The organism is Streptomyces sp. NPDC043876, from assembly GCF_056435825.1.
Genome location: NZ_JBWKDV010000010.1, coordinates 115,343 through 223,266, shown reverse-complemented (window position 1 = coordinate 223,266; position 107,924 = coordinate 115,343). Strand labels below are relative to the sequence as shown.

The 107,924-nt window shown below is 73.1% G+C and carries 94 protein-coding genes and 2 tRNA genes (1 of these 96 cut by a window edge); 64 read left to right on the top strand and 32 right to left on the bottom strand.

Annotated elements, in window-relative coordinates; genetic code table 11:
• The 5 genes from murJ to AC0693_RS28905 form a co-directional block, all read left to right on the top strand.
• Positions 1 to 1,627: murein biosynthesis integral membrane protein MurJ (murJ, locus tag AC0693_RS28925; RefSeq protein WP_478803273.1), on the top strand; the 1,627-nt coding region annotated here is incomplete at its 5' end.
• The gene (locus tag AC0693_RS28920; protein ID WP_356409508.1) at positions 1,617 to 2,399 is read left to right on the top strand and encodes a polysaccharide deacetylase family protein; all 783 of its coding nucleotides are present in this window, start codon (positions 1,617 to 1,619) and stop codon (positions 2,397 to 2,399) included. The genes murJ and AC0693_RS28920, both read left to right, overlap by 11 nt.
• On the top strand, positions 2,396 to 3,592 hold the full coding sequence (locus tag AC0693_RS28915) for a glycosyltransferase (protein ID WP_468470298.1): 1,197 nt from the start codon (positions 2,396 to 2,398) through the stop codon (positions 3,590 to 3,592). Before AC0693_RS28920 ends, AC0693_RS28915 begins: the two co-directional genes overlap by 4 nt.
• Positions 3,593 to 3,664: 72 nt before the next feature.
• Positions 3,665 to 4,420, top strand: coding sequence for a YveK family protein (locus AC0693_RS28910; RefSeq protein WP_468470296.1), 756 nt, complete (start codon positions 3,665 to 3,667; stop codon positions 4,418 to 4,420).
• A complete protein-coding gene (locus AC0693_RS28905) occupies positions 4,417 to 5,559 on the top strand; it encodes a GNAT family N-acetyltransferase (RefSeq protein ID WP_478803272.1) in 1,143 nt (380 codons plus the stop codon). Before AC0693_RS28910 ends, AC0693_RS28905 begins: the two co-directional genes overlap by 4 nt.
• A 38-nt stretch (positions 5,560 to 5,597) precedes the next feature.
• Here the strand turns inward: AC0693_RS28905 and AC0693_RS28900 are convergent, their stop codons facing one another.
• Positions 5,598 to 7,199, bottom strand: a complete 1,602-nt coding sequence (locus AC0693_RS28900; protein WP_478803271.1) for a glycoside hydrolase family 26 protein — start codon at positions 7,197 to 7,199, stop codon at positions 5,598 to 5,600.
• Positions 7,200 to 7,349: 150 nt separating this feature from the next.
• Here AC0693_RS28900 and AC0693_RS28895 point away from each other — a divergent pair, with 150 nt between their 5' ends.
• From AC0693_RS28895 to AC0693_RS28875, 5 genes are all read left to right on the top strand, one after another.
• On the top strand, positions 7,350 to 8,927 hold the full coding sequence (locus tag AC0693_RS28895) for a carboxylate--amine ligase (RefSeq protein ID WP_478803270.1): 1,578 nt from the start codon (positions 7,350 to 7,352) through the stop codon (positions 8,925 to 8,927).
• Between the two features lie 178 nt (positions 8,928 to 9,105).
• Positions 9,106 to 10,416, top strand: a complete 1,311-nt coding sequence (locus AC0693_RS28890; RefSeq protein WP_478803341.1) for an NAD(P)-binding domain-containing protein — start codon at positions 9,106 to 9,108, stop codon at positions 10,414 to 10,416.
• Positions 10,417 to 10,428: 12 nt separating this feature from the next.
• Complete coding sequence (locus AC0693_RS28885; protein WP_356409491.1) at positions 10,429 to 10,668, top strand: hypothetical protein; 240 nt, start codon at positions 10,429 to 10,431, stop codon at positions 10,666 to 10,668.
• 12 nt (positions 10,669 to 10,680) lie between these two features.
• Positions 10,681 to 12,747, top strand: a complete 2,067-nt coding sequence (locus tag AC0693_RS28880; RefSeq protein ID WP_468470288.1) for a SpoIIE family protein phosphatase — start codon at positions 10,681 to 10,683, stop codon at positions 12,745 to 12,747.
• 53 nt (positions 12,748 to 12,800) lie between these two features.
• Positions 12,801 to 12,974, top strand: coding sequence for a hypothetical protein (locus AC0693_RS28875; protein ID WP_356409485.1), 174 nt, complete (start codon positions 12,801 to 12,803; stop codon positions 12,972 to 12,974).
• A 52-nt stretch (positions 12,975 to 13,026) separates the two neighbouring features.
• On the opposite strand, the gene AC0693_RS28870 is transcribed toward AC0693_RS28875, so the two are convergent.
• Positions 13,027 to 13,479 carry a DUF6299 family protein gene (locus tag AC0693_RS28870; RefSeq protein ID WP_478739692.1) on the bottom strand — a complete coding sequence of 151 codons (453 nt, stop codon included), beginning with the start codon at positions 13,477 to 13,479 and terminating at the stop codon, positions 13,027 to 13,029.
• A 153-nt stretch (positions 13,480 to 13,632) separates the two neighbouring features.
• On the opposite strand from AC0693_RS28870, the gene AC0693_RS28865 reads away from it, so the two are divergent.
• Both AC0693_RS28865 and AC0693_RS28860 read left to right on the top strand, forming a co-directional pair.
• The gene (locus AC0693_RS28865) at positions 13,633 to 14,241 is read left to right on the top strand and encodes a DUF4352 domain-containing protein (RefSeq protein WP_478803269.1); all 609 of its coding nucleotides are present in this window, start codon (positions 13,633 to 13,635) and stop codon (positions 14,239 to 14,241) included.
• A gap of 57 nt (positions 14,242 to 14,298) precedes the next feature.
• Positions 14,299 to 14,805 carry a DUF5949 family protein gene (locus tag AC0693_RS28860; protein WP_356409477.1) on the top strand — a complete coding sequence of 169 codons (507 nt, stop codon included), beginning with the start codon at positions 14,299 to 14,301 and terminating at the stop codon, positions 14,803 to 14,805.
• A 91-nt stretch (positions 14,806 to 14,896) separates the two neighbouring features.
• On the opposite strand, the gene AC0693_RS28855 is transcribed toward AC0693_RS28860, so the two are convergent.
• Positions 14,897 to 16,159, bottom strand: coding sequence for a cytochrome P450 (locus AC0693_RS28855; protein WP_478803268.1), 1,263 nt, complete (start codon positions 16,157 to 16,159; stop codon positions 14,897 to 14,899).
• Between the two features lie 365 nt (positions 16,160 to 16,524).
• Here AC0693_RS28855 and AC0693_RS28850 point away from each other — a divergent pair, with 365 nt between their 5' ends.
• From AC0693_RS28850 to AC0693_RS28805, 10 genes are all read left to right on the top strand, one after another.
• On the top strand, positions 16,525 to 17,958 hold the full coding sequence (locus AC0693_RS28850; protein WP_469334205.1) for an MFS transporter: 1,434 nt from the start codon (positions 16,525 to 16,527) through the stop codon (positions 17,956 to 17,958).
• 210 nt (positions 17,959 to 18,168) lie between these two features.
• Complete coding sequence (gene pflB / locus AC0693_RS28845) at positions 18,169 to 20,439, top strand: formate C-acetyltransferase (RefSeq protein WP_478803267.1); 2,271 nt, start codon at positions 18,169 to 18,171, stop codon at positions 20,437 to 20,439.
• A 54-nt stretch (positions 20,440 to 20,493) separates the two neighbouring features.
• Positions 20,494 to 21,321 (top strand): pyruvate formate-lyase-activating protein, encoded by an 828-nt coding sequence (gene pflA / locus AC0693_RS28840; protein WP_478803266.1) that lies wholly within the window; start codon positions 20,494 to 20,496, stop codon positions 21,319 to 21,321.
• Between the two features lie 88 nt (positions 21,322 to 21,409).
• Positions 21,410 to 22,525, top strand: a complete 1,116-nt coding sequence (locus tag AC0693_RS28835) for an MFS transporter (RefSeq protein ID WP_356409462.1) — start codon at positions 21,410 to 21,412, stop codon at positions 22,523 to 22,525.
• Positions 22,522 to 24,822: a molybdopterin oxidoreductase family protein gene (locus AC0693_RS28830; protein WP_478803265.1), complete on the top strand. Its 2,301-nt coding sequence runs from the start codon at positions 22,522 to 22,524 to the stop codon at positions 24,820 to 24,822. The genes AC0693_RS28835 and AC0693_RS28830 overlap by 4 nt, the downstream gene beginning before the upstream one ends.
• Positions 24,823 to 24,829: 7 nt before the next feature.
• Positions 24,830 to 25,429 carry a 4Fe-4S dicluster domain-containing protein gene (locus tag AC0693_RS28825; RefSeq protein WP_356409457.1) on the top strand — a complete coding sequence of 200 codons (600 nt, stop codon included), beginning with the start codon at positions 24,830 to 24,832 and terminating at the stop codon, positions 25,427 to 25,429.
• Entirely contained in the window at positions 25,426 to 26,142 is a 717-nt protein-coding gene (locus AC0693_RS28820; RefSeq protein WP_478803264.1) for a Rieske (2Fe-2S) protein, read from the top strand. Before AC0693_RS28825 ends, AC0693_RS28820 begins: the two co-directional genes overlap by 4 nt.
• Positions 26,139 to 26,546, top strand: a complete 408-nt coding sequence (locus AC0693_RS28815; RefSeq protein ID WP_468470274.1) for a hypothetical protein — start codon at positions 26,139 to 26,141, stop codon at positions 26,544 to 26,546. Before AC0693_RS28820 ends, AC0693_RS28815 begins: the two co-directional genes overlap by 4 nt.
• A gap of 2 nt (positions 26,547 to 26,548) precedes the next feature.
• Positions 26,549 to 27,976, top strand: a complete 1,428-nt coding sequence (locus tag AC0693_RS28810) for a NarK family nitrate/nitrite MFS transporter (RefSeq protein WP_356409449.1) — start codon at positions 26,549 to 26,551, stop codon at positions 27,974 to 27,976.
• Positions 27,977 to 28,019: 43 nt separating this feature from the next.
• Positions 28,020 to 28,226, top strand: a complete 207-nt coding sequence (locus AC0693_RS28805; RefSeq protein WP_478803263.1) for a hypothetical protein — start codon at positions 28,020 to 28,022, stop codon at positions 28,224 to 28,226.
• 25 nt (positions 28,227 to 28,251) lie between these two features.
• On the opposite strand, the gene mscL is transcribed toward AC0693_RS28805, so the two are convergent.
• Positions 28,252 to 28,797: a large conductance mechanosensitive channel protein MscL gene (gene mscL / locus AC0693_RS28800; protein WP_478803262.1), complete on the bottom strand. Its 546-nt coding sequence runs from the start codon at positions 28,795 to 28,797 to the stop codon at positions 28,252 to 28,254.
• Positions 28,798 to 28,926: 129 nt separating this feature from the next.
• On the bottom strand, positions 28,927 to 29,580 hold the full coding sequence (locus AC0693_RS28795) for a hypothetical protein (RefSeq protein ID WP_478803261.1): 654 nt from the start codon (positions 29,578 to 29,580) through the stop codon (positions 28,927 to 28,929).
• A gap of 303 nt (positions 29,581 to 29,883) precedes the next feature.
• Between AC0693_RS28795 and AC0693_RS28790 the strand changes: the two genes are divergently transcribed.
• Positions 29,884 to 30,822, top strand: a complete 939-nt coding sequence (locus tag AC0693_RS28790; RefSeq protein ID WP_478803260.1) for an alpha/beta fold hydrolase — start codon at positions 29,884 to 29,886, stop codon at positions 30,820 to 30,822.
• A gap of 49 nt (positions 30,823 to 30,871) precedes the next feature.
• Here the strand turns inward: AC0693_RS28790 and AC0693_RS28785 are convergent, their stop codons facing one another.
• The 4 genes from AC0693_RS28785 to AC0693_RS28770 form a co-directional block, all read right to left on the bottom strand.
• Positions 30,872 to 31,705: an S-methyl-5'-thioadenosine phosphorylase gene (locus AC0693_RS28785; RefSeq protein ID WP_478803259.1), complete on the bottom strand. Its 834-nt coding sequence runs from the start codon at positions 31,703 to 31,705 to the stop codon at positions 30,872 to 30,874.
• Positions 31,706 to 31,811: 106 nt separating this feature from the next.
• The gene (locus AC0693_RS28780) at positions 31,812 to 32,144 is read right to left on the bottom strand and encodes an FmdB family zinc ribbon protein (protein WP_356409433.1); all 333 of its coding nucleotides are present in this window, start codon (positions 32,142 to 32,144) and stop codon (positions 31,812 to 31,814) included.
• A 67-nt stretch (positions 32,145 to 32,211) separates the two neighbouring features.
• Positions 32,212 to 33,621: an MFS transporter gene (locus tag AC0693_RS28775; protein WP_469320066.1), complete on the bottom strand. Its 1,410-nt coding sequence runs from the start codon at positions 33,619 to 33,621 to the stop codon at positions 32,212 to 32,214.
• Between the two features lie 344 nt (positions 33,622 to 33,965).
• On the bottom strand, positions 33,966 to 35,453 hold the full coding sequence (locus AC0693_RS28770; RefSeq protein WP_468470263.1) for a potassium/proton antiporter: 1,488 nt from the start codon (positions 35,451 to 35,453) through the stop codon (positions 33,966 to 33,968).
• A gap of 268 nt (positions 35,454 to 35,721) precedes the next feature.
• Here AC0693_RS28770 and AC0693_RS28765 point away from each other — a divergent pair, with 268 nt between their 5' ends.
• A complete protein-coding gene (locus tag AC0693_RS28765) occupies positions 35,722 to 38,562 on the top strand; it encodes a penicillin acylase family protein (RefSeq protein WP_478803258.1) in 2,841 nt (946 codons plus the stop codon).
• Positions 38,563 to 38,585: 23 nt separating this feature from the next.
• Here AC0693_RS28765 and AC0693_RS28760 read toward each other — a convergent pair whose 3' ends face one another.
• Positions 38,586 to 39,167 (bottom strand): 5-formyltetrahydrofolate cyclo-ligase, encoded by a 582-nt coding sequence (locus AC0693_RS28760; protein ID WP_478803257.1) that lies wholly within the window; start codon positions 39,165 to 39,167, stop codon positions 38,586 to 38,588.
• A 125-nt stretch (positions 39,168 to 39,292) separates the two neighbouring features.
• Here AC0693_RS28760 and galU point away from each other — a divergent pair, with 125 nt between their 5' ends.
• From galU to AC0693_RS28725, 7 genes are all read left to right on the top strand, one after another.
• The gene (gene galU / locus AC0693_RS28755) at positions 39,293 to 40,195 is read left to right on the top strand and encodes a UTP--glucose-1-phosphate uridylyltransferase GalU (RefSeq protein WP_478803256.1); all 903 of its coding nucleotides are present in this window, start codon (positions 39,293 to 39,295) and stop codon (positions 40,193 to 40,195) included.
• A 4-nt stretch (positions 40,196 to 40,199) separates the two neighbouring features.
• Positions 40,200 to 41,576, top strand: coding sequence for a molybdotransferase-like divisome protein Glp (glp, locus tag AC0693_RS28750; protein ID WP_469320069.1), 1,377 nt, complete (start codon positions 40,200 to 40,202; stop codon positions 41,574 to 41,576).
• 73 nt (positions 41,577 to 41,649) lie between these two features.
• Positions 41,650 to 42,129, top strand: coding sequence for a cyclic pyranopterin monophosphate synthase MoaC (moaC, locus tag AC0693_RS28745; protein WP_399264247.1), 480 nt, complete (start codon positions 41,650 to 41,652; stop codon positions 42,127 to 42,129).
• A gap of 107 nt (positions 42,130 to 42,236) precedes the next feature.
• Positions 42,237 to 42,725, top strand: coding sequence for a MogA/MoaB family molybdenum cofactor biosynthesis protein (locus AC0693_RS28740; RefSeq protein ID WP_478803340.1), 489 nt, complete (start codon positions 42,237 to 42,239; stop codon positions 42,723 to 42,725).
• 17 nt (positions 42,726 to 42,742) lie between these two features.
• The gene (locus AC0693_RS28735; RefSeq protein WP_356409414.1) at positions 42,743 to 43,354 is read left to right on the top strand and encodes a GNAT family N-acetyltransferase; all 612 of its coding nucleotides are present in this window, start codon (positions 42,743 to 42,745) and stop codon (positions 43,352 to 43,354) included.
• Between the two features lie 177 nt (positions 43,355 to 43,531).
• On the top strand, positions 43,532 to 44,617 hold the full coding sequence (gene sepX / locus AC0693_RS28730) for a divisome protein SepX/GlpR (RefSeq protein WP_356409411.1): 1,086 nt from the start codon (positions 43,532 to 43,534) through the stop codon (positions 44,615 to 44,617).
• A gap of 66 nt (positions 44,618 to 44,683) precedes the next feature.
• Positions 44,684 to 44,757: transfer RNA gene (locus AC0693_RS28725), tRNA-Ala, on the top strand.
• Between the two features lie 158 nt (positions 44,758 to 44,915).
• Here AC0693_RS28725 and AC0693_RS28720 read toward each other — a convergent pair.
• The gene (locus tag AC0693_RS28720; protein WP_478803255.1) at positions 44,916 to 45,413 is read right to left on the bottom strand and encodes a GNAT family N-acetyltransferase; all 498 of its coding nucleotides are present in this window, start codon (positions 45,411 to 45,413) and stop codon (positions 44,916 to 44,918) included.
• A gap of 84 nt (positions 45,414 to 45,497) precedes the next feature.
• On the opposite strand from AC0693_RS28720, the gene AC0693_RS28715 reads away from it, so the two are divergent.
• Entirely contained in the window at positions 45,498 to 46,304 is an 807-nt protein-coding gene (locus AC0693_RS28715) for an exodeoxyribonuclease III (RefSeq protein ID WP_478803254.1), read from the top strand.
• Here AC0693_RS28715 and AC0693_RS28710 read toward each other — a convergent pair.
• Positions 46,283 to 47,005: a MerR family transcriptional regulator gene (locus AC0693_RS28710; protein WP_469320077.1), complete on the bottom strand. Its 723-nt coding sequence runs from the start codon at positions 47,003 to 47,005 to the stop codon at positions 46,283 to 46,285. The two genes, AC0693_RS28715 and AC0693_RS28710, sit on opposite strands and share 22 nt — an antisense overlap.
• A gap of 225 nt (positions 47,006 to 47,230) precedes the next feature.
• On the opposite strand from AC0693_RS28710, the gene AC0693_RS28705 reads away from it, so the two are divergent.
• From AC0693_RS28705 to AC0693_RS28695, 3 genes are read left to right on the top strand one after another with little or no spacing between them, the layout of a single operon-like run.
• Positions 47,231 to 48,880: a flavin-containing monooxygenase gene (locus AC0693_RS28705; RefSeq protein ID WP_478803339.1), complete on the top strand. Its 1,650-nt coding sequence runs from the start codon at positions 47,231 to 47,233 to the stop codon at positions 48,878 to 48,880.
• Positions 48,877 to 49,869 carry an alpha/beta fold hydrolase gene (locus tag AC0693_RS28700; RefSeq protein ID WP_478803253.1) on the top strand — a complete coding sequence of 331 codons (993 nt, stop codon included), beginning with the start codon at positions 48,877 to 48,879 and terminating at the stop codon, positions 49,867 to 49,869. Before AC0693_RS28705 ends, AC0693_RS28700 begins: the two co-directional genes overlap by 4 nt.
• Positions 49,866 to 50,753, top strand: coding sequence for an SDR family oxidoreductase (locus AC0693_RS28695; RefSeq protein ID WP_356409403.1), 888 nt, complete (start codon positions 49,866 to 49,868; stop codon positions 50,751 to 50,753). The genes AC0693_RS28700 and AC0693_RS28695 overlap by 4 nt, the downstream gene beginning before the upstream one ends.
• A gap of 78 nt (positions 50,754 to 50,831) precedes the next feature.
• Here the strand turns inward: AC0693_RS28695 and AC0693_RS28690 are convergent, their stop codons facing one another.
• Positions 50,832 to 51,020, bottom strand: a complete 189-nt coding sequence (locus AC0693_RS28690) for a hypothetical protein (RefSeq protein WP_469320072.1) — start codon at positions 51,018 to 51,020, stop codon at positions 50,832 to 50,834.
• Positions 51,021 to 51,070: 50 nt separating this feature from the next.
• A complete protein-coding gene (locus AC0693_RS28685) occupies positions 51,071 to 54,385 on the bottom strand; it encodes a S41 family peptidase (protein ID WP_478803252.1) in 3,315 nt (1,104 codons plus the stop codon).
• Positions 54,386 to 54,572: 187 nt separating this feature from the next.
• Between AC0693_RS28685 and AC0693_RS28680 the strand changes: the two genes are divergently transcribed.
• Both AC0693_RS28680 and AC0693_RS28675 read left to right on the top strand, forming a co-directional pair.
• Positions 54,573 to 55,163, top strand: a complete 591-nt coding sequence (locus AC0693_RS28680) for a TetR/AcrR family transcriptional regulator (protein ID WP_356409394.1) — start codon at positions 54,573 to 54,575, stop codon at positions 55,161 to 55,163.
• Between the two features lie 128 nt (positions 55,164 to 55,291).
• Positions 55,292 to 57,508, top strand: coding sequence for an MMPL family transporter (locus AC0693_RS28675; protein WP_478803251.1), 2,217 nt, complete (start codon positions 55,292 to 55,294; stop codon positions 57,506 to 57,508).
• 114 nt (positions 57,509 to 57,622) lie between these two features.
• On the opposite strand, the gene AC0693_RS28670 is transcribed toward AC0693_RS28675, so the two are convergent.
• The gene (locus AC0693_RS28670) at positions 57,623 to 58,012 is read right to left on the bottom strand and encodes an SsgA family sporulation/cell division regulator (protein WP_356409389.1); all 390 of its coding nucleotides are present in this window, start codon (positions 58,010 to 58,012) and stop codon (positions 57,623 to 57,625) included.
• Between the two features lie 180 nt (positions 58,013 to 58,192).
• Between AC0693_RS28670 and AC0693_RS28665 the strand changes: the two genes are divergently transcribed.
• The 4 genes from AC0693_RS28665 to AC0693_RS28650 are packed head-to-tail and all read left to right on the top strand — an operon-like array spanning position 58,193 to position 62,005.
• Positions 58,193 to 59,257 carry an energy-coupling factor ABC transporter permease gene (locus AC0693_RS28665; RefSeq protein ID WP_478803250.1) on the top strand — a complete coding sequence of 355 codons (1,065 nt, stop codon included), beginning with the start codon at positions 58,193 to 58,195 and terminating at the stop codon, positions 59,255 to 59,257.
• Position 59,258: 1 nt separating this feature from the next.
• Positions 59,259 to 60,020, top strand: coding sequence for a cobalt ECF transporter T component CbiQ (gene cbiQ, locus AC0693_RS28660; protein WP_469319479.1), 762 nt, complete (start codon positions 59,259 to 59,261; stop codon positions 60,018 to 60,020).
• 13 nt (positions 60,021 to 60,033) lie between these two features.
• Positions 60,034 to 60,804: an energy-coupling factor ABC transporter ATP-binding protein gene (locus AC0693_RS28655; protein ID WP_469319480.1), complete on the top strand. Its 771-nt coding sequence runs from the start codon at positions 60,034 to 60,036 to the stop codon at positions 60,802 to 60,804.
• 28 nt (positions 60,805 to 60,832) lie between these two features.
• Positions 60,833 to 62,005, top strand: coding sequence for a serine hydrolase domain-containing protein (locus AC0693_RS28650; RefSeq protein ID WP_478803249.1), 1,173 nt, complete (start codon positions 60,833 to 60,835; stop codon positions 62,003 to 62,005).
• A gap of 598 nt (positions 62,006 to 62,603) precedes the next feature.
• Here the strand turns inward: AC0693_RS28650 and AC0693_RS28645 are convergent.
• Positions 62,604 to 64,232, bottom strand: coding sequence for a penicillin-binding transpeptidase domain-containing protein (locus AC0693_RS28645; protein WP_478803248.1), 1,629 nt, complete (start codon positions 64,230 to 64,232; stop codon positions 62,604 to 62,606).
• A 47-nt stretch (positions 64,233 to 64,279) separates the two neighbouring features.
• Positions 64,280 to 66,079 (bottom strand): dolichyl-phosphate-mannose--protein mannosyltransferase, encoded by a 1,800-nt coding sequence (locus tag AC0693_RS28640; protein WP_469333614.1) that lies wholly within the window; start codon positions 66,077 to 66,079, stop codon positions 64,280 to 64,282.
• Between the two features lie 87 nt (positions 66,080 to 66,166).
• Here AC0693_RS28640 and rsmI point away from each other — a divergent pair, with 87 nt between their 5' ends.
• The 10 genes from rsmI to AC0693_RS28590 all read left to right on the top strand — a co-directional run bounded on the left by rsmI (position 66,167) and on the right by AC0693_RS28590 (position 79,315).
• Positions 66,167 to 67,075 (top strand): 16S rRNA (cytidine(1402)-2'-O)-methyltransferase, encoded by a 909-nt coding sequence (gene rsmI / locus AC0693_RS28635; RefSeq protein WP_478803247.1) that lies wholly within the window; start codon positions 66,167 to 66,169, stop codon positions 67,073 to 67,075.
• Positions 67,076 to 67,237: 162 nt separating this feature from the next.
• Positions 67,238 to 67,786: a hypothetical protein gene (locus AC0693_RS28630; RefSeq protein WP_469319485.1), complete on the top strand. Its 549-nt coding sequence runs from the start codon at positions 67,238 to 67,240 to the stop codon at positions 67,784 to 67,786.
• A gap of 129 nt (positions 67,787 to 67,915) precedes the next feature.
• Positions 67,916 to 68,827: a TatD family hydrolase gene (locus tag AC0693_RS28625; protein WP_478803246.1), complete on the top strand. Its 912-nt coding sequence runs from the start codon at positions 67,916 to 67,918 to the stop codon at positions 68,825 to 68,827.
• 755 nt (positions 68,828 to 69,582) lie between these two features.
• Entirely contained in the window at positions 69,583 to 70,899 is a 1,317-nt protein-coding gene (locus tag AC0693_RS28620) for a ubiquitin-like domain-containing protein (protein WP_478803338.1), read from the top strand.
• Positions 70,900 to 71,015: 116 nt separating this feature from the next.
• Entirely contained in the window at positions 71,016 to 71,891 is an 876-nt protein-coding gene (gene rsmA, locus AC0693_RS28615) for a 16S rRNA (adenine(1518)-N(6)/adenine(1519)-N(6))-dimethyltransferase RsmA (RefSeq protein ID WP_356409524.1), read from the top strand.
• Between the two features lie 14 nt (positions 71,892 to 71,905).
• Positions 71,906 to 72,805 carry a 4-(cytidine 5'-diphospho)-2-C-methyl-D-erythritol kinase gene (locus tag AC0693_RS28610; RefSeq protein WP_478803337.1) on the top strand — a complete coding sequence of 300 codons (900 nt, stop codon included), beginning with the start codon at positions 71,906 to 71,908 and terminating at the stop codon, positions 72,803 to 72,805.
• 184 nt (positions 72,806 to 72,989) lie between these two features.
• Positions 72,990 to 74,795 carry an ABC-F family ATP-binding cassette domain-containing protein gene (locus AC0693_RS28605; protein WP_356409364.1) on the top strand — a complete coding sequence of 602 codons (1,806 nt, stop codon included), beginning with the start codon at positions 72,990 to 72,992 and terminating at the stop codon, positions 74,793 to 74,795.
• Positions 74,796 to 74,950: 155 nt separating this feature from the next.
• On the top strand, positions 74,951 to 76,639 hold the full coding sequence (locus AC0693_RS28600; RefSeq protein WP_478803245.1) for an outer membrane protein assembly factor BamB family protein: 1,689 nt from the start codon (positions 74,951 to 74,953) through the stop codon (positions 76,637 to 76,639).
• Positions 76,640 to 76,694: 55 nt separating this feature from the next.
• Positions 76,695 to 78,395 carry an outer membrane protein assembly factor BamB family protein gene (locus AC0693_RS28595; RefSeq protein WP_478803244.1) on the top strand — a complete coding sequence of 567 codons (1,701 nt, stop codon included), beginning with the start codon at positions 76,695 to 76,697 and terminating at the stop codon, positions 78,393 to 78,395.
• 158 nt (positions 78,396 to 78,553) lie between these two features.
• Positions 78,554 to 79,315, top strand: coding sequence for a class I SAM-dependent methyltransferase (locus tag AC0693_RS28590; protein WP_469333664.1), 762 nt, complete (start codon positions 78,554 to 78,556; stop codon positions 79,313 to 79,315).
• Between the two features lie 33 nt (positions 79,316 to 79,348).
• On the opposite strand, the gene AC0693_RS28585 is transcribed toward AC0693_RS28590, so the two are convergent.
• Together AC0693_RS28585 and AC0693_RS28580 are read right to left on the bottom strand one after the other, a co-directional pair.
• The gene (locus tag AC0693_RS28585) at positions 79,349 to 80,524 is read right to left on the bottom strand and encodes a methyltransferase domain-containing protein (RefSeq protein ID WP_478803243.1); all 1,176 of its coding nucleotides are present in this window, start codon (positions 80,522 to 80,524) and stop codon (positions 79,349 to 79,351) included.
• 121 nt (positions 80,525 to 80,645) lie between these two features.
• Positions 80,646 to 81,059, bottom strand: a complete 414-nt coding sequence (locus AC0693_RS28580; RefSeq protein WP_478739748.1) for a hypothetical protein — start codon at positions 81,057 to 81,059, stop codon at positions 80,646 to 80,648.
• Positions 81,060 to 81,156: 97 nt separating this feature from the next.
• Here AC0693_RS28580 and AC0693_RS28575 point away from each other — a divergent pair, with 97 nt between their 5' ends.
• The 5 genes from AC0693_RS28575 to AC0693_RS28555 all read left to right on the top strand — a co-directional run bounded on the left by AC0693_RS28575 (position 81,157) and on the right by AC0693_RS28555 (position 85,333).
• Positions 81,157 to 81,984, top strand: a complete 828-nt coding sequence (locus tag AC0693_RS28575; protein ID WP_478803242.1) for a helix-turn-helix domain-containing protein — start codon at positions 81,157 to 81,159, stop codon at positions 81,982 to 81,984.
• Entirely contained in the window at positions 81,981 to 82,181 is a 201-nt protein-coding gene (locus AC0693_RS28570) for a DUF397 domain-containing protein (RefSeq protein WP_478803241.1), read from the top strand. The genes AC0693_RS28575 and AC0693_RS28570 overlap by 4 nt, the downstream gene beginning before the upstream one ends.
• Before the next feature lie 85 nt (positions 82,182 to 82,266).
• Entirely contained in the window at positions 82,267 to 82,935 is a 669-nt protein-coding gene (locus AC0693_RS28565) for a response regulator transcription factor (protein WP_356409520.1), read from the top strand.
• Positions 82,936 to 83,055: 120 nt separating this feature from the next.
• The gene (galE, locus tag AC0693_RS28560) at positions 83,056 to 84,006 is read left to right on the top strand and encodes a UDP-glucose 4-epimerase GalE (RefSeq protein WP_469319495.1); all 951 of its coding nucleotides are present in this window, start codon (positions 83,056 to 83,058) and stop codon (positions 84,004 to 84,006) included.
• A gap of 499 nt (positions 84,007 to 84,505) precedes the next feature.
• Positions 84,506 to 85,333 carry a LuxR C-terminal-related transcriptional regulator gene (locus AC0693_RS28555; RefSeq protein WP_478803240.1) on the top strand — a complete coding sequence of 276 codons (828 nt, stop codon included), beginning with the start codon at positions 84,506 to 84,508 and terminating at the stop codon, positions 85,331 to 85,333.
• Here the strand turns inward: AC0693_RS28555 and AC0693_RS28550 are convergent.
• Positions 85,292 to 85,789, bottom strand: a complete 498-nt coding sequence (locus AC0693_RS28550; protein WP_330330854.1) for a MarR family winged helix-turn-helix transcriptional regulator — start codon at positions 85,787 to 85,789, stop codon at positions 85,292 to 85,294. The two genes, AC0693_RS28555 and AC0693_RS28550, sit on opposite strands and share 42 nt — an antisense overlap.
• A gap of 174 nt (positions 85,790 to 85,963) precedes the next feature.
• Between AC0693_RS28550 and AC0693_RS28545 the strand changes: the two genes are divergently transcribed.
• Both AC0693_RS28545 and AC0693_RS28540 read left to right on the top strand, forming a co-directional pair.
• Positions 85,964 to 86,860: a trans-aconitate 2-methyltransferase gene (locus tag AC0693_RS28545; protein ID WP_478803239.1), complete on the top strand. Its 897-nt coding sequence runs from the start codon at positions 85,964 to 85,966 to the stop codon at positions 86,858 to 86,860.
• Between the two features lie 3 nt (positions 86,861 to 86,863).
• On the top strand, positions 86,864 to 87,253 hold the full coding sequence (locus AC0693_RS28540) for a VOC family protein (protein ID WP_478803238.1): 390 nt from the start codon (positions 86,864 to 86,866) through the stop codon (positions 87,251 to 87,253).
• Positions 87,254 to 87,355: 102 nt separating this feature from the next.
• On the opposite strand, the gene AC0693_RS28535 is transcribed toward AC0693_RS28540, so the two are convergent.
• The 3 genes from AC0693_RS28535 to AC0693_RS28525 form a co-directional block, all read right to left on the bottom strand.
• Positions 87,356 to 89,146, bottom strand: a complete 1,791-nt coding sequence (locus AC0693_RS28535; protein WP_478803237.1) for an FG-GAP repeat domain-containing protein — start codon at positions 89,144 to 89,146, stop codon at positions 87,356 to 87,358.
• A 182-nt stretch (positions 89,147 to 89,328) separates the two neighbouring features.
• Positions 89,329 to 90,006 carry a TetR/AcrR family transcriptional regulator gene (locus tag AC0693_RS28530; RefSeq protein WP_356409342.1) on the bottom strand — a complete coding sequence of 226 codons (678 nt, stop codon included), beginning with the start codon at positions 90,004 to 90,006 and terminating at the stop codon, positions 89,329 to 89,331.
• On the bottom strand, positions 90,003 to 90,986 hold the full coding sequence (locus AC0693_RS28525; RefSeq protein WP_469333623.1) for an acyl-CoA desaturase: 984 nt from the start codon (positions 90,984 to 90,986) through the stop codon (positions 90,003 to 90,005). The genes AC0693_RS28530 and AC0693_RS28525 overlap by 4 nt, the downstream gene beginning before the upstream one ends.
• Before the next feature lie 357 nt (positions 90,987 to 91,343).
• On the opposite strand from AC0693_RS28525, the gene ppc reads away from it, so the two are divergent.
• Entirely contained in the window at positions 91,344 to 94,106 is a 2,763-nt protein-coding gene (gene ppc / locus AC0693_RS28520; protein WP_469319500.1) for a phosphoenolpyruvate carboxylase, read from the top strand.
• Positions 94,107 to 94,188: 82 nt separating this feature from the next.
• On the opposite strand, the gene pth is transcribed toward ppc, so the two are convergent.
• From pth to AC0693_RS28490, 6 genes are all read right to left on the bottom strand, one after another.
• The gene (pth, locus tag AC0693_RS28515; RefSeq protein ID WP_468470201.1) at positions 94,189 to 94,779 is read right to left on the bottom strand and encodes an aminoacyl-tRNA hydrolase; all 591 of its coding nucleotides are present in this window, start codon (positions 94,777 to 94,779) and stop codon (positions 94,189 to 94,191) included.
• Positions 94,780 to 94,863: 84 nt separating this feature from the next.
• Positions 94,864 to 95,439, bottom strand: coding sequence for a 50S ribosomal protein L25/general stress protein Ctc (locus AC0693_RS28510; RefSeq protein WP_478803236.1), 576 nt, complete (start codon positions 95,437 to 95,439; stop codon positions 94,864 to 94,866).
• 206 nt (positions 95,440 to 95,645) lie between these two features.
• Complete coding sequence (locus AC0693_RS28505; RefSeq protein WP_112451977.1) at positions 95,646 to 96,623, bottom strand: ribose-phosphate diphosphokinase; 978 nt, start codon at positions 96,621 to 96,623, stop codon at positions 95,646 to 95,648.
• 135 nt (positions 96,624 to 96,758) lie between these two features.
• Positions 96,759 to 98,207: a bifunctional UDP-N-acetylglucosamine diphosphorylase/glucosamine-1-phosphate N-acetyltransferase GlmU gene (gene glmU, locus AC0693_RS28500; RefSeq protein WP_478803235.1), complete on the bottom strand. Its 1,449-nt coding sequence runs from the start codon at positions 98,205 to 98,207 to the stop codon at positions 96,759 to 96,761.
• 110 nt (positions 98,208 to 98,317) lie between these two features.
• Positions 98,318 to 98,389, bottom strand: a tRNA-Gln gene (locus tag AC0693_RS28495).
• A gap of 28 nt (positions 98,390 to 98,417) precedes the next feature.
• Positions 98,418 to 99,161, bottom strand: coding sequence for a transposase (locus tag AC0693_RS28490; protein ID WP_478803234.1), 744 nt, complete (start codon positions 99,159 to 99,161; stop codon positions 98,418 to 98,420).
• A gap of 130 nt (positions 99,162 to 99,291) precedes the next feature.
• Here AC0693_RS28490 and AC0693_RS28485 point away from each other — a divergent pair, with 130 nt between their 5' ends.
• Entirely contained in the window at positions 99,292 to 100,626 is a 1,335-nt protein-coding gene (locus AC0693_RS28485) for a sensor histidine kinase (RefSeq protein ID WP_478803233.1), read from the top strand.
• On the opposite strand, the gene AC0693_RS28480 is transcribed toward AC0693_RS28485, so the two are convergent.
• Entirely contained in the window at positions 100,601 to 101,119 is a 519-nt protein-coding gene (locus AC0693_RS28480) for an SUKH-3 domain-containing protein (RefSeq protein WP_468470193.1), read from the bottom strand. The two genes, AC0693_RS28485 and AC0693_RS28480, sit on opposite strands and share 26 nt — an antisense overlap.
• Positions 101,120 to 101,123: 4 nt before the next feature.
• Positions 101,124 to 101,789 carry a YwqJ-related putative deaminase gene (locus AC0693_RS28475; protein WP_468470191.1) on the bottom strand — a complete coding sequence of 222 codons (666 nt, stop codon included), beginning with the start codon at positions 101,787 to 101,789 and terminating at the stop codon, positions 101,124 to 101,126.
• 252 nt (positions 101,790 to 102,041) lie between these two features.
• Between AC0693_RS28475 and AC0693_RS28470 the strand changes: the two genes are divergently transcribed.
• The 3 genes from AC0693_RS28470 to AC0693_RS28460 all read left to right on the top strand — a co-directional run bounded on the left by AC0693_RS28470 (position 102,042) and on the right by AC0693_RS28460 (position 106,717).
• Positions 102,042 to 103,025: an SMI1/KNR4 family protein gene (locus AC0693_RS28470; protein WP_469319505.1), complete on the top strand. Its 984-nt coding sequence runs from the start codon at positions 102,042 to 102,044 to the stop codon at positions 103,023 to 103,025.
• Positions 103,026 to 103,032: 7 nt separating this feature from the next.
• Positions 103,033 to 105,609 carry an SUKH-4 family immunity protein gene (locus AC0693_RS28465; RefSeq protein WP_478803232.1) on the top strand — a complete coding sequence of 859 codons (2,577 nt, stop codon included), beginning with the start codon at positions 103,033 to 103,035 and terminating at the stop codon, positions 105,607 to 105,609.
• Between the two features lie 226 nt (positions 105,610 to 105,835).
• A complete protein-coding gene (locus tag AC0693_RS28460) occupies positions 105,836 to 106,717 on the top strand; it encodes a DivIVA domain-containing protein (RefSeq protein WP_356409313.1) in 882 nt (293 codons plus the stop codon).
• A gap of 55 nt (positions 106,718 to 106,772) precedes the next feature.
• Here the strand turns inward: AC0693_RS28460 and AC0693_RS28455 are convergent, their stop codons facing one another.
• Positions 106,773 to 107,657, bottom strand: a complete 885-nt coding sequence (locus AC0693_RS28455; protein ID WP_478803231.1) for an alpha/beta fold hydrolase — start codon at positions 107,655 to 107,657, stop codon at positions 106,773 to 106,775.
• A gap of 98 nt (positions 107,658 to 107,755) precedes the next feature.
• On the opposite strand from AC0693_RS28455, the gene AC0693_RS28450 reads away from it, so the two are divergent.
• Positions 107,756 to 107,924, top strand: partial view of a CGNR zinc finger domain-containing protein gene (locus AC0693_RS28450; RefSeq protein WP_478803230.1) — the start only. 395 nt of this gene lie beyond the right edge of the window; the window shows 169 of its 564 coding nt (coding positions 1–169); its start codon is at positions 107,756 to 107,758; the stop codon falls past the right edge of the window.

The following is a 107,924-nucleotide window of genomic DNA, read 5'->3' as shown; positions in this document are numbered from 1 at the left end:
TCCGCCACCGGCCCCGGACTCCGGGGCCGGTGGCGGCGCGCCGCTCGGGCGCTTCCTCGCCAAGGCCGCCGCCGTCACCGCCGGGCTCACCGCCGCCGGAGCCGTCTTCGGGCTGTTCCGGGACCAGACCATCGCGCACCTCTTCGGCGCCGGGCACGACAGCGACGCCTTCCTGATCGCCTGGACCGTGCCCGAAATGGCCTCGACCCTGCTGATCGAGGACGCCATGGCGCTGCTCATGGTGCCCGCCTTCAGCCACGCGCTGGCCCGGCGCGCGGCCGGGCGCGACGGGCTGACCCGCAAGGAGGCGCGCGCCCAGGACCCCGTACGGCTGCTGGTCGGGGCGACCCTGCCGCGGCTCGCCGTGCTGCTGGCCGCAGTGGCCTGCGTCCTCGTCGTCGCCGCGCCGCTCGTCGTCGCCGTGCTCGCCCCGGGACTGCCGGATCCCGGACTCGCGGTCCAGTGCACCCGGCTGACCGCGCTCACCGTGCTCGGCTTCGGCATCGCGGGCTACTTCAGCGCCGCCCTGCGCGCCCACCGCTCCTTCGTGCCCCCGGCCGCGATCTACGTCGCGTACAACATCGGGATCATCGGCGGGATGCTGGCCCTGCACGCCCTGTGGGGGGTGCGGGCGGCGGCCTTCGGCGTCGCCGTCGGCGGGCTGCTCATGGTCCTCGTCCAACTGCCCGCCTTCATCCGCCACGTCGGCTTCGGCCCGCCCCGCGCCCGGGGCGCGAGCCGCCGCCGGCAGCGCCGCGACCGGCCCACCCTCATCGCCTTCGGCGTGATCGCCCCGGTCATCTTCTTCGCGGTCTTCCGCCAGTCCCAGGTGCTGGTCGAGCGGTTCCTCGCCGCCTCCCTGCCGCCCGGCGCGATCTCGCACCTGAACTACGCGCAGAAGGTCGCGCAGATGCCGATGGTGCTCTCCCTGATGATCTGCACGGTCACCTTCCCGGTGGTCGCGCAGGCCATGGCGGACGGCGAACGCGAAAAGGCCCGCCGCCGCGTCGAACAGGACCTCGCGCTCGCCTCGCTCGCCGTCCTCATGGGCACCGCGCTCGTCATCGGGTACGCGCCCCAGATCATCCAGGTCCTCTTCGAACGCGGCGCGTTCACCCACCGGGACACCCTCGCCACCGCCTCCGTGATGCGCGTCTACGGCATCGGACTGCTCGGCCACTGCCTCGTCGGGGCGCTGAGCCGGCCCTTCTTCTCGACCGCCCGGCCCACCTGGTTCCCGGCGCTCGCGATGGGCGCCGGACTGCTCGTCAACATCGTGGCGGGGGCCTTCGCGGTCGGCCCGTGGGGGATCTACGGGATCGCCGCCGCCAACGCCGCCGGCATCACCGCCACCGCGGCCCTGCTGCTCACCGGACTCGGCTCGCGGATCGTCCCGATCCAGCTCCGCCGGGTCGCCACCAGCATCGGACGGCTCTGCGTCGCCGCCGCCGCGGCCTGCGGGACCGGCTGGATCGCCGGGCCGATGATCCCCGACCCCCTGCTCAGCGCAGCGCTCGGCGCGCTGCTGGTCCCGGCCATGTTCGGAGCCTCCGGCATGGCCATACGGGCGGTGGAGATCACCGCCCTGCCCGCTCTGATCAACCAGAGGTTCCGTCATGTCCGCTGACACCGACACGGCGCCCGCCGCCGCGGCGGCTCCCGCCCGCAAGGCCGGCCCCGGCTCCCCGTGGGTCCTCATGTACCACTCGGTGACCGCCTTCACCGATCCCGCCGAGGACCCGTACGGCATCACCGTCACCCCCGACACCCTGGACGCCCAGCTGCGGTGGCTGCGCTCGCGCGGGCTGCGCGGGGTCTCGGTCGGCGAACTGCTGCGGGCCCGCGCGCGCGGCCGCGCCGCCGGACTGGTCGGCCTGACCTTCGACGACGGCTACACCGACTTCCTCACCCACGCGCTGCCACTGCTGCGGCGGCACGGCTGCACGGCGACCCTCTTCGTGCTGCCCGGGCGCCTCGGCGTGGACAACGTGTGGGACCCGCTGGGCCCGCGCAAGCCGCTGCTGAGCGCCGAGGGGATCCGCGCGGTGGCCGGGGCCGGTCAGGAGATCGGCTCGCACGGGCTGCTCCACCAGCACCTGACCGACGTACCCGACGACGTCCTCCAACAGGAACTGCGCGGCAGTCGCGAACTGCTGCGGGAGCTGACCGGGACCCTGCCCGAAGGGTTCTGCTACCCGTACGGATCCATCGACCGGCGGGTCGTCGAGGCGACCCGGGCCGCCGGGTACCGGTACGCGTGCGCCATCGCCCCCGGCGCGCTCACGGGCCCCTACGCGCTGCCCCGCACCCACGTCAGCCAGGCGGACGGCGCGGCCCGGCTGCGGATCAAGCGGCTGCGCCACCGGATCGCCGGACTGCGGCGGGCGGTGCGCCCGTGAAGACGCTCAAGGCACTGCACATCATCACCGGACTCGGGGTCGGCGGCGCCGAACAGCAGCTGCGGCTGCTGCTGCGCCACCTGCCGATGCGCTGCGACGTGCTGACCCTGACCAATCCCGGGCCGGTCGCCGAGGGGCTGCGGGCGGACGGGGTCCGCGTGGTCCACCTGGGCATGCGCGGCAACCGGGACCTGGGGGCGCTGCCGCGGCTGGTGAAGTTCATCCGGCGCGGCGAGTACGACCTCGTGCACACCCACCTCTACCGGGCGTGCGTGTACGGGCGGCTCGCGGCCCGCATCGCGGGCGTCGGCGCGACCGTGGCCACCGAACACTCCCTCGGCGCGGCCGAGATGGAGGGCCGTCCGCTGTCGGGCGGGGTACGGGCGCTGTACCTGGCGAGCGAGCGGCTCGGCGCGGCGACGGTCGCGGTGTCGGACACGGTCGCGGCGCGGCTGGAGGGCTGGGGGATCCCAGCGGCCCGCGTGCACGTCGTACCCAACGGGATCGAGGCGGTCCGCTTCCGCTTCGACGCGTCGGTGCGCCGGGCCACCCGCGGCCGCACCGGCCTGCCGGAACGCGCGTTCGTGGTCGGCGGGGTCGGGCGCCTCGTCCCCGGCAAGCGGTTCGACGTCCTGGTGCGCGCGGTCGCCGCGCTGCCCGGCGCCCACCTCCTGCTGGCCGGGGACGGGCCCGAGCGGCCCGCCCTGCGGCGGCTCGCCGCCGAACTGGGCGCGCAGCACCGGATCCACCTGCTGGGCGAACGCGACCCGCTCGGCGACAGCGCCGACGGCCGCACCCCCGGGATCCCGGCGCTGCTCGCCGCCATGGACGTCTTCGTCTCCCCCTCGCGGGAGGAGGCGTTCGGGCTGGCGGTGGTCGAGGCGCTGGCCGCCGGACTGCCGGTGCTGCACGTCACCTGCCCGGCGATCGACGACCTGCCCGCGAACCAGGCCCCCGGAGCCCGCCGGATCGGGCCCGGCCAGGAGGAACTGACCGCCGCCCTGCGCGGCCACATGGAGGCCGGCGCGCGCCGGCTGCCACCGCCGCCGGTGGTCCGCCGCTACGACATCGCGCGCAGCGCTGAACAGCTCCTGCACGTCTACGCCCAGGCCCTCGGCCCCGCCCGGCGCCCGCTCCCCGGCGCCGCCGGGACCGCGACGGCCGCGCCCGCGCGGGCCGCCGACCCCGTCTGACACCCACCACCGGCCCCGCAGACCGCGGGGACCGGAAACCGACCTCCCCTCCACGAGGAAGTGAGCACGCACATGGCCGAGACCCCCGACCACACGACGTCCGACCGCACGCCGGACAAGGACCCGGCGCCCCGCGGGCGCCGGGGGCACCGCGTGCGGGGGCGGCTGCGGCCGCTGCCCGTGTGGTGGCCGCTGCCCGCCTGCGCCCTGCTGGGCCTGGCCGCGGGCGGTGCGTACGGGGTGCTGAAGGCCCCCGAGTACGCCGCGACCAGCTACGTCGTCGCCGTCCCGGACGACACGACCGAACCGGCCACCGCCCTCGGCTTCGCCCAGGCGTACGCCCGCATCGCGACCAGCAACTCCACCCTCGCCTACGCGCAGCCCCGCGCGGGACTCGGCGTCGAGCAGCTGCGCGCGCAGGTCCGCGCGGAGACCTCGCCCGAGTCCCCGATGATCGCCATCACCGGCACCTCCCGGTCCGCGAGCGGCGCCGCCGACATCGCCAACGCGGTCGCCGACGCGCTGTCCCTGACCAGCAACCAGGCCGCCAAGAACACCGGCGTGCAGCTGCTGCTGTTCAACCAGGCCGTCGCCCCCACCGACCCCGCCTCGCCGTCCGCCCCGCTCAGCGGCGCCGTCGGCCTGTGCGCGGGCGGGCTGATCGGCGGCCTGTGGATGCTGGCCCGGCCCGGTCGCGGGCGCCGTCAGGACGGGGCCGCCGCGGCCGGCGCCGCGCACCCGGAGCCGGGCTACGTGACCTCGCTGCCCGCCCAGGGCGAGGCCGCCGACGCCGCCGCCTCCGCGAAGGAGAAGGAGCCGGTGCGATGAGCGCGGGCTCCACCGGGGCCCTGACGGTGACGCTGTGCCGGGACCCCCGGCAGTTCGCCGCGCTGGAGGAGCCGTGGAACCGGCTCGTGCGCGGCTGCCCCACCGCCACCCCCTTCCAGACCCACGCCTGGCTGCACTCCTGGTGGCTGTCGTACGGCCGGGACGGCCGGCTGCGCGTCGTCCTGGTACGGCGCGGGGACGAGCTGGTCGGCGCGGCCGCGCTGATGCTCGTCCACCGGCCGCTGCCGCTGCTCGTCCCGCTCGGCGGGGGCATCACCGACTACTTCGACGTGCTGCTCGACGCGCGGTACGCCGACCAGGTCGTCCCCGCGCTCTTGCACGGCCTGCACCGGGCGGCCCGCGGCGCGGTGGTCGACCTGCGCGAGGTGCGCCCGGGGGCCGCCGCCGAGCGGCTGTACGAGCAGTGGCCCGGCGCGCGGGCCCGGCTGGCCGACTCCACCTGCATGGAACTGCCCGTGCTGCCCTTCGACGAGCTGGTCAAGCGGATGCCGAAGGCGGGCGCCCAGCGGGTGCGCGCCAAGCTCCGCAAGACCGACGCGGCGGGCATCGAGGAACGCGAGGTCACCGAGCAGGAAGTGCCGCGCGCGGTGCGGACCCTGCTGCGCCTGCACGAGAAGCAGTGGCGCGGCCGCGGGGTCACCCCCGAGCACCTCAAGCCGCGCTTCGCCGAGCACCTGACCCGGGCGACCCGGCGGATGGTGCGGTGCGGGGAGGGACGGCTGACGGAGTTCCGGCTGGAGGGCAAGGTGGTGGCCGCGAACGTCACGCTGCTGTCGGCGGGGCTGAGCGGCGGCTACCTGTACGGGGCCGACCCCGGGCTGCGGGACCGGAAGGTGGACGTGGCGACCCTGCTGCTGCGGCACGAGACGGGGCGGGCGCTCGCGGAGGGCCGCCCGGTGGTCAGCTTCCTGCGCGGGTCCGAACCGTACAAGAACCACTGGCGGCCGGAAGTCGTGGTCAACCAGCGGTTCCTGCTGGCCACCGGCCCGCTCACGCCCCTGCTGCGCCTGCACGAGTCGCAGGTCGCGGGGCGCGAGCGGGCGGTGGAGGTCCTGCGCGAGACCCTGCCCGCCGCCCGGGACTGGCGGGCCCGGCTGAACGACCTGCGCGTCCGGTGACGCCGGTCCCGCCGCCGGGCCCGCTGCTGTGGCCGCCGCTAGAACGGCCACCAGGTGGCGTCGTCACCCAGGTCGATCTTGAAGCAGACCGCCTGCTTGCCGACGAGCTTGGACAGCCACTCGCCGAAGTTGACCGGCAGGCACCACTCGCGCTGCGGCACGGCCGGCGGCTTCGGAGCCGGCGGCTTGACCGGCGTGGGCACCGGTGCGGGCACCGGCCGGGTCGGGGACGCCTCGGGGAGCGGGACGGCCGGGGACGGCGGGACGGGACTCGGCGGGACGGGACCGGGGGACGCGGGCTCCGGCAAGGGGGATTCGACCGGTGCCTCGGGGCTGGGGACCACGGGGCTCGGAGCCACGGGACTCGGAGCCACGGGACTCGGGGCCACGGGACTCGGGGCCACGGGGCTGGGCACGACCGGCGACGGGACCAGCGGCGACGGCTCCGCGACGGGGCTCGGGGCCACGGGCGACGGCGCGACGGGGCTCGGGACCTGCGGGGTCGGGACCGCGGGGCTCGGGACCTGGGGCGTGGGGACCTGCGGGGTCGGGATCTGCGGGGTCGGGACGGAGGGTGTCGGGACCACCGGGGTCGGCACCACGGGCGTCGGGACGACCGGCGTCGGGACCACGGGCGTCGGGACCACGGGCGTCGGCAGCGGGTCCGGTTTGGCGGACAGCGCGTCCCGGAACACGCGGGAGGAGCGCGGGTTCTGCTTGCACTGCCACACGCCGTGCGGGCAGTAGTCGGTGATGGTGTGGTAGGTGGGCTTGTGCTGCTCGATCCACCGCAGCATCCGCCGCACGTACTCCGGGTTGTCCCCCTGACGGAACAGGCCCCACTCCGGGTACGAGATCTCCTTGCCGTGTGCTTTCGCGAAGTCGACGTGCTGCTGGAGCCCGTACGGCTGGCTCACCTGCTCGTCGAAGGTGCGGCCGGGAGCCTGGTCGTACGAGTCCATCCCGATGATGTCGACGACGTCGTCACCGGGGTAGCAGGAGGTCCAGCCGATCGCGTCCGCACCCCGGTTCGGCGCGAAGTCGAACCTGAACTTCTGGCCGGGCACCGAGCGCATCGCGGCCACGACGCGCTTCCAGTACGTCTTCCAGCCCTCCGGGTCGGGCCCGCAGCGGTGGGTGTAGGTGGTGCCGTTCATCTCCCAGCCGAGCACGACGACGGTGTCCGGCACCCCGAGGGAGACCAGCCGCTCGGCCAGTTTCCTGAAGTGCTCGTCGTGGTCACCGTTCGCGCCGGCGCGGATCAGCCGGGCCACCTGGTAGTCCGGGATCCGGCCCTCGTTGCGCTCCTGCATGGGCACGTTGAGGACGAACATCCGGTCCTTGTCCGCCCGGCGCCAGTCGGCCCAGTCCGCCAGGAAGTCGGTGCCCTCGATGTTCGACCACCGGTCGCCGGGCAGGTAGGTGTGCCCGACCCGGATCTCCCGGCCGCCGAGCCAGCGGGACAGCAGCGGGATCCGCGCCACGCCCGACGGGCCGTAGTCGAGGTAGGCGCCCATCGCGATGCCGGATCCGCCGGCCTTCTCGTCCTCGGGCGCCGCGAGCGCGGCGCCGGTGGCGAGCAGCCCGGCCGTGACCGTACCGATGCAGGTGCTCACCAATCTGCGGTGTGGTCTGGACATGGCGTCTCCCGAGCTTGCCCGAATCGGTGTTCCTACCAAAGACGTTAGGCATCACATCTGACGAATGGCCTGTCCGGTGGCCGCAGCGTAGGCCATTCGCAGGTGCGCACCCTCTCCGCTTGGTCCGACTAGGTGAAAGACACCGTTTCCATGCACGCGTTCGCCCGCCATGTGCCCGCCGTTCTGCTCAGACTCGACCGGAATCCGTTCCACCACGGAACCCTCGGCGCCGTCAGATCCCTTGGGCGCAAGGGCGTGGAGGTCCATGCCGTCGTCGAGACCGGGGGAGGTCCCATGGGCCGGTCGCGCTATCTGCGCGCCGTGCACCCCGGCCCCTCCGGCGGGGTGGACCCGGAGCGCCCCGAGGCGCTGCTGGAGTGCCTGACCCGGGTCGCGGAGCGGATCGGCCGTCCCGCCGTGCTCGTCGCCATGGACGACCTGAGCGCCATCGCGGTCTCGCGCCTCGCGCCGGCGCTCCGGGACCGGTTCCGGATCCCCCATCAGCCGGACGGCCTGCCCGCCCGGGTGGCCGACAAGGCCGAGCTGGCGCGGCTCTGCGCGCGCTGGGAGATCCCGCACCCGGAGACGGTGGTCCCGGCCGGCGCGGCCGAGGCGGCGGAGGCCGCCTGGCGGCTCGGCCTGCCGGTGGTCGCCAAGTGGAGCCGCCCCTGGCTGCTGCCCCCGGGCGCCGGGCTGCGCAGCACCACGCTCGTGCACACCGCCGCCGAGGCGCGACGGCTGTACGAGCGGACCGCGGAGGCCGGAAGTCCGCTGCTGCTCCAGCGGTTCCTGCCCGCCGGAGCGGACACGGACTGGTTCTTCCACGGCTGCTTCGCCCGGGGCGGGCACCCGCTGCTCGCCGGTTCCGGGCGCAAGGAACTGTCGTGGCCGGTGCGTACGGGGCTGACGGCGATGGGGCGTTGGCTGCCCGACCCGGCGGTCGAGGAGGCGGGGCTGCGGCTCGCGGAACGGCTCGGCTACCACGGGATCCTGGACCTGGACTTCCGGCGCGACGAGCGGGGCTGCTTCCGGCTGGTGGACTTCAACCCCCGGCCCGGCGCGCAGTTCCGGCTGTTCACCGACGAGGCCGGGCTCGACGTCGTACAGGCGCTCTACCTGGACCTGACGGGGCAACGGGTGCCGGAGCCGGTGGGTGGTCCGGGGCGGGTGTTCCTCGCGGAGAACTACGCGCTGCTGGCGGCCCTGCGGGGTCCGCTGGTGCGGGGGGACGGGGGTGCGGTGACCGGGGCGGCCGGTTCGGCCGGGTCGGACGCCCCGGGGACTTCGGCCGGTGCGCAGAACGCGGCCGGTCCGGCCGGGGCGGTCCCGCCCGGGGAAACGACCGCGGGAGGCGGAGCCGGTGGCGCGCCCCGGGTCGCCGGGCAGCGGGTGCGGTCCGGCGGTCCGGCGCGGCCGGGGCCCTCGCGCTCGGTGCCGTCGGGCGGGCGGGGGCAGGTCGAGCTGGCCTGGTTCGCCGCCGACGACGTGCTGCCGTTCCTCGCGATGGTCGCCGCGTTCCTGGGGCGCGGCGCAGGCAAGGGGGCGCGCGGGGCGTGGCGCGCGCTGAGCGGTGTCCCCGCGCGCGGTCGGCGCACGGCGCGCGCCGCGGCCCGCACGCCCCGCCAGCGAGGCGGACCCGCCCTGCCGTCCCCGCCCGGCGCCCCGGACCCGGCCGGGCCCACGGAACCGGCGGAACCGGCGGAACCGGACGGGCTGGTGACGCGGTGACGCGGTGACCGGGTGACCCGGTGAGCGGACCGGTGGCCGCAGGACCGGGCCGCCGGGATCCGGCGCACCAGCAGGGCCCCGGACCCCGGGGGCGGCCGTACGCCGCGACACGCAGGAGACCCGTAAGACCGCATGACCGGTACGCCGGTACGAGAGTGGAGCGACAGCCGTGAAGCGCATGGAGGATCTCGTGGTGGTCGGCGCGGGCCCGTACGGGCTGTCGGTCGCCGCGCACGCGGCGGCCGCCGGGCTCGACGTACGGGTGCTCGGGCGCCCGATGGCCTCCTGGCGGGACCACATGCCCGAGGGCATGTACCTGAAGTCGGAGCCGTGGTCCTCGAACCTGTCCGCGCCGGGCGGGCGGTACACCCTGGCCGACTACTGCGCCACCCTCGGCACGGCGGCGGACCACGGAACTCCGCTGCCGATCGGGACGTTCAGCGCGTACGGGCTCTGGTTCGCCCGGCAGGCCGCACCTCCCGTGGAGGAGGCGACGGTCACCGAGATCGCCCCGCACGGGAGCGGCTTCCGGATCAGCACGGCGCAGGGCGAGCCGCTGCTGGCCCGGACGGTCGCCCTCGCCGTCGGCGTGATGCCCTTCGTGAACCATCCCGCCGCGCTGCGCGAGCTGCCCCCGACGCACTACTCGCACAGCAGCGACCACCGCGACCTGACCCGGTTCGCGGGCCAGGAGGTCGCGGTGCTCGGCGCGGGCCAGGCCGCGCTGGAGACGGCCGCCCTGCTGGCCGAGGCGGGGGCCCGCCCCTGCCTGGTCGCCCGGCGTCCGCGGCTGAACTGGAACACCCTGCCCCAGCCGCTGGAGCGCCCCCTGTCGCGCGCGCTGCGCGACCCGCACAGCGGCCTCGGCACCGGCTGGCGCAGCTGGGCCTGGTCGGAGCTGCCCTGGGCGGTGCGCCGGCTGCCCGCCCGGACCCGGGCGCGGATCGCGGCCACCGAACTGGGCCCGGCGGGGGCCTGGTGGCTGCGGGACCGCTTCGAGGGCCGGGTCCCCGCGCTGCTGGGCCACGCCCTGCACCGGGCGGTGCCGGCCGGTTCCCGGACCCGGCTGGGGCTGACCACCGCCGCCGGCGAGTCGGTGGTGCTGGACGTCGCCCACGTGATCGCGGCGACCGGGTTCCGGCCGGGGCTGGGGCGGCTGGGGCTGCTGGACGCCGGGCTGCGCTCGGCGGTCGCGACGCTCGCCCCCGCGGCGGCGCCGGACGGGGATCCGGCCGACGGGGCGGGTGCGCCCGGGCTGAGCGCGTGCTTCGAGTCCTCCTACCCGGGACTGTTCTTCGCGGGACTGCTCACGGCTCCCTCATTCGGCCCTTCCATGCGATTCGTGCACGGTGCGGGCTTCACGGCGGGGAGACTGGTGGGAGGAGTCCGCAAGCGCCTGCGCGCCCAGGGCCCGCTGCCGGGCTCCGCCGGTGCCGGCGCCGCCCTGCGGGGTCCGGGCGCCGGGCGTCAGAAGACCTATCCGCTGTGAGAGGGGTCCGCGATGAGCCCGGAGAGCGCACAGGGCCGGGGCTGGGTACGCATCCCGGCGAGCCGGGCGGAGCAGTCCGCCGGGCCGGGTCACGCCCGTACGGCGAGGACGCCGCAGTCCGCGCACACCGATCAGCCGACGATCTACCTTTCCCTCGTCAAGCGCTGGCAGGAGGCCGGACGCACCCTTCCGGGGCATCCTGACGAGGAGTGGGAGAGGCTGATCTCCCAGCCGTGCTGGCCCGGCCGATAGGGGGTGTGACGCGTGGCAGCGGCGGAGCACGACGCCCCGGAACCGGACGTGATCAGCGCCTCGGACCGGCTGGCCCTGAACGGAATGGGCAGCTTCGAGTGGGACCTGGACACCGGCTCCCTCCTCCTGGACCCGGCCGGCATGGGGGTCTTCGACCTGGAACCGGCCGAGTTCGACGACACCCCCGAGGGCCTGGGGGTGCGGATCCCGGCCGATGACGGCGCCCGCCTGGCGGACGCGGTCCAGGCAGCCCTGGAGAGCGGCGAGGAGACGTACGGCTCCTACTTCACGGTGCAGCGGCGCGACGGCCGCGACCAGTGGACCCACACCCAGGGCCGGGTGCTGCGGCATCCGGACGGGCGCCCCCGGCGGATCGTGGGGATCGTCCGGGACGCGACCGCCGAGCTGGCCCACGCCACGCTGCTGCGCAGGCTGGAGGCGGCGCGCGCCAAGCAGACCACGATCGTCCAGCGCACCACGGAGGCGCTGTCGCGGGCGGTGACGGTGGACGACGTCACGGCCACCCTGACCGGCGCGGGCGCGCTGGAGCGGCTCGGCGCGGAGGGGCTGGCGCTGGGGCTGGTGGAGAACGGCGCCATGAAGATCATCGCGCTGAGCGGGGAGACGCTGGAGATCCTCAGCGAGCGCAAGTTCACCCGGTTGGACGGATCGCTGCCGCTGTCCCAGACGGTCCTGACGCGCAAGGCGCGCTTCGTCACCGACCTCGGCGAGCTGGCGGCCGAGTTCCCGCTCTTCGCGCCCTACCTCGGCCGGATCCGGTTCACCGCCGCGGCCTACCTGCCGCTGATCGCGCAGGCCAAGGCGATCGGCGGGCTCGTGCTCTTCTACCGGCGGCGCAGCGAGTTCAGCCCCGAGGAGCAGAACCTGTGCCTGGGCCTGGCGGGCATCGTCGCCCAGTCGCTCCAGCGGGCACTGCTCTTCGACCAGGAGCGCGAGTTCGCCACCGGCCTCCAGGCCGCCATGCTGCCCCGGCGGATCCCGGAGATCACGGGCGGCGAGATCGCCGTGCGCTACCACTCCGCGTGGAGCGGCCGCGAGGTCGGCGGGGACTGGTACGACGTGATCGCGCTGCCGCGGGACCGGGTCGGGATCGTCGTCGGCGACGTCCAGGGCCACGACACGCACGCGGCGGCGATCATGGGCCAGCTGCGGATCGCCCTGCGGGCGTACGCGGGGGAGGGCCACCCGCCCTCCACCGTCCTCGCGCGGGCCTCGCGCTTCCTGGCCGAGCTGGACACCGAACGCTTCGCCACCTGCACGTACGCCCAGGTCGACCTGGAGACGGGCGGTGTCCGGGCGGTGCGCGCCGGGCACCTGGGCCCGCTGATCCGGCACACCGACGGCCGGACCGGCTGGCCGAACCTGCGCGGCGGCCTCCCGCTGGGCCTGGCCTCGGTCTTCGAGCAGGAGGACTTCCCCGAGACCCGGCTCGACCTGGTCCCCGGCGAGACGCTGGTGCTGTGCACGGACGGCCTGGTGGAGGAGCCCGGCACGGCGATCACCGCCGGCATGGAGGCACTGGCGCACGCGGTGCGCACCGGCCCCCAGGAGTCGGGCGCGCTCGCCGACCACCTGCTGGACCGGCTGTGGGAGCGCTGGGGATCGGGGGACGACGTGGCCCTGCTGGTGCTGCGCCGGGCCCCCGACCCGGGGACGCGCCGCGCGCCGCGGATCCACCAGTACGTCCACCAGGCGGATCCCGAAGGGCTCTCGGAGGCCCGCTACGCGCTGCGTCAGGCGCTGCGCGACTGGGGGGTGCCGGAGCTGGCCGACGACGTGGAGCTGGCCGCGGGGGAGCTGCTGGTCAACGCGCTGCTGCACACCGACGGCGGCGCGGTGCTGACGATGGAGGTGCTGCCGGAACCGGTCCGCCGGATCCGGCTGTGGGTCAAGGACCGCTCCAGCGTGTGGCCGCGGCGGCGGACCCCGGGGGAGGCGGCGACGACGGGGCGCGGGCTGCTGCTCGTGGACGCGCTGGCCACGCACTGGGGCGTGGAGTCCCGGGGGGACGGCAAGGCGGTGTGGTGCGAGTTCGACGCCGCCGTCGACCCGCGGTGACCGGGGCGTCACGCCGAGTTGTGGGCGGGGCCGGTCCGGGTGATGATCCGGGCATGGAACGGATGCGGCGGTGGGGGCTCGTACTGCTGGCGGTGCTGGTGCTCGCCGTGATCGCGGCCGGTGCGCCGGCGGTCGCGGACTGGACGGCGGGCCGCGCGCACGCGGCGCCGGAGTGCCGGTCCGCGGCCTTCATGTCGATGACCGGCGCGGCGCCCGACTGCCGGTAGCGGCGGCTACCGGGCCGTCCGGGCCGTGGGCCGGCCGTGACCGGTCGCCCCGTCAGCGGGCCTGGATCGTGAGGGGCTGCGTGTGCTCGGCGAGGGTGGTCCGCGAGACCGCGGTCGGCAGCAGGTGCGCGCCGTGGACGCGGGCGACGGTCAGCTCGGCGGTGGCCTCGGCCGCCCCGGCGTGGAAGCCCTGGCCCGCGATCCCCATCGTGCCGGTGACGGACCACTCGTGGGCCGCGCCGTCGCAGGTGGCGTCGCCCGCGGTCATGCCGAGCCGGTTGCCGTCCTGGCGGACCCGGGTCTGGATCTGCACTCCCTCGGGTGACCCGGGCTCGCAGCGGTAGACCCCGGAAAGGGTGACCCGGCCGTCTTCGGACAACTGCGCCCGGTCTTTCACGACAATCGCATTGGCGCGGGAATCGGCACTCGCGGGCACGGCGCAGGCGGCGGTGGCGGCCAGCGCGGAGAGCGCCGCGACGGCGATGCGGGAAACGGGCAGGCCCATCGTTCCTCCAGGTGGATGCGGGCGGTGGATTCCGCCGGAACGCATTGTGCAGGTCACCCGGTGCCATCCGCTTCCACCGAATCGTGTCGGTGTGTGCAATTGCCCGTCATGGGGCGTGAGACTGGCCGCAATACATCCCCGGAGGGATCCCGCATGCGCCATTCCGCCCCCGTCCTCGCCCTTCTCCTCCCGTTCCTGCTGTTCGGGTCCAGCGCCTGCCAGAGCGCCCCGGAGGGAGCCGCGCTCGCGCCCGCCGCCGCCCCGGCCGTCCCGGTCGACGACGGCGCCCCGGGCGGCGGCGAGGAGGACGCCCCCGCTCCGGGGGCGCCCGCGGGGGGTCCGGCCGTCAAGGACGCCCGGGTGGGTGACTCCGTACGGGTACGGGGCCGTCAGGTCGGCCGCCACCTGCAGGCCGTCCTCAACGCGTTCGTCGATCCGGCGGTCGGCGTCGACGCGGCGTTCGCCCCGGCCGCGGGCAAGCGCTGGGTGGGCGCCGGGATGTCCTTCGTCAACGTGGGGGGCGCGACGTACGGGGCGCTCGGGCGCGTGTGGGCGTACGACAGCGCGGGGCAGCGCTATCCGTCGGTCAGGACGGGGGAACTGACCACCGGAAAGCCGCTCGTCTTCGATTCCCTTTCCGTCGGTGACCGGGCCGAGGGATGGGTGGTGTTCGAAATTCCGGAAAACGCGCGGATCGTGCGCCTCCAGTACCAGGACGCGAACACGCAGGCGAATTCCGGAGAAGGATTCTGGGCGGTCTGACCCGCCCGGGTGACGGGCCGCGAAAGGGCGCGGCGAAAGACCACTAAAGTGCGGCCCATGACTTCGACTCACACCGAACTCGACCGGTCCCACCTCGGCACCCTTTCGGTGCTCGCGTGGATCGGCGATCCCGAGGACGGGCACAACATCCCGTACCTCATCGCCTACACCCTGGGCGACTGCCCGCACGGCCACGAGGCCGCCGCGGAGTCGGCGCGCGGGCTGCTGGAGCACCTGGGGCTGCGGATCGGCGACGAGGTGCTGGACGGCACCACCCACCCGCACAAGTTCCCGGTGAAGATCCTCGTCGAGGGCGACCAGGTCGCGCTCACCGTGGAGGGCGAGGACCTCGGTCTCAACGCCCGCTGCACCGCGCCGCCGGAGTGGGTGGCCGCGGCCGCCGACAGCGACCAGGTCTACTTCCTGTTCGCCACCCGCCCCTGGCCCGAGGCCGCTCCCGGTGAGCCGGTCGACGCCGACACCCTGAAGGCGTTCGTGGGTGACGAGGCGGTCCTGACCAGCAGCGTGCACGCGGTGCTGCGGGTGCAGCGGCTCAAGAAGTAGCCACCGGGCGCGGCGCCTCGACCGCCGGCCGCCGGGCTCCCAGCCCGCCCGGTGGCCGGCCCGCGCGCGAGGGCGTACGGATCCCGCCCGCTCAGGTGTCGAACGCGAACCGCAGCGCCCGGACCCGGTTGTCGAAGTTCGACCCGGCCAGCTCCGGCAGCCCGACCGCGCGCAGCCCGACCGGGCGGGTCAGCAGCTCGCGGAACAGGGCCTTCATCTCGACCCGGGCCAGGTGCGCGCCCAGGCAGAAGTGCGGGCCGCCGCCCCCGAAGCCCAGGTGCGGATTGGGCGAGCGGGTGATGTCGAAGGCGTCCGGATCGGTGAAGACCGCCTCGTCGCGGTTGGCGGACGCGTAGTAGAGCACCACCTTGTCGCCGGGAACGAACAGGTGACCGCCCAGGCGGTGTTCGGCGACCACCGTGCGGCGGAACTGGATGATCGGCGTCGAGTGCCGGATCATCTCGTCCACCGCGCCGTCGGCGTACTTCTCGAAGTCGCCCAGCAGCAGCTCGCGTTGGTCCGGGTGGTCGGTGAGCAGCGCCAGCCCGTGGGTGATCGCGTTGCGCGTGGTCTCCACGCCCGCCACCATCAGCAGCGAGAAGAACGCGCCGAGTTGGCGCACGCCCAGCGCCTGGCCGTCCACGTTCGCGCGGACCAGCGCCGAGATCAGGTCGTCGGTGGGGTTCTTGCGCCGCTCCTCGGCGATGCCCGCGACCATCCGCTGCATCCGGGCCAGCGCGCGCAGCCCGCGCCCGGGCATCCGCAGCCGCGAGGCCAGGCCGCGCTCCACGCCGATGTTCTCCGACGCGTGGTTGACCCGGTCGGCGATCTCCGCCCGGAACTCCTGCGGGATCCCCATCATGTTGCAGATGACGTCCAGCGGCAGCCGCGAGGAGACCGCCGAGACGAACTCCCCGGGCCGCTCGGCCAGGACGTCGTCCACGATCCGCGCCGCCACCGCGTGGACGTCGGCCTCCGCGGCCGCCAGCAGCCGCGGGGTGAACGCCCGCTGCACGATCTTGCGCAGCTGGGCGTGGTCCGCGCCGTCGAGGTTGACCATCGAGTCCCCGAACAGCGTGCGCACCCAGCGCGCCGGCTCGGGCGTGGTCACCCCCGGCGCGCTCGCGAACACCTTCGGGAGCCTGCTCGCCTCCTGCACGTCCGCGTGCCGTACGAGCGCCCAGTGGGCGCGCTCGGGGCCGCGCCAGGACGCCGGGCGCTCGGTGAACCGGCGCGGGCCGTCCAGCGCCCGCAGCCGCGCGAAGGCCGCGAGCCGGGCCTCCGGGGGGAGCTGCCAGAACGCCGGATCGGCGAGATCGGTGTCGCTCGGGTGCCGCTGTGCCGGGACCGTCATGGCCCCCACCTTCTTCCGGGTGGTCAGGGTGTCCGGGGCGCCCCGGGCCTTGCGGCCCCCGCCGTTCCCACGGCCCCCGTCCTCACGCATCTGAACGCGCCCGGTGCGCCGAGGACACGCCCGCCCCGCCGACGCGCCACCCGGGCGGGCGCGCGCCCGGTGACGGCACTCGGGGCGGGCGCCCGGTGACGGCACACCCGGGCGGGCGACCAACGCACCGCGCGCGGCAGGACCTTGTCCTGTCGACCGGGCGACGTTCTCCTCTGACGCGGGGCCGGTCCGCGGGCGGACCCTGAAGGAGCCGGGGCCGCCGCGACCGCGCGGCGCCGGCATCCCTTCGCGATTCCCGACCTCCAGGACGTGCCATGAGTTCCGCCACCCAGGAAGCGCCCCCGGCGACCGGCCGGGTGCTCCCGCCCGCTCCCGCTCCCGACCCGGGGCAGTACCGGCCCGGACGCACCATCACCGACTGGTCCCCGGAGGATCCGTCCTTCTGGCGGTCCACGGGCAGGAAGGTCGCCACGCGCAATCTGTGGATCGCGGTTCCCGCGCTGCTGGTCGCCTTCGTGGTCTGGCAGGTCTGGAGCATCACGGCCACCAGCCTCAAGGACGTCGGCTTCGGCTTCAGCCAGTCGCAGCTGTTCTGGCTGACGGCCGTCCCCGGCGTCACGGGCGGCACCGCCCGGATCCTCTACACCTTCCTCGGCCCGATGATCGGCCAGCGCCGCTTCACCGCGCTCTCCACCCTCGTACTGGTCGCGCCGCTGATCTGGCTGGGCTTCGCGGTCCAGGACCCGGCGACCTCGTACGCCACGATGCTCGCGATCGCCGCCCTGTGCGGCATCGGCGGCGCCAACTTCTCCTCCTCGCTGGCCAACATCGGCTTCTTCTACCCGAAGGGCGAGAAGGGCAAGGCGACCGGCGTCAACGGCGGGCTGGGCAACCTCGGCGTCTCCGTGGTGCAGCTGCTGACCCCGATCCTGATCACCTCCTCGGTGCTGGCGATCGGCGCGGGGCAGCGGAAGGCGGACGGGTCGCAGATCTACCTCCAGAACGCGGCCTTCGTGTGGGTGCCGGTGCTCGTGGTGCTGGCGGTGGTGGCGTGGTGCGGCCAGAACGACCTGAAGGTCGCCGCCACCCCCTTCCGCCGGCAGCGGGTGATCTTCAGGCGCAAGCACACCTGGGTGATGACCTGGCTCTACGTCGGCACCTTCGGCTCCTTCATCGGCTTCGCGGCGGCCCTGCCGCTGCTGATCAAGACCACCTTCCCGGCGTACCCGGTCGCCACCTACGCCTGGATGGGCCCGGCGCTGGGCGCCCTGGCCCGCTGGGCGGGCGGCTGGATCGCCGACAAGCTGGGCGGGGCGCGGGTCACGATCCTCTCGTTCGCGGGCATGGCCGCGTCGATCATCGGCGTGATCACCTTCCTTCCCGCGGGTTCCGACGCCGGTTCCTTCCAGGGCTTCTTCCTCTGCTTCCTGTCGGCGTTCTTCTTCTCCGGCATCGGCAACGGCTCGACCTTCCGCCAGATCCCGGTCATCTTCCGGGGCCGGCACCTGAAGGGCCTGACCGAGGGCACCGCGCCGTACGCGAAGGCCCTGGAGCAGGCCGAGATCGAAGCGGGCGCGGTCACCGGTTTCACCGCTGCGATCGCCGCCTACGGCTTCTTCTTCATCCCGGCGATGTTCGCCAACTTCGCCGTGACGAGCGCGATGTGGGGCTTCGTGGCTTTCTACGCGAGCTGTGTGGTCGTGGCCTGGTACTTCTACGCCCGCAAGGGAGCGGAAGCACCGAGCTAGATTTTTTGCGGAGAATCTTGTGAATGTATTCACAAGCAGAGCCGGGACCTTTGGCCTGCGGGAAATGCCAGGTCAGACGAGGTGGGCGGCATCGAAAGCCGGGGGCGAAGGGACTTTCGGGCTCCGGATCGGGACCAACGCGGCGGCAAATGATCGATCAGAAGGCGTGCAATGGACACGAGCATCGAAGCGACTCGGAAGGTGCGGGCGATGACTGTCACCCCTGTGGACACCACGAAGAACGACGGAGCCTGGAGCGGCTTCAAGGGCGGCCTGTGGCGCGACGCCATCGACGTCCGCGACTTCATCCAGTCGAACTACACGCCGTACGAGGGCGACGCCTCCTTCCTCGCCGGCCCGACCGAGCGCACCACCGCCGTGTGGAAGACGATCACCGACAAGTTCCCCGAGGAGCGCGAGAGGGGCGTCTACGACATCGCCCACGACGTCCCCTCGACGATCACCGCGCACGGCCCCGGTTACATCGACCGCGACAAGGACCTGATCGTCGGCCTCCAAACGGACGCCCCGCTGCGGCGCGCGATCATGCCGTACGGCGGCTGGCGGATGGTCGCCGGCGCCCTGGAGACGTACGGCTACCCGGTCTCCGCCGACCTGGAGAAGGTCTTCACGCAGTACCGCAAGACCCACAACGCCGGTGTCTTCGACGCCTACACCCCCGAGATCCGCGCCGCCCGCAAGGCGGGCGTCATCACCGGCCTGCCCGACGCCTACGGCCGCGGCCGGATCATCGGCGACTACCGCCGCGTGGCCCTCTACGGCGTCGACCGGCTCATCGCGGTGAAGAAGGAGGAGAAGGAGGAGCTGAACTCCCTGCCCGCGGGCGGCCGCTCGCTGGAAGAGACGATCCGGCTGCGCGAGGAACTCGCCGAGCAGATCCGCGCGCTCGCCGAACTGAAGGCGATGGCCGCCTCCTACGGCCACGACGTCTCCCGCCCGGCGGCCACCGGCCGCGAGGCCGTCCAGTGGCTGTACTTCGGCTACCTCGCCGCCGTGAAGGAGCAGAACGGCGCGGCCATGTCGCTGGGCCGCACCTCCACCTTCCTCGACGTCTACCTCCAGCGCGACATCGAGGCCGGCCGCCTGACGGAGGAGCAGGCGCAGGAGCTGATCGACGACTTCATCATCAAGCTGCGCATCGTGCGTTTCCTGCGCACGCCCGACTACGACGAGCTGTTCTCCGGCGACCCCACCTGGGTCACCGAGTCGATCGCGGGCATGGGCGAGGACGGCCGTCCGCTGGTCACCCGGACCTCCTTCCGCTACCTCCAGACCCTGTACAACCTGGGCCCGGCGCCCGAGCCGAACATGACGGTGTTCTGGTCGCCGAGGCTGCCTCAGGGCTTCAAGGAGTTCTGCGCCCGCGTCTCGATCGACACCTCCTCCGTCCAGTACGAGTCGGACGAACTGATGCGCCCGCGCTTCGGCGACGACACCGCCATCGCGTGCTGCGTCTCGGCCATGCCGGTCGGCAAGCAGATGCAGTTCTTCGGCGCCCGCGTGAACCTGGCCAAGACGCTGCTCTACGCGGTCAACGGCGGCCGCGACGAGAAGTCCGGCGCCCAGGTCGGCCCCGCGACCGGCGCGATCACCTCCGAGGTCCTCGACTACGACGAGGTCATGGCCCGCTTCGACGAGCAGATGGAGTGGCTCGCGGGCACCTACGTCCACGCGCTGAACGTCATCCACTACATGCACGACCGCTACGCCTACGAGCGCCTGGAGATGGCGCTGCACGACCGGGACGTGCGCCGCACCATGGCCTGCGGCATCGCCGGCCTCTCGGTCGCCGCCGACTCGCTCGCCGCCATCAAGTACGCCCGGGTCACGCCGGTGCGCGACGGGACGGGACTGGTCACCGACTACCGCGTCGAGGGCGAGTACCCGGCGTACGGCAACAACGACGACCGCGCCGACGGCATCGCGGTGTGGCTGGTCGAGGAGTTCATGCGGAAGGTGCGCAGGCACCCGGCCTACCGCGACGCCGAGCACACCCAGTCGGTGCTGACCATCACCTCGAACGTCGTCTACGGCGAGAAGACCGGCAACACGCCGGACGGCCGCCGCGCGGGGGAGCCCTTCTCGCCGGGCGCCAATCCGATGAACGGCCGCGACACCCACGGGTACGTCGCCTCCGCGCTGTCGGTCGCGAAGCTGCCGTACGCGGACGCCGAGGACGGCATCTCGCTGACCAGCACCGTCACCCCGGACGGCCTCGGCCGCACCCCCGAGGAGCGGATCAGGAACCTGGCGGGCGTACTCGACGGCTACACGGCCGTCGACGGCTTCCACATGAACGTGAACGTGCTGAGCCGCGACACGCTCCTGGACGCCATGGAGCACCCGGAGAAGTACCCGCAGCTGACCATCCGCGTCAGCGGGTACGCGGTGAACTTCGTCCGGCTGACCCGCGCCCAGCAGACGGACGTGCTGAACCGCACGTTCCACGGCTCTCTCTAGCCCGGTCCCTTCCGGGTCCTGCCCGGCCCGCCCACTCCTTCCGGAGCGCCCGCCATGACCGTCCCGTCCGGTACGACCCTCCCCGTCGGCGCCGCCGGCCCCGCGCCCGTGAGCGCGGGCCGGACCCCCGCCGCCGCCGTGACGCGGCGGCCGAGCGAAGGGTCGGTGCACTCCTGGGACCTCTCGACGGGCGTGGACGGTCCCGGCACCCGCTTCGTCACCTTCCTCGCGGGCTGCCCGCTGGCCTGCCTGTACTGCCACAACCCCGACACCCTGCGGATGCGCGGCGGCAAGCGGACCTCGGCCGACGAGGTGGTCGGGGAGGCGCGCAAGTACACCCGCTTCATCGCCGCCGCGGGCGGCGGCGCCACCGTCTCCGGCGGCGAACCGCTGCTCCAGCCGGTCTTCGCCGGCGAGCTGCTGCACCGGATGAAGCACGACCTCGGGCTGCACACCGCCCTGGACACCTCCGGGTTCCCGGGCGCCCGCGCCACCGGTGCGCTGCTGCGCGACGTGGACCTGGTCCTGCTGGACCTCAAGTCCTGGGACCGGGGCACGTACGCGAGGGTGACGGGTCGTCCGCTGGAGCCCACCCTCGCCTTCGCCCGGCGCCTGGCCGGCCTGGGCAAGGAGGTGCACCTGCGCTTCGTGCTGGTGCCGGGGCTGACCGACGCCCGCGAGAACGTCGAGGGGGTCGCGGACTTCGCCGCGGGGCTCGGCAACGTCTCGCGGGTCGACGTCCTGCCCTTCCACAAGCTGGGGATGAGCAAATGGGAGGCGCTGGACATGCCCTTCACCCTCCGCGACACGCCGTCTCCGACCGCCGCACAGGTCGCGGACGCCCGGGCGGTCTTCGCCGCGCGGGGGCTGTCGGCGGTGTGAGCCGACCGTTCCCTCCAATCCCTCCAATGGCTCAGCGCCATGCGGTACATAGCATGCTGAATCCGGACATACGGCCTAGCGTGGTCCTGTGCCCGAGCCCTCAGAAGTACTCGCCGCAGCGCCACCCCCCGACGAGGCGGCCCCGCCGCGGCCCCTGCCGGAGCCGCGGCCCGCGGGAGGGCGGTCCGTCACCGCACGGGCCACCCTGGCGGGCACCGTGGTCTCCCTGCTCCTGATCGCCGCGATCGTCCTCGGCAGCAGGCTGCTGCGCGACTTCGACTCCGCGCTGCTCCCGTACGCCGTGGCCACCGTCTTCCTCGCCTTCGGCGTCGCCTACCGGTACACGGTCTGGATCTCCGCCCCCGGCGCGCGCCGGCTCTTCCGGAAGGGGTTCGGCAGCCTCTTCTCGGCCGCCAACTTCCGCAAGGCCCCCACCGCCCTGCCGAAGATGATCGCCACCTACCTCGGCTTCCAGAAGTTCCTCGGCGCGCGCTCACACGCCCGCTGGGCCGCCCACCAGCTGATCTTCTGGGGCTGCATCCTCGCCGCGCTGATCACCTTCCCGCTGACCTGGGGCTGGTTCACCTTCACCTCCGGCAGCGCCACGGGACCCGGCTACGAGATGCGGATCTGGGGCTTCAAGGTGCTCGGCTACGACGCCCTGAGCGTGGCGGGCTGGCTGATGTTCCACGGCCTGGACATCGCCGCCGTCCTGGTCATCCCCGGCGCCTCGTACTTCCTGTGGCGGCGGATGAAGGACCGCGGCGCGATCACCGGGCAGCGCTTCGCCTACGACCTGCTGCCGCTGATCCTGCTGATCGTCATCTCGGTCACCGGGCTGCTGCTCACCTTCTCGTCGATCTTCCTACACGGCGGGGGCTACGAGTTCCTGGCGCTCCTGCACATGGTCTCGGTGGTCTTCACCCTCATCTACATCCCCTTCGGGAAGTTCTTCCACATCGTGCAGCGGCCCGCGGCCGTCGGCATGCAGCTCTTCAAGTACACCGCCCGCCAGGACGAGCAGGTCTTCGCCTGCAAGCGGTGCGGGGAGCCGGTGGACACCGCCCCCTACGTCGAGAACCTGCGCGGCACGATGCGGGACCTGAAGCTCGACTTCGACGCCTGGGCCGAATACTGCCCCCGCTGCAAGCGGGTGCTGCGCGGCGGTGCCTACCTCGACCACGTGAAGAAGGGCTTCAAGTGAGCACGCAGCGCATCCCGCTCGACCCTTCCCTCGCGCCGCCCGGTACCCGCAACTTCCGGGACGCGGGCGGGATCCCGGCCGACCAGTGGCACGCCGACCAGAACGGCGAGACGCTCGTCCCCACCCACTGCTGCTTCTGCGGCGTGCAGTGCGGGATGTACCTGCGCGTCGACAAGGGCGGCAAGGTCTTCGGCGTGGAACCGCGCAACCACGACATCAACCGGATGCGCCTGTGCCCCAAGGGCATCAACGCCTACCAGCAGGTCAACCACCCCGACCGGCTGACCGCACCGCTGCTGCGCCGCTCCCGGGACGAGCCCTTCCGGGAGGTGTCCTGGGACGAGGCGCTGGACCACACCGTCGCCGAGATCCGGCGCATCCAGGGCGCCCACGGCCACGACGCCTTCGGCCTGCTCGGCGGCGCCAGCCTGTACTCGGAGAAGACCTACCTGGTCGGCAAGTTCGGCCGGGTCGCGTTGAAGACCCGGCACGTCGACTACAACGGACGGCTGTGCATGGTCAGCGCGGCCGGGGCCAACAAGCTCGCCTTCGGCATCGACCGGGCGGGCAACCCCTTCTCCGACATCCTCCTCACCGACTGCCTGCTGATCGCCGGGTCGAACGTGGGGGAGTGCTTCCCCGTGATGACCCAGTACGTGTGGGGCGCGCGCGACCGCGGGGCCACCCTGATCGTGGTCGACCCGCGCGAGACGGCGATCGCGCGCACCGCCGACGTCCACGTCGCCCTCAAGCCCGGCACCGACGCGGCGTTCTTCAACTCCGTCCTCGGCGTGGTGATCGAGGAGGGGCTGACCGACGAGGCCTTCCTCGCCGAGCACACCACCGGGTGGGCCGAGGTCAAGGCGGGCGCGGCCCAGTACCCGCCCGCCCTCGCCGCCGAGATCTGCGGGATCCCGGCCTCCCAGATCGTCCAGGTCGCCCGCATGTTCGGGGGCGCCGGGAAGGCGATGGCCATGCACGCCCGCGGGGTGGAGCACCACTCCCAGGGCGTCGAGAACTGCCTGTCGATCATCAACCTCTGCACGGCCACCGGGAACCTCGGCAAGCCGGGCGCCGGATACGGCACGATCACCGGGCAGGGCAACGGTCAGGGCGGCCGCGAACACGGCCAGAAGTCCGACCTCCTCCCCGGCGGCCGCTCCATCACGAACCCGGAACACCGCCGCCAGATCTGCGCGATCTGGGGCATCGAGGAAGCCGAACTCCCGCAGGCCGGCACCTCCATGATGGAGATGGTCTGGCAGATGCAGCGGCGCGAGATCCGCGGTCTGATCGGCATCTGCAACAACCCCTTCGTCTCGCTCCCGAACTACGGGACGGTCAAGGAGGGCTACGACGCCCTCGAATTCCACGCACAGTTCGACTTCTTCCTGTCGGAGACCGCCGCCAACGCGCACGTGGTCTTCCCGGTCACGGTCTGGGCCGAGGACGAGGGCGTCATGGCCAACACCGAGGCCCGCGTCGTCAAGCACAACAAGGCGCAGGAGCCGCCCGCCGGGGTCCGCACCGACACCTGGGTGATGTGCGAGCTGGCCCGCCGCCTCGGCGTCGGCGAGAAGTTCGACTTCCCCGGTTCCCGCGAGGTGTTCGAGGAGCTGCGCGTCGCCTCCGCGGGCACGGTCAACGACTACTACGGGATCACCTACGAGCGGCTGGAGGAGACCGGGGGCATCGCCTGGCCCTGCCCCACCACCGACCACCCGGGCACGCCCCGGCTGTTCGAGGGCGGCGCGACCTACCACCCGGACCGGAAGGTCCACATGCAGGTCGTGGCGTGGCATCCGCCGATGGACGCCTACACCGAGGAGTACCCCCTCTCCCTCACCACCGGCCGCACCGTCGCGCACTTCCTCTCCGGCAACCAGACCCGGCGGCTCGGCGCCCTCGTCGAGCAGACCCCGCGCCCGTGGGTGGAGGTCCACCCCTCGCACGGCTTCCGCAACGGCGATCCGGTCCGGGTGGTCACCCGCCGGGGCAGCGAGGTCTTCCCGGCACTGGTCACCGAGGCCATCCGGCCGGACACCGTCTTCATCCCCTACCACTGGCCCGTCCCGACGGCCGCGAACGCCCTGACCATCGACGCCCTCGACCCACGCTCCAAGATCCCGGAGTACAAGGTCTGCGCGGCCAGGATCGAGGCCGCCGAGCGGGTCGACGAGGTCCCCGCCCCGCCCATGGCGCCGGGTCACCACGCGTACCCGGAAACCCAGGTGTCCCGCACCGACCCCCTGCCCCCCACGTCCCCGCAGGGGCGCGGCACGGCGGAGAGGAGCTGATCGCGCCATGATGGGCAGAACGATCTTCATCGACCCGGGGCGCTGCATCGGGTGCCAGGCCTGCGTCTCCGCCTGCCGCGAATGCGACTCCCACCGCGGCAAATCGATGATCCACCTGGACTACACCGAACCCGGCGTGTCCGTCGCCTCCCTTCCCACGGTGTGCATGCACTGCGAGGACCCGGTCGCGCCCTGCGCCGAGGTCTGTCCCGCCGACGCGATCCTGGTGACCGCCGACGGCGTGGTGCAGCAGGCCGACACCACCCGCTGCATCGGCTGCGGCAACTGTGTGAGCGCCTGCCCCTTCGGCGTGCCGAAGATCGACCTCCAGGCGAAGCTCCAGATGAAGTGCAACCTCTGCTACGACCGCACCGCCTACGGGCTGGCTCCCATGTGCGCCACGGTCTGCCCCACCGGCGCCCTGTTCTACGGGACGCTCGAAGAACTCCAGGCCGAGCGCCCCGGCGTCCAGGTCGCCGACTCCTTCGTCTTCGGCGACGTCGTCGTCCAGACCGGCGTGGCGATGGTCGTCCCCGCCGACAAGGTGCAGTGGCCCGTCCCGGGCGGGCTCCCCGTCGTCGAGATCAACGGAGTGGATGTCCGATGAGCGTCACCGAACAGCCCGCTCCCGGCGGCGACCACGGCCCCGGCCCCGGGTCCCCCTCCGGGACGGCCACCGATCCCGGCTCCCCCGGCCCCGGCGCCGACACGGACGTGGACGCCGCCGCCGAGCGGCTGCGCGACCGGATCAGCGCCGACTCCCTGACCACCCGGCGCGACTACCTGCGGATCGTCGCCACCGTCTCCGGCGGCCTGGCCATCGGCGGAGTGGGCGTGGCCGCGGGCATCCTGCACCGGCACGGCGACAGCGAGAAGCTGCCCAAGGCCAAGAAGATCGCCGACCTGCTCCCGCCGGGGCGGTCCGTGGCCTTCCGGTTCCCCGGCGACGAGGACCGGGCCCTGGCGGTACGCCTCCAGGACGGCAGCCTCGTCGGCTACTCCGCCGTCTGCACCCACCTGGCCTGCGCGGTGCTCTGGCGCGAGGACCGCGGGCCCGACGGGGAGCTGTACTGCCCCTGCCACGAGGGCGTCTTCGACGCCCGCACCGGCGAGGTCACCGCGGGCCCGCCGCCCCGCCCGCTCCCGAAGGTCTTCCTGACCGAGGAGGTGGACGGAAGCGTCTGGGCCGTGGCCACCGCCCGGTCCGCAGAGCCCGGCAAGGACGCCCTGTGCCGGCAGTTCGGCGACGCCCGCCCGGAGATGGCCGCTCGGCTGGGCTGCCCGGCCGCGGCCCGCGCCACCGAGCGGGGCCGGACATGAGCGACCTCCACGGCGCCCCGCACGGCGACCCCCTGAGCGACCCGCCCCCGCCGTCCCAGCCCCCGGCCTACCGGCCGGGCAGCGCCCAGCCCCGGCTGAACCGGCCGGTCCGGGAGCGCTACCCCCAGATCCGCGCCACCAGCGGTTACGGCGACCCCCGGATCCGGCACACGGGCCCCGGCCCGGGGGCCGGTACCGAGCAGGAACCCGAGCGCTCCTCGAAGCTCAACGCCCGTCTCGCCCTGGCCCTCACCGTCGTGATCGGCCAGCTCTGGGCGCTGACGGTGACCGTCAACGAATGGATGAAGGGAAACACCCACACGGCCTGGTGGGGAGCGGGATTCCTGTTCCTGTCCTTCCTGGTCGTGCTGGGTCTGTGGATCCTCGACCCGAAGGACCGATGACCATGTCGATACCCACCCCCGTTACCCCGGCGCCGACCTCGCACCGGGCGGAGACCTACAAGCCGGGCTCCGTGATCGGGGACTGGCGCCCCGAGGACGACGCGTTCTGGCGGGCCACCGGCCGCCGGGTGGCGCAGCGCAACCTCTGGATCTCGATCCCCGCGCTGATGCTCGGCTTCGTGGTCTGGCAGGTCTGGTCGGTCACCGTCGTGAAGCTCAACGACGTCGGCTTCGGCTTCTCCAAGTCGCAGCTGTTCTGGCTGACCGCCATCCCCGGCCTCACCGGCGGCACCTTCCGGATCCTGTACACCTTCATCGGGCCGATCTTCGGCGAGCGGAAGTTCACCGCCCTGAGCACGCTGGTGCTGGTGGCCCCGATGCTCTGGCTCGGCTTCGCGCTCCAGGACACGGGCACGCCGTACTGGGAGCTGGCCCTGATCGCGGCCGTCTGCGGCATCGGCGGCGCCAACTTCGCGTCCTCGATGGCCAACATCGGCTTCTTCTTCCCCAAACGGGAGAAGGGCAGTGCCAACGGCCTCAACGGCGGTCTGGGCAACCTCGGCGTCAGCGTGGTCCAGCTGGTCGCCCCGCTGGTGGTCACCGCGGCCGTCCTCGGCGCGCCGGCGGGCGGGCCGCAGCACGACGCCAAGGAGAACGCCGACATCTGGCTCCAGAACGGCGCGTTCCTCTGGGTGCCGCTGCTGGTCGTCATGGCGCTGCTCGCGTGGTTCCTGATGAACGATCTGAAGGTGGCCGCGGCCCCCTTCAGCCAGCAGAAGATCATCTTCAAGCGCAAGCACAACTGGCTGATGACCTGGCTCTACGTCGGCACCTTCGGGTCCTTCATCGGCTTCGCCGCGGGTCTGCCGCTGCTGATCAAGAACAACTTCGAGACCCAGGGCTACCAGGCCACCACCTATGCCTGGATCGGCCCCTTCATCGGCGCGCTCATGCGGTGGGCCGGCGGCTGGCTCTCGGACAAGATCGGCGGGGCCAGGGTCACCATGCTCTCCTTCGTCGGCATGGCGGCCGCGCTCGTCGTGGTGATCTTCGCGCTGCCGTCCGGCGGCGACCAGGGAAGCTTCTGGACCTTCTTCGCCGGCTTCCTGGTGGCCTTCTTCTTCTCGGGGCTGGGCAACGGCTCGACCTTCCGGCAGATCCCGGTGATCTTCCGCGACCAGCACGCGAAGCGGGCCGAAGGGCAGGGCCCCGAGGCACGGGCCGCCGCCCTCAAGCAGTCCGAGATGGAGGCGGGCGCCGTCACCGGCTTCTCCTCCGCGATCGCCGCCTACGGCTTCTTCTTCATCCCGGCGATGTTCGCGAACCTTCAGGTGACGACCGCCCTGTGGATGTTCATCGGGTTCTACGCCACCTGCCTGGCCGTCTGCTGGTGGTTCTACGCCCGCAAGGGCGCCGAAGCCCCCAGCTGAGCCGGGGCGGGGGCCGGCGCGGGGGCGGCCGTACCCTGGAGGCATGAGCACCGCCCCCGCCTCCGGCCCGCAGTCACCCCAGCCCGCCGGGACCAGGCCGAAGCCGAAGCCGAAGCTGGACTTCGACGATCCGCTGGACCGGCAGTCCCCGGACGACACGGACCGGGGCTGGGGCGACCGGCCGCCCGCCGCGGACAGCGCGGCCGATCTGGCCCGCTTCCTCGACGAGAAGCCGCCGCACCACATCTGATCCCGGCGCGGAGCGGGGACGCGGGTCAGGCCGAGGCGTGCCGCCCCGGGCCGCTCTGACCACCCTGCCCGTCCAGGCCGCCCTGCCCGACCGGGCCGCCGTAGCCGGCCGAGCTGCCGTTGCGCTGGGAGACGAGGGCGTCGCGGATCTCCTTGAGCACCACCAGCTCGGTGATCTCCATGGTCTCCTGGACGCCTTCCTTGGCCTTGCGCCGCTGCTCCTGCTTGGCGAGGTACTTCGACATCGGCAGCACCATCAGGAAGTAGACGACCGCTGCGGTGATCACGAAGCTGAGCGTCGCGTTCAGCACCGTGCCCCACATGATCGGGATGCCGGAGACGACGTCGCCGGACGCGTTCGTCGCGCAGGGGCTCTTCAGGCAGGACGAGTACCTGTCCAGGTCCTTCGTGCCGATCGCGCCCACCAGCGGGCTGATGATCCCCTTGACCACCGAGTTCACGATGTTCGTGAACGCCGCGCCGATGACCACGGCCACCGCGAGGTCGACCACGTTGCCGCGCATCAGGAAGGCCTTGAAGCCCGCCAGCACACCGGTCTTCTTCTCGCTCACCACTGCATCTCATTTCGCTCGTAACAAACTCGGAGTCAACGGTTCCGAAAACTACGGCAGTCCGGGCCCGGCGTGTCCAATCGGCGCACACCTTCAGGTGACTTGACCGCGCGTACGTGCGAGCACGAGTCAGCACAACGTCACCGCCAGCCGCGCCACGGTGCCCGCTCCCACGAGAGCCCGTGCGGTGTCCCGGGGAACGGACAGGACCACCAGTGCCCCGCCGTCCCCGACACCCTTGTCCGGAGTCGGCACTTCGGCAACCCGGGCCGCCTCCGCCAGCACCCGCGGCGGGCCGTCCCGCTCCGCCGCCACCACGTCCACCCGGTCCCCGGGCCGCAGCAGCCGGACGGTCGCGCCGTCCGCGATCCGCACCGGCGCCGACACCAGCGCGACGGGCGGCGCCTTCCGGACGGCCGCCGTCACCGGTGGCGGCTGCGGTGGCGGCGCGCCCCGCGAAGCCTGCGCCTCGCTGCCCGCGGTGGCCGCCAGCGCGGCCGCCGCGACCGCCAGCCCCGCGCCCACCACCCGGCGCCTGCGCCGCACGGCCCGGCGGAGCCGGTCCCCGCTCCGGCCCACGCGCAGCGGCGCGAAGTCCGGCACCGCGTGCACGGGCCCGCACGGGACGGGGGAGGGGTAAGCGGAGGCGGAGCGCTCGCAAGCGGCCTGCGACGCGGCGGCCGAGGCGGCGCGCACCGGGTCCGAGGCGGCGCGCCCCGGGTCGGAAGAGGCGCGGGTGGAAGTGGCGCGCGCGGAGGAAGCGGAGGAAGAGGGACGGGACATGTCGACCACGGCCTTCGGTCAGTGAAGCCCGGGCGCCCTGCCCGGACTTCCCTCACGATGCCGCGCCCCGCCGGATTCCGCTCCGGCCTGTGGACGGTCCCCAGGTTGTGGACAACCCCGTCACCCACACGAGCGAGGCGGCGCCGGACCTCGGCCTCGGGACCCCGGATCGCCCCCGGCCGACCGATCGCCCCCGCCCGACCGATGAGTTCCGCGGCCGCCCGCGGTCCTACCAGTGACCGCTCGCCCCGCCCTGCCCGCAGCCGCGCCCCGCGGCCGCCGACCCCAGCGAAGGACCCCGCCATGACCAGCACCCGCACCGACCACGGCCCCCGGTCCCACACCCTCCGGGTGGCGGACGCCCGCCTGCACTACGAAGTGCGCGGCGCCGGGCCGCTGCTCCTGCTCCTGGGGGCTCCCATGGACGCCGCGGCCTTCGCCGCGCCCGCCGACGTACTCGCCGCCGACCACACCGTCGTCACCCTCGACCCCCGCGGCATCTCCGACAGCGTCCTCGACGACCCCCGCCAGGACTCCACCCCGGAGCTGCGGGCCGACGACGTGGCCGCCGTCCTGGACGCGCTGGGCGCCGACAGCGCCGACGTGTTCGGCAGCAGCGGCGGCGCCGTCACCGGCCTCGCGCTCCTCGCCCGCCACCCCGGGCGGGTACGGACCCTGGTCGCGCACGAGCCGCCCCTGCTGGAGCTGCTCCCGGACGCCGCCGAACGCCGTGCCGAGGCCGAGGAGGTCATCGAGGTCTTCCACCGCGAGGGCGTGGGCGCGGCCTTCGGCCGGTTCCTCGCCATGGCGGGCATCGCTACCCCGGCGGCCCCCGGCGCCGGGCAGCCGCCGCAGAGCCCCGCGGCCCCGGACGCGGACCAGTCGCCCCGGACCGCGGCCCCCGACGAGCAGCCGCCCCAGGAGCACGCCCCCGCCGACCCCTCGGCGCCGTCCTTCGCGCCCTCGGCCCGGGACCTGGCCAACAGCGCCCGCTTCTTCGACCACGAGCTGCGTGCCACCATCGCCCACCGGCCCGACGTCGCCGCCCTGGCCGCGGGCCCCGGCCGCCTCGTCGTCGGCGTCGGCGCGGACTCGCGGGGCCAGCTGGCGCACCGTACGGCCGTCGCCCTGGCCGACCGCCTCGGCGCGGCCCCGGTCGAGTTCCCGGGGGACCACGGCGGGTTCCTCTCCCACCCGCAGGAGTTCGCGGTCCGGCTGCGCGAGGCGCTCCGGCAGGGATGACCGCCGACCCCGCGCCCGCACCAACGACCGGGGCCGGCGGGCGGCAGCGCTACGGGAGCTCGATCCCCAGGTCCCAGCCGTCGTGGGCGTGGGTGCACAGGCAGTCGCGGGACGCAGTCCCGGGGAGGGCGGCGACCGCGTCGAAGAGGACCTCGCGCAGGCGGCCGACGTTCTCCCCGAACACCCGCAGGACCTCCGTGTGGGAGACCCCCTCGCCCGTCTCGGCCCCCGCGTCCAGGTCCGTGACCAGGGCGATCGAGGCGTAGCAGAGGCCCAGCTCGCGGGCGAGGACGGCCTCGGGGTGGCCCGTCATGCCGACCACGGACCAGCCCGCCGCCGCGTGCCAGCGGGATTCGGCGCGGGTCGAGAAGCGGGGGCCTTCTATGACGACCATGGTGCCGCCGTCCACCGGCTCCCAGTCGCGGCCGCGCGCCGCGGCCAGGGCGGCGGCGCGGCCCACCGGGCAGTAGGGGTCGGCGAAGGTGGTGTGCACGACGTTCGGGACAGCCCCTCCTGGCAGCGGCTCGCCGTCGAAGTAGGTCTGGGCGCGGGACTTCGTACGGTCGACCAGCTGGTCCGGGACGAGCAGGGTGCCCGGGCCGTACTCGGGGCGCAGGCCGCCCACCGCGCAGGGGCCGAGGATCTGGCGGACGCCGACCGAGCGCAGGGCCCACAGGTTGGCCCGGTAATTGATCTTGTGCGGCGGGACCTTGTGGCCGCGGCCGTGCCGGGGCAGGAACGCGACCTGGCGGCCGGCCAGCTCGCCGAGGAAGAGGGAGTCGCTGGGCTTGCCGTACGGGGTGTCCACCTCGACCTCGGACACGTCCTCCAGGAAGGAGTAGAAGCCCGAGCCGCCGATGACACCGATCTCTGCGTTCGCCATGCGGACCACCCTAATGGTGGCCCGCCGGGAGCCCGCCGAGCGGGCGCGCGAAAGACCCCGCTGCCGGTGGGGACCGGTGCGGGGTCTGCGCGAGGAACGCGGAGCGTCAGGCGGCCGAAGTGGCGCCGCTGCTCGAGGAACCGCTCGACGACGAGGACGACGACGAAGTGGACGACGAGGACGACGTCGACGCGGCGGCCGCCGGGGCGGACGCGGTCGTCGTCGACGCGGGCTTGGTGGCCGGCGTGCTGCTCGACGAGGAGCCGCGGCTGTCGTTCCGGTAGAAACCGGAGCCCTTGAAGACGATGCCGACCGCGGAGAACACCTTCTTCAGGCGTCCGTCACAGCTCGGGCACACGGTCAGTGCGTCATCGGTGAACTTCTGCACGGCCTCAAGGCCCTCACCGCACTCGGTGCACTGGTACTGGTAGGTCGGCACGAATTTCCTCCTGGCACTCTCACTCAATGAGTGCTAACGACGTTCCATGGTGACGTATTCCGGCGGATCAGTCCACCGTCACCGGCACGCGGTGACCCACGACACGCTCATTCACCCGCACGGTAGTCGTCGGCGCGGATCCGTTCGACCGGGTCACGGACCCGTTCGACGAGCGCCGGGCGGGCCGGGGGGACGTCTCTGCGGCCACGTCGGCCGGCCCCTCGGAGGAACCGTTCGACGAGCCGACGACCCGGCTCGCGGCCTTCGGCGCGAGCTTGGAGCGCAGCGCCAGCAGGGTGAGCAGCGCCAGCGCGGTGGCCGCCGCCGGGACCAGGAAGCCGTAGGAGGACCCGTGGGCGTCGGTCAGCCGGCCCGCGATGGTGACCGCGGCGGCCTGCCCGAAGGCGACCGCGCCGGTCAGGGCGGTGAAGGCCTCGGTCCGCGAGGCGGCCGGGACCAGCTGTTCGATCATCGTGTAGCCGGTGATCAGGGCCGGGGCGATGCACAGGCCGACGACCAGGCCGAGCGCGCCGAGCAGGAACACGGAGTTCACGGTCCACAGCACCGACGCGGCGGCGGTGAGGCCGACGTAGCCGAGGATCAGGCGGCGGCGCGGGCCGATCTTCCAGGCGATGGTGCCGCAGGCGATGCCCGCGATCATGTTGCCGCCCGCGAAGATGCCGTAGAGCAGGCCGTTCGCGCCCGGGTTGCCGATCTCCTCGGAGAAGGCGGCCAGCGAGATCAGCATGCCGCCGAAGACGGCGCCGATGCCGACGAACGCGACGATCAGGACCCGCAGGCCGGGGAAGGACAGGGCCGAGACGTGCTTGGCGTCGCCCGCGAGGCGGGGGACGGGCCGCGGCTGGGTGCCGCGCTGCGCGGCGAACAGCAGGCCGCCGATGAGGGTCAGGCCCGCCTCGGTGAGCAGACCGGCCGAGGGGTGGACGGTGGTGCACAGGAACGTCGCGAGCACCGGGCCGACGACGAAGGTCAGCTCGTCGGTGACGGATTCCCACGCGGCGGCCGTCGACAACAGCGGCGAGCCTTCGAGCTTGGCGGCCCAGCGGGCCCGGACCATCGGGCCGACCTGCGGCACCGAGGCGCCGGCCGGGACGGCCGCGAGCGCGAGGGCCCACAGCGGGGCGCCCGCCAGCGCGAGCAGGGTGAGGCCGACGACGGACGCGGCGTGCACGATGACGGTCGGGATCAGGACGGCGCTCTGGCCGCGGCGGTCGGCGAGCTTGCCGATCTGCGGGGCGAACAGGGCCATCGAGATGCCGGTGACGGTGGCGACGACGCCCGCGTCACCGAAGGAGCCGGTGGTGTGCTGGACGAGCAGGACGATGCCGATGGTCAGCATCGCGAAGGGCTGCCGGGCGGCGAAGCCGGGGATCAGGAAGCTGAGGGCACCAGGGGTGCGCAGGAGCTGGCCGTAGCCGGGGCGGGACTTCTTCTCGGTCGTGACCGCGGATGTCACGGCCTTGCCTTTCCGCTGCCTGGTAGAACTCCCCGACTGCGGACGGTGCACCGCCTTGTGAGCGAGTCGCACCCGTACATGTGGGAGCCCCGAGAGCTGTCCTCTTGCGCCGAACCGAGTGATACCTGGGCGCCCGCTGCGAGGGGTGCCACGGCCGCCGAGCGGTCGCGCCAGCTCTGCGTCAGACAGAGTTGGTTCGATATGGTGTGCCTTCATGGTACAGGCTGCACGCCAGCCCCGCCCTGTGATTGCGGCGACATGGCATGTCTTCACCTGCGATTAACGGGAATGTCCCGTTCCGGTACTCCGGTCGCGGCCAGGCGGGCCCGCCCCGGGCCGCCCCGCTACTTCTGCCGCGGCCCCCGCCGCGTGACGGCGGTCGACCCGCCGCCCGTCCCGAGCCAGCCCGCCAGCTTGCCGCCCCGGGCCACCGCCCGCAGCCGGGCCTCGGTGGCGTCCCGTACCGGGTCCGTCGCCACCACCAGCAGCTCGTCCGCGCGCCGCAGCACGGTGGCCGGGAGCGGTACGAAGCTCTTCCCGTCCCGCACCACGAGCGTGACCGCGGCCCCGGCCGGCAGCCGCAGCTCGCTGACCTCGACCCCGGCCATCCGCGAGCCCTCGGGGATCCCGAACGACAGCAGGTGGCCGCGCAGCCGCTCCAGCGGCGCCGATTCGATCCCGAGGTCCGCCGCCCCCGGCGACTGGTCGCCGATCTTGAGGGTGCGCGCCAGCCACGGCAGCGTCGGGCCCTGGACCAGGGTGTAGACGACGACCAGCACGAAGACGATGTTGAAGACCCGGTCGCTGCCCTCGATCCCGGACACCATCGGGATGGTCGCCAGGATGATGGGGACGGCGCCGCGCAGGCCCGCCCAGGACATCAGCGCCTGCTCCTGCCACGGCAGCCGGAAGGGCAGCAGGCTCAGGAAGACCTCCAGGGGCCGCGCCACCATCGTCAGCACCAGGCCGATGATCACGGCGGGCCAGAAGTCGTGCACCAGCTCGTGCGGGGTGACCAGCAGGCCGAGCAGGACGAACATGCCGATCTGGGCGATCCAGCCGAGCCCGTCCGCGAACCCCCGGGTCGCGGGCCAGTGCGGGAGCTTCGCGTTCCCGAGCACCATCGCCGCGAGGTAGACGGCCAGGAAGCCGGACCCGTGGGCCATCGCGCCGGCCGCGTACGCCGTCACGGCGATCGCCATCACGGCGATCGGGTACAGGCCCGAGGCGGGCAGGGCCACGTGCCGCAGGCCGTACGCTCCCAGGAACCCCACGGTCAGGCCGATCGCGACGCCGATGGCGAGTTCCAGCGCGATCTTCCCGAGCAGGACGTACCAGTCGTCCACCGGACCGACCGTCGCGAAGGCCACCACGAGGATCACGACGGGGGCGTCGTTGAAGCCGGACTCCGCTTCCAGTACGCCGGTGATCCGCGCGGGCAGCGGCACCTTGCGCAGGACCGAGAAGACGGCGGCGGCGTCCGTCGAGGAGACGACGGCTCCGATCAGCAGCGCCTGGCGCCACTCCAGCCCCACCAGGTAGTGCGCTCCGGCGGCGGTGACGCCCACGCTGACCGCGACGCCCAGCAGCGACAGCACGATCGCGGCGGGCAGGGCGGGCCGGATCTCTTTCCACTTCGTGCCCAGACCACCCTCGGCAAGGATGACCACGAGGGCCGCGTAGCCGATGACCTGGGTCAGTTCGGCGTTGTCGAAGACGACGTTGCCTATGCCGTCCTGGCCTATCGCTATGCCTATGCCGAGGTAGATGAGCAGACTGGGGAGGCCGCTGCGCGAGGAGAGGCGCACCGCCGCGACGGCGACGAGCAGCACGAGCGAGCAGACCAGCAGGAGCTCATTGAGCTGGTGGACAGTCAGCGGGCGATCCTTCCCTCGGAGCGCCTGCCGGATCGTTGCTCCGGCGGCAAGTACTTCGTTACCTTACCTAATATTTGACGATTTCTTGACGGTCTCCTCCCATTGTGAAGGGGTGATCGTCCCTGCTGCCAGCCGCCGGGACCCCTCGCGGATCACTCCCGGGCGCCCTGCGCCTATGGTTGCTCCAGCACTCCAGGACCACCCTGCCCCGCGAAGGACAGCGATGCCCGCCAACGAACCCGCCCCTTCCGTCAAGAAGAAGGGACGACGCGCCCGTCTGATCGTGCTCGTGCTGGTGCTGGCGCTCGTCGCGGGCCTCGGCTACGGGGCGTACTGGAGCGCGGACACCCTGCGCGGCTCCTACCCGCAGACGACCGGGACCCTCAAGCTCGCCGGCCTCACCGCGCCCGTCGAGGTCAAGCGCGACGCCAAGGGCATCCCCCAGCTGTACGCCGACACCGACCAGGACCTCTTCCGGGCGCAGGGCTTCGTGCACGCGCAGGACCGGTTCTGGGAGATGGACGTGCGCCGCCACATGACCTCCGGCCGCCTCTCCGAGATGTTCGGATCCGGTCAGGTCGAGACCGACGCCTTCCTGCGCACGCTGGGCTGGCGCCAGGTCGCCCAGACCGAGTACGACACGAAGCTTTCGCCCGAGACGAAGAAGTACCTACAGGCCTACGCCGACGGGGTCAACGAGTACCTCAAGGGCAAGTCCGGCAAGGACCTGTCGGTCGAGCACGCGGCTCTGAAGCTCAGCGCCGACTACAAGCCCGAGCAGTGGAGCCCGGTCGACTCCGTGGCCTGGCTCAAGGCGATGGCCTGGGACCTGCGCGGCAACATGCAGGACGAGATCGACCGTTCGCTGATGACCGGCAAGCTCACGCAGGCCCAGATCGACGAGCTGTACCCGCCGTACCCCTTCGACCGGAACAAGCCGGTGATCGAGGGCGGCAAGATCGAGGGCGGCAAGTACGTCGCCCAGGGCGCCGCGGGCTCCCCCTCCGGCAAGGGCGCCGACTCCGGCACCGGCTCCGCAGCCACCGGCTCCACCGCCACCGGATCGAGCACCACCGGATCGAGCACCACCGGATCGAACGCCTCCGCCAACACCAGCGCCGTGGACAACACCACGGTCCAGGGCGCCAGCGCGGGACTGCACACCCAGCTCACCTCGCTGGCCTCGACCCTGGACCGGATCCCCGCCCTGCTCGGTCCCAACGGCAGCGGCATCGGGTCCAACTCCTGGGTGGTGGCGGGCAAGTACACGACCACCGGCAAGCCGCTGCTCGCCAACGACCCGCACCTGGCCCCGCAGCTGCCCTCGGTCTGGTACCAGATCGGCCTGCACTGCCGGACCGCCTCGGCGTCCTGCCAGTACGACGTCGCCGGGTTCTCCTTCTCCGGCATGCCGGGCGTGGTCATCGGCCACAACGCCGACATCGCCTGGGGCATGACCAACCTCGGCGCCGACGTGAGCGACCTCTACCTGGAGCAGATCAAGCCCGAGGGGTACGTCTACGACGGCAAGGTGCTCCCCTTCACCGCCCGTGAAGAGGTCATCAAGGTCGCGGGCGGCACCGCGAAGAAGATCACCGTGCGGACCACGAACAACGGTCCGCTGATCTCCGACCGCAGCGACGAGCTGGGTACGGTCGGCGCCCGCGCCCCGGTCGGCGGCACCGCCCCCGACCGCGGCAACGGCTACGCCGTCGCCCTGCGCTGGACCGCCCTGGACCCGGGCAAGTCGATGGACGCCGTCTTCAAGATGAACCGCGCGAAGGACTGGACGTCCTTCCGCGCCGCGGCCGCCGAGTTCGAGGTCCCCTCGCAGAACCTGATCTACGCCGACAACAAGGGCGCGGCCGGCAACATCGGCTACCAGGCCCCGGGCCGGATCCCGCTGCGCACCACGGGCGACGGCCGGATGCCCGCGCCCGGCTGGGACTCGAAGTACGCCTGGAAGGGCTTCATCGCCCAGGCCGAGCTGCCCTCGGAGTTCAACCCGCAGCGCGGCTACGTCGTCACCGCCAACCAGGCGGTCGTGGAGAGCGGCACCGGCAAGTACCCCTACACGCTGACCACCGACTGGGGCTACGGCGCCCGCAGCCAGCGGATCAACGACCTCATCGAGGCGAAGATCAAGGACAGCGGCAAGATCTCCACCGACGATATGCGCACCCTGCAGATGGACAACAGCAGCGAGATCGCCGCGCTGCTGGCGCCGATGCTCACCAAGATCCGCGTCTCCGACCCGGACGTGCGCTCCGCGCAGAAGCTGCTGGAGGGCTGGAACTACACGCAGGAGCCCGACTCGGCGGCGGCCGCCTACTTCAACGCGGTCTGGCGCAACATCCTGAAGCTGTCCTTCGGCGACAAGATGCCGAAGGAGCTGCGGGTCAAGGACAGCTGCATGAACGTCAAGGGCAACGGCATCGGCCCGGCCGACGACCTCGCCGAGGTGGTCCGCGAATGCGGCGAGCGCGGCCCGGACTCGGCGCAGCCCGACGGCGGGGACCGCTGGTTCGAGGTGGTCCGCAAGCTGGTCAAGGACGAGAAGTCGGCCTGGTGGCAGTCGCCCGCCCTGTACTCGGACAAGGCGACCACCACCCGCGACGAGCTGTTCGCCCGGGCCATGAAGGACGCCCGCTGGGAGCTGACCGCCAAGCTCGGCAAGGACCAGTCCAGCTGGAGCTGGGGCCGGCTGCACCAGCTGACGCTGAAGAACCAGACGATCGGCACCGAGGGCCCCGGCATCATGAAGTGGATCCTCAACCGCGGCCCCTGGAACCTGGGCGGCGGCGAGGCCACGGTCAACGCCACCGGCTGGAACGCCTCCAGCGGCTACGACGTCACCTGGGTCCCCTCGATGCGCATGGTCGTGAACCTCAACGACCTCGACAAGTCCCGGTGGATCAACCTGACCGGCGCCTCGGGCCACGCCTACGCCGACCACTACACGGACCAGACGGACCTGTGGGCCAAGGGCGAACTGCTGGACTGGGCGTTCGGCAAGGAGGCGGTCGCCAAGGCGACCGTCGAGACCCTGACCCTCAAGCCTTAGCGGTCCTCAAGCCCTGGCGGCCCTCACGCCGGGGGCCCGAAGCGGCGCACCCCCGACGGGGTGACGACGGCGTGCACGGGGTGGTCGTGCGGTTCCTCCGGGACCCGCGCGACCACCTCTTCGTCGTAGAGGAGGACCACCAGCGCCGGATGGGCGCCCGCGCGCTCCAGCCGGGCGAGCACCCGGTCGTACGAGCCCCCGCCGCGCCCGAGCCGCATCCCGCGCCCGTCCACCGCGAGCCCGGGCAGCAGCACCGCGTCCGCGCCGGTGACCGCCTCCGGGCCCAGCCGCGGACCGGCCGGTTCCAACAGGGTCGGCTTCCCGGCGCGCTCGCTCCCGGCCAGGCTCCCGGGGCCCTCGTAGGCCGCCCAGTCGAGGTCGTTGTCCGGGAGCAGGACCGGGAGCAGCACGCGGACGCCGCGTTCGCGCAGCGCGTCGAGCAGGTCCCGGGTGCCGGGTTCGGTGCCGACGGAGACGTACGCGGCGACCGTGCCCGCGTCGGCCAGTTCGGGCAGGGCGAGGGCCCGGCGGGCGAGCGCGCGGGCCGACGTACCGACGGAAGCGGCCGGAAGAGCGCGGCGGGCGGCGAGAAGTGAGCGCCGCAACTCCGCTTTGTTGGAACGGTTCTGTACCACAGCTGGCTCGAAAACCCTTCTATTCAGTCATAAAACAGCACAATTTAACCCGGGTTCTCGCAAGGCGGTCCGGGCCAGCGACTATCGTTCTGCCCATGACTCAGTTGCACCCGGTGATCACGAAGGCCGTCATTCCGGCCGCGGGCCTCGGTACTCGCTTCCTCCCGGCGACGAAGGCCACCCCGAAGGAAATGCTCCCGGTAGTGGACAAGCCGGCCATCCAATATGTCGTCGAGGAGGCCGTCGCGGCCGGACTCGACGACGTCCTCATGATCACTGGGCGTAACAAGCGGCCTCTTGAGGACCACTTCGACCGCAACTACGAGCTGGAGTCGGCCCTCATCGCCAAGGGCGACGACGACCGGCTGAAGAAGGTCCAGGAGTCCAGCGACCTGGCCACCATGCACTACGTCCGTCAGGGCGACCCGCGCGGCCTCGGCCACGCCGTGCTCTGCGCCGCCCCGCACGTGGGCGACGAGCCCTTCGCCGTCCTCCTCGGCGACGACCTGATCGACCCGCGCGACCCGCTCCTGCAGACGATGGTCGAGCTCCAGCAGCGCACCGGCGGCACCGTCATCGCGCTGATGGAGGTCGACCCCCGGTCCATCCACCTCTACGGCTGCGCCGCCGTGGAGAAGACCGGCGACGACGACGTCGTCCGCATCACCGGCCTGGTCGAGAAGCCGGACGCGGACGAGGCGCCCAGCAACTACGCGATCATCGGACGCTACGTCCTCAGTCCGGCGATCTTCGACATACTGCGGGAGACCGAGCCGGGCCGCGGTGGGGAGATCCAGCTCACCGACGCCCTGCAGAAGCTGGCCGCCGACGAGACCATCGGCGGCCCGGTGCACGGCGTGGTCTTCCGGGGCCGCCGCTACGACACCGGGGACCGCGGGGACTACCTGCGGGCCATCGTCCGCCTCGCCTGCGAGCGCGAGGACCTCGGCCCCGAGTTCCGCACCTGGCTTCACCGTTACGTCATGGAGGAGATGTAGCACCTTGACCAGTCCCGCACCGCAGCATCCTCGGCCGGCGGACGCCCACCAGCGTCTGTGGTCGGTCGACGAGCACCTCGCGGACGTCCTCGCCGCGATCCGGCCGCTGGAGCCGATCGAACTCCAGCTGATGGACGCCCAGGGCTGTGTCCTGGTCGAGGACGTCACGGTGCCCGTCGCCCTCCCGCCCTTCGACAACAGCTCCATGGACGGGTACGCCGTCCGGGTCGCCGACGTCCAGGGCGCGAGCGAGGAGTTCCCCGCGGTGCTGACGGTCATCGGGGACGTCGCGGCGGGCAGCGCGGAGCTGCCCGCCGTCGGCCCCGGCGAGGCCGCCCGGATCATGACCGGCGCCCCGCTGCCTCCGGGCGCGGAGGCCGTCGTACCGGTCGAATGGACCGACGGCGGTACGGGCGGCGGCGCGGCCGCGGGCATGAGCCCGGCCAGCGAGGCCCCCGAGGGCGCCCGCGGCGAGGTCCGGGTGCACCGGGCCGCCGAGGCGCGCGCCCACGTCCGCGCCCGCGGCAGCGACGTCCGGGCGGGCGACCTCGCGCTGCGCGCCGGGACGGTGCTCGGCCCGCCGCAGATCGCCCTGCTCGCCGCCATCGGGCGCGGCACCGTCCGGGTGCGCCCGCGTGCCCGGGTGGTCGTCATGTCCACGGGAAGCGAGCTGGTCCAGCCCGGCGAACCGCTGACCGAGGGCCGGATCTACGACTCCAACAGCTTCTCGCTGGCCGCCGCCGCCCGCGACGCCGGAGCCATCGCCTACCGGGTCGGCGCGGTCGCCGACGATGCCGACACGCTGCGCTCCACCATCGAGGACCAGCTCATCCGGGCCGACCTCCTCGTCACCACGGGCGGCGTCAGCGTCGGCGCGTACGACGTGGTCAAGGAAGCCCTGACGTCCGTGTCGACGGGCTCCGCCGGCGAGGACGGCATCGAGGGCTCCGGCGTCGACGGCTCCGGGGTCGACTTCCGCAAGCTGGCCATGCAGCCCGGCAAGCCGCAGGGCTTCGGCACGATCGGTCCTGACGCGACCCCGCTGCTCGCCCTGCCCGGCAATCCGGTGTCCTCGTACGTCTCCTTCGAACTCTTCGTCCGCCCCGCGATCCGGGCCCTGATGGGCCTGCCCGCGGCGGACCCGCACCGCCCGGTGGTCCGCGCGGTGCTGGAGGCCGGTGAAGCGCTGCGCTCGCCCGCCGGGCGCCGCCAGTTCCTGCGCGGCAAGCACGATCCGGCGAACGGGACGGTCAGCCCGGTCGGCGGATCCGGCTCGCACCTGATCGCGGCGCTCGCGCACGCGGACTCGCTGATGGTGGTGCCGGAGGACGTCACCTCGGTCGAGCCCGGCACCGAGCTGGAAGTGGTCCTGCTCGGCTGAACCCCGCCCGGTGCGGGTAGCGTGTTGCACCACACAGGCCCTTGCGGGGCCCGGACGGGAGCGGCACGCACTTATGAGCACGCAGAGCAGGCTGACGCACATCGACGAGGCCGGCGCGGCCCGCATGGTCGACGTGTCCGAGAAGGACGTCACGACGCGGACGGCGCGCGCGAGCGGCCGGGTGCTCGTCTCGCCCCGGGTGATCGAACTGCTGCGGGGCGAGGGCGTGCCCAAGGGCGACGCCCTCGCCACCGCGCGCATCGCCGGGATCATGGGCGCCAAGCGGACGCCCGACCTGATCCCGCTGTGCCACCCGCTCGCCGTCTCCGGCGTCAAGGTCGACCTGTCGGTGACGGACGACGCCGTGGAGATCCTCGCCACCGTCAGGACGACCGACCGCACGGGCGTCGAGATGGAGGCGCTGACCGCCGTCGCGGTCGCCGGGCTCACCGTGATCGACATGGTCAAGGCCGTCGACAAGGGCGCGGTCATCACGGACGTCCGGGTGGAGGAGAAGACCGGCGGCAAGTCCGGCGACTGGAACCGCGCGTGAACGCCCCGCGCGGCGGCGAGGTCCACAGCCACAGTCACACTCGCGGGTCCGAGGCCGGTGCCGTTCCCGGCGGTGAGGTCCCCGCCGTCGCGGAGGCCTCCGCTCCGCTGCGGGCCCTGGTCGTCACCGCCTCCAACCGCGCCTCCCGGGGCGTGTACGCCGACAAGGGCGGCCCACTGCTCGCCCAGGCCCTCGCCGGTCTCGGCTTCACGGTGGACGGTCCGCGCGTGGTGCCCGACGGCGACCCCGTCGAAGCGGCCCTGCGCGAGGGGGTCGCCGCCGGGTACGACGTCGTCCTCACCACCGGCGGGACCGGGATCTCGCCCACCGACCGGACCCCGGACGCCACCGCGCGGGTCCTGGACTACGAGATCCCCGGCATCCCGCAGGCGATCCGCGCCGAGGGCCTCGCGAAGGTGCCGACCGCGGCGCTGTCCCGCGGGCTGGCGGGGGTCGCCGGGCACACGCTGATCGTCAACCTGCCGGGTTCGACCGGCGGCGTACGGGACGGCCTGGCCGTCCTGGACCGCATCCTGCTCCACGCCGTCGACCAGATCCGGGGCGGCGACCATCCCAGACCCGGGAGCGCGAGCTGAACGGACCCACGTGGCCGGTGGTCCTGTCGGACGGCGACGTCACGCTCCGGCCGATAAGAGTCCGTGACCAGCGTGCCTGGCGCGAGGTCAACCGGCGCAACCGCGACTGGCTGCGGCCGTGGGAGGCGACCATTCCGCCGGCCGCGCCCTGGGGCCCGGTCGTGCACCGGCCGACCTACCGCCAGATGGTCCGTCACCTGCGGGCCGAGGCGAACGCCGGCCGGATGCTGCCCTTCGTCATCGAGTACCAGGGCCGGCTCGTCGGCCAGCTGACGGTCGCCGGGATCACCTGGGGCTCCATGTGCGCCGGTCACGTCGGCTACTGGGTGGACCGGGACGTGGCCGGGCGGGGCGTGATGCCGACGGCGGTCGCGCTGGCGGTGGACCACTGCTTCCGGCAGGTCGGGCTGCACCGCGTCGAGGTCTGCATCCGGCCGGAGAACGGGCCGAGCCGGCGCGTCGTGGAGAAGCTGGGCTTCCGCGAGGAGGGCATGCGGCCGCGCTACCTGCACATCGACGGCGCCTGGCGGGACCACCTCGTGTACGCGCTGACGGCCGAGGAAGTGCGCGAGGGGCTGCTGAGCCGCTGGCGGCGCGAACGGCACGGGCACGCCCCGCCGCAGAAATAAGAGGGACGGGCCGACCGTGCTTTTCGAATAAAAGTTCGAATATCGGCTCCGGTCGGGCCCGCTATCCATAATCTGATCCGGAGAATCACAAAAAAAGTCCGTGATATCAGCCGGATCGTGCGACACACCGGCTCAATTGGCGGATGCCTCCGCCCGTACCCCTCTACGGTGTGGGGTGTGAGCAGCAGCGGCCTCATCTACGCAGTCATTGTCGGGGCCTGGGCCGCCTACTTGGTGCCCATGTGGCTCCGGAGGCAGGACGAGCTGAACGAAGCCCGTCCGACGGAACGCTTCTCCACCGCCATCCGGCTGCTTTCCGGCCGGGCGGGAATGGAGCGCCGTTACGCCAGGGAACTGCGTGAGCGCGGTGACGAGGAGGCGGAACCCAAGCCCCACGCGGACCCGGACGCCGCGACGGAGAAAGTGAATTCCGTCGACGCCGACGCCCGGGTCAATGCCGTGCCCAGAACCAGGGCGGAACCGCGGGGCGCGAGCGCCGAGCGGGCGGACCGCGCCGAGCGCGCCCGGCGCGAACAGCGCCTCCAGGTCCTCGCCCGGCGCCGTCGCACCACCGCGATGCTCTTCCTCGTCTTCACCCTCGGCGCGGTCGTCGCCGCCGTCGGCGGGCTGCGCTACCTCTGGGCCCCGGCCGTCCCCGCCCTCCTGCTGAGCGCGTACATCGTGCACCTGCGCGTGCAGGAGCGGCGGCGGTTCATCTTCACCATGGACCGGCGCCGCGCCGAGATCGCCGCCCGGCGGCTGCGCGAGAACCGCCCGCGGCGCCGCGAGTCCGAGCCTGCCGAGGGCGCCGAGCCCGACCCCGCGCCGCCGGTCTCCCCGCAGGAGGCCGGCCGACGCGCGCTGGTCGAGCAGACCGACCACGCGGAGTGGGTGGACCAGCAGCGCGAGCGCGAGCGGGGTCCGGCGCGCGGTGACAGCTGGGAGCCGGTACCGGTCCCGCTGCCGACGTACGTGACGGCTCCCGTCGCCCCCCGGGCCACCGGCCCGGCGGCCCCCGACGCCTGGAGCTCGTCCCGCTCCAGTGCGGCGGAACCGACGGAACCCCGGCTGCGCGCCCAGCAGCCGCACCCGCACTCGGCCGCCGCGCAGGGCCACCACACGGCCGCCCACGCGTCGGTCCCGGACCCGCGCGCAGACCAGAAGCCGTCGCCCCCGACCCCCCGCCGCAGCCGCGACCGCGGCCGCACCCCGCTCTTCGACCAGTACGAGGGCGACGACCGCCCCCGCGCCGCGAACGAGTGACGTGACCTGCGGGACAACGGATTTCCGTGCACCCCGGATGGGATGCTAATGTTTCACACGTCGCAAGGGCCTGTGGCGCAGTCTGGTAGCGCACCTCGTTCGCATCGAGGGGGTCTGGGGTTCAAATCCCCACAGGTCCACAGACGACAGTTCGCGGGTTGCTCCCGGGAACGTCACGAGATCCCGTTCAGCCGAAAGGCTGGGCGGGATCTCGGCGTTTGAGGGGGCGTCAGCCGGGCTGCGGGAGGAACGGCCCCGCGGGGCCCGGGGCTTCGGCCGCCCCGGACCCGGCGCGGGGTCAGGGGTTCAGGGGCTTTGCCATGCAGCGGCTGGATTCGTGGGTGCGGTACAGGCCGAACTTGGTGGGGGCCGGGGTGTAGGCCTCCGAGAGGTACAAGGCGATCGCCTCCGGCTGCTGGTCGCCGGTTTCCAGGACCATGCGGGTGCGGCCCGCGGTGCGGGCGTCCGCTTCGAGTTCGGCCAGGATGCGGCGGGCCAGGCCGAGGCCGCGGGCCTCGGGTATGACGTACATCCGCTTCAGCTCGGCGTCGCCGTCCGCGTAGCCCTCCTCGTTCGCGTCCTGGGCGCGCCAGCCGCCGCTCGCGACGGGGGCGCCGTGGGCGTCGTAGGCGAGGAGGTAGCGGCCGTTCGGCGGGGCGAACATGGCCGGGTCGAGGGGCGTGGCGTCGCCGTCGCCCTCGTAGCGCGCCTGGTACTCGAGCTGGACCTGGTCGTTGAGCTTGACCGCGTCCGGGTGGTCGTACGGCACGTCGCGGAGCTGGATCCCGTAAGGCATTCGAACATCGTACGGGCGGCGGCGGGGCCGGTACGCTGGTGGCCGTTTTGTGTGTCGTGGGGGCGCGATGTTTGGAGTCAGGCCTTGATCACTGTGACGTCCGTGAACGTGAACGGCATCCGCGCCGCCGCCAAGAAGGGTTTCGGGGCCTGGCTCGCCGGGTCCGACGCCGACGTGGTCTGCCTCCAGGAGGTCCGGGCCGAGGAGGGGCAGATCCCGGAGGAGGTCCGCCGGCCCGAGGGCTGGCACACCGTCTTCGCGCCGGCCGCGGCCAAGGGGCGGGCCGGGGTCGCGGTGTACACGCGGCGCGCGCCCGAGCGCGTACAGGTCGGTTTCGGGAGCGCGGAGTTCGACGCGGCCGGGCGGTACCTGGAGGTCGATCTGCCCGGGGTGACCGTGGCCAGCCTCTACCTGCCCTCCGGTGAGGCCGGGACCGTTAAGCAGGACGAGAAGTACCGCTTCATGGCGGAGTTCCACACCTACCTCGGCGCGCTCAAGGCGCGCGCCGCCGCCGACGGGCGCGAGGTGCTGGTCTGCGGGGACTGGAACATCTGCCACCGCGAGGAAGACCTGAAGAACTGGAAGACGAACCGGAAGAACGCGGGCTTCCTCCCCGAGGAGCGCGAGTGGCTCGGCACGGTCTACGACGGCGCCGGGTACGTCGACGTGGTGCGCGCGCTCCAGCCCGAGGGCGAGGGGCCGTACTCCTGGTGGTCCTACCGCGGGCGCGCCTTCGACAACGACGCGGGCTGGCGGATCGACCTGCACGTGGCCACGCCCGGACTGGCCGAGCGGGCCGTGAAGGCCTTCGTCGAGCGCGCCGAGACCCACCCCGAGCGGTGGTCCGACCACGCGCCGGTGACCGTCGTCTACGGGGCCGGAGGGCTCTGAGGACTCCGGGGGCCCTGAGGCTCCTGTGAGTCCTGCGGCTGCGCGGCGGGCCGGCCCGGCCGGTCCCGCGCGGCCAGGAGGCGGTCCATGGCCATCGTCAGTTCCGCCTCCACCACGCTCTTGGCCAGCGGGCGCAGCCGCGGCGCCGCCCCCTCGGGCAGGTGGGCCTCCATCAGCTCGGTGAACAGCGCGGCCAGCGCGTCCGCGTGGGCGCGCACCCGGCGGCCCGTCTCCAGGACGGCGGCCAGCGGGATCCCCTCGCGGACCAGGGCCGAGGAGACGTCGAGGAGGTTGCGGCTGACGTGGACGATCTCGTCCCCGTCGGTGGCGAGGTAGCCGAGGTCCAGGGAGGCCGCCAGGTTCTCCGGGGTGACCTCGCCCTCGAAGTAGTCGGCCAGTGCCTGCGGGGTGAGCCGGACCGGGGTCTCCTGCGACCAGCCGATCCCGAGCAGTTCGCCGAGCTGGCCGACGTCGCGGCCGTTCTCGAAGGCGGCCGTCAGCTCCGCGATGCCGCCCAGGGTGTGGCCGCGCTCCAGCAGTGCGGCGATGGTGCGCAGCCGGGCCAGGTGGTGGTCGTCGTACCAGGCGATGCGGCCCTCGCGGCGCGGGGGCGGGAGCAGTTTGCGCTCGCGGTAGAAGCGCAGGGTGCGCACGGTGATGCCGGCCGCCTCGGCCAGCTCCTCCGTGCGGTACTCGCGCACCGGCTCGCTGCGGTCCGCCGGCTCGGCCGGACCTGCCGGGTGTGCCTCTCGCGCCTCTTCGTCCACCACAGCCGCACCCTATGGCGTACCGCCGGTAACTTTCCCTTCGCGCCCCCTACCCATGAGTACGGAGCTGCTCTACGCTCCAACCGTGCCAGTGATTGCTGGCGCGATTGCGGGGTGCAGGCTGTGAGTGAAGCGGAAGCGGAAGCGGAGGCGGCGGGCATGGGCGACGGACACGCGGATGAGCGTGAGCGCGAGCACGTACGGGTGGCGGTGATCGGGTCCGGATTCGGCGGGCTCGGGGCGGCCGTCCGGCTGCGGCGCGAGGGGGTCACGGACTTCGTGGTCCTGGAGCGCGCGGACTCGGTGGGCGGGACCTGGCGCGACAACGACTACCCGGGGTGCGCATGCGACGTGCCGTCGCACCTCTACTCCTTCTCCTTCGCCCCCAACCCCGACTGGCCGCGCACCTTCTCCGGACAGCGGCACATCCGCGCCTACCTGGAGCACGTCGCCGACACCTTCGGCCTGCGCCCCCACCTGCGGCTGAACACCGAGGTCGAGATGGCGCGCTGGGACGCCGACGAGCTGCGGTGGGACATCGAGACCTCCCGGGGCTCCTTCACCGCCGACGTGGTGGTCTCCGCGACCGGGCCGCTCTCCGACCCCAAGATGCCGGAGATCCCCGGGCTCTCCTCCTTCCCCGGCAAGGTCTTCCACTCCGCGCGCTGGGACCACGACTACGACCTGCGCGGCAAGCGCGTCGCGATGATCGGGACCGGCGCCTCCGCCATCCAGATCGTGCCCGCCATCGCGCCCGACGTGGAGCGGCTCACCCTCTTCCAGCGCACCCCGCCGTGGGTGATGCCGCGCACCGACCGCGCCATCAGCGCCGGGGAGCGCTGGCTGCACCGCCAACTGCCCTTCACCCGGGCCGCGCGCCGCGGACTGCTCTGGGGCATCCGCGAACTGCAGGTCGGCGCCTTCACCAAGCACCCGAACCGCCTCGGCCTGGTCGAGTCCCTGGCCAAGGCGAACATGGCCCGCTCCATCAAGGACCCGGCGCTGCGGGCCAAGCTGACGCCGTCGTACCGCATCGGCTGCAAGCGGATCCTGCTCTCCAGCACGTACTACCCGGCGCTCGCCCGGCCCAACGTGGACCTCGTGGCCTCCGGGCTGAAGGAGGTCCGCGGCTCGGTGCTGGTCGCCGCGGACGGCACCGAGACCGAGGCCGACGCGATCGTCTTCGGTACGGGCTTCCACGTCACGGACATGCCGATCGCCGACCGGGTGGTGGGCGCCGAGGGCCGGACCCTCGCCGAGGAGTGGAAGGACGGGATGCAGTCGCTGCGCGGGGCGACCGCGGCGGGCTTCCCGAACTGGATGACGATCATCGGGCCGAACACCGGGCTCGGGAACAGCTCGATGATCCTGATGATCGAGTCCCAGCTGAACTACATGGCGGACTACGTCCGTCAGCTCGGCCTCCTCACGCCGGGCGGCCGCGGCGGGAGTGCGGGCCGCGAGGGGCGCACCGCGCTCGCCGCGCGCCCCTCGGCCGTGCACGCCTGGAACCGTCGCGTGCAGGACCGGATGAAGCGGACCGTGTGGAACACCGGCGGCTGCACCAGCTGGTACCTCGACGCGAACGGGCGCAACACCACCGTGTGGCCGGGGACGACGGCGGAGTTCCGGCGCGAGACCCGGGGCGTGGACCTCGCCGAGTACGAGGTGCTGCGCGGCCGGGCGGAGGCGCGGGAGCGCACCTCGGCGACCACGGCGACTGCGGAGACCCCGGCGACGGCGGAGACGGCGGCGACCCCGGCGACTGCGCAGACCACGGCCGCCACGGTGTCCGGGGGCGCCGCGTGAGCGCCCGGCGTCCGCACCACGTCACCACCGGGCCCTACGCGCCCCCGCCCGCGCGCCGCACCCTGGAGGCGGTCTCCGCCGACGGCTCCCGGCTGCACGTCGAGGTCCACGGCGAGGAGGGCGCCCCGGCGGTGGTCCTGGCCCACGGCTGGACCTGCTCCACCGCGTTCTGGGCCGCGCAGATCCGCGCCCTGGCCGCCACCCACCGGGTGATCGCCTACGACCAGCGGGGCCACGGCCGCAGCCCGGCCGCCTCCGCCTACGCCGTCGACTCCCTCGCCGACGACCTGATCGCGGTCATGGAGGCCACCTTGGCCCCCGGGGAGCGGGCGGTGGTCGCCGGGCACTCCATGGGCGGGATGACCGTCATGTCCGCCGCCGGGCGGCCCGGGTTCGACGAGCGGGCCGCCGCCGTCCTGCTGTGCAGCACGGGCAGTTCCCGGCTGGTCGCGGAGGCGCTCGTGCTGCCGCTGCGCGCCGGGCGCATCCGGACCCGGATGACCAGCGCGGTCCTCGGCTCGCGCGCCCCCCTGGGGCCGGTCACGCCGGTGGCCCGGAAGGTGCTGAAGTACGCCACGATGGGCCCGGGTTCGGCTCCCGACCGGGTCGAGGCCTGTGCCCGTATCGTGCACGGCTGCCCCACCGGGGCCCGGCACGGGTGGTCCCGGGTGCTGGCCGGGCTGGACCTGGACGACCGGCTCGCCCGCCTCACCGCACCCACCGCCGTCATCGCGGGCACGGCCGACCGGCTCACCCCCGTGGTGCACGCCCGGGCGCTCGCCGCCTCGCTCCCGCACTGCGTCGGGCTCACGGAGCTGGCCGGCATGGGCCACATGACCCCGATCGAGGCCCCCGAGGCCGTCACCCGGGTCATCCGGGAACTGGCCGGGCAACACCTCCCGCCGGCCGGCGCGACCGGCACCGGGGCCGGGACCGCGACCGCGACCACCGCCCCTCCCACCCCCACCACGAAGGAGACGACCCCGTGAGCGAGCGCAGGAGTCTGGAAGGCCAGGTCGCCGTCGTCACCGGCGCCGCCCGCGGCGTCGGCGAGCTGCTCGCCCGCAAGCTGTCCGCGCGCGGGGCGCGCGTCGCGCTGGTGGGCCTGGAGCCGGAGGCCCTCAAGGAGGTCTCCGAGCGGCTGCACACCGACAGCGACCACTGGTACGCCGACGTCACCGACCACGAGGCGATGGCCCGGGTGGCCCAGGAAGTCAAGCAGCGCTTCGGCAAGGTCGACATCGTCGTCGCCAACGCCGGGGTCGCGGCGGGCGGACCGTTCGCCGACTCCGACCCGGACGCCTGGCGCCGGGTGATCGAGGTCAACCTGATCGGCGGGGCCGTCACGGCCCGCGCCTTCCTGCCGGTGCTGACGGAGAGCCGGGGGTACTTCCTCCAGATCGCCTCGCTCGCCGCGATCACCCCGGCGCCGATGATGACGGCGTACTGCGCGTCCAAGTCCGGCGTCGAGGCCTTCGCGCACTGCCTGCGCGCCGAGGTCGGCTACAAGGGCGTCAAGGTGGGCGTCGGCTACCTCTCCTGGACCGACACCGACATGGTGCGGGGCGCCGACCGGGACGAGGTCATGCGGGAACTGCGCCAGCGGCTGCCGTGGCCGTCGAACCGCACGTACCCGCTGGGGCCCGCGGTCGACCGGATCGTCGCCGGGATCGAGCGGCGCTCGGCGCACGTGTACGCGCAGTGGTGGCTGCGCGGGATGCAGGGCGTGCGCGGCTACCTGCCGGGGGTGATCGCCGCCGTCGGGCAGCGCGAGATGAAGCGGTTCGAGCCGCGGCTGGCCGGTGTCTCCAGGGGGCTCGTGGGCGCGGGCGGAGCCGCGGACGAGCGCGAACGCGACGCCAAGCGCGCGTAGCCGTAGTCGCAGGGCGGCAGGAGGGGCGCGACCCGCGGACGGACGGGTCGCGCCTGCCTCAGCCGGTGGGGGCCGCGGTCATCTCCCGGAGGGCTCGTCGTACGGCTGGTCGAACGAGGTGCGCGCCCGCTCCCTCGCCCGTTCCCGTGCCTGGTCCGAGGCCTCGCGCGCCCGCTCCGAGGGCTCGTCCCGCTGCCCCTGGGCGGCCGCCGCGGCCTTCTCGGCCAGCTCCTTCGCCTTGTCCTGGAACTGCTCTCTGATTCCCATGCGCACAGACTTCCACGTGCGGATATTCCTCGCATTTCGATCAGTTGCGGTCAGTCGTCGGACCTCGGCGGCAGCTTCGGGCGGCGCCGGTCGGGGACGTCCGCGTAGCCGGGCGGCACGGCCGCCGGGTCCTGTTCCAGCAGCTCCAGCGCCAGGTGCACCGCGTCGTCGAGCTGCACGTGCCGCCCCTCCGCCCAGTCGAGCGGGGTGCGCAGCATCGCCAGGTCCGGCTCCACGCCGTGGTTCTCGACCGACCAGCCGTACTCGGGGAACCAGGCGGCGTTCATCGGCACCGTGATCACCGTGCCGTCGCCCAGGGTGTGACGGCCGGTCATGCCGACGACCCCGCCCCAGGTGCGCTGGCCCACCACCGGTCCCAGGCCCAGGAGTTTGAAGGCCGCGGTGATCATGTCGCCGTCCGAGGAGGTGGCCTCGTCGGCCAGGGCGACGATCGGGCCGCGCGGCGCGTTCGAGGCGTACGAGACGGGCTGGGCGTTGCGGGTCAGGTCCCAGCCCAGGATCGAGCGGGTGAGCTTCTCCACCACCAGTTCGCTGATGTGCCCGCCCGCGTTGCCGCGGACGTCGACGAGCAGGGCGGGCCGCGAGACCTCCAGGCGCAGGTCCCGGTTGAACTGGGCCCAGCCGGAGCCGCCCATGTCCGGGATGTGCAGGTAGCCGCACTGGCCGCCGCTCAGTTCGCGGACCACCTCCCGGCGCTTGGCCACCCAGTCCTGGTAGCGCAGCGGCCGTTCGTCGACGAGGGGGACGATCGCCACGCGGCGCGCGCCGCCCTCGCCCTCGGCGGGCCGGAAGGTCAGCTCGACCGTGGTCCCGCCCGCCGCCGACAGCAGCGGGTAGGGGCCGGCCACCGGGTCCACCGGCCGCCCGTCCACATGCGTGAGCACCGCGCCCTCGCGGATCCCGGTGCCCGCCAGGGGGGAGCGGGCCTTGGAGTCGGAGGAGTCGCCGGGCAGGATCCGGGCGACCACCCAGGCGCCGTCGCGGGGCACCAGGTTGGCGCCCAGCAGCCCGATCGCGCGCTGGTAGTGCGGGGGGCCCTCGTTGCGGCGCGCGGGGGAGACGTAGGCGTGCGAGGTGCCCAGCTCGCCGAGGACCTCGCGCAGCAGGTCGGCGAACTCGTCGGGGGAGGCGACCCGTTCGACCAGCGGGCGGTACTGGCGCAGGACGCCGTCCCAGTCGATCCCGCACATCCCCGGTTCCCAGAAGTAGGCGCGGATGATCCGCCCGGCCTCCTCGAAGGCCTGGCGCCACTCGGCGGCCGGGTCCACCTCGTGCAGGATCCGCCGCAGGTCGAGGTAGACCGTCGAGTCGCTGTCCCCGGACTCGGTCGCCGGTACGGCGCGCAGGTCCCCGTCGTCGTTGACGACGAGCCGGGACCCGTCGCCGCTGACGGCGAACCAGTCGAGCCCGGCGGCCAGTTCGCTCTTGCGGGCCTTGGTGATGTCGAAGTGCTCCAGCGTCGGTTTGCCGCTGGTGTCGGCGGGGTTGGCGAAGGTCTCGCCGAGCGCGCCGGAGATGGGCCAGCGCAGCCACACCAGGCCGCCCCCGCTCACCGGGTACAGCGCGGAGTACTTGGAGGCGGTCACCGGGAAGGGCGTCACCCGGCTCTCCAGGCCCTCCACCTCGACCGTCACCGCACCGTCCCCCGTGTCGGCGTTCCCCTCCACCGGATCCAGGCCGCCCGCCGCCGGGCGCCCGTCCGCGGACAGGGCGAAGGGCGAGGGGGTCGCCGAGGACAGCGGCACCAGGTAGGGGCGGCAGCCCAGCGGGAAGGACAGGTCCCCGGTGTGCACGTCGTAGACCGGGTCGAAGCCGCGCCACGACAGGAACGCCAGATAGCGGCCGTCCCGGGTGAAGACCGGGTTCTCGTCCTCGAAGCGGCCGTTGGTGACGTCGACGATCGTCGGCCCGCCGGGCCCGGAGATCCGCGCCATCTTGATCTGCCGCAGCGAACGCCCGATCCCCGGGTGCGACCAGGTCAGCCAGCATCCGTCGGGCGAGAAGGCCAGGTCGGTCACCGGCCCGTTGGCGGAGCGGATCAGCTCGGTGACCTCCCCGTCGGACTCGTCCGTCCCCGCGGCGGCAGCCGCTTCTTCGGACACCGTGATCAGCAGCAGCCGGCCGTCGTGGGAGGCGATCGCGAGCCGCTCCCCGTCCGGGTCCGCGACCAGCTCCAGTACGCGCCCCAGCGCGCCCGAGGCCAGCCGCCGCGGCTCCCGCTCCCCGCTGGCCCGGGGCAGGTAGGCGATCTCGACCGCGTCCTCGCCCTCCGCGTCCGTGACGTAGGCGACCTGCCCGCCGCTGCCCAGCATCTCCGGCATCCGCACCCGCACGCCCGGGGTGTCGGCGATGGTCCGCGCGGGCCCGTCGCGGTGGGTCAGCCAGTACAGGCTGCCGCGCACCACGACGGCGCTGGCCCGCCCGGTGGAGTCCACCGACAGGGAGTCCACGTGACTGGCCGCCGCGACCTGGTACGTACGCCGCCCCGCGCGCGGTCCGCCCAGGCGCACCTCCAGCTTGCGCGGTACGGCGCCGGGCGCGAGGGAGTCGACGAGCCACAGGTCGCCCGCGCACTGGTAGACGACGCGGGTGCCGTCGCTGGAGGCGTGCCGTGCGTAGAACTCGGCGTGGTCGGTGTGCCGGCGCAGGCCGCTGCCGTCGGGCAGGCAGGAGTACAGGTTGCCGACGCCCTCGTGGTCGGAGAGGAAGGCGATCCGGCCGCCCACGAACATCGGGGCGTCGAGGTGGCCCTCGATGCCCTCCAGCAGCCGCTCGCCGTGCAGCCACAGCCGCCCGGTGGCGCCGCCGCGGTAGCGCTTCCAGGCGGCGGGCTCGTGCGGGGGCTTGCCGGTCAGCAGCAGGGTCCGGCGCTCGCCGTCCTCCGCTTCCTGGACGGCGATGTCGGAGACCGGGCCCCAGGGCAGTCGGCCGCCGGGGCTGCCGTCGGTGGGCAGGCGGTAGGCCCAGGAGAAGTAGGAGAAGGGCTGGCCGTGCGAGGAGACCGCCAGGATGTCGCTGCGGCCGTCCTTGTCGGGCGGGGTCCAGCCGCACACCCGGGTGTCGGTGGAGCCCCAGTGGCTCAGCCGGCGGGCGGGACCGCCGTCGACCGGCGCGAGGTGGATCTCCGGGTCGAGGCTGCGCCAGGTGGTGAAGGCGATGTGGCGGCCGTCGGGGGAGAAGCGGGGGTGCCCGACCCGGGTCCGGTCGACGGTGAGCCGCCAGGCGCGGCCGACCGGTTCTCCAGGAGGAACCAAGGGCGCCACCCAAAGATCGTCCTCAGTGGCGAAACACAGCATGTCGTCGTGCAGGTGCGGGAACCGGAGGTACGCGACGTCGTGACTCACCCCCCAATGCTTTCCGCGCCGGGGGGTGCGGGCAACTCGGACCGCGCATCTCGTACAGGTGAACCGGCGTGACACATGACACGCCGCAAACGAAACGGAACGGTTTCGTTTCGTTAGTCGCGCGGGTATCGTCGGGGGAGTACGCACCGCATCCGTTCGGGAAGCGACCGGTGGAAGGGACGTGGAAATGACCGAAGAGGTCTTGTCACGGCGCAGCCGGATCACCCCCGAGCGGGAGGCCGAACTGCACGGGGCGGTCCTGGACCTGCTCCGCGAGGTCGGCTACGAAGCACTGACGATGGACGCGGTCGCGGCCCGCACCAAGTCCAGCAAGGCCACCCTCTACCGCCAGTGGGGGAGCAAGCCGGAGCTGGTCGCCAAGGCCCTGCGATGTACCCAGCCGGTCTCGCTGCGGGACATCGACACGGGCAGCCTGCGCGGCGATTTCGCCCTGATGGTCGAGCACTCCGACGACGACCAGATGGCGAAGGACACCGCGCTGATGCGCGGCCTCGCGCACGCCGTCCACGAAAGCCCCGAACTCCACAAGGCACTGCGCGACCTGCTGGTCGACCCGGAGCTCAACGGCCTCCAGGTGATGCTGCGGCGCTCGGTGGACCGGGGCGAGATCGCCGCCGACTGTCCCGCGCTCGACTTCGTACCCCACATGCTCATCGGGGCGTTCATCGCGCTCCCGCTGATCGAGGACCGGTCGGTGGACCGGGCCTTCCTCGGCCAGTTCATCGATGCCGTGGTCTTCCCCGCCCTCGGCGTCTGAGTTCCGCTTCTCGGCCCTTTCGACCCTTTTTTGCTGCTCCTGACACGCCGCTCTCGTCGTCGGGCCGGCTCCTCACGCCCTGATCCATCCCGGATCCATCCCACGACCCGAACGGGAGAACCGCCGACGTGGCCACCTTCCTCTACCGGCTCGGCCGGGGCGCCTTCCGGCGCCGCCGCTTCGTCGCCCTCGCCTGGGTGGCGCTGCTCTTCGTCGCCATATTCGGCGCGGCGTCCGCCTCCGCGCCCACCTCCGGATCGTTCTCGATACCCGGCACGGAGGCCCAGAAGGCCTTCGACCTGCTCGACCAGCGCTTCCCCGGCATGGCCGCCGACGGCGCCACCGCCCGCGTCGTGATCAAGGCCCCGGCGGGTCAGAAGGTCACCGACCCCGGCATCAAGACCGAGGTCGAGAAGATCGTCTCCGGTCTGAAGTCCGGCGCCGGCGCCGACCAAATCGCCTCGGTCGCGGACCCGTACCAGACCCAGGCCACCAGCCAGGACGGCTCCACCGCCTACATCAGCGCGAAGTACAAGGTCAGCGGCATGGAGCTGACCGACAAGACCCGCGACGCGCTGAAGGAGTCCGGCAAGGACGCCCAGGCGCACGGGCTGACCGTCGAGATCGGCGGCGACGCGCTCATGGCGGCGCCCGAGACCGGCTCCGGCGAGATCATCGGCATCGTCATCGCCGCGATCGTCCTGGTCATCACCTTCGGCTCGCTGATCGCGGCCGGACTGCCGCTGCTCACCGCACTGATCGGCGTCGGGATCGGCGTCTCCTCCATCACCGCGCTCGCCAACGTGCTCGACCTCGGCTCCACCACCTCCACGCTCGCGATGATGATCGGCCTCGCGGTCGGCATCGACTACGCGCTCTTCATCGTCTCCCGCTACCGCGCGGAGCTGGCCGAGGGCCACGCCCGGGACGAGGCCGCCGGACGGGCCGCCGGAACCGCTGGTTCCGCTGTCGTCTTCGCCGGTCTGACCGTGGTCATCGCCCTCGTGGGGCTGGCCGTCGTCAACATCCCGATGCTGAGCAAGATGGGCTTCGCGGCCGCCGGCACCGTCGTCATCGCGGTCCTCGTGGCGCTGACCCTGGTCCCCGCCATCCTCGGCTTCGCGGGCCGCAAGGTGCTGCCCGCCGGTACGAAGAGCAAGCTCTTCGGCAAGGGCCGCGCGCCCCGCACGGGCAAGGACGGCAACCCGGAGGAGCGGCCGAACGGCGGCACCCGCTGGGCCCGCTTCGTCCTGCGCCGCCCGGTCATGGTGCTGCTGGTCGGCGTGATCGGCCTCGGCGCGATCGCGATCCCGGCGAGCAGCCTGGAGATGGGCCTCCCGGACGACGGCGCCCAGCCCGTCTCCACCACCCAGCGCAAGGCGTACGACCTGCTCTCCGACGGCTTCGGGCCGGGCTTCAACGGCCCGCTGATGGTCGTGGTCAACGGCGGGCAGAGCCTCGCCGACAGCACCGCCGACCGGATCAAGAAGCTCGACGGCGTCGTCGCGGTCACCAAGCCCGCGCTCAACGAGGCCGCCGACGCCGCGGTGATCACGGTGATCCCGGAGGACCGCCCGTCCTCCAAGAAGACCGAGGACCTCGTCCACGAGATCCGCGGGGGCAACGGCGAGAACGTCTACGTCACCGGCGCGACCGCGATGAACATCGACTTCTCGCAGAAGATGAACGACGCGCTGCTGCCGTACCTGGCGCTCGTCGTCGGCCTCGCCTTCCTGCTGCTGATGCTGGTCTTCCGCTCGGTGCTGGTCCCGCTCAAGGCGGCCCTCGGCTTCCTGCTGTCGGTCGTCGCGGCCCTCGGCGCGGTCGTCGCGGTCTTCCAGTGGGGCTGGCTCGGCTCGCTCTTCGGCGTGGAGCAGACCGGCCCGATCATGTCGATGATGCCGATCTTCATGGTGGGCGTCGTCTTCGGTCTGGCCATGGACTACGAGGTCTTCCTGGTCACCCGGATGCGCGAGGCGTACGTGCACGGCGAGCGCCCGGGCCAGGCCGTCGTGACCGGCTTCCAGTACAGCGCGCGGGTCGTCGTGGCCGCCGCCGTCATCATGATCGCGGTGTTCTCCGGCTTCATCGGGGCCAGCGAGCAGATGGTCAAGATGATCGGCTTCGGCCTCGCGGTCGCGGTGTTCTTCGACGCCTTCGTGGTCCGCATGGCCATCGTCCCGGCGGTCCTGGCCCTGCTCGGCCACAAGGCCTGGTGGCTGCCCCACTGGCTGGACCGGATCCTGCCCGACGTGGACGTGGAGGGCGAGAGCCTGCGCAAGCACCTCGCCGCCAGGAGCGCCGCCGAGGGCCCGGACGCGGACCGCGAGCTGGTCAAGGTCTGAGTTGCGCGCTGCTGCTGTACGCGCCCGGCCCCGCACCCCCCGTCCAGGGGGTGCGGGGCCGGGCCCGTTTCCGTGCGGCCCTGCGGGGCCCGATTCCGTGGGGGGCCGGTACGCCTACCGGGTGAGGGTCCCGTACGTACGGCGCAGGAAGCGGCGCAGCCCCGCGATGTCGAACTGGATCACCGCGACCCCCTCGGGCGAGTGGAACTCGACGATCGCCTGCACCCGGCCGCACGGCCAGACGCGGATGTCGCCGGTGCCGGTCGGGGCCTGGAGGCCGGCCTCCAGCAGGGCCCGGGGGAAGACCCACTCGTTCTCCGTGCCCTCGGGAGAGAGGTCCGGGGGGAAGACGATCCGCACGGCCAGGGGCTCGTCGGGGCTGAAGCGCAGGGCGACCGGGATCTTCCGGTAGAGGGGATCGTCGCTGATGACACGGGCGGTGGCGCGCACCTCGACGGCGCGGGCGACGGTGGCCGTGGGGGGATTGTCGGCGGTGGCAGACATCGACCGGTCTCCTCTAAAGCTGGACAAATACGTCCTTATTCACCCCAGAGTCGCATATTCCGACGAACGCGCGAGGCGCTTTTTGTGACGGGAGCGCTCTTGCCAACGATTTGCAAGTGGGCACTATTCTTGAACGGTTAAAGACCTCGACCCTTCACCGCAGGAAGCGGAGCAGCCCCCATGCATGTGCCCGACGGCTTCATCAACGCCCCCGTCTCGATAGCAGCCGGAGTCGTCGCCGCGGGCGCCGTCGCCATGAGCCTGCGGGGCGCCCGCAAGGAACTGGACGAGCGCACCGCGCCGCTCGCCGGTCTCGTCGCCGCCTTCATCTTCTCCGTCCAGATGCTCAACTTCCCGGTCGCGGCCGGCACCAGCGGCCACCTCCTGGGCGGGGCGCTCGCCGCGGTCCTCGTCGGGCCCTACACGGGGGTGCTCTGCGTCTCGGTGGTCCTGCTCATGCAGGGCCTCCTCTTCGCCGACGGCGGCCTGACCGCCCTCGGCGTCAACGTCGTGAACATGGCCGTGGTGACCGTGATCGTCGCCTACGCCGTCTTCCGCGCCCTGCTCAAGGTCCTCCCGGACACCCGGCGCTCCGTGACCGCCGCCGCCTTCACCGGCGCGCTCCTCTCGGTGCCCGCCGCCGCCGGCATGTTCACGCTCCTCTACGCCCTCGGCGGCACCACCGACGTGTCCACCGGCAAGGTCTTCACCGCCATGGTCGGCGTCCACGTCCTCATCGGCATCGGCGAGGCCGCCATCACCGCCCTCACCGTGGGCGCCGTACTCGCCGTCCGCCCCGACCTCGTCCACGGCGCGCACGGCCTGGCCACCCCGCTCAAGCTCCGCGTGGACGGCCGCCTGGTCGACGCGCCCGCCGCCGCCCCGGCCCGGGTCCCGGCCGCCGCGAGCGCCACCCGCCCGACCCGCACGGTGTGGGCGACCGGCCTGGTCACCGCCCTGCTGCTGGCCGGGTTCGCCTCCTACTACGCCTCCGCCAGCCCCGACGGCCTGGAGAAGGTCGCCGCCGACCAGGGCATCGACCGGAAGGTCACCGAGCACGCCGCCGCCGACTCCCCGCTCGCCGACTACGGCGTCAAGGACGTCGACGACGCCCGTCTCTCCGGCGGCCTCGCCGGGGTCATCGGCGTCGGCGCGACCATCGCGGTCGGCTCCGGCGTCTTCTGGGCCGTCCGCCGCCGCCGCGCGGACGACCGTACGGACGCACCCGCCGTCGCGGCGCACTGACATGGGCGCCGGCCACGCCCACACGCTCTACCGGCAGGGGCGCACCGCGGTCCACGCGCTGCCGCCGCACTGCAAGCTCGCCGCCGCCTTCTGCTTCGTCCTGGTCGTCGTGTCCACCCCCCGCGAGGCGGTGTGGGCCTTCGGCCTGTACACCGTCCTGCTCGCCGGGGTCGCCGCGGCAGCCCGGATCCCCGCCGGGTTCCTCCTCAAGCGGATGCTGATCGAGGTGCCGTTCGTCGCCTTCGCCGTCCTGATGCCCTTCGTGGCCGAAGGCGAGCGGGTCGACGTCCTCGGCATGTCGCTCAGCGTCTCGGGCCTGTGGGGCGCCTGGAACGTCCTGGCCAAGGGCACCCTGGGCGTCGCCGCGTCCGTCCTGCTCGCCTCCACCACCGAACTGCGCGCCCTGCTGCTCGGCCTCCAGCAGCTCAGGCTGCCGCCCCTGCTCGTCCAGATCGCCTCGTTCATGATCCGCTACGGCGACGTGATCAGCGACGAGCTGCGCCGGATGTCCATCGCCCGCCGCTCCCGCGGCTTCGAGGCGCGCGGCGTGCGCCACTGGGGCGTCCTCGCCAAGACCGCGGGAGCCCTCTTCATCCGCTCCTACGAACGCGGCGAGCGCGTCTACCTGGCGATGGTCAGCCGCGGCTACGCCGGCTCCATGCCGGTGATCGACGAGGTCACCGCCACCCGCGCCCAATGGGCCCGCGCCGCCGCACTGCCGGTGGCGGCCCTGGCCGTCTGCCTGCTGGGATGGACCCTGTGACCTCTCCGATGGGATGGACCCCGTGACCACACCCCCGACCGCCCCCTCCCTCGACGTGTCCGGGCTCGCCTACGCCTACCCCGACGGGCACCAGGCCCTCTTCGGCGTCGACCTGACCGTCGCGCGCGGAGAGCGCGTCGCGCTGCTCGGACCCAACGGCGCGGGCAAGACCACCCTCGTCCTGCACCTCAACGGCATCCTGACCGGCGGCGTCGGCACCGTCACCGTCGCCGGGCTGCCCGTGGAGAAGCGGAACTTCGCCGAGATCCGGCGCCGGGTCGGGATCGTCTTCCAGGACCCCGACGACCAGCTCTTCATGCCGACCGTCCGCGAGGACGTCGCCTTCGGGCCGGCCGCCGCAGGCCTGCGCGGGGACGCGCTGGAGGCCCGGGTGCGCGGCGCCCTGGAACGCGTCGGCATGGCCGACTTCGCCGACCGTCCCCCGCACCACCTCTCCTTCGGGCAGCGCCGCCGGGTCGCCGTCGCGACCGTCCTCGCCATGGAACCGGAGATCCTGGTCCTCGACGAGCCGTCCTCGAACCTCGACCCGGCCTCGCGGCGCGAACTGGCCGACATCCTGCGCTCCCTGGACGTCACCGTCCTGATGGTCACCCACGACCTGCCCTACGCCCTCGAACTGTGCTCCCGCGCCGTGATCCTCAGCGAAGGGGTCATCGCCGCCGACGGACGTACCCAGGACCTGCTGTGCGACGAGACGCTGATGCGGGCGCACCGGCTGGAGCTGCCGTTCGGCTTCGACCCCCGGTCCGTGTCCGTGGCATAAGCACCGATCCCCGGGTGTTGCACCGCTCGTGAACATTCAGGGTGAGGTGGCGGACGGCTACGAGCCGGTCCGGGAGGCCTTCGTACGCAACTTCGAGGCGCTCGGGGACCGGGGCGCGGCCGTCGCCGTCTACCGCGACGGCCGCAAGGTCGTCGACCTGTGGGGCGGGGTGCGGGACGCGGACGCGAGCGGCCCGGGCGCGACGCCCTGGGAACGGGACACCGCGCAGATCGTCCGCTCCGCCACCAAGGGCTTCGCCGCCGCCGTCCCGCTGCTGCTGCACCAGCGGGGGCTGCTCGACCTCGACGCGCCCGTCGCGGCGTACTGGCCCGAGTTCAAGGCGGGCGGCAAGGAGCGGGCCCTGGTCCGCGACGTGCTCGCGCACCGCGCCGGGATACCGGCCCTGGACCGGCCGCTGAGCCCCGCGCAGGCCGCCGACGGGATCTCCGGGCCGCGCGCGGTCGCCGCACAGCCGGCCTCCTGGGAGCCCGGCACCGCGCACGGCTACCACCCGCACACCTTCGGCTGGCTGCTGGGCGAGCTGGTCCTGCGGGTCACCGGGGCCTCGCTGGGCAACTGGCTGGCCGAGGAGGTCACCGGGCCGCTCGGCCTCGACTTCCGGATCGGGGTGCCGGCGGATGCGGCGGGGCGGGTGGGGCGCGTGGCCGCCGTCGAGGCCCCGCCGGCCACCGGCGCCCTGAAGACCCGGCCCAAGCGGGAGGTCGCCGAGGCCTACGCCGACCCCGGGTCGCTGACCCGGCGCGCGTTCGGCGCGATTGGCCCGGCGCCGGACGAGAACGACCCCGGCTACCGGGCCGCGGAGCTCCCCGGCTCCAACGGGATCGGCACCGCCCGGGCGCTGGCCGGGTTCTACGCCGCCACGCTCGGCGACGTCGAGGGGGCGGGGCGGCGGCTGTTCGCGCCGGGGACGCTGGCGCTGGCGGGGCGGGAGCTGTCCGGCGGGGCCGACCGGGTGCTGGTGGTCGGCACGCGCTTCGGGCCCGGGTACATGCTGCACGGGCCGGCGTCGCCGCTGCTGTCCCCGGCCTCCTTCGGCCACCCCGGCCGCGGCGGATCCCTCGGCTTCGCGGACCCCGAGTCCGGCCTCGCCTTCGGCTACGTCACCAACACCCTGACCCCCTCGGTCACCGCCGACCCCCGAGCCCAATCCCTCCTCCGCGCCCTCCGCACCACCCTGTAGGGACCGCGGCCCGCGCCTCAAACGCCGGCGGGGCTGGGCCAGTGACCCCCGGGGCCGGGTCATTCACCGCCTGCCCGCGGGGCTGAGTGGCGTCCCCCGAGGTGGGGCATTCCCAGCCCGCCCGGCGTTTGAGGGCCGCCGGAGGCGACCGGGGCGCTGCCCGGGCCCGGGCCTCAATCGCCGGCGGGGCTGGGGATGGTCGGGCGGAGCCACGTCTGCCCGCCGGGCCGGGGTCGGGGGCGGCCCGCGCCGCGCCTCAAACGCCGGCGGGGCTGGGTATGGCCGACGTGGGGTGGGGCATTTCCAGCCTGCCCGGCGTTTGAGGGCCCGCCGGAGGCGACCCGGGGCGCTGCCCGGGCCCGCGCCTCAAACGCCGGCGGGGCTGGGTATGGCCGACGTGGGGTGGGGCATTTCCAGCCTGCCCGGCGTTTGAGGGCCCGCCGGAGGCGACCGGGGCGCTGCCCGGACCCGCGCCTCAATCGCCGACGGGGCTGGATGTGGTCCGGCGGGACTGATGGGTGGCCCGCCGGGGCTGTGGGCGCCGGCGGGGCCGAGGTCGGCCGGGGTTACGGGACCGGGGAAGGTCCCGCCCCCGGGGTCAGCCCGCCTTCAGGACGCGGGCTACCAAAGGGCCCGCCGCGTCGGAGCCGTGGCCGCCGGACTGGACCATGGCGGCGGCGGCCACGTCATCGCTGAAGCCCGTGAACCAGCTGTCCGGGCTCCCCGCACCGTCGACCTCCGCCGACCCCGTCTTCGCCCCCTTGTCCCCGCCGACCGACGCCATCACCCCGGCCGCCGTGCCCGCCGTCGCGGTCTGGCGCATCATCTGCGTCAGCTGCCGCGAGGTGCCCGGCTTCATCTGCCGCTCGGCCCGCGCCGGCACCCGCTCGCCCACGCCCTCCGCGATGATCACCGGCTGCCGGAAGACCCCCGTCCGCGCCGTCGCCGTGACGGAGGCGACGTTCAGCGGGCTCATCCGAATCCGGCCCTGGCCGATGTACTCGGCCGCCGCCTCGGGACCCACCGCATCCGGCACGTCGCCGTCGAAGACCGTGAAGCCCGCCTTCCACTCCAGCCCCAGCCCGAAGACCTGCCGCGCCTCGTCCGCCAGCGCCGACTCGTCGCCCACCGCCTTCATCTGCCCGATGAAGGCCGTGTTGCAGGACTTGGCGAAGCTGGTCGCGAAGCTCGCACCCTTCAGCTCCATGTTCTCCAGGTTGTGGAAGGAGCGGCCGCCTCCCGACACCGTCTTCGGACACTCCACCGTCTTGTCCGCGCTCACCACCCCCCGGTTGATCAGCATCGACGCCGTCACGATCTTCATCGTGGAGCCCGGCGCCCGGGTGCCCTGGACGGCAGCGTCGAAGCCGTCCGCCCGGTGGTTGGCGACCGCCAGGATGTGCCCCGTGCTCGGCTGGAGCGCGACCACCGAGGACTCCGGATACGCGGCGACCGCCTTCTCGGCGGCCTCCTGCACGTCCGCGTCGAGCACCGTCTTCAGCAGGCCCGGCTTCCCTTCCGCCAGCGTCAGCAGAACCCGCTTCGGGGCGTCCGGCGCGGCCGGCTCGATCCACGTCTCGACGCCCGGGGTGCCGCCCGCCGTCGGACCGTAGGTCTTGCGCAGCTGCTCCAGGACCGGCTTCAGCGACGGGTACTTCTGCGCTGTCAGCTCCACGCCGTCGCGGTCGACCGCCTTGACCGGCGGGGCCGCGGGCGCGCCCGTCCGCAGCTTCTCGTCCTTCCGCAGCTGCGGGTGCAGGATGCCGGGCTGCCAGTCGACCAGCGCCTTGCCGGTGGTCAGCCCGCGGACCACCGTCAGCCGGGACTCGTAGGCCAGCGGCTTGGTGACCCCGTCGTAGGTCACCTCGGCCGCCACCGTGAACGGCACCGTGGTCCCCGTCGCCGTACCGGGCGTGATGACGGCCTTCGAGACGAACGCCTTCGTCCTGAACTCGCCCACCGCACCCTGCGCGACGGCCGGATTGTTCGTCAGGTCCGCCGCGGCCCGCTCGTCCCCCGCGGCCCAGGCCGCCAGGAACGCCCGGGCCGCCTCGGCCGTCTCCTTGCCGTCGGGCGGCCCGGTCCGCCGCTCCGCCCGGCTCTGCGTCCCGCCCCCGGAACTACCCCCGGACCCCTCGCCGACCAGCGCGTACGCCCCGTACCCCGCCGCGCCGACCATCGTCAGGAACACCCCGCCGACGATGGCACCCTTCGCCGCCCCGTTCATACAGCCCCCTCCCCAGGAGTCACCTCTGTCTGAACATGTTCAGCGCGCTACACCCAGGTGTCCAGCCACATCCGGCCCCGCCAGGAGTCCATGGGGATCGACTGGCCGGTATAGAGGGGCCAGAAGTAGATGAAGTTCCACACGATCAGCAGGACCAGGACGCCCGCCCCGATCGCCCCGAGCGCCCGCCGCCGCTCCGACGATCCGGCCGGGCCCAGCAGCGCGCCGATCATCATGGCCACCGCCAGGCACAGGTACGGCACGAAGACGACCGCGTAGAAGTAGAAGATCGTCCGCTCCTGGTAGTTGAACCAGGGCAGCAGACCCGCGGCCAGCGCGCACACGATCGCGCCCGCCCGCCAGTCGCGGCGCAGCAGCCAGCGCCACAACACGTACAGCAGCGCGAAGCAGCCCGCCCACCACAGCAGCGGGGTGCCCATCGCCAGCACCTCGCGCGCGCACTTGCCCGCCGCGGTCGCCGGGCAGCCGTCGGTGCCGGGCGCGGGGGACTCGTAGTAGAAGGAGACCGGACGGCCGAGGACCAGCCAGCTCCAGGGGTTGGACTGGTAGGTGTGGCCCGAGGTCAGGCCCACGTGGAAGTTGTAGACCTCCGTCTCGTAGTGCCACAGGCTGCGCAGCCACTCCGGCAGGAACGACAGCGAGCTGCCCTGGTCCTGCGTCCGCGCCCAGTCGCGGAAGTAGCCGCCCTTGCCGTTGTCCGGGCTCAGGATCCAGCCCGTCCACGAGGCGACGTACACCGCCACCGCCACCGGCACGGTCGAGACGAACCCGGGCAGCGCGTCCCGGCGCAGCATCGCCGCGTACGGGGCGCCCGCACCGGCGACGCGGCGCGCGGCGGCGTCCCACAGCACCGTCAGCACGCCGAAGAAGGCCAGCACGATCAGGCCGTTCCACTTGGTGCCGAAGGCCAGGCCGAGACAGACGCCCGCCAGGAGCCGGTACGGGCGCCACCCCAGCCGCAGCGTCTCGGCGATCAGCGGATCCGGCCGGGTGCGTCCCTCGTCGTCCGTCGGCAGCGCCGCCGCGAGTCTGGCCCGGGTCTTGTCCCGGTCGATCAGCAGTGCCCCGAACGCGGCCAGCACGAAGAACATCAGCACCAGGTCGAGGAGCGCGTTGCGGCTCATCACCAGGTGCAGCCCGTCCACCGCCATCAGCGCGCCCGCGAGGCACCCGAGGAAGGTGGAGCGCAGCAGCCGCCGCCCGATCCGGCACAGCATCAGCACGGACAGGGTGCCGAGCAGCGCGGTCATGAACCGCCAGCCGAAGGGGTCGAAGCCGAACATCCACTCGCCGAGCCCGATCACCCACTTGCCGACCGGCGGGTGCACGACGTAACCCGGGTCGGTCGGCAGCACCACCCCGTCGGGGTTCGCCAGGATCGACTTGTCGATTTCCTTGGGCCAGTTCGCCTCGTAGCCCTGCCGGATCGTCGCCCAGGCGTCCTTCGCGTAGTACGTCTCGTCGAATATCACCGCCTTCGGGCTGCCCAGGTGCACGAACCGCAGTACCCCGGCCACCAGCGCCACCAGCAGCGGACCCGCCCAGGCCAGCACCCGCAGCACCGTCGCCGTCGCCGAGGCGGGCACCCCGAGCGCCGTCCACAGCGCCACCGACGGCTGCGCGTACGGCGGCACCAGCCGGCTGCGGACATCGGCGCGCGGCCCCGCGCTCCGCGGACTCCACGCGCCCGCCGTCCCCGCGCCGGGCGGCACGTAGCCGAAGCCGCGCAGGCGGCGCAGCCAGGTCGGCGGCTCGTTCTCGCCGTCGCCGGGCGGCGCGGGCGGGGCCCCCGCGGGGCTGGGTTGCGGCGTCGCGGTACTGGTCACCGGGTCATCGTAGGGAACAGCCCTGTGGGAACCCCAGCGCCGGGGCCGTCGGGGCCGGCCGGGGCACCGGGCTGAGAGGATGTGCGGGTGACCACTGCGCAGCCCCGAGGTACCGAAGCCGCCCACCCGACCACCGACCCGGCGGGTGTGCTCGTCCTCGCCGGCACCCCGATCGGGGATCTCGCGGACGCCCCGCCCCGGCTCGCCACCGAGCTGGAACGCGCCGACGTGATCGCCGCCGAGGACACCCGGCGGCTGCGCCGGCTGACCCAGGGCCTCGGCGTGCACACCACCGGGCGCGTCCTGTCGTACTTCGAGGGCAACGAATCCGCGCGCACCCCCGAACTGGTCGAGGCCCTGCTCGCCGGGTCCCGGGTGCTGCTCGTCACCGACGCGGGCATGCCCTCGGTGTCCGACCCCGGCTACCGGCTGGTCGCCGCCGCGGTGGAGAAGGACATCAAGGTCACGGCCGTCCCCGGGCCGTCCGCCGTGCTCACCGCCCTGGCCATGTCCGGTCTGCCCGTGGACCGGTTCTGCTTCGAGGGCTTCCTGCCGCGCAAGGCGGGCGAACGCCTCGGCCGCCTGCGCGAGGTGGAGGGGGAGCGCCGCACCCTCGTCTACTTCGAGGCCCCGCACCGCCTCGACGACACCCTCGCCGCGATGGCCGAGGTCTTCGGCCCCGGCCGCCGGGCCGCCGTCTGCCGCGAACTGACCAAGACCTACGAAGAGGTCAAGCGCGGCGGCCTCGGTGCGCTCGCCGAATGGGCCGCCGAGGGCGTACGTGGCGAAATCACGGTGGTCGTCGAAGGCGCGCCCGCCGCGGTGCCCGGCGACGTGGACGCCGAGGAGCTGGTGCGCAGGGTGCGGGTGCGCGAGGAGGCGGGGGAGAGGCGCAAGGAGGCCATCGCCGCGGTCGCCGCCGAGGCCGGGCTACCCAAGCGCGAGGTGTTCGACGCGGTCGTCGCGGCAAAGAATGCGGCACAAAAGGTGCCGTAAGTCGGTAAAGAGCTAGGCTGAAAAGCAAAGCTCAGACCGCGCAAAGGGCGCTTTGGGCATGCTTGGCCCAAAGGCCGTCCAACACTGGACAGGGCCTGATGCGCTCCCGCCGGAACAGGCGTCCACTGGTCAAGGAAACACCAGCGGACCAGAGGAGCTGGCATGAGTGAGATCGCAGACACCCCGCTCGCCGCGGCCGCGCCGGTCGCGCCCGCACCGATCGTCGCCGCCGCCGCCAGAACCGCCATCCCCGAACGGACCGCCCACGAGGCCTACTCCTTCGCGTGCATGAAGTGCGGGTACGGCTGGGAGCAGGCGTACGAGATCGAACACCACGTGGACGGCCGCGGCCAGCCGTTCATCGTCTACACGGTCGAGGGCGGCGAACGGGTCCCCTCCCCGCTGTCCAACCCCACCTGCATGAACTGCGGTGGGCACGTGGTGCGGATCATGCGGGAGGGGCAGGTCTCCTCCGTCCTCGGCATGCTCGACCAGCTCTACCACCACCGGGTCGCGCCCGGGATCGCCGGTCCCGTCCCGGCCGGAGCCGACGGCCCGCGCCGCCAGAAGGCACCGCGGATGCCGAAGCCGCGCAAGACGTCCCGGCTGCACGACGCGCCCGGGCCGGTCGCGATCGACCCGGACGCGCGGGACGAGAGCGACGGCGGCGGCCTGCTGGGGCGCATGTGGCGGCGGATGCGCGGGGCCTGAGGGAGCGGGGCCGCGCGGGTGCGGGGCCCTGGGGGCGTGGGGCCGTAGGGCCGCGCGCCGGGGCGGCGGGGCCCGGGCCGTAGGGCCGTGCGGCCGTCCGGGGCCCGAGCCGGTCATAAGATCGGTCCCATGAGCGCCAGCCCCGCCAGCCCGTCCAGCCCCCGCCGCAAAGACGACGACCGGGACACCCCGCCGCCGCTCCCGGAACCCCTCCGGGTCGCGGTGGCGGACTCCCACACCCACCTCGACATGCAGAGCGGCACGGTCGAGGAGGCCCTGCGCAAGGCCGCCTCGGTGGGCGTCACCACCGTCGTCCAGGTCGGCTGCGACGTGAAGGGCTCCCGCTGGGCCGCCGAGACCGCCGCCGCGTACGAGAACGTCCACGCGGCCGTCGCCCTTCACCCGAACGAAGCCCCCCGCATCGTCCACGGCGACCCGGACGGCTGGTCCCGCCAGGGGGCCCGGCCCGGCGGCGGCGAATCCGCACTCGACGACGCCCTCGCCGAGATCGAGGCGCTGGCCGCCCTCCCGCACGTCAAGGCGGTCGGCGAGACCGGCCTCGACCACTTCCGCACGGGCCCCCAGGGCATGGCCGCGCAGGAGCGTTCCTTCCGGGCCCACATCGAGATCGCCAAGCGCCTCGGCAAGGCCCTGGTCATCCACGACCGCGAGGCCCACGCCGACGTGCTGCGCGTGCTCCGCGAGGAGGGCGCCCCCGAGCGCACCGTCTTCCACTGCTACTCCGGCGACGCCGAAATGGCCCGCGAGTGCGCGGCCGCCGGGTACTACATGTCCTTCGCCGGGACCGTCACCTTCAAGAACGCGGCGGCGCTGCGCGAAGCCGTCGCGGTGGCTCCGGCCGAACTGCTGCTCGTCGAGACGGACGCGCCGTACCTGACCCCCGCGCCCTACCGCGGCCGGCCGAACGCGCCGTACCTGATCCCGCTCACCGTCCGGGCGATGGCCGCGGCCCGCGGCACCGACGAGGACTCCATGGCGACGGCGCTGGCGGCGAACACGGCGCGGGCCTTCGCCTACTGACGCCCCCGCCCCGCGTGCGACGGACGCCCTCCGGCGACACGCTGCGTAGTCCTGCGGCTTTGTTGCGTAACGGACGCTCCGCTAGGGTGCCGTGCCCGAACCAACGGGAGCGGTACCGGACCAGTGGAGCGAGCGTCGTGAGCGATACCCAGGGCAGCCACCGCCGTGGCGGCCGGGACCAGCCGGCCGCCCCTGCCGCCGCACCGGAGGCGGGCTCCGCCCCCGACGACCAGGACCCGGCCGTCCCGGGCCCCCGCGCCGGGGACCGCCGCGCCGCGCGCCGCCGCAAGACGGAGGCCGCCACGGGCCGCCGCGCCCGCGGCCGCACCCCGGCCCCGCCCCCCGCGCCCGTCGGCGCCCCCGCCCGCCCCCCGGCGGAAGCCGCCGACCCGGCCTGGGGGGAGCCGTACGGGGAGGGCGCGGGGGGTGCGGACACCTACGCGGGACCGGACCCGGCCCCGGGCGCGTACACCGACCCGGGGGCCTCCTACGCGCCGCCGGCCCCCTTCCCGGGCGCGGACCACGCCTTCGCGTCATCGGACCACGGCTTCGCGTCAGCGGACCATGCCTACGCGCCGGCGGACCACGCCTACCCCGACCCCGGCCCGTACGCCCCCGAGGACCACGGGGCCGGATCCCCGCTCCCCTGGCCCCGCCCGGAGTCCCTGAGCGGCCTGGGCGCCCCCGACCTCGCCGACGCACTCGGCACGCCTTGGCCGGACGCCGCCCCGGACACCGCCCCCGGCGGCGGCCGGGTGGTCCCCTGGCCCGCGTCGTGGCCCGGACCGGACGCGCCGGACCACCCCGCCCCCGGCCCGCCCGAGACGCTCCTCCTCCCGGCCCCCGCCCTCCCGGGTGACGGGGGTCCGGCGCCCGCGCCCCGGCCCGGGCCGGGCGGCGACGGCGGGTCCCGGCGCGGCGGACGCGGCGGGGCCGCCACGGCGACCCGCACGCGCCGGGGCACCAAGGCCGGCCGAGGCACCGCCGGCTGGCGCCGGATCGTCCCGCAGGCCCTGGTCGTCGCCTTCCTCGCGGGCGGCACCTCCGCCTTCGTCGCCGCCGACAAGGCGGTCCGCCTCACCGTGGACGGCGTACCCCGCACCCTGCACACCTTCGCCGACGACGTCGACGAACTGCTGCGGGCCGAGGGCCTGGGCGTCGGCGCCCACGACCTCGTCGCCCCCGCCCCGGCCACCGCCCTCGACGACGGCGACGAGATCGTCGTCCGCTACGGCCGCCCCCTGCGGCTCACCCTCGACGGCCGGTCCCGCCAGGTGTGGACCACCGCCGCCACCGTGGACGGCGCACTGCGCCAGCTCGGCATCCGCGCGGAGGGCGCGTACCTCTCGGCTCCCCGCACCACCCCCGTCCCGCGCGGCGGACTGACCCTGAACGTACGGACCGAACGCAGCGTCACCTTCATGGCCGACGGCCGCGAACGCACCATCCGCACCAACGCCGCCACCGTCCAGGAGGCCCTGGAACAGGCGGGGATCACTCTCCACGCGCAGGACACCACCTCCGTGCCGCCCGCCTCCTTCCCCCGCGACGGCCAGACCGTCACCGTGCTGCGCATCACCGGGACCCGCGAGGTCCGCGAGGAGCGCATCCCGTACGAGGTGGAGCGGGTCAAGGACCCGGACCAGTTCGCCGGCACCGAAGTGGTCGAGCGGGCCGGCCGCCCCGGCGCCCGCCGGGTCACCTACAGCCTGCGCACCGTCAACGGCGTCCGCCAGAAACCCCGCCGGATCGCGGAGGAGGTCCTGCGCGAGCCCGTCTCGCAGGTGGTCAAGGTCGGCACGCGCCCGCTGCCCAGCTTGGTCGCCGGCGCGGACGGCCTGGACTGGGCGGCCCTGGCCCGGTGCGAGTCCGGCGGCCGCCCCGCCGCCACCGACGCCTCCGGCACCTACGGCGGCCTCTACCAGTTCGACGTCCAGACCTGGCAGAGCCTCGGCGGCACCGGCCGCCCGCAGGAAGCGCCGGGCACGGAGCAGACGTACCGCGCCAAGAAGCTCTACGTGCAGCGGGGGGCGAGTCCGTGGCCCCACTGCGGCCGTACGCTTTACCGGTGAGCACCGCAGAGCACGACACCGCAGAGCACGGCAACGAGCACCAGGACGGCACGACCGGGGACCAGGACGGCAGGGCCGGGGAGCCGGCGGGCGCCCAGGCGCGTGGGGCCGGGCCGGTGCAGGGGGCCGACGCGTTGTTCGGCGCGGCCGACATCCGGGAGCTGGCGGCCGTCCTCGGCGTGCGGCCGACGAAGCAGAAGGGCCAGAACTTCGTCATCGACGCCAACACGGTGCGCCGGATCGTGCGCACCGCCGAGGTGCGGCCCGACGACGTCGTCGTCGAGGTCGGTCCGGGTCTGGGCTCGCTGACGCTCGCCCTGCTGGAGGCCGCCGACCGGGTCACCGCCGTCGAGATCGACGACGTGCTGGCCGCAGCGCTGCCCGCGACGATCGAGGCCCGGATGCCCGCGCGCGCCGACCGGTTCGCGCTGGTGCACTCCGACGCGATGCTCGTGACGGAGCTGCCCGGCCCGGCGCCGACCGCGCTGGTCGCGAACCTGCCGTACAACGTGGCCGTGCCGGTGCTGCTGACGATGCTCGACCGGTTCCCCAGCATCGAGCGGACGCTGGTCATGGTGCAGGCGGAGGTTGCCGACCGGCTCGCCGCCAAGCCCGGCAACAAGGTCTACGGCGTGCCCTCGGTCAAGGCCGCCTGGTACGCCGACGTCAAGCGCGCCGGATCCATCGGCCGCAACGTCTTCTGGCCCGCGCCGAACGTCGACTCCGGGCTGGTGTCCCTGGTCCGGCGCGCCGAGCCGGTCAAGACCACCGCCACCAAGCGGGAGGTCTTCGCCGTCGTCGACGCCGCCTTCGCGCAGCGCCGCAAGACGCTGCGGGCCGCGCTGGCCGGCTGGGCCGGATCCGCCGCGGGCGCCGAGAGCGCGCTGGTCGCGGCCGGGATCTCGCCGCAGGCCCGCGGTGAGGGGCTCACGGTCGAGGAGTTCGCGCGGATCGCGGAGAACAAGCCGGTGGCCGAGCGGGCGGCCCTGTGAGCACCACCGCCGCGATGGCCGGCGTCACCGTCCGCGTCCCGGCCAAGGTCAACGTTCAGCTCGCGGTGGGCGCCGCCCGCCCCGACGGCTTCCACGACCTCGCCAACGTCTTCCTGGCCGTCTCCCTCTACGACGAGGTGACGGTCACCCCCGCCGACACCCTCACGGTCACCTGCACCGGCCCCGACGCCGACCAGGTCCCCCTGGACCGGACGAACCTGGCCGCGCGGGCGGCCGAGCTGCTCGCCGCCCGGCACGGCCTGGACCCGGCCGTCCACATCCACATCGCGAAGAACATCCCCGTCGCGGGCGGCATGGCGGGCGGCAGCGCCGACGGCGCGGGCGCCCTGCTCGCCTGCGACCTGCTGTGGGGCCTGGACAGCACGCCCGCCGAGCTGCTGGAGATCTGCGCCGAGCTGGGCAGCGACGTGCCGTTCAGCCTGGTCGGCGGGGCCGCGCTCGGCACCGGGCGCGGGGAGCAGCTCGCGCCCCTGGAGTCCGGGATCTTCCACTGGGTGTTCGCCGTCGCCGACGGCGGACTGTCCACCCCGGCGGTCTTCCGCGAGTTCGACCGCCTCGCCGCGCAGGCCGGTACGGGCATCCCGGTGCCGGAAGCTTCGAAGGAGCTGCTGGCCGCGCTGGCCGCAGGGGACCCGGACGCGCTCGCCGCGACCCTGGCCAACGACCTCCAGCCGGCCGCGCTCTCGCTGCGCCCGCAGCTGCGCCGGACGCTGGACGCGGGGCTCGGGGCCGGGGCGCTGGCCGCCCTCGTCTCGGGCTCCGGGCCGACGACCGCCTTCCTGGTCCGGGACCCCGGGTCCGCCGCCGCGGTCGCCGGGGCGCTGGCCGCCTCGGGCACCTGCCGGACCACCCGCGTGGCCACCTCCCCGGCCCCGGGCGCCACCCGCCACTGAGTACGGGACCCCGGCGCGGGGGTCCGTACCGGCCGCCCGGGGGTCCGTACGCGCCCGTGCGGAGGTCCGTACGCGGCCGTGCGGGGGTCCCTGCGCGGCCGCCCGGGGGCTCGCGCAGCGTTCGGGCCGGGTGGGGAAGGTTAGGGTAAGGGGCTGATCCACCCCTTTCCCTGGAGCGCGTCTAATGGCCGTCAATCTGGTCAATGTCGAGGCAGTCAGCAAGGTGTACGGCACCCGTACCCTGCTCGACGGCATCTCCCTCGGCGTGTCCGAGGGGGACCGGATCGGCGTCGTCGGGCGCAACGGCGACGGCAAGACCACCCTCATCCGGATGCTGGCGAAACTGGAGGAACCGGACACCGGCCGGGTCACCCAGAACGGCGGGCTGCGGATGGGCGTGCTCACCCAGCACGACTCCCTGGACCCCGCCGCCACCGTCCGCCACGAGATCATCGGCGACATGGCCGACCACGAGTGGGCGGGCAACGCGAAGATCCGCGACGTGCTGACCGGCCTCTTCGGCGGCCTGCACCTGCCCGGCTTCGAACACGGCCTCGACACCGTCATCGGCCCGCTCTCCGGCGGCGAGCGCCGCCGCATCGCGCTCGCGCAGCTGCTGATCGCCGACCAGGACCTGCTCGTCCTCGACGAGCCCACCAACCACCTCGACGTCGAGGGCATCTCCTGGCTGGCCAAGCACCTCCAGGAGCGCCGCTCCGCGCTCGTCTGCGTCACCCACGACCGGTGGTTCCTCGACCAGGTCTGCACCCGCATGTGGGACGTGCAGCGCGGCGACGTCCACGAGTACGAGGGCGGCTACAGCGACTACGTCTTCGCCCGCGCCGAACGCGACCGGATCGCCGCCACGGAGGAGTCCAAGCGGCAGAACCTGATGCGCAAGGAGCTGGCCTGGCTGCGCCGCGGCGCCCCCGCGCGCACCTCCAAGCCGCGCTACCGCATCGAGGCGGCCAACGAGCTGATCGCCGACGTGCCGCCGCCGCGCGACACCAGCGAGCTGATGAAGTTCGCCAACGCGCGCCTGGGCAAGACGGTCTTCGACCTGGAGGACGTCACCGTCCAGGCCGGGCCCAAGACCCTGCTCCAGCACCTGACCTGGCACCTCGGCCCCGGCGACCGCGTCGGTCTGGTCGGCGTCAACGGCGCGGGCAAGACCTCGCTGCTGCGCGCGCTGGCCACGGCCGCGCGCACCCAGGGCGACGTGCAGCCCGCGGCGGGCAAGGTGACCGTCGGCAGGACCGTCCGGCTCGCCTACCTCTCGCAGGAGGTCGGCGAACTCGACCCGTCCCTGCGCGTCCTGGAGGCCGTCCAGCGCGTGCGCGACCGGGTCGACCTCGGCAACGGCCGCGAGATGACGGCGGGCCAGCTGTGCGAGCAGTTCGGCTTCACCAAGGACAAGCAGTGGACGCCGGTCGGCGACCTCTCCGGAGGTGAGCGCCGCCGCCTGCAGATCCTGCGCCTGCTGATGGACGAGCCGAACGTCCTCTTCCTCGACGAGCCGACCAACGACCTCGACATCGAGACCCTGACCCAGCTGGAGGACCTCCTCGACGGCTGGCCCGGGTCGATGATCGTGATCTCCCACGACCGGTTCTTCATCGAGCGCACCACCGACACCGTGATGGCGCTGCTCGGCGACCAGAGCCTGCGGATGCTGCCGCGCGGCCTGGACGAGTACCTGGAGCGCAGGCAGCGGATGATCGCCGAAGCCTCGCCCGCGCCCGCCGCCCCCTCGGGCGGCGCGGCCAAGTCGACCTCCTCCGGTGACGCGCGCGCCGCGAAGAAGGAGCTCCAGAAGATCGAGCGCCAGCTCAACAAGATGTCGGACCGCGAGACGAACCTGCACGCGCGGATCGCCGAGAACGCCACCGACTTCGACAAGGTCGCCAAGCTCGACGCGGAGCTGCGCGAACTCATCTCGGAACGGGACGAGTTGGAGATGCGCTGGCTGGAGCTGGCCGAGGACGCGTAGCGTCCGGCGGCGCCGGTCACCGACTGGCCGGATAACGACGGAGTCACGGGCCGGTCCTCCCTTGGGCACAGGGGCTGGACCGGCCCGTCCGGCGTGCGGCCGCAGTGATACAAAGGTTCATCCCCCGCGCCCGACCGACCCCGAAGGTACAGCTGATGACCGAGCCGCCGACTCCGCCGACGCCGCCGAACCAGCCACCTGTACCCCCCGGTTACGGACACCTGCCCGGGCCCCCGCAGCCCTCCGCGTACGGATTCCCGCCGCAGGGGGCCAATCCGTACGCCCAGCCGCAGCCCGGCCAGGCCCCCCAGGGCCACCAGCCCGGCCAGGCCCCGCAGGGTCCGTACGGGCAGCAGCCGCAGCCCGGTTACGGCTACCCGCCGCTCCCGCCCACCGCGCCCGGGATGCCGCCCGTCGCCCCCGGCGCGCCCAAGGCGCCGCGCGGCCGGACCCAGTTGCTCGTCACGGCCTCCCTCGTCGTCGCGCTGGTGCTCGGCACCGGCGCGTACTTCGCCTTCAGGGGCGGCGACGGGGACGGCAAGGAGCCGGTCGCCGCGGGCAGCTCCGCGCTGGTGGCCCAGCCCTCCGGATCGCCGTCGGTCGACAAGGGCGACGGCAAGGGCAACGGCATGGCCGACACCACCGACCTCAACGCCGGCCGCAAGCCCGGCGAGGGCAAGGTCCTGTGGCTGAAGACCAACTCCACCGAACTCCCCGGCGGCGGCGGGGACGCCACGGGCCAGTGGGTCGTGGGCGACACCGTCGTCAAATCCTTCTACAAGTCGCTCATCGGCTTCGGCGTGAACGACGGCAAAGAGAAGTGGAAGGTCTCCTTCCCCACCGAGGTGTGCAGCACCCCCTACCAGACCAGCACCGACGGCAAGATCGTGGTGGGCTTCAAGAACGGGTCCGACTCCTCGTCCTGCAACCAGATGAAGATGGTCGACCTCAAGACGGGCAAGGAGGGCTGGACGAAGGAGATCCCCAAGGAGGGCATGTTCGACATCCAGGTCACCCCCAGCTTCTCCATCACCGGTGACACCGTCACCGCCAGCCGCCTCGGCGCCGCCAGCGCCTTCAAGGTCAGCACCGGCGACCGGCTCTTCGGCAGCAACGTCCCCGAAGGCTGTCAGCCCGGCTCCTACGCGGCCGGCAGCGGCAAGGTCGTCGCCATCGCCACCTGCGCCGACGGCATCGAGGAACTCCAGGGAACCGACCCGGTCAGCGGCCGCAAGAGCTGGACCTACCGCTTCCCCCAGGGCTGGAAGGTCAGCAAGGTCTACTCCGTGGACCCGCTCGTCGTCGACGTCAAGCAGCGCGACAAGAACCAGCGCTCCATCATGGTCCTCGGCCCCGACGGCAAGCAGCGCTCCCAGCTCAGCGGCGAGGGCCAGTTCACGCCCCGCTGCGACGACCCCGTCTTCGACCGGCCCCTCCAGGACTGCTGGGGCGTCGTCGTCGACGCCGGCTCCGACACCCTCGTCCTGCCGACCGCCGGGCTCGGCAACGAACTCGTCGCCTTCGACCTCGCCACCGGCAAGCCCAAGTGGCGCACCCCCGCGGGCGACAAGCGCGCGCTGGTCCCGCTGAAGGCCGAGGGCGGGCAGCTGTACGCCTACAACCAGGCCGCCGACCGCGCTACCGGCGGCGAGGTCGTCTCCCTCCCGATGGGCGGCGGCAAGCCCACCACGGTGCTGCACAACCCCTCCGTGCCCGCCGCGCCGCTGGAGAACTCCTTCTACAACCCGCAGATCGCCTACGTGGACGGCCGGCTCTTCCTGTCCTCCACGCACATCACCGGCGAGGGCAAGGACGAGAAGTTCGTGATGGTCTTCGGCAAGTGACCGTGTCCGCCGCCCCCACGTCCCCCAGGCCGCCCATGAGAGGCAGAAGCACCCGATGAGTACCCCGCCGCCGCCGAACCAGCCCCCGTCGGGCGGCTTCGGCGCGCCCCAGGACCCGCCGCCGGGCGGTTACGCGCCCCCGCCGGCCGCACCTCCGATGCCCCCGCAGCAGCCGCCCGGCCCCCCGCAGCAGCCGGGCGCGGCCTACGGCTACCCCCAGCAGCAGCCCTCGTACGGTTACCCGCAGACCGGGCCGGCCGCGCCCGCGTACGTACCGCCCGCGAGCGGCGGCAGCGGCGGGAGCAACGCCCTGCGCGACCAGATCCTCATCGTCGCCGCAGCGCTGGTGGCCATCGCCCTGATCGTGGGCGGCGGCTTCTGGTACGTCTCCGGCGACGACGGCGGCAAGCAGGACGTCAGCAAGGGCCCCACCGACGGCAAGAGCCCCGGCGCGACCGGCGGCGGCGACAAGCCCGGCGGCGGCGGCCCCGCCGGCGAGAAGCCCCCGGCGAGCACCAAGGCCAAGACCCTGCTCAACATGGCGCAGCCGCAGGTCGCCGACCTCGCCGACGTCCAGGGCTCCTGGATCACCGACACCGTCTACGCCAAGTCCGACGTGGGCAAGATCGTCGGCTACGACCTGAACACCGCCGCCGTGAAGTGGTCCATCCCGGTCCCGGCCGAGATCTGCGGCGCGAGCAGGCACATCAGCGACGGCAAGGCCGCCATCCTCTTCGAGGAAGCCCTGCCCAGCGACGCCAACAAGTACCCCCGTTGCAACCAGATCGGCGTCATCGACCTGAACGCGGGCAAGCTGGTGTGGTCGACCACCATCAAGGCCGCCACCAGCGGTGACCGGCCGGTCGAGTTCAAGGAGATCACCCTCAGCGGCCAGACCGTCGCCGCGGGCGGCCTCCAGGGCGGCGCGGGCTGGAACCTCGCCGACGGCAAGAACCTGTGGCCCGCCAAGGTCGACGGCGAAGGCTGCTACGACCTCGGCTACGCGGGCGGCGAAGCCCTCGCCGTCATCCGCAAGTGCGGCCCGTACGGCAGCCAGTACCTGCTCGCGCAGAACCTGGACCCGGCGACCGGCGCGCCCAAGTCCTCGTACAAGCTCTCGCAGGGCATCGACTACGCCCACATCGTCTCCACCAAGCCCCTCATCGTCGGCGCCGACGTCGGCGACGTCGCCAAGGGCGGCAGCGGGGTCAGCGACCTCTTCGTCCTCGACGACGCGGGCGCGCTGAAGGCCCGCATCCCGGTCTCCTCCGGCAACTACGACGTCCGGTGCGGATCCACCGAGGTCGAGAAGTGCCAGAAGATGGTCGTCGGCAACGGCAAGATCTACGTCCCTGCCGCGCAGCACCAGGGCAAGGACGCCTACGGCCGGACCAACGAGCTGCTGTCCTTCGACCTGAGCACCGGCAAGCAGACCACCGACCGCGCCGACGCGGGCGAGCAGTACACGCTGATGCCGCTGCGCATGGACGGGCCGAACGTCATCGCCTACAAGCTGCCCCCCTACAACAAGGGCGGCCAGGTCGTCAGCATCGACGGCACGACGATGAAGGAGACCCTCCTCATGGAGATGCCGGCGGACAAGAACATCCGGCGCCCCGAGACCAGCTTCTCCTCCAACGGAGCCGAGTACCGCTACCACAACGGGCGGTTCTTCATCTCCCAGACGCTGATCAGCAAGCCCTACTCGGCGACGACGGATCCGTCGTACCTGTTCGTCTCCTTCACGACGGGCTGACGACCGGCCGCCCGCAGTGAGCCCGCCCCCCGGAGGACCTCTCCGGGGGGCTTCGGCGTGAACGGGCTCCGGCGCGCCGGACCGGCGGGCGCCCCGGGGACGGGGCTACCGTGGCGCGGGTGACGGGAAGCGACGCCGACCGGCTGTGGTCCGAGTCCATGCCGCAGGCCTACGAGCGGTACCTCGTGCCGGTGCTCTTCCGGCCCTTCGCCGAGGACCTGGCGGCCCGGGCCGCGGCGCTCGGCCCGCGGCGGATCCTCGAACTGGCCGCCGGGACCGGCGCCGTGACCGCGGGCCTGCTCGCCGCTCTCCCCTCGGCCGAGGTGACGGCCACCGACCTGAACGAGGCCATGGTCGCCTTCGGGTCGGCCCGCGTCCCCGGCGCGGTGTGGCGCCAGGCCGACGCGCAGCGGCTGCCGTTCCCGGACGGCTGCTTCGACCTGGTGGTCTGCCAGTTCGGCGTGATGTTCTTCCCCGACCGGGTCGCCGCCTTCACCGAGGTCCGCCGGGTGCTCGCGCCGGGCGGCCGGTTCCTCTTCAACACCTGGGGCCCGATCGCCGCGCACGCCTTCGACGCCGCGGTCCAGGCCGGGCTGGAGCGGGCGTTCCCGGCCGACCCGCCCCGCTTCCTGCCCACCGTCCCGCACGGCTACGCCGACCCCGCCGCCGTCGGCGCCGACCTGACGGCCGCCGGATTCACCGTCGAGGAGCAGCGGGAACTGACGCTGGAGGGCCGCGCCGCGTCGGCCGCCGACGTCGCCACCGGCTTCCTCACCGGAACGCCCGTGCGCGCGGCCGTCGAGGAGCGAGGCGGCGGCCCGGCCGCCCGGGCCGTCATCCTCGCCGAGATGACCGAGCGCCTGGGCCCGGGACCGGTCACCGCCCCCATGACGGCGTACGTCTTCACCGGCGCGGCCTGAGCGCCCCCACCCGTGCGGGCGGGCCCCGCCGTGTCACACGGGCCAGGCTCCGGCCGGGTCGTCGAGCCAGACGGAGAGCCCGTTCGCCGTGAGGGTGAGGCCGAAGCGCTCGTGACCGGGCCTGCCCTTCTCCGTCCACCAGGCGTACGCCGATGCGGCCTCGTCCCACAGCCGACGGGGGCCGGACTGCCAGACCGTCGCCGTGGTTCCGTCGCGGAACAGCACGCAGGCCCACGACCGGTCGCGGAGCCCGTAGAACCACACGGGCCGGGCGCCGTCGCGCTTCTCCGCGACCACGTGCACGCAGTCACGCAGCCGGAGCCCCAAAGCGAACCGCTGGGGGCCGAAGCGCCCTCCCAGGAACTCCTCCTCGGTGCAGCTGGTGGACGACTTGTCGTGACCCTCCACCCCGTCCGTGACGTAATCGGAGTGCACGACGGGCGGCAGCCGTTGGGCGCGCGCCTTCATGAACTCGACCGGCCCGGTGAACCTGCCGCCCGCACTCGCGCCGTCGCCCGCGACCGTGAGCCGGGCCACGGCGTCGCCGTTGCCGTAGTGGGTTCCCCACGGCGCCACGATGACCCCGCCCGGCTCGCACTGCTCGACCCACGCGAAGGGGAGTTCACGGAAGCCGCAGGTCGCGATGATCCGCTCGTACGGGCCCCCCTCGGGGTGACCCTTGAGCCCGTCGCCGGTCACGACCTGGACGGACGCCCCGAACGAGATGAGCGCGGTACGCGCCCCGGCCGCGACGGCGGAGTCGACCTCCACGGTGACGACGTTCCCGGCGCCCACCCGGTGCGCCAGCAGCGCCGCGTTCCATCCGGTCCCCGTGCCGATCTCCAGCACCCGGTCACCGGGCCGCAGGTCCAGGTCCCGGAGCATGCAGAAGACCACGCTCGGCATGGACGCCGAACTGGTGGAGACCCGTCCCGGCTCCGGCCCGGTGTGCGCTCCGTCGTCCCACTGCGTGACGACGGGCACGTCCGCGTCCGCGTAGCCGTACCAGGCCTCCGGCTCCGCCGCCCGCGAGACGGCGACGCTCCGGCCCGTCTCCATATCGAAGGGCCAGATGAGATCCGGCAGGAACGACGATCGCGGGACGGCGGCGAAGGCGGAGTCCCAATCGGGGCGCAGCGCGCCCCCTTCCGTGAGGATCCGCCTCAACTCGGCGTGCCCGGGCCGCTGCTCGCGGGAGCGGGTGGGCACCGCTAGGACCCCTTCGGCGGGTTGGGTACACCGGGCCCGCCGTCAGGAGTCGGCGGCTGGTGCGGGCCGGGGTAAGGGGCTCCCGGCAGCTTGTCGTCGCCGTCGGCACTCGGAATCACGTTCATGACCTCTCCTTGTCCTGGAACATCCGGTGGAAAACGGGAGCGTCGGTGCGCCACCGCTCGTACGTCGGGTCGCTGAGTTGCCAGGTGTGCCCGCCGGGGTGGAACTGGAACTCGCCGCACCCGGCGCCGGTTCCGGCGGTGTCGCCGACGGGGCAGTCGGGGCGTACGAACACTGCGTGGCACGACCTGCCCTCCGGCCAGCGGGCCCACAGGGCGTTGGGTGCGCTGTTGTCCACGAGCAGGGCCCAGTGCGGACCTGTGGTGTGTTCGAGGGTGCACCGGATCGGTAGGGGAGTGGCGATGAGATCGCGGTACGGCTCGTGCCCGGGGCCGAGGGCATCGAGTGCGGCGATCAGGGCCGGGCCGAGCAGCAGGGTCTGGGCGCCGCAGACGCGGCGTTCTTGGGGCATGGGCTTACGCCTCTCCGTAGTCGAACCACTACTGGGGAGAGTCAGGTTGGCCTACAGTCGGAGACCCTTCAACCTGTCAGATGTGAAGGAAGGACCCTTGAATATCAAGGAGTTGAATCCGGACAGCTCGCCGCGCGCAGCGTTCGGAGCGCGCTTGCGCAGCGCCCGGGAAGCGCGGGGCTGGACACAGGACGAGCTGGCCGAGCGCACGGAGTACTCAAGCCAGCACATCTCAGCGGTGGAAACCGGTCGCAAACCGCCGACCCTGCGGTTTGCGCGCAGTACGGACCGTGCGTTCGGCGGGGGCGACGCGTTCGAGCGCGCGTGGCGCGAGCTGCGGCACGGCGCGCTGTTGGAAGGCTTCCAGGAGTACGTCGGCTACGAGGGCCGGGCAGTCGAGCTTCGGCTGTACGAGATTGGCATCATCCCCGGGCTGTTGCAGACGCCGGAGTACGCGCAGGTGCTGGCGAACAGCGCGGTGCAGCGGGGCGCCATCACCACCGAATACGCGGCCGAGCGGGTCGCGTTCCTGGCGGAGCGGCAGGTGGCGCTGGAGCGGGCCCGGCCGCCGATGGTGTTCGTGGTGATGGACGAGAGCTGCATCCGTCGAATCGTCGGTGGCCCCGAGGTCATGGCGGCCCAGCTGGCGCGGCTCGCGGAATTCGCCGCCCGGCCGAACACGGTGCTCCAGGTGGCTCCGTTCGACATAGGGGAGCGTCGGTCTTTCAACCTGCCGGTGAATCTGCTGACGCTGCCGGATCGCTCAGTGGTCGCCTATGCCGAGTCCCAGATGCGCGGCCACCTGGACCGCGAAAGCCCCTCGGTGCTGCCCATGTTGACGGCCTACCATCAGCTACAGGCCGAAGCGCTCTCGCAAGCGACGTCCGTGGCCATGATCGGCGAACTGCGAAGGGGCACCCCGTGACGACCGAACATCGCTGGCGCAAGTCCTCGTACAGCGACAACGGCGGCAACTGCGTCGAGGTCGGCTTCCTCGCCCGCGGCGGAGCGGTCCCCGTCCGGGACTCAAAGGACCCCGACGGTCCCGTCCTGGAATTTTCCATAGGCGCGTTCTCGGTCTTCGTGGCGGATGTCAAGGCGCGCAGGACCAACGCCCCCTGACGGGGGCTTCTGTTCCGTATCCCCCTCGCGGCGTCGAACAAGCGTGTAGCTTGCCGGGTCAGAAGGGTGGGGGGTGAGTGCCGCAATGGGCGTACGGGTCATGGTCGTTGACGATCACCGGCTGCTGGCCGAGGCGCTCGCCTCGGCGTTGAAGCTGCGCGGGCACCGGGTGCTGGCAGCGGCGGCGCCGGCCGCCGGGGCGGCCGAGCTGGTGATCAGCCGCGCCCCCGAGGTGTGCCTGCTCGGCACCGCCACCCCCGCCGAGCCGGGGATCTTCGAACCCATCGTGCGGATCCGCCGCGAGCGCCCGCAGATCGCGGTCGTGGTGCTGGGGCCCGTGCCCAGCCCCCGCGGGATCGCCGCCGCCTTCGCCGCGGGCGCCTGCGGGTACGTACGCCAGGACGAGCGGATCGAGGGCGTCGAGCGGGCCCTGGCCAAGGCGCGGGCCGGGGAGGCCGCGGTGTCGCCGCAGCTGCTCCAGGGCGCCTTCGCGGAACTCCTGAACCCCACCGCCCAGCCCGACGACGAGGGCAGCCGGCTGCTGCGGCTGCTCACCCCGCGCGAGGTGGAGGTCCTGGTCCGGGTCGCCGAGGGCGAGGACACCCGGCTGATCGCGGCGGGCATGGCCATCGCGCCGAGCACCGCGCGCACCCACGTGCAGCGGGTGCTGATGAAGCTCGGCGTGGGCTCCCGGCTGGAGGCGGCCGCGCTGGCCGCCCGTACCGGCCTGCTGGACCGCGCGGCCCGTCCGTGACCCCTCCGGGGGAAGGGCCGCAGAGGGGTGCGATTTCCCCGTGGGCGCGGAATCGGGTAAGCCAGGGGGGAACGGGCCGCCGAGGCGAGCGGCCGCGGTACGTCGAGAGGTAGTAGGCGAGTGAGCAAGTACCTGGTCACCGGTGGCGCCGGATACGTGGGCAGCGTCGTCGCGGCCCATCTCCTGGAGGCCGGACACGAGGTCACCATCCTCGACGACCTCTCCACCGGCTTCGAGGCGGGCGTCCCACAGGGCGCCACCCTCGTCCACGGCCGGATCCAGGACGCCGCCCGCCACCTGGACCCCTCCTTCGACGCGGTGCTGCACTTCGCGGCCTTCTCGCAGGTCGGCGAGTCCGTGGTGAACCCGGGCAAGTACTGGGACAACAACGTCGGCGGCACCCTCGCGCTGCTCACCGCGATGCGCGGGGCCGGGGTGAAGAAGCTCGTCTTCTCCTCCACCGCCGCGACCTACGGGGAGCCCACCGAGGGGCTGCTGACGGAGGAGTCGGTGACGAAGCCGACCAACCCCTACGGCGCCTCGAAGCTGGCCGTCGACCACATGATCAGCGGCGAGTGCGCGGCGCACGGGCTGACGGCGGTCTCGCTGCGCTACTTCAACGTGGCGGGCGCGTACAAGGAGTTCGGCGAGCGGCACGACCCCGAGACCCACCTGATCCCGCTGGTCCTCCAGGTCGCGCTCGGGCAGCGCGAGTCGATCTCGGTGTTCGGCGAGGACTACCCGACGCCGGACGGCACCTGCGTGCGCGACTACATCCACGTCGCGGACCTGGCCGAGGCGCACCTGGCCGCCGTGGGCGTCCCGGCCTCCGGCGAGCACCTGATCTGCAACCTGGGCAACGGCAGCGGCTTCTCGGTGCGCGAGGTCATCGAGACCGTCCGCAAGGTCACCGGGCACCCGATCCCGGAGGTCGTGGCCCCGCGCCGGGCCGGTGACCCGGCGGTCCTGGTCGCCTCGGCGGCCACCGCGCGGGAGCGCCTCGGCTGGACGCCCTCCCGTCCGGACCTCGCGGGCATCGTCGCGGACGCCTGGGCCTTCGCCCGGCGCTGACGCCTGACGTACGGGTCCGCGCACGCGTACGCGAGAGCCGCCACCGCACCGCCGGTGGCGGCTCTCGCGCGTGCGCGGACGCGGGGCGCGGGGGAGCGGGCCGCGCGCCGGGGCGGGGCGCTGTGCGCGGGCGCCCGGCGCGCGCACGCTGCGCGTCATGCCCGCCGCGCACCTGCCGGTGGCACAGGCACAAGCGGAAACGGGATTCCGGCCCGGGCGGCCGGTGAGTTCAAGCCACGCACAGACGTTCCACAGCGCGACGCACCGGAAAATGGCTCGGAAAACTTCTGCTATTCGGCCAACCCCGCACCGCCCCCGGGCCTACGCTGATGCGTGACACCGGTGGGGGCCGGTGTTGATTCAGGGGTCGAGACGCGTCGGGTACGACGTCCGCTCCGGGGTAGTGCAGAGGTGTCACGGCGGCGGCCGCGGCGACTGCGGATCACCCGGTCCGGGCGCCGTACCCGCGGTTGTCCGTTCCCCGACCCTTGGGGGTTCTGTGGTTCGCATCCGGGTTCTCGTGGTGGACGATCACCGCATCTTCGCCGAGTCGCTCGCCGCCGCGCTCGCGGCCGAGCCGGACGTGGACGTGTCCGCGGCCGGCAGCGCTCCCGCCGCGCTGCGCTGCCTCGAACGGGGCGTCACCGAAGGCCGCCGCTACGACGTGCTGCTCGTCGACGCCGATCTCAGCGGCGTCACCGGCAGCCCGGGCGGCCCCGCGGCCCCGGCCGTCCAGGGTGGCCAGGGCGGCCGTGTCACGCATGGCGGCGGATTCCCCGCGCAGCGCGAGCCGGGCCCCGGCGCGCCGCAGGGCGACGGGATCGCGCTGGTCGCGGCCGTGCGCACCGCCCACCCCGGGGTCCGTACGGTCGTCCTCGCCGAGCGCGACGAACCGCGCCGGGCCGCCCACGCCCTCCAGGCCGGAGCCTGCGGCTGGGTGGCGAAGGACTGCTCGCTGTCCCGGCTGCTCGCCGTGGTCCGGGGCGTCCTGCGCGAGGAGACCCACCTGCCGCCCGCCCTGCTCACCGGGGTGCTGCGCGAGCTGACCCAGGCCCGCAAGCACCGCACCGACAGCGAACGCCTGGTGGAGTCCCTGACCCCGCGCGAGCACGAGGTGCTGCGCTGCATGGTGGCGGGGCTGGGCCGCAAGGACGTCGCGGCGCGGCTGTTCCTGTCCCCGCACACGGTGCGCACCCACATGCAGAACGTGCTGGGCAAGCTGGGGGTGCACTCCACCCTGGCGGCGGTCGCGCTGGCCCGGCGGGCCGGGGTGCGCCCGGCGGACCTAGCCGGGGATGTTGTCGAACGGAGCGGTCAGCTGGCGTAGCAGCGAGGCCAGGTCGCCGCGCTCGGACCGGGAGAGCTGGGCGAGGATCGCCCGCTCCTGGGCGAGCAGTCCGGCGAGCGCCTGGTCGGCGCGGTCGCGCCCCTCGGGGGTCAGCCGGACCAGCACGCCGCGCCGGTCGTTGGGGTCGGGCAGCCGCTCGACCAGGCCCTTCTTGGCGAGCCGGTCGATCCGGTTGGTCATGGTGCCCGAGGTGACCAGCGTCTGCGTCAGCAGCTGTCCGGGGGAGAGCTGGTAGGGCGCCCCGGCCCGGCGCAGCGACGTCAGGACGTCGAACTCCCAGGGTTCCAGGCTGTGCTCGGCGAAGGCGAGCCGGCGGGCCCGGTCCAGGTGGCGTGCGAGCCGGCTGACGCGGCTGAGCACCTCGAGCGGTTCCACGTCGAGGTCAGGGCGCTCGCGCCGCCATGCCGCGACCAATCGGTCGACCTCGTCCTCCATGCGGATCAGTGTAAGGGGTCTGTCGACATGAAGTCTCTTGACGTCGAGCCTCTCGATAACGACTCTCTCGCTATCAAGCCTCTTGACGTCAAGATATATTTTCGGCGACCATGGGCAGGCAGGGCCCGGAACCTTCTACCGCTTGGCACGCACCACCCGCAGGGAGGCTCGAACATGCATTCCGACACCACCCCCGCCGTCCGGCCGCCGCACGAGACGGACCGGGGCGAGACGGCGGCCAAGGCCGCCGGGGCCCCGCCGACCTGGGACCCGCAGCAGTACCTGCGGCACGCGGACCACCGCGCCCGGCCCTTCCTGGACCTGCTCGCCCGCGTCCCGGCCCTGCCCGCCGAACCCGGCCGCCCCGCCCGGATAGCCGACCTCGGCTGCGGTCCGGGCAACGTCACCGCCCTCCTCACCGACCGCTGGCCCGAGGCCCGCGTCACCGGCTTCGACCTCTCCCCGGAGATGCTCCAGCGCGCCACCGAGGAGTACGCCGGCCCCACCCCCGGTGGCGGCACCCTCGACTTCGCCCGCGCCGACCTCGCCTCGTGGGTCCCCGAGGAGACGTACGACCTGATCGTCTCCAACGCCGCCCTGCAATGGGTCCCCAACCACCCCGGGTCCTTCGCCTCCTGGATCAACGGCCTGCGCCCGGGCGGCACCTTCGCCTTCCAGATCCCGGGCAACTTCACCGCCCCCAGCCACGCCCTGCTGCACCAGCTGTGCGACGCCCCGCGCTGGCGCTCGCGCCTCGCCGGGCACGGCGCCCGCTACATCCACCTCCTCGAACCCGCCGAGTACATGGACCGGTTCACCGGGCTGGGCTGCGCCGTCGACGTCTGGGAGACCACCTACTACCAGCTCCTGACCGGACCCGACCCCGTCCTCGACTGGGTCAAGGGCACCGCCCTGCGCCCCGTCCTCACCGCCCTCGGCGACGACCGGGTGGCGGTCGACGCGTTCCTCGCCGAATACCGCGACCTGCTGCGCGGCGCGTACCCGCCCGGCCCGCGCGGCACCGTCTTCCCCTTCCGCCGGATCTTCGCCGTCGCCCGCAAGGAGGCCTGACCCATGCTCACCGCCGTCGACCACGTCCAACTCGCCGCGCCGCCCGGTTCCGAGGACGCGCTGCGCGCCTACTACGGCCGGGTGCTGGGCATGACGGAGATCCCCAAGCCGCCCGCCCTGGCGGCGCGCGGCGGCTGCTGGTTCGCGGCCGGGCCCGTCCAGCTCCACCTGGGCATCGAGGAGGGCTTCCGCCCGGCCCGCAAGGCCCACCCGGGGCTGCGCGTCACCGGCATCGAGGCCTACGCCGAGCGGCTCGCCGCCCGCGGCGCCCCGGTGGTCTGGGACGACGGCCTCCCCGGCCACCGCCGCTTCTTCTCCGAGGACCCCGTCGGAAACCGCCTGGAGTTCCTGGAACCGGCCACCCCGGCCCCGGCCCCGGCCCCGGCCCCCTGACCCCGCACGACGGCGCCCCCGCACGACGGCGCCCCGCCACCGGAGGTCCGGTGGCGGGGCGCCGCGGGGTTCCGCTCGCCGCGCGGGGCGGCGGTGCGGGGATCAGCTGACGTTGCGGTACGTCCAGTTGCTGAACAGCGTGCGCGAGCCGCCGAAGACCGAGCTGCCGTAGCTGTTGCCCGCGTACTTCGCGTACACGCCGCCGTCGGTCTGGACGAAGACCAGGTCCGCCTTGCCGTCCGCGTTCAGGTCACCCGGCGAGGTCAGCTGCGCGGTCCCGCCGGCGACGGTGACCAGCCAGCGCGTCCCGAACGGCGCGGACGCCTTGCCGGTGCCCGGGTGGTAGTACAGGTTCGCGGCCGCGTCCTTGGTGATGCCGGCCACGTCGGCGTAGCCGTCACCGTTGAAGTCGCCCACGGCGATGGAGCCGTACTGGTCCCAGCCGCCGCCGATGTTGACCGGAGCCGCGAACTTGCTGCCGGTGCCGTCGCCCTGGTGGACGTACAGGTTGCCCCACACGTCGCGGGTCAGCAGGTCGCCCTTGCCGTCACCGGAGACGTCGCCGCCGCCGACGACCAGGTTCGTGACGCCCCACCAGTCACCGGCGATGGTCTGGCCGGTGGTCCGGTTGGTCAGGCCCCACTGGTTGAACTGGAACCCGTGGGCCCAGCTCAGCCTGTCCAGGCCGGAGACCATGACCAGCTTCGAACCGTCGTCCGGCCACACGAAGGGGCTGCCGGCCTTGCGCGGCTCGTAGAAACCGCCGTTGGACCGGTTGTCGTACGACCAGACCTGCCCGGCGGTGTCCAGCGCGCCGAGGGCGTGCTTGCCGTAGACCGGCGTGATGCTCGCGCCGAAGAACATCTCCAGGTCGGTCCAGTTCGACCCGCAGTCCGTCTGCCAGGCGAACTTGCCGTTGCCCTGGGAGAAGTGGCAGAACAGGTCGCCGCTCTCGGTGACGCCCATCAGGTCGGCCTTGCCGTCGCCGTTGATGTCGTCGCCGGCGATCAGCTGGGTGTAGAAGGTCCAGCCGGAGGCGATCTGGGTCCGCGCCGCGAAGGGGGCGGCCCCGTTGCCGGTGCCCTTGTGGAAGTACAGGTCGCCGGTGCCCGTGCGGCCGATGACGTCCGCCGCCCCGTCACCGTCGACGTCGTTGACGCCGAGGATCTGGTCGTACTGCTCCCAGCCGCCGCCGACCCTGACGCGGTCCGTGAAGGGCTTGGAGAGGTCGCCGGTGCCCTTGTAGAGGTACAGGTCACCGGCCGGGGTGCGCGCCAGCAGGTCGGGACGGCCGTCCCGGTTCAGGTCGGCCGCCGCGATCACGCGGTTGTAGATCTGCCAGCCGGTACCGGTCCAGACCGGGGCGCCCACCGAGCTGCCGGAGGTCTCGCGCAGCTGGAGCTTGCCGTCGAAGGTCCAGGTGAGGACCTCCGGGTTCCAGCCACCGCCCGCGTTGCCGAGGGCGATGATGTCCCTGACCGTCTCGTCGTTCTCGCCCTCGATGTTGACGCGGACGGCCGAGGTGGTGCTGCCGTTGCTCTCGAACGCCCCGGTGTAACCGCGGGTCGTACGGAAGGCCAGCTCGCTGAAGCCGTCACCGTTCAGGTCGAGACGCGGCTGCGGGACGCTGGAGGCGCCGAGCGTCTGCGGCGCAGCGGCGCGCAGGCCCTTGGCGGTGGTCTTCGGGGCGGTCACCACGCCCGCCGCCGGAGCGGCGGGGTGCGGGACGCGGGCCTTCGGCGCGGTGGTGGGCGCCGTGGACGAGCCCGCGGGGCGGGCCGTCGCCTTGTCGGCGGCGGATGCCTGGCCGACCATGAGCAGAGAACTCGCGGAGAGCGCGAGTGCGGTGCAGGCCGCGAGGCGGCCGAGGCGCTGAGTGCGCGACGAGAACAAGAGGGTTCCCCCTGGATGGCAGGTGAAACCGGGCGGACTCCACGACGAACGAGGCGCGCGCGACAGCGGCGCGACGCCTCGACCGTATGTTCCCCCCCGGGAAGTAGCACCAGGCTACTGGTGGGTTTCCCGAGGTAGAAGTGGTTTTTCGTACAACCTTTCGGCCCGGAGTCCGTCGCCCGTCAGCTCCGGCGGTGGCCCACCAGGCGCGGCTTCGACTCCAGCTTGTCCAGGCCGTGCCAGGCCAGGTTCACCAGGTGCGCGGCGACCTCCGCCTTCTTCGGTTTGCGCACGTCCAGCCACCACTGGCCGGTCAGCGCGACCATCCCGACCAGCGCCTGCGCGTACAGCGGGGCCAGCTTCGGATCGAAGCCGCGCGCCTTGAACTCCAGGCCGAGGATGTCCTCCACCTGCGTCGCGATGTCACTGATCAGCGAGGCGAAGGTGCCCGTCGACTGGGCCACCGGCGAATCGCGGACCAGGATCCGGAAGCCGTCGGTGTACGACTCGATGTAGTCGAGCAGGGCGAAGGCGGCCTGCTCCAGCAGCTCGCGCGGGTGCCCGGCGGTCAGCGCGCCCGTCACCCCGTCCAGCAGCTGGCGCATCTCGCGGTCCACGACGACCGCGTACAGGCCCTCCTTGCCGCCGAAGTGCTCGTAGACCACCGGCTTGGACACCCCGGCCTTGGCCGCGATCTCCTCGACCGACGTGCCCTCGAAGCCCTTCTCCGCGAACAGGGCGCGACCGATGTCCAGCAGCTGCTGGCGCCGCTCGGCGCCCGTCATCCGGACCCGGCGGCTGCGCCGGGGCTTCTCGCTGCTGCTGGGGGTACTGCCGTCGGTCGCCACGTCACCCATCATGCCGCGCTCGCGGCCTTCTCCTTGCGCCGGGCGTCGATCCGGGAGGCCGAGGGCCAGCGGACGTCGCTCGCCCAGCCCGCCTGCTCGAACCAGCGGATCAGCCGGGCGCTGGAGTCGATCTGGCCGCGCAGCACGCCGTGGCGCGCCGAGGTCGGGTCCGCGTGGTGCAGGTTGTGCCAGGACTCGCCGCAGGAGAGGACCGCCAGCCACCACACGTTGCCCGAGCGGTCGCGCGACTTGAAGGGGCGCTTGCCCACCGCGTGACAGATCGAGTTGATGGACCACGTCACGTGGTGCAGCAGCGCCACCCGGACCAGCGAGCCCCAGAAGAACGCCGTGAACGCGCCCCACCAAGACATCGTCACCAGGCCGCCCACCAGCGGCGGGATCGCCAGCGACAGCATCGTCCAGTAGATGAAGTCGCGCGAGATCCGCCGGATCGCCGGGTCCTTGATCAGGTCCGGGGCGTACTTCTCCTGGTTGGTCTGCTCCTCGTCGAACAGCCATCCGATGTGGGCCCACCACAGGCCCTTCATCAGCGCCGGGAGCGACTCGCCGAACCGCCACGGCGAATGCGGGTCGCCGTCGTGGTCGGAGTACTTGTGGTGCTTGCGGTGGTCGGCCACCCAGCGCACCAGCGGACCCTCCACCGCCATCGAGCCCATCACGGCCAGCACGATCCGCAGCGGCCGCTTCGCCTTGAAGGAGCCGTGCGTGAAGTAGCGGTGGAAGCCGATGGTGATCCCGTGGCAGGCCAGGAAGTACATGAACACCATCAGGCCCAGATCGAGCCAGCTCACCCCGCCCCAGGCGAAGGCCAGCGGAATCGCGGCCAGCACCGCCAGGAACGGCACGGTGATGAACAGCAGCAGCGCGATCTGCTCGACGGACCTCTTGCTCTCGCCGCCCAGTGTCGCGGACGGCTGGGACGCTGCGGAGGCCGCCGAAGCGTCCTCGATCAGATCGGGGCTTACGGTCATGGGGTCCCCTGGGGGGTGAGGGAAGTCGGCAGGAGCCCGGCTACGGACCCGTAACCTACGGCAACGTAAGTATGGCAAAGGTGAGGCTCCGGGCAAGGGCGGCACCACAGCCGTCACCCCCGACCGGCCCGCACCGTCACCCCCGACCGGCCCGCATCGCGAGACGGACCCGAGCGCCGCACCGGACACCTGGCCCGGACACCTATCCTGGTGTCGTCGGACAGCGCGGTCCGCACGGGCAGCCGAGCTGCGCGACAGGCAGGGCCACCCCGCGGACGACAGTCCCCGGGAGCACCCCGCGCGCACCCCGGAGGCCCCGCCCCAGTAGCGCTCGAAACACTGCAAGGAGCCGCACCTGTGAGCAGTGCTGACCAGGCCCCCGTCACCCCGGCCACGGTTACAACAGCAGACATGGCCAACGCGGAGCTGCGCGCGGACATCCGCCGCCTCGGCGAACTCCTCGGCGAAACCCTCGTACGCCAGGAAGGCCAGGACCTCCTCGACCTGGTCGAACGCGTGCGCGCCCTCACGCGCACCGACGGCGAAGCCGCCGCCGCCCTCCTCGGCGACACCGACCTGGAGACCGCCGCCAAGCTCGTACGCGCCTTCTCCACCTACTTCCACCTCGCCAACGTCACCGAACAGGTGCACCGCGGCAAGGAACTGCGCGCCCACCGCGCCACCGAGGGCAGCCTCCTCGCCCGCACCGCGGACATGCTCAAGGACGCCGACCCCGAACACCTGCGCGAGACGGTCAAGAACCTCAACGTCCGCCCCGTCTTCACGGCCCACCCCACCGAAGCCGCACGCCGCAGCGTCCTCAACAAGCTGCGCCGCATCGCCGCCCTCCTCGAAGAGCCCGTCACCGGCGCCGGCGAACGCCGCCGCCACGACCTGCGCCTCGCCGAGAACATCGACCTCGTCTGGCAGACCGACGAACTGCGCGTCGTGCGCCCCGAACCCGCCGACGAAGCCCGCAACGCCATCTACTACCTCGACGAACTCCACGCCGGAGCCGTCGGCGACGTCCTCGAAGACCTCGCCGCAGAACTCCAGCGCGTCGGCGTCGACATCCCCCCCGGCACCCGCCCCCTCACCTTCGGCACCTGGATCGGAGGCGACCGCGACGGCAACCCCAACGTCACCCCCGACGTCACCCGCGACGTCCTGATCCTCCAGCACGAACACGGCATCACCGACGCCCTCGAACTCGTCGACTACCTGCGCGGACTCCTCTCCAACTCCATCCGCTACACCGGAGCCACCGAGGAACTCCTGACCTCCCTCCAGGCCGACATCGAACGCCTGCCCGAGATCAGCCCCCGCTACAAGCGCCTCAACGCCGAAGAGCCCTACCGCCTCAAGGCCACCTGCATCCGGCAGAAGCTCGTCAACACCCGCGAACGCCTCGCCAAGGGCACCCCCCACGAGGACGGCCGCGACTACCTCGGCACCGCCGAACTGCTCACCGACCTCACCCTCATCCAGACCTCCCTGCGCGAACACCGCGGCGCCCTCTTCGCCGACGGCCGCATGGACCGCACCATCCGCACCATCGCCGCCTTCGGCCTCCAGCTCGCCACCATGGACGTACGCGAACACGCCGACGCCCACCACCACGCCCTCGGCCAGCTCTTCGACCGCCTCGGTGAAGAATCCTGGCGCTACGCCGACATGCCCCGCGAATACCGCCAGAAGCTCCTCGCCAAGGAACTCCGCTCCCGGCGCCCCCTCGCCCCCACCCCCGCACCGCTCGACGCCGCCGGACGCAAGACCCTCGGCGTCTTCGGCGCCATCAAGGACGCCTTCGAGAAGTTCGGCCCCGAAGTCATCGAGTCCTACATCATCTCGATGTGCCAGGGCGCCGACGACGTCTTCGCCGCCGCCGTCCTCGCCCGCGAAGCCGGACTCGTCGACCTCCACGCCGGCTGGGCCAAGATCGGCATCGTCCCGCTCCTGGAAACCACCGACGAACTGCGCGCCGCCGACGTCATCCTCGACGAGATGCTCGCCGACCCCTCCTACCGCCGCCTCGTCTCCCTGCGCGGCGAGGTCCAGGAGGTCATGCTCGGCTACTCCGACTCCTCCAAGTTCGGCGGCATCACCACCAGCCAGTGGGAGATCCACCGCGCCCAGCGCCGCCTGCGCGACGTCGCCCACCGCTACGGCGTCCGCCTGCGCCTCTTCCACGGCCGCGGCGGCACCGTCGGCCGCGGCGGCGGCCCCTCCCACGACGCGATCCTCGCCCAGCCCTGGGGCACCCTCGAAGGCGAGATCAAGGTCACCGAACAGGGCGAGGTCATCTCCGACAAGTACCTCATCCCCTCCCTCGCCCGCGAGAACCTCGAACTGACCGTCGCCGCGACCCTCCAGGCCTCCGCCCTGCACACCGCGCCCCGCCAGTCCGACGAAGCCCTCGCCCGCTGGGACGCGGCCATGGACACCGTCTCCGACGCCGCCCACGGCGCCTACCGGCGACTCGTCGAAGACCCCGACCTCCCCGCCTACTTCTTCGCCGCCACCCCCGTCGACCAGCTCGCCGACCTCCACCTCGGCTCCCGGCCCTCCCGCCGCCCCGACTCCGGAGCCGGCCTCGACGGCCTGCGCGCCATCCCCTGGGTCTTCGGCTGGACCCAGTCCCGCCAGATCGTCCCCGGCTGGTTCGGCGTCGGCTCCGGCCTCAAGGCCCTGCGCGAAGCCGGCCAGGACGAGGTCCTCGCGGAAATGGGCCGCGAGTGGCACTTCTTCCGCAACTTCCTCTCCAACGTCGAGATGACGCTGGCCAAGACCGACCTGCGGATCGCCCGCCACTACGTCGACACCCTCGTCCCCGACCACCTCAAGCACGTCTTCGACCAGATCGAAGCCGAACACGAGCTGACCGTCCGCGAGGTCCTGCGCGTCACCGGCGGCGACACCCTCCTCGCCTCCCACCCCGTCCTCCAGCAGACCTTCGCCGTCCGCGACGCCTACCTGGACCCCATCTCCTACCTCCAGGTCTCCCTGCTGGCCCGCCAGCGCGCCGCCGCCGAACGCGGCGAGAGCGCCGACCCCCTGCTCGCCCGCGCCCTCCTGCTCACCGTCAACGGCGTCGCCGCCGGCCTGCGCAACACCGGCTGAGCAACCCCGTACGGCCCCGTACACACGAAAGGGCCCCTGCCGCATCCGGCAGGGGCCCTCTCGTACGTCTCCCGAGGAGGCGCTAGGAGTTGTACGCCGACTGCGCGCGCTCCAGACCCTCCTGGAGCAGGCACTCCACCGCATCCGCCGACCGGTCCACGAACCAGTCCAGCTCCTTGCGCTCCGTCGAGGAGAAGTCCTTCAGCACGAAGTCCGCCACCTGCATCCGCCCCGGCGGACGGCCGATGCCGCACCGCACCCGGTGGTAGTCCGCACCCATCGACTTCGTCATCGACTTCAAACCGTTGTGCCCGTTGTCCCCGCCGCCCAGCTTCACGCGCAACGTCGGAAAATCGATGTCCAGCTCGTCGTGGACCGCCACGATCCGCTCCAGCGGCACCTTGTAGAAATCGCGCAGCGCCGTCACCGGCCCGCCCGACAGGTTCATGAACGACATCGGCTTCGCCAGCACCACCCGCCGGTTCAACGGCCCCGGCGGCCCGATCCGGCCTTCCACGACCTGCGCCCGCGCCTTGTGCGCCTTGAACTTCCCGCGCATCCGCTCCGCGAGCAGATCGACCACCATGAACCCGATGTTGTGCCGGTTGCCCGCGTACTCAGCGCCCGGATTGCCCAGACCCACGATCAGCCAGGGCGCCGTGTCGTCCGACATCAAAAGCTCCTTCAACGAAACGACCGCCGTCCCGCTCCAGTGGAGCCGGACGGCGGTCGGTCAGCAACTGACGAGCGGGGAGGCTCAGGCCTCGGTGCTCTCGGCGGCCGGCTCCTCGGCCTGCGCGCCGATGACCTGCAGGACGGCGATGTCGCCGTCGACGGCCAGGGTGGTGCCCGACGGCAGGACCAGGTCCTTGGCGTGGATGGTCGCACCGGCCTCCAGGCCCGCGATCGAGACGGTGACCTCGGTCGGGATGTGGGTGGCCTCGGCCTCGACGGAGATCGTGTTCTGCAGGGTCTCCAGCATGTTGCCGCCCGGGGCCAGCTCGCCCTCGGTGACGATCGCGACGTCGACGGTGACCTTCTCGCCCTTCTGGACGATCAGGAAGTCGACGTGGGAGATCGAACGCTTCAGCGGGTGCTTCTGCACGGCCTTCGGGATGACCAGCTCGGTGCCGCCGCCCGCGATGTCCAGGGAGAGCAGGACGTTCGGGGTGCGCAGCGCCAGCTGAAGGGCGTGGGCGTCCACGTTGACGTGCTTCGGGTCGGTGCCGTGGCCGTAGATGACCGCGGGGGTCAGGGCGTCACGACGGGCCTGGCGGGCGGAACCCTTGCCGAAGTTTTCGCGGACCTGCGCGGCAAGCTTGATCTCGGACATGCTCACTCCTCGTGGGGTGACGGAAATGGACGGCAGTCACCCGGCCGGAACACGGCCTGCTACGAAGAGCGCGTCGATAACGGAGCACCGGCACCCGCGCGAACACGTCGCGAACAGGTACGGCCTCCCTCGCCGAGCAACTCGCAGAGTCTACCCGGCGGGGAGGCCGTACCTCAAAAGGATCTTCTGTGGTCCTCGTTACTGCGTCACTGCTGCTCTTCGAACAGGCTGGTGACCGAGCCGTCCTCGAAGACCTCGCGCACCGCGCGGGCGATCATCGGAGCGATCGACAGCACCGTGATCTTGTCCAGCTCCAGGTCCGAGGGGTCCGGCAGCGTGTTCGTGAACACGAACTCGCTCACCTTCGAGTTCTTCAGACGGTCCGCGGCCGGCCCCGACAGGATGCCGTGCGTCGCCGTCACTATGACGTCCTCCGCCCCGTGCGCGAACAGCGCGTCGGCCGCGGCGCAGATGGTGCCACCCGTGTCGATCATGTCGTCCACCAGGACGCAGACGCGGCCCTTGACCTCACCCACGACCTCGTGGACCGTCACCTGGTTGGCGACGTCCTTGTCACGGCGCTTGTGCACGATCGCCAGCGGCGCGTCCAGCCGGTCGCACCAGCGGTCCGCCACGCGCACGCGGCCGGCGTCCGGGGACACGATCGTCAGCTTGGAACGGTCCACCTTCGCGCCGACGTAGTCCGCCAGGACCGACAGCGCCGACAGGTGGTCCACCGGGCCGTCGAAGAAGCCCTGGATCTGGTCCGTGTGCAGGTCGACCGTCAGGATCCGGTCCGCGCCCGCCGTCTTCAGCAGGTCCGCCACCAGACGCGCCGAGATCGGCTCGCGGCCCTTGTGCTTCTTGTCCTGACGGGCATAGCCGTAGGACGGCACGATCACGGTGATGGAGCGCGCCGACGCGCGCTTGAGCGCGTCGATCATGATCAACTGCTCCATGATCCACTTGTTGATCGGAGCCGTGTGGCTCTGGATCAGGAAGCAGTCCGCGCCACGAGCCGACTCCTGGAAGCGGACGTAGATCTCACCGTTCGCGAAGTCGAAAGCCTTGGTCGGCACGAGGCCGACACCGAGCTGGTGCGCGACCTCCTCGGCCAGCTCGGGGTGGGCGCGGCCGGAGAAGAGCATCAGCTTCTTCTCGCCGGTCGTCTTGATCCCGGTCACAGCACAGTCTCCTCAGACGTGTTGAAAGCTGCTCGCCCCCGTGTGCGTCCGTCCCGCACACGGTCAGCCAGCCGAATTGCGTGCACCTATCACGGTACGCCGTCACGGACGCACCTGTTTCCGGTCAGTTCACCCTCAGGCCTTGTCGAGGCCCTCCGTGGACCCCGACTGGGCCGCCTGAGCCGCGGCGCTTCCCGGACGCTTGCGGGCCACCCAGCCCTCGATATTCCGCTGCTGGCCACGGGCCACGGCCAGCGCACCGGGCGGCACGTCCTTGGTGATCACCGATCCGGCCGCCGTGTAGGCGCCGTCCCCGATGGTGACGGGCGCCACAAACATGTTGTCCGAGCCCGTCTTGCAGTGTGAACCGACCACCGTGTGGTGCTTGTGCTCGCCGTCGTAGTTCACGAAGACGCTCGCCGCACCGATGTTCGTGTACTCGCCGATCGTCGCGTCACCCACGTAGGACAGGTGCGGCACCTTGGTGCCCTCGCCGATCGTGGCGTTCTTCATCTCCACGTACGTACCGGCCTTCGACTTCGCCCCCAGGTCCGTCCCCGGACGCAGGTACGCGAACGGACCCACGCTCGCGGAGGGACCGATCACGGCGGTGTCGGCCACGGTGTTGTCCACCCGCGCGCCCGCACCCACCCGCGTGTCCTTCAGCCGGGTGTTCGGACCGACCTCCGCGCGCTCCGCGACGTGCGTGGCGCCGAGGAGCTGCGTCCCCGGGTGCACGACCGCGTCCTGGCCGAAGGTCACGCCCACGTCGACGAAGGTGGACGCCGGGTCGACCACCGTCACGCCCGCCAGCATCGCCCGCTCCAGCAGCCGCGCGTTCAGCAGCGCGCGCGCCTGGGCCAGCTGCACCCGGTTGTTGATCCCCAGGATCTCGCGGTGGTCCCCGCCGACCGCCGCGCCGACGCGGTGCCCGCTCTCGCGCAGGATCTCCAGCACGTCGGTGAGGTACTCCTCGCCCTGGCTGTTGTCGGTACGGACCTTGCCGAGCGCGTCGCTCAGCAGCACGCCGTCGAAGGCGAACACCCCGGAGTTGATCTCCAGGATCGCCCGCTGGGCGTCGGTGGCGTCCTTGTGCTCGACGATCGCGATCACCGAGCCGGTGGCCGCGTCGCGGATGATCCGCCCGTAGCCGGTGGAGTCGGGCACCTCGGCCGTCAGCACGGTGACGGCGTTGCCGTCGGCCTCGTGCGTCGCGGTGAGCTGGGCCAGCGTGTCGCCGGTCAGCAGCGGGGTGTCGCCGCAGACGACGACCACCGTGCCGGTGATCTCCCCGCCCAGCTCCTCCAGGCCCATCCGGACGGCGTGCCCGGTGCCGTTCTGCTCGGCCTGCACGGCGGTACGGACGCCCGCGTCGATGCCGGCGAGGTGCGCGGCGACCTGCTCACGGGCGTGGCCGACGACCACGACGAGGTGCGCGGGGTCCAGCTCGCGCGCGGCGGCGACGACGTGGCCGACGAGCGTGCGCCCGCAGATCTCGTGGAGAACCTTGGGGGTCGCGGACTTCATGCGGGTGCCTTCCCCCGCTGCGAGTACGACGACGGCTGCCGGGCGATTGGCGCTCACGGGTGGGCCCTTCGGCTTCGGGTGCTGGACGCACGAAGGATACCGGGGGGTGGGGGGCCGTAAACGAAGCCGGGTCCCGACCACGGAGGTCGGGACCCGAACGTGAAGAGCTCCCCCGCCAGGACTCGAACCCGGACATAAGGCACCAAAAGCCTCAGTGCTGCCAATTACACCACAGGGGACTAAATCAGCTAAAACCGGACATTACTGTCAGGTCGTTGAATTGACGGCACCCACTATGCCGCACCAGGCGCCTTCGACGCGACGGTATAGATCAGAGCCTCTCAGGACGCGTACGGCGAGGCAGCCCCGGTAGGCGTCGCCGACGTTCTTGCGGTTCGTGCGCGGGTTGTGCCGCTTGAGCGTGGTCTTGCCGAAGTGGGAGGCGTCGAGTCCCACGACCTCGATCCAGTACCGCTCCGCGCCCACCACGTCGGCGGATTCGTGGATCTGCAGGGTGAACCGGAGGTGGTCCTCCGTGACGCCCACGAGGCGCAGCCACGCGAGGAACGTTCTGACCATGTCCGGGTCGCTGTTCGTGAACGTGAACTGCGGTTGGGGCCGATGCGGTTTGGTCTTTCCGCCCTCGGCCCAGTAGAGGCCGACGCCGAGGATGAACAGCTCGCGGTCGGAGACGGCTCCGATCTCCTCCCGCGCCGCCCGGCGTGTCGCCGCGTACTCGGCCTTGCGGCGTTCGTGGGCCTCTCGCCGCCCTTGCTGCGCCCGCACCATGTCCGTGCCGACCGGCTTCGTGCGCCGCTCCGGTTTCGGGAGGTCGCGGACCCAGAGGGATATGGAGCTCTTCGAGCAGCCCAGTTCCCGCTGGATCCGGTCGTAGGTCATGCCCTCCAGGCGCAGTGCGCGGGCCTTGGCGCGAAGGTCGTCCTTGGCGTTGGGGTGGCGCTTGCGCTCCGGCGCGGTGCACAGGGATTCGAAGTCGGCGTATGTGCTCATGCGGACATGGTTGTCCGGAATGCGGGATTCAGGTCTCGGTTGGCGGATGGTTCAGTCGTACGTGCGATTACCGGGGGTTTGCGGGAAACAACGGCGGGTCTGTGCTGCGGGCCGTGCGTACGCTGGCCGTATGACCTTGACGGGGGAAGAGCGGGGCGGGGCCGGGCGGGACGGGCCGTGGTGGTGGGAGCGGCGGCGGGAGGCCGCCTTCGACGTGGGGCTCGGCGTGGTGTCGGCCGTCGAGTGCGGGTTCGAGGGGGTGCCCTTCGCGCGGGAGGCCGGGGTGCCCCCGGTGCTCGGGGTGCTGCTGGGGGTGGTCGTCGGGGGTGCGCTCGTGGTGCGCCGGCGGTGGCCCGTGCCCGTGGTGCTGCTGGGGATCGCGATCACGCCCGCGGTGATGGGGTTCCTGCTGGGCGTGGTGGGGCTGTACACGCTGGCGGCGTCCGAGGCGCCGAAGCGGGTCACGGCCGTGCTGGGGTCGATGGCGCTCGTGGGGACCTTCGTCGTCACGTACGTGCGCACACGCGGGGACGTGGAGGGGGAGCCGTTCCTGGTCGTCGTGCTGTCGGTGTTCATGGCGGTGGCGCTGACGGTGCCGCCGGTGCTGTTCGGGCTGTACATCGGGGCGCGGCGGCGGTTGATGGAGAGCCTGCAGGAGCGTGCGGATTCGCTGGAGCGGGAGCTGTCGCTGCTGGCGGACCGGGCGGAGGAGCGGGCGGAGTGGGCGCGTACGGAGGAGCGGACCCGGATCGCGCGGGAGATGCACGACGTGGTGGCGCACCGGGTGTCGTTGATGGTGGTGCACGCGGCGGCGCTGGAGGCGGTGGCGGTGAAGGATCCGGCGAAGGCGGTGCGCAATGCGGCGCTGGTGGGTGACATGGGGCGCCAGGCGCTGACGGAGTTGCGGGAGATGCTCGGGGTGCTGCGGGCGTCGTCGGCCGCGCCGACTCCGGCTCGGGCGCCGGTGGCTCTGGCCGCGGCGGTGGAGGAGGGGCCGTCGCTGGCGGAGCTGGAGGTGCTGGTCGGGCAGTCGCGGGCGGCGGGGATGGCCGTGGTGTTCGAGGTGCACGGGGGTCCGGCGGGGTACGCGGCGGAGGTGGAGCAGACGGCGTTCCGGGTGGTGCAGGAGGCGTTGACGAACTGCCACAAGCACGCGCCGGGTGCGCGGGTGACCGTGCGGCTCGCGCATCGGGAGGGGGAGGTGGCGATGCAGGTGGAGAACGGTCCGTGTGACGGCGAGGCGGCGGAGCCGGGGCTGCCGAGCGGGGGGAACGGGCTGGTCGGCATGCGGGAGCGGGTGCTCGGGCTGGGCGGGGTGTTCGTGTCGGGTCCGACGGACGGCGGGGGGTTCCGGGTGTCGGCGGTGCTGCCGGGGTGCGGGGCCGGGTCCGGTTCCGGGTCCGGTTCCGGGGCGGCTCCGGGGGCGGGCCGGCCGGGGGTCAGGTCTGGGGGGCCGCGGTCCTGAGGCGGGTGGGCTGGAGGCCGGTGAGGAGGGCGGTGAGGGCTTCGTCGATGCTCGCGCCGAGGTACCAGTCGCCGGTGTGGTCGATGGCGTAGACGCGGCCTTCGGCGTCGAGGGCGAGGTGGGAGGTGCCGTCGCCTTCGGTGCCGAGGGGGCAGAGCCGGGTGGAGAGGGCGCGGCCGAGGTCGGCGAAGGTGCGGGCGAGGTGCAGGCCGGTGAGGGGGTCGATGCGGACGGGGGCGGGGGCTATCTGGCGTCCGGGGCCGGGGGCGGTGAGGGTGAGGCCGCCGAATTCGGCCCAGGCCTCGACGGCGGCGGGGAAGACGGTGTGGCGGTGGCCGGCGGGGGTGGTGTGGTCGCGCAGGGAGTCGGCCCAGTACTCGGCCTGTTTGATGTCCCAGCGGCCGGGCTGCCAGCCGGCGGTGCGCAGGGCGGTGTCGACGGCCTGGGGGAAGCGGGTGGCCGAGGAGCGGTCGTAGGAGGCTGAGGCGGTCATCTGGTCAGGCCTTCTCGGGGGCGGTGGCGGGTGCGGTGAGGTCGACGGCGCGGACGCCGAAGTGGGCGAGGAGGGCGTCGCAGGAGCGGCAGGGGGGTGCGTAGCTGCCGTGGAGGGGGTCGCCGGCTTCGCGGATGCGGCTGGCGGTGATCTTGGAGTGTTTGAGGGAGCGGCGTGCTTCGTTGGGGGTGAGGGGTTTGCGGGAGGCGCGTCGGCTGCGGCCTTCCTCGACGGCGGTGAGGTGGCGGGAGAGCAGGATCGCTTCGGGGCAGCGGCCGGTGAAGCGTTCGCGCTGGCCGCTGGTGAGGGTGTCGAGGAAGTCCTGGACGAGGGGGTGCAGGACGGGTGGCTGGTCGGCTTTGCCGGCGGTGCCGGTGAGGGTGTCGCCGCGGACGGAGAGGGCGGCGGCGATGGTGGGGAGGATGCCGTCGCGGCGGAAGCGCAGGACGGGGACGGCGGGGCCGTCGGTGCTGCTCCAGCGGAGTCTGGGGTCGCCGGCGGTGCCGGTGGCGTGGGCGGTGGCGCCGTCGGGTGCGCCTCCGCCCGGGCCGATGGGGCCCCGGGGGCCCAGGGGGCCGGTGGGGCTGGTGGGGCTCGTCCGGTCCGTGGGTCCGGTGGGTCCCGTGGGCTGGTCCGGGCGGGCCGGTGTGCTGGCAATCGTGTTCCGCATGTGGCGCTTTCCCTCCCGTGGCCGCGGCGCCGACCGCTGTCGGGCCGCTGTCGCGCACGCCCCCGTGCTGCGGGGACAGCCTGTCAAATGTCCCCTGTGGTGGGGAAGCGGGGTCGAATATTCGTATCAATTCGGATGTTCCCGGCCGGGGGCCGCGGGCGTCCGTCAGGGGCCCGGCCTGGGGAGGGTGCCGGTCTTGCCGCACCGCATAGGCTGTGCGGAACCAGCCAGATCCAGCAGGGGGCTACCGCCATGACGACAGGTCGGCTCGGGCAGCAGGCCGCGCCACCCAACGCCGCGTACTCGGGGCAGGTCGTGCATTTCCCGGACCCCGTCCGGGCCGCGCGCCATCCCCAGGGGGTGCGGATGAGCGGGGACGGGCATCCCGATTTCTCGCGGTACGCGCGGGCGGCGGTGGAGATCGCCGAACCGCCGGAGGGTTTCGGTGTCGACGAGCTGCGGCTGACGGACATCGTGTCCGCGAACGCCGCCATGCGCGCGGCGGGGCACGAGCTGTGGGACACGGTGGGCCCGGTGGCGACCCCGCACGGCTGGACCTGGCACCACGTGGCGGGTTCGCGGCGCCTGGAGCTGGTTCCGGTCGAGGTGAAGGCGCTGCTGAGGCATCACGCGGGGCTGGCGACGGCGCCGGTGGACCACGAGAAGCGCGGGACGCGGGCGTTGCAGGAGGTGCGTCCGGTGCACCTGAGGCTGCCGAAGTCGGTGGTGTCGGTGTCCGAGGCGCAGGTGCTGGGGGTCGAGGAGGATCTGGGCTACCGGCTGCCGGAGGCGTACCGCTCGTTCCTGAAGGCGGCGGGCGGCTGCGCGCCGGCCGGTGCGGGGCTGGACGTGGAGCTGGGTCTGCTGGTGGACCAGCCGTTCTTCACGGTGCGTGAGGAGGCGGCGGTCAACGACCTCGTCTACGTCAACAAATGTCTGCGGGACCACCTGACGAAGGACTACCTGTGCGTGGCCTTCGCGCAGGGCGGGCTGCTCGCGGTGAAGGTCAGGGGCGAGGCGCCCGGTTCGGTGTGGTTCTCTCCGTACGACGACGCGCGCGACCGGGACGGCTGGTCGGTGCGGGAGCGGGTGGAGCGTCTGCTGCTGCCGTGCGGTGCCGATTTCGACGCCTTTCTCGAACGGTTGGCGGGTAATCCGCCGGAGCTGGAGACGGTGGCCGGTCTGATGGTGGACGGCGGATTCGCGCGTTCGGTTCCGGTAGCGGTGGAGGGGTGACGGCGCGGTGGTGACGTTTGCGCAGGCGCAGGAGCGCGCCGAGGAGTGGATCAACGGGGACGTTCCCGGTTATCAGCACCGTGAGGTGCGGGTACGGGAGTTCGGCCTCGGTTTCGTGGTGTGGGCGGAGGACCGCCCGGCCGGTCCGGTGTCGGCGGGCGGCCGTCAGCGGCTGGTGATCGCGCGCGACAGCGGTGAGGCGACGCTGTGGCCGGGGCTGCCGGTGGGCGAGGTCATCCGGCGGTACGAGGAGGAGTACGGGGCGTCGGCGACGGCGCCCGAGCCTTCGGTGCCGTCGCCGCGGATCGACGCGGAGCAGACGTCGTTCATCCTGAGCCCGCCGGAGTGGCTCCAGGAGGCGGCGGACCGGGCGGGCATCGCGCCGAGGGCGGCCGGGCCGGGGGCGGCGCAGCCGTCGTCGGGCGGGGCCCCGGGTGCGCACGCCGGTCCGGATGGGCCCGCGTACGAGCGGACCGCTCCGGAGAGCGCCCCGGCTACCCCGGCCGCGCCCCCCGCCGCTGCTCCCGCCGCGCCCGCCGCGGAGCCCGTCGGGGCGACGCCGTGGGCCGGTACGGACGTGAACGCGGGGCCGGACGACGTGTCCGTGCCGCTGCCCGCGACGGTGTTCGCGCCGCCGCTGTCCGGCAGCGACCTGGAGGGTCCGGGGGCGCCCGCGGTCTCGGCGGAGGCCAAGACGCAGCTCATTTCGGGAGGCAGTCAGCTGCCCGCGACCGCGATCGCTCCGGCGCTCGGTGCGGGTCCGCTGCCGCTGCCGGGCGCGGGGGCGGCCGAGCCCGGTGCGCCCGCGGCTCCCGGTGGGCCCGCCGCTGCGCCTCCGGTGCGGGGGAGTGACATCGCCGACGCGCCGACGAGCAAGGCCCGGGTGAACCGGCCGTCGCCGTCGGTGCCGCCGGGTCCGCCCGGTGCGCCCGGTGCGCCCGGTGCCGGGCGTGCGCCCGGCGCGGGTCAGCCGCCCGCGCCTCCGGGTCCGCCGGGTGCGCCCGGTGGGGGTGCGCAGTATGCCGCGACGATGCTGGCCTCGCCCGCCGTGGGCCAGGCGCCCGCGCCTCCCGGTCCGCCGGGTGCGCCGGGTGGCACCGGGGGTGGCGGGGTGCAGCATGCCGCGACGATGCTGGCGGGTCCGGCGGTGGGTCAGCCGCCGGCGCCTCCGGGTCCGCCGGGCGCTCCGGGTGCGCAGGGGCCGGGTCAGCCGCCCGCGCCTCCTGGTCCGCCGGGTGGCACCGGGGGCGGCGGGGTGCAGCATGCCGCGACGATGCTGGCGGGTCCGGCCGTGGGTCAGCCGCCGGCGCCTCCGGGTCCGCCGGGTGCTCCGGGTGCGCAGGGGCCGGGTCAGCCGCCCGCGCCTCCTGGTCCGCCGGGTGCGCCGGGTGGTGCGGTGCAGCATGCCGCGACGATGCTGGCGGGTCCGGCCGTGGGTCAGCCGCCGGCGCCTCCGGGTCCGCCCGGTGCGCCCGGTGCGGGCGCTCCGCACGCCGCGACGATGCTGGCGGGTCCGGCCGCCGCGGGGCGGCCCCCGGCGCCGCCCGGGCCCGTACCGCCCGCGCCGCAGCAGCCGCACACCCCCCAGGCGCCGCAGCAGCCCGGCGTGCCGACGGTCGGTCCCGGCTACCAGGCCGTGCTGCGCTACCGCGGCCAGGACGGTTCCGAGCAGCAGCTGATCCGCCGCTCGGCGCCCGGTACCCCGCACCCGGAGTGGCAGATCCTGCACGAGCTGCGCGCGATGGGCGTGCCGCCGCAGCAGGTGCTGGAGCTGCACACGGAGCTGGCGTCCTGCGAGCTGCCCGGCGGTTACTGCGCGCGGATGATCCGGGAGACCTGGCCGCAGGTGCGGATCACGAGCGTGGCGCCGTACGGAACGGACCACGCGGGCCGTCAGCAGGGCATGCGGCACCTCCTCACGCACCAGGGCGAGCTGCACCAGGTGGCGGACGGTCCGGCGCGCCCGGCGCCGGTGCGCGCGCCGCTGCCGCAGGTGCCGCTGGAGCCGGCGATCCCGCTGGAGGCGATCGCGGCGGAGCTGAACCAGGCCTTCGGCCCGCAGGGCGTCTTCCGGTTCGAGCAGCGTGCCGTGTCGCGCCAGGGCGTGCCGGAGATCGTGGCGCAGACGCTGGTGTGGTCGGGTCTGCCGGTGGACTTCGGTCCGTTCTTCTGGGCGCAGGCGGTGCCGGGCCAGCCGGTGCCGACGCTGGCGGAGATGGCGGCGCAGCGGCAGGTGCAGCCCGCGTCGGACGCGGGTTCGTACCTGGTGGTGGGCAGCGACTTCGGCCGGGCGATCTGCGTGCAGTACGGCACGGCGCACATCGTGGCGGTGCCGGTGGAGGCCGGTCCGGGCGGTGCTCCGGTGCCGCCGCAGTTCGTGAATTCGAGCCTGCCCCAGTTCGCGCGCTGCATGGCGATGCTGGGGTACATGTGGCGGTTGCGCCTGCACCTGACGCCCGAACAGGCGGGGCGCTGGACGGCCGACTTCCAGCTGAAGCTGGCGGCGCTGGACAGTGCGGCGCTGGCGTCGCCGGAGAACTGGTGGTCGGTGCTGCTGGAGCAGATGTGGGACGGGCTCCTCTGACCCGACCCTTGCTCCGGCCGCCACGGGCGGTCTGTCCGGTCCCCGGTTGATCCGGTGACCGTCCGGGCATCTCTGATGAGTGGCCGGGCCGGGACCCCCGAACGGGGTCACGGCCCGGCCATTGCCGCTTCTGTACGTAAATGACGCATCCTTGACAGGAACCACCCCGCATCGGCCACACGCCGCACGCCACGCGAGAGAGGCGTTTTCCAGGATGAGTGCACCCATGTCACCGCGTCACCGGGGTTTCGAGACCGTGCGCGGCCGCGGCTACCGGACCGATCAGGTGGACCGGTACCTCGCCCGGCTCGCCGGCGGCCGGGACGAGGCCTGGGAGCGGGTGGCCCGGCTGACCGTGCTGGAGCGGCAGTTGGAGGCGGAGGCGCAGCGCCTGGCCGCGGTGGTGGCCACGCTCGCGCCCCAGACGTACGACGACCTGAGCGAGCGGGCGCGGCGGATCCTGGCGCTGGTGGAGGAAGAGGCGGAGAGCGTACGGGCGGACGCGCGCGCCGACGTGTCGGCGATCCTGGGCGCCGCCGAGGCGCACGCGGAGCGGGTGGCGGAGCTGGCCCGCCAGGACGCCGGGGCGGTGCGGGACCAGACGGAGGTCCGGGCCCGGCAGGGGCTGGAGCGGGCCCGGCGGGAGGCGGAGGAGATGCGGGCGGCGGCCCGCGAGGAGGCGGCGGACTGGCGGACGCAGGCGCAGGAGGCCCTGGCCGAGACGAGCCGCCGGGCCGAGGCGCTGCTCGCCGAGCGCGACCGGGAGCACGCGGAGCGGTGGGAGGCGGCGGAGCGGGAGCTGGCGGCGCGCGAGGCCGCGGTGGAGGCGCGGCTCGCGGAGCTGGAGCGGCACGGCCAGGGGGAGCTGGAGGCGGCCCGGCGGGCCTTCGCGGAGCAGGAGGAGGCGGCCCGGCACGGCCAGGAGGACGCGGAGGCGCGGGCGGCGGAGCTGCTGGCGCTGGCGCGGGCGCGGGAGGAGCGCACGGTGCGCGAGACGGAGCGGATCCTGCGGGAGCACGAGGCGGCCCAGGAGGAGATGCGGGCGCACATGAACCATGTCCGCTCCAGCCTGGCGGCCCTGACGGGCCGCGCTCCGGCGGAGGGCTGAGGCACCGCCGGGCCGTTGCCCCCGCAGGCGGGGGCGCCCGGCGAGGGTCGGCCGGTCAGGCCGTTCGCAGGCCGGTCAGGAAGCGGTCGGCGAGGGCCGCGATGTGCGGCAGGTGGGTCTCCAGGGCGAAGTGGCCCGCGCCTTCGAAGAGGTGGACGTCCGCGTCGGGCAGGTCGCGCGCGTACGCCGTCGCGCCCGCCGGGAGGAAGAAGGGGTCGCCGGTGCCCCACAGGACGAGCGCGGGCGGCCGGTGCGCGCGCAGCCACTCCTGCCAGAGCGGGTACAGCGTGATGTTGCCGCCGTAGTCGAAGGCGAGGTCGGCCTGGGCGTCGGCGCGGCCCGGCAGGTCGAGGAAGTGCTGGTCCAGGGTCCAGCTGTCGGGGGAGAGCAGGGTGGGGTCGGCGACGCCGGTCTGGTACTGGAAGCGGGTGCCGCCGGGGGTGAACAGGCCCCGGACCCGCTCCTCGCTGCCGGACACCTCGCGGCGCAGTCCCGCGAACTCGCGGGCGGTGTCGGAGAGTCCGTCCTCGTAGGCGTTGCCGTTCTGGACGATGAGGCCGGTGATCCGCTCGGGGGCGCGGGTGGCGAGCCGCAGGCCGACGGGGGCCCCGAAGTCGAAGACGTAGAGGGCGTAGCGGTCGAGGCCGAGGGCTTCGGTGAACCCCTCGACGATGTCGGCGAGCCGGTCGAAGGTGTACGTGAATCCGGCCGGGGCCTCGGTGTGGCCGAAGCCGGGGTAGTCCGGGGCGATGAGGCGGTGCGTGGCGCCGAGGGCGTCCATCAGCCGCCGGAACTGGTGCGAGGCGGTCGGGAAGCCGTGCAGCAGCAGGAGGACGGGGGCGTCGGCGGGGCCGGTCTCGCGATAGAAGACGCGGACGCCGTCGACGTCGGCGTACCGGTGGTGGACCTGCGGAACCGAAACGGTGAGCGGAATGCTCATCACATGCCTCCCCTTGGCTTGGAGGCATTAGTCTTGCCCGGCGCGGTCTAATGGGTCAAGGGCTTTCTTTGGCATTAGTCGGGCGCTAGGGTGGAGCCGTGACCGTGACCTTCCCGCTCCTCGGTGAGCCGCTCGCGCTGGATCTCCTCAACACCCGGTCCCCGGCGTTCGGGGACCTGATCGCGACCCCGGAGGGCCTCGCCGCCTGGCTGGCGGCGCAGCCGGGACGGCTGACCCCGGCGGCTCGGGTGAGCGGCGCGGACCTGG

Bases quoted from the DNA above. Each gene is read 5' to 3' on its own strand.
- AC0693_RS28530 (WP_356409342.1), bottom strand. From the start codon at position 90,006: ATGATGGGTGACGTGGCGACCGACGGCAGTACCCCCAGCAGCAGCGAG.
- AC0693_RS28825 (WP_356409457.1), top strand. From the start codon at position 24,830: ATGATGGGCAGAACGATCTTCATCGACCCGGGGCGCTGCATCGGGTGC.
- AC0693_RS28480 (WP_468470193.1), bottom strand. From the start codon at position 101,119: ATGACCGCCTCAGCCTCCTACGACCGCTCCTCGGCCACCCGCTTCCCC.
- AC0693_RS28490 (WP_478803234.1), bottom strand. From the start codon at position 99,161: ATGAGCACATACGCCGACTTCGAATCCCTGTGCACCGCGCCGGAGCGC.
- AC0693_RS28795 (WP_478803261.1), bottom strand. From the start codon at position 29,580: ATGTCCCGTCCCTCTTCCTCCGCTTCCTCCGCGCGCGCCACTTCCACC.
- moaC (WP_399264247.1), top strand. From the start codon at position 41,650: ATGAGCACGCAGAGCAGGCTGACGCACATCGACGAGGCCGGCGCGGCC.
- AC0693_RS28890 (WP_478803341.1), top strand. From the start codon at position 9,106: ATGGAGGATCTCGTGGTGGTCGGCGCGGGCCCGTACGGGCTGTCGGTC.
- AC0693_RS28690 (WP_469320072.1), bottom strand. From the start codon at position 51,020: ATGGGAATCAGAGAGCAGTTCCAGGACAAGGCGAAGGAGCTGGCCGAG.
- AC0693_RS28905 (WP_478803272.1), top strand. From the start codon at position 4,417: ATGAGCGCGGGCTCCACCGGGGCCCTGACGGTGACGCTGTGCCGGGAC.
- AC0693_RS28875 (WP_356409485.1), top strand. From the start codon at position 12,801: ATGGAACGGATGCGGCGGTGGGGGCTCGTACTGCTGGCGGTGCTGGTG.
- AC0693_RS28705 (WP_478803339.1), top strand. From the start codon at position 47,231: ATGGGCGACGGACACGCGGATGAGCGTGAGCGCGAGCACGTACGGGTG.
- AC0693_RS28855 (WP_478803268.1), bottom strand. From the start codon at position 16,159: ATGACGGTCCCGGCACAGCGGCACCCGAGCGACACCGATCTCGCCGAT.
- AC0693_RS28860 (WP_356409477.1), top strand. From the start codon at position 14,299: ATGACTTCGACTCACACCGAACTCGACCGGTCCCACCTCGGCACCCTT.
- AC0693_RS28805 (WP_478803263.1), top strand. From the start codon at position 28,020: ATGAGCACCGCCCCCGCCTCCGGCCCGCAGTCACCCCAGCCCGCCGGG.
- cbiQ (WP_469319479.1), top strand. From the start codon at position 59,259: ATGGGCGCCGGCCACGCCCACACGCTCTACCGGCAGGGGCGCACCGCG.
- AC0693_RS28630 (WP_469319485.1), top strand. From the start codon at position 67,238: ATGAGTGAGATCGCAGACACCCCGCTCGCCGCGGCCGCGCCGGTCGCG.
- AC0693_RS28540 (WP_478803238.1), top strand. From the start codon at position 86,864: ATGCTCACCGCCGTCGACCACGTCCAACTCGCCGCGCCGCCCGGTTCC.
- AC0693_RS28605 (WP_356409364.1), top strand. From the start codon at position 72,990: ATGGCCGTCAATCTGGTCAATGTCGAGGCAGTCAGCAAGGTGTACGGC.
- AC0693_RS28655 (WP_469319480.1), top strand. From the start codon at position 60,034: ATGGACCCCGTGACCACACCCCCGACCGCCCCCTCCCTCGACGTGTCC.
- AC0693_RS28680 (WP_356409394.1), top strand. From the start codon at position 54,573: ATGACCGAAGAGGTCTTGTCACGGCGCAGCCGGATCACCCCCGAGCGG.
- pflA (WP_478803266.1), top strand. From the start codon at position 20,494: ATGACCGTCCCGTCCGGTACGACCCTCCCCGTCGGCGCCGCCGGCCCC.
- AC0693_RS28475 (WP_468470191.1), bottom strand. From the start codon at position 101,789: ATGCGGAACACGATTGCCAGCACACCGGCCCGCCCGGACCAGCCCACG.
- galU (WP_478803256.1), top strand. From the start codon at position 39,293: ATGACTCAGTTGCACCCGGTGATCACGAAGGCCGTCATTCCGGCCGCG.
- AC0693_RS28720 (WP_478803255.1), bottom strand. From the start codon at position 45,413: ATGCCTTACGGGATCCAGCTCCGCGACGTGCCGTACGACCACCCGGAC.
- AC0693_RS28785 (WP_478803259.1), bottom strand. From the start codon at position 31,705: ATGGCGAACGCAGAGATCGGTGTCATCGGCGGCTCGGGCTTCTACTCC.
- AC0693_RS28645 (WP_478803248.1), bottom strand. From the start codon at position 64,232: ATGAACGGGGCGGCGAAGGGTGCCATCGTCGGCGGGGTGTTCCTGACG.
- AC0693_RS28765 (WP_478803258.1), top strand. From the start codon at position 35,722: ATGCCCGCCAACGAACCCGCCCCTTCCGTCAAGAAGAAGGGACGACGC.
- AC0693_RS28895 (WP_478803270.1), top strand. From the start codon at position 7,350: ATGCACGCGTTCGCCCGCCATGTGCCCGCCGTTCTGCTCAGACTCGAC.
- AC0693_RS28470 (WP_469319505.1), top strand. From the start codon at position 102,042: ATGACGACAGGTCGGCTCGGGCAGCAGGCCGCGCCACCCAACGCCGCG.
- AC0693_RS28590 (WP_469333664.1), top strand. From the start codon at position 78,554: ATGCCGCAGGCCTACGAGCGGTACCTCGTGCCGGTGCTCTTCCGGCCC.
- AC0693_RS28510 (WP_478803236.1), bottom strand. From the start codon at position 95,439: ATGTCCGAGATCAAGCTTGCCGCGCAGGTCCGCGAAAACTTCGGCAAG.
- AC0693_RS28920 (WP_356409508.1), top strand. From the start codon at position 1,617: ATGTCCGCTGACACCGACACGGCGCCCGCCGCCGCGGCGGCTCCCGCC.
- AC0693_RS28850 (WP_469334205.1), top strand. From the start codon at position 16,525: ATGAGTTCCGCCACCCAGGAAGCGCCCCCGGCGACCGGCCGGGTGCTC.
- pflB (WP_478803267.1), top strand. From the start codon at position 18,169: ATGACTGTCACCCCTGTGGACACCACGAAGAACGACGGAGCCTGGAGC.
- AC0693_RS28790 (WP_478803260.1), top strand. From the start codon at position 29,884: ATGACCAGCACCCGCACCGACCACGGCCCCCGGTCCCACACCCTCCGG.
- AC0693_RS28865 (WP_478803269.1), top strand. From the start codon at position 13,633: ATGCGCCATTCCGCCCCCGTCCTCGCCCTTCTCCTCCCGTTCCTGCTG.
- AC0693_RS28565 (WP_356409520.1), top strand. From the start codon at position 82,267: ATGGGCGTACGGGTCATGGTCGTTGACGATCACCGGCTGCTGGCCGAG.
- AC0693_RS28545 (WP_478803239.1), top strand. From the start codon at position 85,964: ATGCATTCCGACACCACCCCCGCCGTCCGGCCGCCGCACGAGACGGAC.
- AC0693_RS28595 (WP_478803244.1), top strand. From the start codon at position 76,695: ATGAGTACCCCGCCGCCGCCGAACCAGCCCCCGTCGGGCGGCTTCGGC.
- AC0693_RS28580 (WP_478739748.1), bottom strand. From the start codon at position 81,059: ATGCCCCAAGAACGCCGCGTCTGCGGCGCCCAGACCCTGCTGCTCGGC.
- AC0693_RS28900 (WP_478803271.1), bottom strand. From the start codon at position 7,199: ATGTCCAGACCACACCGCAGATTGGTGAGCACCTGCATCGGTACGGTC.
- pth (WP_468470201.1), bottom strand. From the start codon at position 94,779: ATGTCGGACGACACGGCGCCCTGGCTGATCGTGGGTCTGGGCAATCCG.
- AC0693_RS28665 (WP_478803250.1), top strand. From the start codon at position 58,193: ATGCATGTGCCCGACGGCTTCATCAACGCCCCCGTCTCGATAGCAGCC.
- AC0693_RS28550 (WP_330330854.1), bottom strand. From the start codon at position 85,789: ATGGAGGACGAGGTCGACCGATTGGTCGCGGCATGGCGGCGCGAGCGC.
- AC0693_RS28870 (WP_478739692.1), bottom strand. From the start codon at position 13,479: ATGGGCCTGCCCGTTTCCCGCATCGCCGTCGCGGCGCTCTCCGCGCTG.
- AC0693_RS28625 (WP_478803246.1), top strand. From the start codon at position 67,916: ATGAGCGCCAGCCCCGCCAGCCCGTCCAGCCCCCGCCGCAAAGACGAC.
- AC0693_RS28460 (WP_356409313.1), top strand. From the start codon at position 105,836: ATGTCACCGCGTCACCGGGGTTTCGAGACCGTGCGCGGCCGCGGCTAC.
- AC0693_RS28815 (WP_468470274.1), top strand. From the start codon at position 26,139: ATGAGCGACCTCCACGGCGCCCCGCACGGCGACCCCCTGAGCGACCCG.
- AC0693_RS28600 (WP_478803245.1), top strand. From the start codon at position 74,951: ATGACCGAGCCGCCGACTCCGCCGACGCCGCCGAACCAGCCACCTGTA.
- AC0693_RS28820 (WP_478803264.1), top strand. From the start codon at position 25,426: ATGAGCGTCACCGAACAGCCCGCTCCCGGCGGCGACCACGGCCCCGGC.
- AC0693_RS28670 (WP_356409389.1), bottom strand. From the start codon at position 58,012: ATGTCTGCCACCGCCGACAATCCCCCCACGGCCACCGTCGCCCGCGCC.
- AC0693_RS28910 (WP_468470296.1), top strand. From the start codon at position 3,665: ATGGCCGAGACCCCCGACCACACGACGTCCGACCGCACGCCGGACAAG.
- AC0693_RS28610 (WP_478803337.1), top strand. From the start codon at position 71,906: ATGGCCGGCGTCACCGTCCGCGTCCCGGCCAAGGTCAACGTTCAGCTC.
- AC0693_RS28525 (WP_469333623.1), bottom strand. From the start codon at position 90,986: ATGACCGTAAGCCCCGATCTGATCGAGGACGCTTCGGCGGCCTCCGCA.
- AC0693_RS28885 (WP_356409491.1), top strand. From the start codon at position 10,429: ATGAGCCCGGAGAGCGCACAGGGCCGGGGCTGGGTACGCATCCCGGCG.
- AC0693_RS28455 (WP_478803231.1), bottom strand. From the start codon at position 107,657: ATGAGCATTCCGCTCACCGTTTCGGTTCCGCAGGTCCACCACCGGTAC.
- AC0693_RS28810 (WP_356409449.1), top strand. From the start codon at position 26,549: ATGTCGATACCCACCCCCGTTACCCCGGCGCCGACCTCGCACCGGGCG.
- AC0693_RS28485 (WP_478803233.1), top strand. From the start codon at position 99,292: ATGACCTTGACGGGGGAAGAGCGGGGCGGGGCCGGGCGGGACGGGCCG.